General features: G+C 58.6%; 93 protein-coding genes and 1 pseudogene (2 of these 94 only partly in view). 45 read left to right on the forward strand and 49 right to left on the reverse strand.

Translation table 11 applies throughout. The features are described from left to right. Nucleotides 1-38 carry the start of a cryptochrome/photolyase family protein gene (locus I6L34_RS21015; protein WP_216955287.1) on the reverse strand. The gene continues 1,483 nt to the left of window position 1, outside the view, so 38 of the gene's 1,521 nt are visible here — the first part of the coding sequence; the start codon lies at nt 36-38; its stop codon lies off the left edge, out of view. Then, complete coding sequence (locus I6L34_RS21020; protein ID WP_075114741.1) at nt 38-202, reverse strand: DUF2256 domain-containing protein; 165 nt, start codon at nt 200-202, stop codon at nt 38-40. Before I6L34_RS21020 ends, I6L34_RS21015 begins: the two co-directional genes overlap by 1 nt. A gap of 460 nt (nt 203-662) precedes the next feature. Between I6L34_RS21020 and I6L34_RS21025 the strand changes: the two genes are divergently transcribed. Beyond that, nucleotides 663-2,048: a tryptophanase gene (locus I6L34_RS21025; protein WP_216955288.1), complete on the forward strand. Its 1,386-nt coding sequence runs from the start codon at nt 663-665 to the stop codon at nt 2,046-2,048. Between the two features lie 120 nt (nt 2,049-2,168). Here I6L34_RS21025 and cdd read toward each other — a convergent pair whose 3' ends face one another. The 3 genes from cdd to I6L34_RS21040 all read right to left on the reverse strand — a co-directional run bounded on the left by cdd (nt 2,169) and on the right by I6L34_RS21040 (nt 4,278). Next, on the reverse strand, nt 2,169-3,053 hold the full coding sequence (gene cdd / locus I6L34_RS21030) for a cytidine deaminase (protein ID WP_216955289.1): 885 nt from the start codon (nt 3,051-3,053) through the stop codon (nt 2,169-2,171). 185 nt (nt 3,054-3,238) lie between these two features. Further along, a complete protein-coding gene (locus I6L34_RS21035) occupies nt 3,239-3,925 on the reverse strand; it encodes an LrgB family protein (protein ID WP_108572843.1) in 687 nt (228 codons plus the stop codon). Continuing rightward, nucleotides 3,922-4,278 carry a CidA/LrgA family protein gene (locus I6L34_RS21040; RefSeq protein WP_216955290.1) on the reverse strand — a complete coding sequence of 119 codons (357 nt, stop codon included), beginning with the start codon at nt 4,276-4,278 and terminating at the stop codon, nt 3,922-3,924. The genes I6L34_RS21035 and I6L34_RS21040 overlap by 4 nt, the downstream gene beginning before the upstream one ends. Before the next feature lie 165 nt (nt 4,279-4,443). On the opposite strand from I6L34_RS21040, the gene I6L34_RS21045 reads away from it, so the two are divergent. Then, on the forward strand, nt 4,444-6,153 hold the full coding sequence (locus I6L34_RS21045) for a glycoside hydrolase family 36 protein (protein ID WP_216955291.1): 1,710 nt from the start codon (nt 4,444-4,446) through the stop codon (nt 6,151-6,153). Between the two features lie 78 nt (nt 6,154-6,231). On the opposite strand, the gene I6L34_RS21050 is transcribed toward I6L34_RS21045, so the two are convergent. From I6L34_RS21050 to I6L34_RS21060, 3 genes are all read right to left on the reverse strand, one after another. Continuing rightward, complete coding sequence (locus I6L34_RS21050; protein ID WP_005360277.1) at nt 6,232-6,732, reverse strand: hypothetical protein; 501 nt, start codon at nt 6,730-6,732, stop codon at nt 6,232-6,234. A 155-nt stretch (nt 6,733-6,887) separates the two neighbouring features. Continuing rightward, nucleotides 6,888-8,315, reverse strand: coding sequence for an exodeoxyribonuclease I (gene sbcB / locus I6L34_RS21055; protein WP_058058208.1), 1,428 nt, complete (start codon nt 8,313-8,315; stop codon nt 6,888-6,890). 182 nt (nt 8,316-8,497) lie between these two features. Continuing rightward, nucleotides 8,498-8,758, reverse strand: coding sequence for a hypothetical protein (locus I6L34_RS21060; RefSeq protein ID WP_058057633.1), 261 nt, complete (start codon nt 8,756-8,758; stop codon nt 8,498-8,500). A gap of 818 nt (nt 8,759-9,576) precedes the next feature. Here I6L34_RS21060 and I6L34_RS21065 point away from each other — a divergent pair. The 5 genes from I6L34_RS21065 to rplY all read left to right on the forward strand — a co-directional run bounded on the left by I6L34_RS21065 (nt 9,577) and on the right by rplY (nt 16,939). Continuing rightward, entirely contained in the window at nt 9,577-10,854 is a 1,278-nt protein-coding gene (locus I6L34_RS21065; RefSeq protein WP_058057634.1) for an HD-GYP domain-containing protein, read from the forward strand. Between the two features lie 120 nt (nt 10,855-10,974). Beyond that, a complete protein-coding gene (locus tag I6L34_RS21070) occupies nt 10,975-11,397 on the forward strand; it encodes a CBS domain-containing protein (protein WP_005333273.1) in 423 nt (140 codons plus the stop codon). A 240-nt stretch (nt 11,398-11,637) separates the two neighbouring features. Then, the gene (hrpA, locus tag I6L34_RS21075) at nt 11,638-15,552 is read left to right on the forward strand and encodes an ATP-dependent RNA helicase HrpA (protein ID WP_216955292.1); all 3,915 of its coding nucleotides are present in this window, start codon (nt 11,638-11,640) and stop codon (nt 15,550-15,552) included. A gap of 95 nt (nt 15,553-15,647) precedes the next feature. Next, entirely contained in the window at nt 15,648-16,535 is an 888-nt protein-coding gene (locus I6L34_RS21080) for a hypothetical protein (RefSeq protein WP_216955293.1), read from the forward strand. A gap of 116 nt (nt 16,536-16,651) precedes the next feature. Continuing rightward, nucleotides 16,652-16,939 carry a 50S ribosomal protein L25 gene (rplY, locus tag I6L34_RS21085; RefSeq protein ID WP_005333252.1) on the forward strand — a complete coding sequence of 96 codons (288 nt, stop codon included), beginning with the start codon at nt 16,652-16,654 and terminating at the stop codon, nt 16,937-16,939. A 106-nt stretch (nt 16,940-17,045) separates the two neighbouring features. Here rplY and I6L34_RS21090 read toward each other — a convergent pair whose 3' ends face one another. Continuing rightward, nucleotides 17,046-17,438, reverse strand: coding sequence for a MerR family DNA-binding transcriptional regulator (locus I6L34_RS21090; protein WP_005360322.1), 393 nt, complete (start codon nt 17,436-17,438; stop codon nt 17,046-17,048). A 122-nt stretch (nt 17,439-17,560) separates the two neighbouring features. On the opposite strand from I6L34_RS21090, the gene I6L34_RS21095 reads away from it, so the two are divergent. Further along, nucleotides 17,561-18,736, forward strand: a complete 1,176-nt coding sequence (locus I6L34_RS21095; RefSeq protein WP_043819918.1) for a thiolase family protein — start codon at nt 17,561-17,563, stop codon at nt 18,734-18,736. On the opposite strand, the gene I6L34_RS21100 is transcribed toward I6L34_RS21095, so the two are convergent. The 11 genes from I6L34_RS21100 to I6L34_RS21150 form a co-directional block, all read right to left on the reverse strand. Beyond that, nucleotides 18,733-19,956, reverse strand: coding sequence for an EAL and HDOD domain-containing protein (locus I6L34_RS21100; protein ID WP_005333249.1), 1,224 nt, complete (start codon nt 19,954-19,956; stop codon nt 18,733-18,735). The genes I6L34_RS21095 and I6L34_RS21100 overlap by 4 nt on opposite strands. A gap of 115 nt (nt 19,957-20,071) precedes the next feature. Further along, on the reverse strand, nt 20,072-21,340 hold the full coding sequence (locus I6L34_RS21105; protein WP_058057638.1) for an OmpP1/FadL family transporter: 1,269 nt from the start codon (nt 21,338-21,340) through the stop codon (nt 20,072-20,074). A 252-nt stretch (nt 21,341-21,592) separates the two neighbouring features. Then, nucleotides 21,593-22,861, reverse strand: a complete 1,269-nt coding sequence (locus I6L34_RS21110; protein ID WP_058057639.1) for an outer membrane protein transport protein — start codon at nt 22,859-22,861, stop codon at nt 21,593-21,595. Between the two features lie 402 nt (nt 22,862-23,263). Beyond that, nucleotides 23,264-24,043, reverse strand: coding sequence for a DUF3379 domain-containing protein (locus I6L34_RS21115; protein WP_058057640.1), 780 nt, complete (start codon nt 24,041-24,043; stop codon nt 23,264-23,266). Next, nucleotides 24,036-24,635, reverse strand: a complete 600-nt coding sequence (locus I6L34_RS21120; RefSeq protein WP_005333245.1) for a sigma-70 family RNA polymerase sigma factor — start codon at nt 24,633-24,635, stop codon at nt 24,036-24,038. Before I6L34_RS21120 ends, I6L34_RS21115 begins: the two co-directional genes overlap by 8 nt. 13 nt (nt 24,636-24,648) lie before the next feature. After that, on the reverse strand, nt 24,649-26,160 hold the full coding sequence (locus I6L34_RS21125) for a BatD family protein (RefSeq protein ID WP_058057641.1): 1,512 nt from the start codon (nt 26,158-26,160) through the stop codon (nt 24,649-24,651). Nucleotides 26,161-26,180: 20 nt separating this feature from the next. Then, on the reverse strand, nt 26,181-27,632 hold the full coding sequence (locus I6L34_RS21130; protein ID WP_058057642.1) for a VWA domain-containing protein: 1,452 nt from the start codon (nt 27,630-27,632) through the stop codon (nt 26,181-26,183). Beyond that, nucleotides 27,623-28,615 (reverse strand): VWA domain-containing protein, encoded by a 993-nt coding sequence (locus tag I6L34_RS21135; RefSeq protein ID WP_058058201.1) that lies wholly within the window; start codon nt 28,613-28,615, stop codon nt 27,623-27,625. Before I6L34_RS21135 ends, I6L34_RS21130 begins: the two co-directional genes overlap by 10 nt. After that, nucleotides 28,612-29,151 (reverse strand): DUF4381 domain-containing protein, encoded by a 540-nt coding sequence (locus tag I6L34_RS21140; protein WP_058058200.1) that lies wholly within the window; start codon nt 29,149-29,151, stop codon nt 28,612-28,614. Before I6L34_RS21140 ends, I6L34_RS21135 begins: the two co-directional genes overlap by 4 nt. Further along, complete coding sequence (locus I6L34_RS21145; protein ID WP_058058199.1) at nt 29,136-30,038, reverse strand: DUF58 domain-containing protein; 903 nt, start codon at nt 30,036-30,038, stop codon at nt 29,136-29,138. Before I6L34_RS21145 ends, I6L34_RS21140 begins: the two co-directional genes overlap by 16 nt. Continuing rightward, on the reverse strand, nt 30,029-30,979 hold the full coding sequence (locus I6L34_RS21150) for a MoxR family ATPase (protein WP_058058198.1): 951 nt from the start codon (nt 30,977-30,979) through the stop codon (nt 30,029-30,031). Before I6L34_RS21150 ends, I6L34_RS21145 begins: the two co-directional genes overlap by 10 nt. A gap of 182 nt (nt 30,980-31,161) precedes the next feature. Between I6L34_RS21150 and fadI the strand changes: the two genes are divergently transcribed. Together fadI and fadJ are read left to right on the forward strand one after the other, a co-directional pair. After that, on the forward strand, nt 31,162-32,472 hold the full coding sequence (gene fadI, locus I6L34_RS21155; RefSeq protein WP_058058197.1) for an acetyl-CoA C-acyltransferase FadI: 1,311 nt from the start codon (nt 31,162-31,164) through the stop codon (nt 32,470-32,472). Further along, complete coding sequence (fadJ, locus tag I6L34_RS21160; RefSeq protein WP_216956969.1) at nt 32,472-34,619, forward strand: fatty acid oxidation complex subunit alpha FadJ; 2,148 nt, start codon at nt 32,472-32,474, stop codon at nt 34,617-34,619. The genes fadI and fadJ overlap by 1 nt, the downstream gene beginning before the upstream one ends. A gap of 168 nt (nt 34,620-34,787) precedes the next feature. On the opposite strand, the gene I6L34_RS21165 is transcribed toward fadJ, so the two are convergent. The 4 genes from I6L34_RS21165 to I6L34_RS21180 form a co-directional block, all read right to left on the reverse strand. After that, nucleotides 34,788-36,308 (reverse strand): SpoVR family protein, encoded by a 1,521-nt coding sequence (locus tag I6L34_RS21165; RefSeq protein WP_216955294.1) that lies wholly within the window; start codon nt 36,306-36,308, stop codon nt 34,788-34,790. Between the two features lie 9 nt (nt 36,309-36,317). After that, nucleotides 36,318-37,589 (reverse strand): YeaH/YhbH family protein, encoded by a 1,272-nt coding sequence (locus I6L34_RS21170; RefSeq protein WP_005360363.1) that lies wholly within the window; start codon nt 37,587-37,589, stop codon nt 36,318-36,320. A 23-nt stretch (nt 37,590-37,612) separates the two neighbouring features. Further along, nucleotides 37,613-39,535 (reverse strand): PrkA family serine protein kinase, encoded by a 1,923-nt coding sequence (locus tag I6L34_RS21175; protein WP_005333223.1) that lies wholly within the window; start codon nt 39,533-39,535, stop codon nt 37,613-37,615. Nucleotides 39,536-40,126: 591 nt separating this feature from the next. Then, complete coding sequence (locus tag I6L34_RS21180; RefSeq protein WP_058058195.1) at nt 40,127-42,043, reverse strand: ATP-dependent DNA helicase RecQ; 1,917 nt, start codon at nt 42,041-42,043, stop codon at nt 40,127-40,129. Between the two features lie 354 nt (nt 42,044-42,397). Here I6L34_RS21180 and sstT point away from each other — a divergent pair, with 354 nt between their 5' ends. After that, nucleotides 42,398-43,648 carry a serine/threonine transporter SstT gene (gene sstT / locus I6L34_RS21185; RefSeq protein WP_216955295.1) on the forward strand — a complete coding sequence of 417 codons (1,251 nt, stop codon included), beginning with the start codon at nt 42,398-42,400 and terminating at the stop codon, nt 43,646-43,648. A 207-nt stretch (nt 43,649-43,855) separates the two neighbouring features. After that, nucleotides 43,856-44,848: a hypothetical protein gene (locus I6L34_RS21190; protein ID WP_021230165.1), complete on the forward strand. Its 993-nt coding sequence runs from the start codon at nt 43,856-43,858 to the stop codon at nt 44,846-44,848. A gap of 266 nt (nt 44,849-45,114) precedes the next feature. On the opposite strand, the gene I6L34_RS21195 is transcribed toward I6L34_RS21190, so the two are convergent. The 3 genes from I6L34_RS21195 to pabB all read right to left on the reverse strand — a co-directional run bounded on the left by I6L34_RS21195 (nt 45,115) and on the right by pabB (nt 48,522). Beyond that, on the reverse strand, nt 45,115-46,413 hold the full coding sequence (locus I6L34_RS21195; RefSeq protein WP_216955296.1) for a serine/threonine transporter: 1,299 nt from the start codon (nt 46,411-46,413) through the stop codon (nt 45,115-45,117). A 216-nt stretch (nt 46,414-46,629) separates the two neighbouring features. Further along, nucleotides 46,630-47,196, reverse strand: a complete 567-nt coding sequence (locus I6L34_RS21200; RefSeq protein ID WP_005351753.1) for a CoA pyrophosphatase — start codon at nt 47,194-47,196, stop codon at nt 46,630-46,632. A 42-nt stretch (nt 47,197-47,238) separates the two neighbouring features. Then, nucleotides 47,239-48,522, reverse strand: coding sequence for an aminodeoxychorismate synthase component I (gene pabB / locus I6L34_RS21205; protein ID WP_254202986.1), 1,284 nt, complete (start codon nt 48,520-48,522; stop codon nt 47,239-47,241). Nucleotides 48,523-48,816: 294 nt separating this feature from the next. On the opposite strand from pabB, the gene I6L34_RS21210 reads away from it, so the two are divergent. Next, on the forward strand, nt 48,817-50,343 hold the full coding sequence (locus I6L34_RS21210) for a fumarate hydratase (protein ID WP_005345328.1): 1,527 nt from the start codon (nt 48,817-48,819) through the stop codon (nt 50,341-50,343). 203 nt (nt 50,344-50,546) lie between these two features. Here the strand turns inward: I6L34_RS21210 and I6L34_RS21215 are convergent, their stop codons facing one another. After that, nucleotides 50,547-51,125, reverse strand: coding sequence for an alkylphosphonate utilization protein (locus I6L34_RS21215; protein WP_005333203.1), 579 nt, complete (start codon nt 51,123-51,125; stop codon nt 50,547-50,549). Nucleotides 51,126-51,308: 183 nt separating this feature from the next. Here I6L34_RS21215 and I6L34_RS21220 point away from each other — a divergent pair, with 183 nt between their 5' ends. The 4 genes from I6L34_RS21220 to I6L34_RS21235 all read left to right on the forward strand — a co-directional run bounded on the left by I6L34_RS21220 (nt 51,309) and on the right by I6L34_RS21235 (nt 55,795). After that, nucleotides 51,309-52,529, forward strand: a complete 1,221-nt coding sequence (locus I6L34_RS21220) for a methyltransferase (RefSeq protein ID WP_216955298.1) — start codon at nt 51,309-51,311, stop codon at nt 52,527-52,529. A gap of 306 nt (nt 52,530-52,835) precedes the next feature. Next, nucleotides 52,836-54,299 carry a chitinase gene (locus I6L34_RS21225; protein WP_075114729.1) on the forward strand — a complete coding sequence of 488 codons (1,464 nt, stop codon included), beginning with the start codon at nt 52,836-52,838 and terminating at the stop codon, nt 54,297-54,299. A 508-nt stretch (nt 54,300-54,807) separates the two neighbouring features. Further along, nucleotides 54,808-55,155: a GFA family protein gene (locus tag I6L34_RS21230; RefSeq protein ID WP_075114728.1), complete on the forward strand. Its 348-nt coding sequence runs from the start codon at nt 54,808-54,810 to the stop codon at nt 55,153-55,155. A gap of 31 nt (nt 55,156-55,186) precedes the next feature. Then, on the forward strand, nt 55,187-55,795 hold the full coding sequence (locus I6L34_RS21235) for a histidine phosphatase family protein (protein WP_058057657.1): 609 nt from the start codon (nt 55,187-55,189) through the stop codon (nt 55,793-55,795). Nucleotides 55,796-55,925: 130 nt separating this feature from the next. On the opposite strand, the gene I6L34_RS21240 is transcribed toward I6L34_RS21235, so the two are convergent. Continuing rightward, nucleotides 55,926-57,221 carry a diguanylate cyclase gene (locus I6L34_RS21240; protein WP_013723774.1) on the reverse strand — a complete coding sequence of 432 codons (1,296 nt, stop codon included), beginning with the start codon at nt 57,219-57,221 and terminating at the stop codon, nt 55,926-55,928. Between the two features lie 57 nt (nt 57,222-57,278). Then, the gene (gene smrB, locus I6L34_RS21245) at nt 57,279-57,803 is read right to left on the reverse strand and encodes an endonuclease SmrB (protein WP_005333198.1); all 525 of its coding nucleotides are present in this window, start codon (nt 57,801-57,803) and stop codon (nt 57,279-57,281) included. Nucleotides 57,804-57,885: 82 nt separating this feature from the next. On the opposite strand from smrB, the gene prmB reads away from it, so the two are divergent. Continuing rightward, complete coding sequence (prmB, locus tag I6L34_RS21250; RefSeq protein ID WP_058051987.1) at nt 57,886-58,821, forward strand: 50S ribosomal protein L3 N(5)-glutamine methyltransferase; 936 nt, start codon at nt 57,886-57,888, stop codon at nt 58,819-58,821. Between the two features lie 12 nt (nt 58,822-58,833). Then, nucleotides 58,834-59,922, forward strand: coding sequence for a chorismate synthase (gene aroC / locus I6L34_RS21255; protein WP_058058188.1), 1,089 nt, complete (start codon nt 58,834-58,836; stop codon nt 59,920-59,922). Between the two features lie 111 nt (nt 59,923-60,033). Here the strand turns inward: aroC and I6L34_RS21260 are convergent, their stop codons facing one another. Beyond that, nucleotides 60,034-60,864 (reverse strand): ABC transporter substrate-binding protein, encoded by an 831-nt coding sequence (locus I6L34_RS21260; RefSeq protein WP_058058187.1) that lies wholly within the window; start codon nt 60,862-60,864, stop codon nt 60,034-60,036. A gap of 348 nt (nt 60,865-61,212) precedes the next feature. Between I6L34_RS21260 and I6L34_RS21265 the strand changes: the two genes are divergently transcribed. Beyond that, nucleotides 61,213-62,613 (forward strand): DEAD/DEAH box helicase, encoded by a 1,401-nt coding sequence (locus I6L34_RS21265; RefSeq protein ID WP_019445132.1) that lies wholly within the window; start codon nt 61,213-61,215, stop codon nt 62,611-62,613. A gap of 118 nt (nt 62,614-62,731) precedes the next feature. Here the strand turns inward: I6L34_RS21265 and I6L34_RS21270 are convergent, their stop codons facing one another. From I6L34_RS21270 to cra, 5 genes are all read right to left on the reverse strand, one after another. Beyond that, a complete protein-coding gene (locus tag I6L34_RS21270; RefSeq protein ID WP_058058186.1) occupies nt 62,732-63,382 on the reverse strand; it encodes a hypothetical protein in 651 nt (216 codons plus the stop codon). A 116-nt stretch (nt 63,383-63,498) separates the two neighbouring features. Further along, nucleotides 63,499-63,885: an MAPEG family protein gene (locus I6L34_RS21275; protein WP_043819987.1), complete on the reverse strand. Its 387-nt coding sequence runs from the start codon at nt 63,883-63,885 to the stop codon at nt 63,499-63,501. A 218-nt stretch (nt 63,886-64,103) separates the two neighbouring features. Continuing rightward, entirely contained in the window at nt 64,104-64,661 is a 558-nt protein-coding gene (locus I6L34_RS21280; protein WP_058058185.1) for a hypothetical protein, read from the reverse strand. Nucleotides 64,662-64,914: 253 nt separating this feature from the next. Next, entirely contained in the window at nt 64,915-66,108 is a 1,194-nt protein-coding gene (locus I6L34_RS21285; protein WP_058058184.1) for an aromatic amino acid transport family protein, read from the reverse strand. A 639-nt stretch (nt 66,109-66,747) separates the two neighbouring features. Continuing rightward, the gene (cra, locus tag I6L34_RS21290) at nt 66,748-67,734 is read right to left on the reverse strand and encodes a catabolite repressor/activator (RefSeq protein ID WP_058057665.1); all 987 of its coding nucleotides are present in this window, start codon (nt 67,732-67,734) and stop codon (nt 66,748-66,750) included. Between the two features lie 296 nt (nt 67,735-68,030). Here cra and fruB point away from each other — a divergent pair, with 296 nt between their 5' ends. The 4 genes and pseudogenes from fruB to I6L34_RS21310 all read left to right on the forward strand — a co-directional run bounded on the left by fruB (nt 68,031) and on the right by I6L34_RS21310 (nt 73,967). After that, a complete protein-coding gene (fruB, locus tag I6L34_RS21295; protein ID WP_216955299.1) occupies nt 68,031-69,131 on the forward strand; it encodes a fused PTS fructose transporter subunit IIA/HPr protein in 1,101 nt (366 codons plus the stop codon). Beyond that, on the forward strand, nt 69,131-70,120 hold the full coding sequence (pfkB, locus tag I6L34_RS21300) for a 1-phosphofructokinase (protein ID WP_216955300.1): 990 nt from the start codon (nt 69,131-69,133) through the stop codon (nt 70,118-70,120). The genes fruB and pfkB overlap by 1 nt, the downstream gene beginning before the upstream one ends. Then, nucleotides 70,117-71,853, forward strand: a complete 1,737-nt coding sequence (fruA, locus tag I6L34_RS21305) for a PTS fructose transporter subunit IIBC (protein WP_075114721.1) — start codon at nt 70,117-70,119, stop codon at nt 71,851-71,853. The genes pfkB and fruA overlap by 4 nt, the downstream gene beginning before the upstream one ends. Nucleotides 71,854-72,648: 795 nt before the next feature. Continuing rightward, nucleotides 72,649-73,967, forward strand: a pseudogene (locus tag I6L34_RS21310) (IS4 family transposase). A 66-nt stretch (nt 73,968-74,033) separates the two neighbouring features. Here the strand turns inward: I6L34_RS21310 and metG are convergent. Next, nucleotides 74,034-76,067: a methionine--tRNA ligase gene (metG, locus tag I6L34_RS21315; RefSeq protein WP_041202234.1), complete on the reverse strand. Its 2,034-nt coding sequence runs from the start codon at nt 76,065-76,067 to the stop codon at nt 74,034-74,036. A 186-nt stretch (nt 76,068-76,253) separates the two neighbouring features. Here metG and apbC point away from each other — a divergent pair, with 186 nt between their 5' ends. The 4 genes from apbC to I6L34_RS21335 all read left to right on the forward strand — a co-directional run bounded on the left by apbC (nt 76,254) and on the right by I6L34_RS21335 (nt 80,584). Beyond that, nucleotides 76,254-77,336 carry an iron-sulfur cluster carrier protein ApbC gene (gene apbC, locus I6L34_RS21320; RefSeq protein WP_058058179.1) on the forward strand — a complete coding sequence of 361 codons (1,083 nt, stop codon included), beginning with the start codon at nt 76,254-76,256 and terminating at the stop codon, nt 77,334-77,336. A gap of 110 nt (nt 77,337-77,446) precedes the next feature. Next, nucleotides 77,447-78,091, forward strand: a complete 645-nt coding sequence (gene udk / locus I6L34_RS21325; protein WP_041207717.1) for a uridine kinase — start codon at nt 77,447-77,449, stop codon at nt 78,089-78,091. Between the two features lie 63 nt (nt 78,092-78,154). Beyond that, on the forward strand, nt 78,155-78,736 hold the full coding sequence (dcd, locus tag I6L34_RS21330; protein WP_005336719.1) for a dCTP deaminase: 582 nt from the start codon (nt 78,155-78,157) through the stop codon (nt 78,734-78,736). Between the two features lie 378 nt (nt 78,737-79,114). Further along, nucleotides 79,115-80,584 (forward strand): inorganic phosphate transporter, encoded by a 1,470-nt coding sequence (locus I6L34_RS21335; RefSeq protein ID WP_075114720.1) that lies wholly within the window; start codon nt 79,115-79,117, stop codon nt 80,582-80,584. A 132-nt stretch (nt 80,585-80,716) separates the two neighbouring features. Here I6L34_RS21335 and I6L34_RS21340 read toward each other — a convergent pair whose 3' ends face one another. Continuing rightward, entirely contained in the window at nt 80,717-80,968 is a 252-nt protein-coding gene (locus I6L34_RS21340) for a DUF1289 domain-containing protein (protein WP_005352130.1), read from the reverse strand. Between the two features lie 150 nt (nt 80,969-81,118). Between I6L34_RS21340 and mltA the strand changes: the two genes are divergently transcribed. Further along, complete coding sequence (gene mltA, locus I6L34_RS21345) at nt 81,119-82,270, forward strand: murein transglycosylase A (RefSeq protein ID WP_058058177.1); 1,152 nt, start codon at nt 81,119-81,121, stop codon at nt 82,268-82,270. 129 nt (nt 82,271-82,399) lie between these two features. Here the strand turns inward: mltA and yfaE are convergent, their stop codons facing one another. The 5 genes from yfaE to ubiG form a co-directional block, all read right to left on the reverse strand. After that, the gene (gene yfaE / locus I6L34_RS21350) at nt 82,400-82,720 is read right to left on the reverse strand and encodes a class I ribonucleotide reductase maintenance protein YfaE (protein ID WP_058058176.1); all 321 of its coding nucleotides are present in this window, start codon (nt 82,718-82,720) and stop codon (nt 82,400-82,402) included. Continuing rightward, nucleotides 82,717-83,850, reverse strand: a complete 1,134-nt coding sequence (gene nrdB, locus I6L34_RS21355; protein ID WP_058058175.1) for a class Ia ribonucleoside-diphosphate reductase subunit beta — start codon at nt 83,848-83,850, stop codon at nt 82,717-82,719. Before nrdB ends, yfaE begins: the two co-directional genes overlap by 4 nt. Before the next feature lie 80 nt (nt 83,851-83,930). Further along, on the reverse strand, nt 83,931-86,198 hold the full coding sequence (nrdA, locus tag I6L34_RS21360) for a class 1a ribonucleoside-diphosphate reductase subunit alpha (protein WP_019838757.1): 2,268 nt from the start codon (nt 86,196-86,198) through the stop codon (nt 83,931-83,933). A gap of 623 nt (nt 86,199-86,821) precedes the next feature. After that, on the reverse strand, nt 86,822-87,517 hold the full coding sequence (locus I6L34_RS21365) for an HAD family hydrolase (RefSeq protein WP_216955301.1): 696 nt from the start codon (nt 87,515-87,517) through the stop codon (nt 86,822-86,824). Beyond that, nucleotides 87,517-88,233, reverse strand: coding sequence for a bifunctional 2-polyprenyl-6-hydroxyphenol methylase/3-demethylubiquinol 3-O-methyltransferase UbiG (ubiG, locus tag I6L34_RS21370; protein ID WP_216955302.1), 717 nt, complete (start codon nt 88,231-88,233; stop codon nt 87,517-87,519). Before ubiG ends, I6L34_RS21365 begins: the two co-directional genes overlap by 1 nt. Before the next feature lie 198 nt (nt 88,234-88,431). On the opposite strand from ubiG, the gene gyrA reads away from it, so the two are divergent. Further along, the gene (gene gyrA / locus I6L34_RS21375; protein WP_216955303.1) at nt 88,432-91,185 is read left to right on the forward strand and encodes a DNA topoisomerase (ATP-hydrolyzing) subunit A; all 2,754 of its coding nucleotides are present in this window, start codon (nt 88,432-88,434) and stop codon (nt 91,183-91,185) included. A 118-nt stretch (nt 91,186-91,303) separates the two neighbouring features. On the opposite strand, the gene I6L34_RS21380 is transcribed toward gyrA, so the two are convergent. After that, nucleotides 91,304-92,701, reverse strand: coding sequence for an alpha-amylase family protein (locus tag I6L34_RS21380; RefSeq protein WP_216955304.1), 1,398 nt, complete (start codon nt 92,699-92,701; stop codon nt 91,304-91,306). A 261-nt stretch (nt 92,702-92,962) separates the two neighbouring features. Here I6L34_RS21380 and I6L34_RS21385 point away from each other — a divergent pair, with 261 nt between their 5' ends. Beyond that, complete coding sequence (locus I6L34_RS21385; RefSeq protein ID WP_180343773.1) at nt 92,963-93,118, forward strand: hypothetical protein; 156 nt, start codon at nt 92,963-92,965, stop codon at nt 93,116-93,118. A 158-nt stretch (nt 93,119-93,276) separates the two neighbouring features. On the opposite strand, the gene I6L34_RS21390 is transcribed toward I6L34_RS21385, so the two are convergent. Further along, nucleotides 93,277-94,332: a PA0069 family radical SAM protein gene (locus I6L34_RS21390; RefSeq protein ID WP_216955305.1), complete on the reverse strand. Its 1,056-nt coding sequence runs from the start codon at nt 94,330-94,332 to the stop codon at nt 93,277-93,279. Nucleotides 94,333-94,505: 173 nt separating this feature from the next. Between I6L34_RS21390 and I6L34_RS21395 the strand changes: the two genes are divergently transcribed. From I6L34_RS21395 to I6L34_RS21460, 14 genes are all read left to right on the forward strand, one after another. Beyond that, entirely contained in the window at nt 94,506-95,093 is a 588-nt protein-coding gene (locus I6L34_RS21395; protein ID WP_216955306.1) for a tetratricopeptide repeat protein, read from the forward strand. 232 nt (nt 95,094-95,325) lie between these two features. Beyond that, a complete protein-coding gene (gene thrS, locus I6L34_RS21400) occupies nt 95,326-97,254 on the forward strand; it encodes a threonine--tRNA ligase (RefSeq protein ID WP_216955307.1) in 1,929 nt (642 codons plus the stop codon). 21 nt (nt 97,255-97,275) lie between these two features. Beyond that, nucleotides 97,276-97,806 carry a translation initiation factor IF-3 gene (infC, locus tag I6L34_RS21405; RefSeq protein ID WP_196783562.1) on the forward strand — a complete coding sequence of 177 codons (531 nt, stop codon included), beginning with the start codon at nt 97,276-97,278 and terminating at the stop codon, nt 97,804-97,806. 86 nt (nt 97,807-97,892) lie between these two features. Next, nucleotides 97,893-98,090 carry a 50S ribosomal protein L35 gene (gene rpmI, locus I6L34_RS21410; protein WP_005336688.1) on the forward strand — a complete coding sequence of 66 codons (198 nt, stop codon included), beginning with the start codon at nt 97,893-97,895 and terminating at the stop codon, nt 98,088-98,090. Nucleotides 98,091-98,105: 15 nt separating this feature from the next. Further along, complete coding sequence (gene rplT, locus I6L34_RS21415; protein ID WP_005336687.1) at nt 98,106-98,462, forward strand: 50S ribosomal protein L20; 357 nt, start codon at nt 98,106-98,108, stop codon at nt 98,460-98,462. A gap of 379 nt (nt 98,463-98,841) precedes the next feature. After that, the gene (pheS, locus tag I6L34_RS21420) at nt 98,842-99,825 is read left to right on the forward strand and encodes a phenylalanine--tRNA ligase subunit alpha (protein ID WP_005336686.1); all 984 of its coding nucleotides are present in this window, start codon (nt 98,842-98,844) and stop codon (nt 99,823-99,825) included. Nucleotides 99,826-99,837: 12 nt separating this feature from the next. Next, on the forward strand, nt 99,838-102,225 hold the full coding sequence (gene pheT, locus I6L34_RS21425) for a phenylalanine--tRNA ligase subunit beta (protein ID WP_216955308.1): 2,388 nt from the start codon (nt 99,838-99,840) through the stop codon (nt 102,223-102,225). A 3-nt stretch (nt 102,226-102,228) separates the two neighbouring features. Continuing rightward, nucleotides 102,229-102,525 (forward strand): integration host factor subunit alpha, encoded by a 297-nt coding sequence (ihfA, locus tag I6L34_RS21430; RefSeq protein WP_005300715.1) that lies wholly within the window; start codon nt 102,229-102,231, stop codon nt 102,523-102,525. Between the two features lie 15 nt (nt 102,526-102,540). After that, complete coding sequence (locus tag I6L34_RS21435; protein WP_216955309.1) at nt 102,541-106,530, forward strand: transporter substrate-binding domain-containing protein; 3,990 nt, start codon at nt 102,541-102,543, stop codon at nt 106,528-106,530. Then, nucleotides 106,517-107,761 (forward strand): response regulator, encoded by a 1,245-nt coding sequence (locus I6L34_RS21440; protein ID WP_216955310.1) that lies wholly within the window; start codon nt 106,517-106,519, stop codon nt 107,759-107,761. Before I6L34_RS21435 ends, I6L34_RS21440 begins: the two co-directional genes overlap by 14 nt. A 3-nt stretch (nt 107,762-107,764) precedes the next feature. Continuing rightward, on the forward strand, nt 107,765-108,406 hold the full coding sequence (locus I6L34_RS21445) for a GNAT family N-acetyltransferase (RefSeq protein WP_075114655.1): 642 nt from the start codon (nt 107,765-107,767) through the stop codon (nt 108,404-108,406). A gap of 60 nt (nt 108,407-108,466) precedes the next feature. After that, nucleotides 108,467-109,240 (forward strand): Sir2 family NAD+-dependent deacetylase, encoded by a 774-nt coding sequence (cobB, locus tag I6L34_RS21450; RefSeq protein WP_216955311.1) that lies wholly within the window; start codon nt 108,467-108,469, stop codon nt 109,238-109,240. A gap of 91 nt (nt 109,241-109,331) precedes the next feature. Next, entirely contained in the window at nt 109,332-109,808 is a 477-nt protein-coding gene (locus tag I6L34_RS21455; RefSeq protein ID WP_216955312.1) for a hypothetical protein, read from the forward strand. After that, entirely contained in the window at nt 109,808-111,457 is a 1,650-nt protein-coding gene (locus I6L34_RS21460) for a diguanylate cyclase (protein WP_216955313.1), read from the forward strand. Before I6L34_RS21455 ends, I6L34_RS21460 begins: the two co-directional genes overlap by 1 nt. A gap of 86 nt (nt 111,458-111,543) precedes the next feature. Here I6L34_RS21460 and I6L34_RS21465 read toward each other — a convergent pair whose 3' ends face one another. The 4 genes from I6L34_RS21465 to rbsC all read right to left on the reverse strand — a co-directional run. Beyond that, nucleotides 111,544-112,548, reverse strand: coding sequence for a substrate-binding domain-containing protein (locus tag I6L34_RS21465; protein WP_043820137.1), 1,005 nt, complete (start codon nt 112,546-112,548; stop codon nt 111,544-111,546). Beyond that, a complete protein-coding gene (rbsK, locus tag I6L34_RS21470; RefSeq protein WP_216955314.1) occupies nt 112,548-113,480 on the reverse strand; it encodes a ribokinase in 933 nt (310 codons plus the stop codon). The genes I6L34_RS21465 and rbsK overlap by 1 nt, the downstream gene beginning before the upstream one ends. Nucleotides 113,481-113,588: 108 nt before the next feature. Further along, a complete protein-coding gene (gene rbsB, locus I6L34_RS21475) occupies nt 113,589-114,464 on the reverse strand; it encodes a ribose ABC transporter substrate-binding protein RbsB (protein WP_005336672.1) in 876 nt (291 codons plus the stop codon). Between the two features lie 30 nt (nt 114,465-114,494). Further along, nucleotides 114,495-115,343, reverse strand: the 3' portion of a protein-coding gene (rbsC, locus tag I6L34_RS21480) for a ribose ABC transporter permease (RefSeq protein ID WP_005336670.1). 120 nt of this gene lie beyond the right edge of the window; 849 of the gene's 969 nt are visible here — the last part of the coding sequence; the start codon falls outside the window, past its right edge; it ends in the stop codon at nt 114,495-114,497.

Raw genomic sequence — 115,343 nt, forward strand, 5'->3', positions numbered from 1 at the left:
GCGTTCAGCTGATCGCCGAGAATCAGGCGCAGCTCCATCAGGCTGGCTCCCCCTCAGGTTGCTGGCTGCGGTGACGAGCGTGGCGACAGCGTTCGCTGCAGTAGCGAACCTCCTCCCAACTGCGCGCCCACTTGCGGCGCCAGCTGAAGGGGCGCTGGCAGACGGGGCAGATCTTCTCGGGCAGATGGGGTTTGCGATGCATGATGGCTTCCGGCCTTGGCTGATGGGGGATGTGGCGTGTGGATAGAGAGAATAACGAACCGGGGGAGCGGGCGGATCAACCTCACTGCCAGTTTGCCGAGCAGATGCGCACTTTGTGAGCGGGCGCACAACCCGTCGGTGCACCCCTTGTTTGCAAATTAACCAGCCGTTAACGTGGCGAGGTTGCCTGTTGGCAGCATCCATCAATGGATCTTGTTGGCCACCGACTGTCTACAACCGATATGGAGGGGAGTGATGCCAATCATGACAGCTACGCCCCGGGCAGCTTGCCTGCTCGCCCACTGGTATACCCGGGATCCCATTCTCACCTTCGATTTTCCTCACCGCTGATTGGCGGCACCCGCCGTTTGAATTTGTCAGCCGGACGACCCTGATCGCCCCGGCCTCTTTGCCAATTCCAATTTCAAACACACTGGCCTTGCGCCGGTGAGGAGTCTTTTATGCGTCGTATACCCGAGCCGTTTCGTATCAAGATGGTCGAGCCCATCAAACAGACCACTGGCGCCGAGCGCCGCGCCGCCCTCGAGGCCGCTGGCTGGAACCCCTTCCTGCTGCTGGCCGAAGATGTCTATATCGATCTGCTGACTGACAGCGGTACCGGTGCCATGTCCGATCGTCAGTGGGCCGGCATCATGATGGGGGATGAGGCCTATGCGGGCAGCCGCAACTTCGTCGAGCTGGAGTGCACGGTGCGCGAGATTTCTGGCTACCAGCATGTGATGCCCACCCACCAGGGGCGCGGGGCGGAGCAGATCCTCTTCCCCGAGCTGGTCAAGCGCTGCAAGGGCAAGGCGCCGGTGTTTATCTCCAACTACCATTTCGACACCACCAAGGCCCATGTGGAGTTGGCTGGCGCGCGGGCCATCAATCTGCTTACCCCGAAAGCCCTCGACACCACGGTGCCCTACGCCTGGAAAGGGGATTTTGATCTCCCTCGCCTGAGCGACACCATCGAGACGCTGGGGGCCGCCAATGTGGCCGGCATAATCATCACGGTGACCTGCAACAGCGCCGGTGGCCAGCCGGTCTCCATGGCCAATATGGAGGCGGTCTCCGAACTGGCCCGTCGCCACCATATTCCGGTGGTGATCGATGCCGCCCGCTTTGCCGAAAACGCCTGGTTTATCAAGGAGCGGGACCCGGCCTATGCCAAGCACAGCATCAAGGAGATAGTGCGCCAGATGTTCGCGCTGGGGGACATCTTCACCATGTCGGCCAAAAAGGACGGATTGGTCAATATCGGCGGGTTGTGTTGCTTTAAAGAGGATCTCGACCTGTTCCGCGCTGTGCAGGTGCGCTGCGTGGCGATGGAGGGATTCGTCACCTATGGCGGTCTCGCCGGGCGGGACATGGCGGCGCTCGCCATCGGTCTGCGCGAGGGGATGGATGAGGAGTATCTCACCTATCGCATCAGTCAGGTGGCTTATCTCGGCGAGCGGCTGGCCGAGGCGGGGATCCCGATCCAGACCCCCACCGGCGGTCATGCGGTCTTTGTGGATGCCAAGAAGCTGCTGCCCCATATTCCGGCCGAGCAGTTTCCGGCCCATGCGCTCGCCTGCGAGCTCTATCTGGAAGGGGGCGTGCGCGGGGTGGAGATTGGCTCCCTGTTGCTGGGGCGCGATCCCGCCACCGGCAAGCAGGAGGCTGCGGATTTTGAGCTGTTGCGTCTCACCATTCCGCGTCGGGTCTACACCCGGGATCACATGGACTATGTGGCCGACTGCCTGATCGCGGTGAAAACGCGGGCCAGCGACATTCGCGGGCTCACCTTTGACTACGAGCCGCCGCTGCTGCGCCACTTCACCGCGCGGCTGAAACCGGTCTGATCAGCAATCGGTTAGACGGGGTGATCAACCGCGCCAAGCGCAGCCCCCGGTTAAACGGCCAAGTAAAAAGCCCCCGCACCAAGGTGCGGGGGCTTTCGTTTATCGACACAAAGCCGGGGGTCAGACCGCCTGATACTCCAGCTCGACCGAGCCCAGCGCCTTGAGGGTGGACTGGGCGGAGTCACGCTGGCTGATCTGGCCGTTTTTGTTCTCCAGCAGTACTGCGCGGCGGATGGTGGCGAGATCTTCGCCATTAAGCACCGCATGGGCGCAGGCCATCTGCATCGGCGGCAGGCTGGGGTTGAAGGCGGCGTTCTCGGCGTAGCGGCCAGAGAAGATGCGGCCATCGGTAAATTGCAGCGCCACTGCAGCATAGCCCTGACTATAGGGGGCGTAGCTTTGACGGGCAGCTGCCAGCGCGGCTTGCCACAGCGAGTCTTCGCTTTGAAGCTGAAGCTCTGCGTGATCCTGCGGGCTCATCAGCGCGTCGGTGATGTCGAGATCCGCCGGGCCAAACGAGTGGGGCAGGAAGGATTGCAGGGCGCTCAAGTCATCGGGCAGAGAGACTTTCAGGATCTTGGCGGTGCTCAGCTCGTTCATGAACTGACGGCAGTGGCCGCAGGGGGTGTAGTTGACGGTGATTTCAGAGATCCCGGTCTCGCCACCCAGCCAGGCATTGGAGATGGCGGACTGCTCGGCGTGGACCGAGTGGAACAACCCTTGCCCAGCAAACTCCATGTTGGCACCGAAGTACCAGGTGCCGCTCAGGCCGCAGGCGATGGCACCGACGTAAAATTTGGAGATGGGCGCTACCGAGCAGGCGGCGGCCAGCGGCAACAGGGCGAGGCGCAGGGCGCGATCATCGAGACCTGTGGCGGCTTTCAGGGTGGCGACTTGCTCCGGCGTGAAGCGGGCGTTGAAGTCGGCACTATCCAGCATGGGCTGCACGGCTGCTTTGAGCGGGGCAGAGAGGGTATCGAATGGCTTGGCAAAACGGGGATGCATAGTGTGTCCTCAAAGGCCAATTGGGCGGCCATTGTAGGGAGCAAGCTCGGGTAAATGTGTGAGCAGGCTCACGCCCTGACGGGCAAACGGAGGGGGATGGTAATGGAAACGTTTGTCTTGTGCAAATTGTGCGGCAGGTCGCACCCCGACAGCGCTGCAGAGCCGTCGGGGTGGTTAATCATCGGTCAGGTGAGCCAGTGATAGATGGCAAACAGCAGCGGGGCGACAGCAGCGGTGAGGATCCCGCACACCACCATGGCGAGCGATGCAAAGGCCCCCTGAGTGATCCCCTTCTCGGCGGAGGTGGCGGTGCCGATGGCGTGGGCACAGGCCCCCATGGCGAGCCCTTGGGCTTCCGGATCGGTCACTTTGAGCAGTTTGAGCAGCGGGTAGCCGATCAGGGCGCCAACAATCCCCACCACCACCACCACGGCGGCCGCGATGGCGGGAATGCCGCCGATGGACTGGCTGACGCTCATGGCGAGCGGGGTGGTGATGGATTTGGTGGCCAATGAGGCGAGCAGCGCCGGATCTGTGCCCATAAAATGACCGATCAGCAAGGTTGTGCACACCGAGATCAAGACGGAGGCGAGGGTACAGATTAGGATGGGCTTGAGCTTGGCCTGGATCTGGCGCGCCTGTTGATAGAGCGGCAGCGCCAGCGCCACTACGGCGGGCTCCAGCAGCATGGTAATGGGGCTGCTGCCGCGCTCGTACTGCTCAAGGGGCAGATCAAACCAGAGCAGCAGGCCGATGATCACCGCGGTCGGTACCAGCACCGGATTGATGATGGGCCAGGGCAGACGGCGATAGAGGGCGCGGGTGGCGAAATAGAGCGCCAGGGTCAGGGGAATGGCTAGCCAGAAGATCATTTGTTCATCCTCTGGTAGAGCCGACCGACGGTGGCGAGGATCAGCACGATCCCGAGCACGATGCAGAGCATGATGACGCCGAAGGATTGGCGCAGGGGCTCAAGCCAGGCCACGAGCCCGACCGCAACCGGCACGAACAGCACGCCCATGTGGCGCAGCAGCAAACCTGCGCCAAGCTCGACCCAGTGCAGCTTGATCAGTTGCAGGGAGAGCAGCACGAAGAGCAGCAGCATGCCGATGATGCTGCCGGGAAAGGCGAAAGGCAGGATGGCTGCCACGGATTTGCCTGCCAGCAGGCAGGCGACGATGACCATAAAGTCACGAAAGTACAGCAAGGCGCTTTGCGCGATCACGTGAACCTCATCGACTGGGAAGAAAAATCGCAGTTTACCAGAGAGGCCGGGTCGCGGCATTAAAACAATAACAACTGAAATCAGTTCGTTTGAAGCTGATTTGTATGCAGATTATCTGTTGAACATCGTCTGATAGAACCCTTTTTCGAACTACAAGGAGTAGTGATGACATCCCTCTTGTCCCGAGTTCGCCAGCTGGCGAACGATACTGCGTTGCCACCCCAGCTGTTGCAAACCCGTCAGTGGGAAGGGCCTCTGTGCCGTGTGCGACTCGACAACACAGGTTCTGATGCCACATCAGTTGACCGCTGGGTGCTGTTTGACGGCAAGCTTGGCCTGCCGGTGGAGAGCGCCATCTATGGCGAAGGATTCCAGATGCTGGCCCAGACCATGGGTAGCTGGCAATCACCGCAACATGTCGGCCGTTGCCCCGATGCCAGCGTCTATCGCATCACTAATGACAATGGCTATCACACCATTCACAACCTGTTGCTGGTGGAGCATGGCAAGGGGTGGCTGCTGCTCGCCTTTGCCAGCTGCCACCGTTTTGGCGGGGAGTTTCGCCTCTACCCTGATGGTCGCCTGCAGATCCTGATGAACTGCGAAGGGCGAAAACTTGCGGCCGGTGGGCACTGGCAGAGCGAGGCGCTGATCTGCCTTGAAGGGGCGGATCGCGAGGATCTGCTGGCCGAGCTGGCACGGTTGATCGAGGCCGAGCACGGCTCGCTGATCGGCAAGGTGAGTGAGCGCCCGAGCGGCTGGTGCTCCTGGTATCACTACTACGCCGAGGTGAGCGCTGCCGATATTCGCGAGAACCTGCAGGTGCGTGCCGAGCGCTTCCCTGCGCTGCGCTATGTGCAGATCGACGACGGCTATCAGGCAAAAATGGGCGACTGGCTTACCCCGTCGGCCAAGTTCGAGCAGGGAGTGGCATCATTGGCTGCCGAGATCAAACAGGCTGGCTGCGAGCCAGCCCTCTGGGTCGCTCCCTTTATTGCCGAACCCACTTCGCAGGTGTTTCAGGATCACCCCGACTGGTTTGTGAAGGGGGATGACGGCCTGCCGCTCCCCTCCGAGTGGGTCACCTACGGTGGTTGGCGCTGCACTCCCTGGTATGTGCTTGACGGCACCCACCCCGAGGTGCAGGCGCACCTTGAGCAAGTGTTCCGTACCCTGCATGAGCAGTGGGGCATTCACTACTTCAAGCTTGATGCCAACTTCTGGGGCGCCATCCATGGTGGCCGTTTCCACGATCCGGCAGCCACCCGGGTTGAAGCCTATCGGCGCGGTATGGCGGCCATCCTGCGTGGTGCAGGTGAAGGCGCTTTCCTGCTCGGTTGCAACGCCCCCATCTGGCCAAGCCTTGGGCTGGTGCACGGCATGCGGGTGAGCGATGACGTGGAGCGCAATGGCCACCGCTATCGCCAGATCGCCCGTGAAGCCTTCTGCCGCGCCTGGCAAAATGACAAGCTCTGGGCTCTCGATCCCGACTGCATCTGTCTGCGGGATCTGCCCAGCCAGCAGGCAAACAAGGCTGAATACAGCTTCCATCTGGCAGCGCTGGTGGCGAGCGGCGGCATGATGCTGGCGGGTGATCGACTGCAAGATCTCGATGAGGAGCAGGCGGCGCAACTGCGCAAGCTGTTGGCGCTCTGTGCGGCCCGTGCACCCTCTGCCCGTTTCGAGTCGATGGACTTTGCCTGCGGCGAAGTAAGCCTGCCCGAGGGCGACACTCTGCTCTGCCTGTTCAACTGGGAGGGGCAACCACAGGAGTTTCTGCTGCCGAAAGGGGGAACCGATTTTTGGCATGGGCAGGCAGTCGGCACAACCGTGACCCTGCAAGGGGGCGAGGGGCGGGTGATCCACTACACCTGATCACAGCGTCACCATAAACAATTCAGGCTCCATCACGGAGCCTGAATTGTTTCAATCAGCGGTTATCAGCCACGTTTTTCAGTAACGCCACTCAAAGCCGACGGCGTATTTGGCTGAGCCATAGCCCGGGATGTCACTGCCGGAGGCGATCGCCTTGAGGGTCAGCAACGGGGTGATGGGTACCCCCAGACCAAAACCGATGGCCAGCTGATCATTGGGGTTCCCCATCAGATCGACCCGCATCACCCGATAGAGGGACATATCCTCGCTCAGGTGCATATAGGCTTGCGAAGCGCGGTTATAGACCTGACCAAACACCTCCAGCTGGAAACCTGACTGTGCGCTGATGGCCAGCGGTACCCCGACAAACTTGTAGAGATGGGAACCGTTGAAGTAGCTGTTGGTGATCAGGGGAGTGAAATCAGTCTGCTGATAAAGGGTGTTGAAGTTCTGTTCTACGATGCGATAGGTCTGCTCGGGCAGGCGAGCAAGATAATCCGGCACATCGAACCGGTATGCGGCGTTGGCTGCCAGCGGCAGCAGGGCCAGTAATCCGAGCAGTGCGTGGTGACGAGGCATCAGCAAATGGCTTCCGTTCGGCCAAAGAGATCTCTTGCTTGGGAGACATCCGCTCAGGATGTTGCAAGATATTGGTTTTTGGGGAAATCCCCTTCGTCATTATGACCTGAAGAAGGGGACGGGCGGGAAGGATTTATTGTGAAACTACTCACAACTCATAAATCTTCCAGATAGTGATAGAGACTCTTTAGAATCGCGAAGTTCCGTTCGTTACTCTGGTTCTGCTCGGCCAGCGCCTCGAGACGGGGCACATAGTCCGGCAGACGGCGGCTGAAGTAGTCGCTGCAGTGCAGGCGCCAGCGTTTCTGCTCCGCTTCGCTCAAGGTGTGCGGCCAGTTGCGGGCGCGGTAGCGGAACAGCATCTCCGGCAGCCGGGCGTCGGTAAAGGCGAACTCCCGCTCACCCAGCAGGTCCGCGGGGGTAGCACGCACCAGATCCATGGTGGACTTGTCGCCGTGGCCAAAGAATCCGCCGTAGAGCTGGGTATCGGGGTCGCTCTCATTGCTGCCGGCAAACTCCTGATTGAACACTTCCACCAGTTTTTCCCTTACTTCGGGGTGGGCGCGCAGCAGATCCAGGCTCTTGCGGCACTGCTCCCGATTGATGCCGAGCTCGTCGGCGCGCTCCGCCGTCAGGGTGGCGGCTGGCGCCAGCACCGGGCACTTGTTGATGTGCACCAGTTTCACCGGAATGCCCGCCAGATCCCCCAGCTCCTCTTTCTTGGTGTAGAGGCGCTCGCGGATTTCCTCGCTGGAGAGTTCAATGAGCGGGGTGGGGTCACGGGTCAGATCCACCATGATCACCGCGTTCTGGTTGGTGGGGTGCCAGGCAAGTGGCGAGACCCAGCTTGCACAACCCTGCCAGGGGGAGAACATGCCGGAGACGTGCACCAGCGGCTTCATGGTCACCACGTCAATCAGCGCCTTCACCTTGTTTTTGTTGCGCAGATCAAAGAGATAACCAAACAGCTTGGGTTGGGCTTTTTTCACCAGCTTGGCCATCTCGATGGTGGCCAGCACGTCCGAGAGTGCATCGTGAGCATTGGCGTGGGCGACGCCGTTGGCGACCGTCAGCTTCTCCAGCCGGAAACTCGGCTTGCCCTCATCGTCAAACGCCCACTCGATCCCCTCCGGGCGCAGGGCATAGCAGGCCCGCAGCATGTCGAGAATATCCCATCGGGAGTTGCCGTTCTGCCAGCTGTAGGCATAGGGGTCATAGAAGTTGCGATAGAGGGTGTAGCGGGTCACTTCATCATCGAAGCGGATGCTGTTGTAGCCAAGCACACAGGTATTCGGCGTGGCGAACTGCTCGTGGATCTGGCGAATGAAATCCGCCTCGCACAGCCCATCCTTCATCGCCTTTTGCGGCGTGATACCGGTAATCAGGCACGCCTCCGGATCCGGCAGGTAGTCTGCCGGAGGCTTGCAATAGATGACCAGCGGCTCGCCAATGAGGTTGAAATCCGCATCGGTACGAATACCGGCAAACTGCGACGGCCTGTCCTTGGCGGGGCTGATGCCGAAGGTTTCGTAGTCGTGAAAATAGAATGTTGGCTCGTTGCCCGCGTGTGCTGTTTTGCTCATGTTGCTCGAGATGAGGTATCCGATGACGGTAGCGCCTGGCGCTAGGGTGGGCGGTGCCAGGCACCACAATTGCCTGCATGGTAAACCATAGCGCAGGCAGAACGAAGGGCGAGTCGTGCAGGTGGCGGTTTATTGGGCGGTTGCTTCCGATATCTTATGCACTTCTGTCTTGCTCACCGAGTCTATAAGACCCATCTATCTCTCAGGATATGATGATTGTTTAGTGATATCTGTAGTAACCGGTTAAGAGTGCCCTCATTGGCGATCCTGTCCAGGTTCGGGGTCTGGTAGCCAATTATCCCCTGATTGTAGGCACTGATGTTCCAGTAGCCGATGTCATCGCCCATGATGGCAAGAATATTGGGCTTGGCGGCTGCTGTGGCACTACCAGCGGTGGCCATTAAGGCAAGGCTCATGGCTATTTTGTTTATTTGAATGGCCATTATTGGCTCCACTCCTAATCTGATGTGAATTGGTACACAAAATGGGCGATGAAAGCAGCGTGCGTTTAACGCGGTGGAAATATCATCCCGTGCAGGCTGTTGGAGGGGATGGAATACCCGGATGGGCACATTCCCCTTTATCGCTGTCGTTATGACCTGCAAAGAGTGATATGACCTGAATAGCCCGAGTTAACCGCCGCTTGGAAATCAGCTTTCAACAGTTTCACTCTATAAATCCCGTTTATCCTTGTCGCCTTATAGCGAATATAACCGCTGGTTATCCGATATTTTTTCTCCAACCTTTCGGTCGCAGGCTATCGGGGGGCTGCGAGCGAGCATGGGAAGCTGTGTCCAGAAGGCGGAGGTGTCTACCGCTATCGATGGTGATAAGGCGAATAAATGGGTGATGGAGTTCACAGTTCGGCTAATCAATTTAGGGGATGAGAGCTGTTATGAGCGTTGTGGTGTGCCTTTATTCAAATATCTTACTGGCAAGTCGAGCACTCTTTAATTCTGATTAAGTCATAATTAAGTAAAGTTGGGGTGTTGATTGTTTCGCTCAGATATGAGTTTTTAAAACTGCTCACAATCTCTACGCGAGATTTAAAAAGTCTACTTGCATATTTTTGAACGGATAAATATGACTTGAATGGGAGTGGCCAAATAAATCCAGCTGTGATCTTTGTCTTTTCAAGGTGCACAGGTTCATAAATGCCTATAAAAACAAGGTAAAAGGCTCGGTTATTGACTAAGTTGATAGAAGGCGAAGCATAAAACAGCGTCAGTTTGATACGACAACATCGCATGGGACCCGGATCATGGACAGAGCGCAGGGCGCAGCCCCCTTTTCGTTGCAAGTGGATCTAAGGCAGGTGGTGTATGCCCTGTCAGCCTCGCTGGATCTGGTGGGCATTGGCGATGTGGCCCACGGTAAACGGGTCGGGATTATGGCTGCCGAGTGCAGCCGGGAGCTGGGAATGGGTGAGGCCGAGCGCTGTCTGCTGTTCGAGCTCGGGGTGCTGCATGATATCGGTGTCTCCTCGACCATCACCCATCATCATCTGGTCAGCGAGTTCGATTGGGAGTCCTCCCAGCGCCACTGCGAGGTGGGATATCAGCTGCTCAAGGATTTCCGTTTGCTGGCCCCGCTGGCCCTGCCTATCCGTTATCACCATACCCACTGGCACCTGTTGCGCGAGATGGCCGATGTGGACCCCAATGTAGCCCGTCAGGCCAACCTTATCTTTCTGGTGGATCGCTGCGATGCGTTGGCGGCGCCCTACTATGGTGATGGTTCATTGTTGATGCATACCAACGAGATCCGCGCACGCCTGCAGGATTTCCGTGACGAGTTCTTTGCCCCCGAGCTGGTGGATGCCTTCCTCAAGGCGTCTCGCTCTGAGGCATTTTGGCTGCAGCTGGAAGCGCGCTCCATCAATGATTACATGCTGGAGATGCTGCAGGTGCGGGAGCCTTGCCTGACCTTCAACGGGGAGCTTAAAGCGCTGGCGCAGATCTTCTCCGGCATTGTCGACGCCAAAAGCCCATTCACGATGACGCATTCACTCGGTGTGAGCAGGTTGTCTCGGGCCTTGGCCGAGCAGATGGGAGTCAGTGCCATCCATTGTGACATGCTGGAGATCGCCGGTTTGCTGCACGATTTGGGCAAGCTCAGGGTGCCGGACGAGATCCTCGACAAGCCTGCCTGCCTGACGAAAGAGGAGCGGGCCATCATCAATACCCACAGCTTCGAGACTTACCAGATCCTGCGTCATATCGAAGGGTTTGAGGAGATTGCCTGTTGGGCGGCCTATCACCATGAGGAGCCTGATGGGGAGGGCTATCCGTTCCACCTGCCGGCATCCGCCATGGCGCTTGAAGCGCGTATCCTGCGGGTCGCTGATATTTTTCAGGCAATGGTACAGGACAGACCTTATCGGCGCGGCCTGCCTGCCCGTGACGCATTGACCTTTATGCTGCAACTGGCGGATCAGGGGCGGGTCGATCCCGCTGTGGTAGCGGTGCTGGCCGATCACCTGCCGCAGATGATGATGGCAGCCATTCCGGATCGCGAGCCGGATCATGCCATCAATTGAAGGAGAGGCTGGCCGCTGACTCATACCGCCGCGAGCCAGCTATGCTTGGAACAAGCCGAGCATGGTGCCGGTACCGGCGCACAAGACGCCAGCTTGATGGACTACCGTAGGGGAGCAGATATGGAATCGCTAAAAGCCAAGGATTATATGCAGAGCAGACCCATCACCTTCACTGCCGACATGATGGTGCAAGCTGCGGTCGAGAAATTTCTGAACAGTCATCAGCTCGGTGGCCCGGTGGTGGATGGCCAGGGCCATCTGATTGGCTGGATCTCCGAGCAGGATTGCATCGCAGTGCTGCTTAAGGAGGCCTATCACTGCGAACAGGTGGCGCAGGTCAAGGATGTGATGCGCAAGGAGGTGTTGTCGGTGGGACCCGATACCAGCATTTTGAGCCTAGCGGAGATGATGATGGGGCAAAAGCCGAAGATCTATCCGGTAGTGGAGGAGGGGCGTCTGCTCGGTGTCATCAATCGTCACAATGTCATGCAGGCCATTCACGCCCAGCTCACCACCTGTTTTGTCCATCACACCCACGGTTAACCCTGTTTTTCTCTCTCCCAAGGCAAGCTTCGGCTTGCCTTGGCTATTTCATATGCTGCCATTTATTCGTGTTATGCCATCTTACAATAATTGTTTTGCCATATATGAGGATCGGCCAATCTCTCTGTCTTCCCATATATAACGCTACGTTAAGGCTTGCACCGTTCCCGCTCGCTCTTTAGGATCGCTCCCAGCTTATCGATATGGCCCCTCTGGGCACCTATTTAAGGAATTCGTACCTTGTCTCTCTCTATCGAGGCGCTGCGCCGCCGTCTCTCTGCCTGCATGAACCTCGACGCCCGCCGCCTTTCCAGCCGTCTGCACGGGGTCAAGAAGCTGCCTGAAGGCAAACAGGCCGCCGTGCTGGAGATCATCGCCGCTGATTTGGCCGCCGCCGAAGTGCGCTATCAAACCCGTCTGGCCGGAGTGCCCAAGGTCACCTATCCGGACAACCTGCCGGTGAGCCAGAAGCAGGCTGAGATCGCCAAGGCCATTCAAGAGCATCAAGTGGTGATCATCGCCGGGGAAACCGGTTCGGGCAAAACCACCCAGATCCCCAAGATCTGTCTGGCGCTCGGGCGTGGGGTCAAGGGCTTTATCGGCCACACCCAGCCACGCCGTTTGGCGGCCCGCACCGTGGCGGCCCGTATTGCCGAGGAGATGGAGTCCGAGCTTGGCCACTACGTGGGTTACAAGGTGCGCTTTACCGATCAGGTGAGCGAGCAGACCCACATCAAGCTGATGACCGACGGTATCCTGCTGGCAGAGATCCAGAATGACCGGATGCTGACCCAGTACGACACCATCATCATCGATGAGGCCCACGAGCGCAGCCTCAATATCGACTTCATCCTGGGCTATCTCAAGCAACTGCTGCCCAAGCGCCCGGATCTCAAGGTGATCATCACCTCGGCCACCATCGACCCGCAACGTTTCTCCCGCCATTTCAACAAGGCGCCGGTGATCGAGGTTTCCGGCCGCACTTATCCGGTGGAGGTGCGCTACCGTCCGCTATTTGTTGATAAAAAAAGCAGTGACAAGAGCGAAGGGCTGGAAGAGCGCGACGAACTGCAGGGGATCTTCGACGCGGTGGAAGAGCTGGCCCGCGAGGGGCTGGGGGACATCCTTATCTTCATGAACGGCGAGCGGGAGATCCGCGATACCGCCGATGCCCTGCGCAAACTCAACCTGCGCGATACCGAGGTGCTGCCGCTCTACGCTCGCCTCTCCAACGCCGAGCAGAACAAGGTGTTCCAGCAACATGCCGGACGGCGCATCGTGCTCGCCACCAACGTGGCGGAGACCTCGCTGACGGTGCCTGGCATTCGTTACGTCATTGACCCGGGCACCGCCCGTATCAGCCGCTACTCCTGGCGTACCAAGGTGCAGCGCCTGCCCATCGAGCCGGTCTCCCAGGCCAGCGCCAACCAGCGTAAAGGGCGTTGCGGACGGGTGGCGGACGGCATCTGTATCCGTCTCTACTCCGAGGAGGATTTCAACGGCCGCCCCGCCTTCACCGACCCCGAGATCCTGCGCACCAACCTGGCTTCCGTCATCCTGCAGATGCTGGCGCTCGGCCTTGGCAACATGGAGGCGTTCCCCTTTGTCGAGCCGCCCGAGTCCCGCCATATCAAGGATGGCTTGACCCTGCTCAAAGAACTGGAGGCGGTGAGGGAATTGCCTGCCACCGGCGATCGAGAAGCCAAACTGCAGCTGACCGAGATCGGTCGCCAGCTCTCGCGCATCCCTCTTGATCCGCGTCTGGCGAAGATGGTGATCAGCGCAGCGCAGACCGGCTGTCTGAGTGAGGTGATGGTGATCACCGCTGCCCTCAGCATTCAGGATCCTCGCGAGCGTCCCATGGAGAAGAAGCAGGCCGCCGACGAACAGCACAGGCGCTTTGAGGACAAGGATTCCGACTTCCTCGCCTTCGTCAATCTGTGGAACTACCTGAAAGAGCAGCAGGATGCCCTTGGCAGCAATCCATTCCGCCGCATGTGCCAGAAGGAGTTTCTCTCCTACCTGCGGGTGCGTGAATGGCAGGACATTCACTTCCAGCTGCGCCAGACGGTCAAGGAGCTTGGTTTTAAAGCCAACCATGAACCTGCAGATTTCAAGACGGTGCACTGTGCCCTGCTGACCGGCCTCTTGAGTCATATCGGCAACAAGGATCTGGAAAAGCCCGAATTCCTCGGCGCCCGCAATGGCCGTTTCCACCTGTTCCCGGCCTCGGGTCTGTTCAAGAAGCCGCCCAAGTGGGTGATGGCCGCAGAATTGGTGGAAACCTCGCGCCTCTACGCCCGCATCAATGCCAAGATTGAACCGGAGTGGGTGGAGCCGCTGGCAGGCCACCTCATCAAGCTGCACCACAGCGACCCTCACTGGTCGAAGAAAAACGGCGCCGTGATGGCCAAGGAGAAGGTGACCCTCTATGGTCTGACCCTGGTCAACGAGCGCACCATCAACTTCAGCCGTATCGATCCGGCGCTGTGCCGCGAGCTCTTTATCCGCCGCGCCTTGGTGGAGGGGGATTTCGAGACCCGCCACCGTTTCTTCAGCGATAACCGCAAGCTCCTGGCCGAGGTGGAGGCGCTGGAGCACAAATCCCGTCGGCGCGACATTCTGGTGGATGATGAGGACTTGTTCCGCTTCTACGATGCCCGTTTGCCGGAGGAGGTGATCTCTGCCCGTCACTTCGACAAGTGGTGGAAAGAGGCGCAAAAGCAGGACCCCGAGCTGCTCAACTTCGAAAAAGAGATGCTGATGAAGGGGGATGCGGCCCACATCAGCGATCTCGACTACCCCAACTTCTGGCAGCAGGGGCGCCTCAAGCTCAAGTTGACCTATCAGTTCGAGCCGGGGGAGGCGGCGGATGGCGTGACCCTGCATATTCCGCTGCCGCTCCTGAATCAGGTGGAGGTGAAGGGGTTCGAGTGGCTGATCCCCGGGCTGCGCCATGAGCTGTTGGTGGCTCTTATCAAGTCGATGCCAAAGCCGATGCGCAAGAACTTCGTGCCGGCGCCCAACTATGCCGATGCACTGCTCGCCAGTATCAACCCCGAACAGGGGCCGCTACTGGACGAGATGGAGCGTCAGCTGCGCCGTATGACCGGCGTGACCGTGCCCCGTGAATCCTGGGACTGGACTGCGGTGCCCGATCACCTGAAACTCACCTTCCGGGTGGTGGATGACAAACATAAGAAGGTGGCGGAAGGCAAAGATCTTGAGGCCTTGAAAGAGTCGCTGCGCGGCAGGGTGCAGGAGACCCTGTCGCAAGTAGCGGACGATGATATCGAGCAGTCTGGCCTCACCCTGTGGAGCTTTGGCGAGTTGCCCCAGGAGTACAGCCAAAAGCGTGGCGGCTTCGAAGTGAAGGCCTATCCGGCCCTAGTGGATCAGAAGGATTCGGTCGCCATCCAGCTGGTGGAGAGCCCGGTGGTGCAGCAGCAGCTGATGTGGGCCGGTCAGCGCCGGTTGGTGCTGCTCAACGTACCATCTCCCATCAAGTATCTGCAGGAGAAGCTGCCCAACAAGGCCAAGCTGGGGCTCTATTTCAACCCGTTTGGCAAGGTGGCTGAGCTGATTGACGACTGCATTGCCTGCGGTTGTGACAAGCTCATCGAGCAGCACGGGGGCATGGCTTGGGACGAGGCCGGTTTCGAGGCGCTCAAGGAGTATGTCCGCGCCGAGCTCAACGATGCGGTGGTGGAGGTGGCCAAGCAGGTGGAAGCCGTGCTGACGCTGTCCCATGAGATCAAGAAACGGCTCAAGGGCAAGATGCAGCTCGACACCGCCTTTGCCATGTCGGACATTCAGCAGCAGCTCGGCAACCTCATCCACAAAGGCTTTGTCACCGAGACCGGCTGGCAGCGGCTGCCTGACTTGCTGCGCTACCTGAGGGCCATCGAGCGTCGTCTCGAGAAGCTTGCCATCGATCCCAACCGTGATCGGGTCTACATGCTCAAGGTGCATAGCGTAGAGTCGGAGTACAAGGCGCTGCTGTCCAAGATCCCCAAATCCCAGCTTATTCCCACCGAGGTGGCCAATATCCGCTGGATGATCGAGGAGCTGCGGGTGTCGTTCTTCGCTCAGAATCTGGGGACCCCTTATCCGGTCTCCGATAAACGGGTGCTTAACGCCATCGCTCAGTGCTAAGCTGCTATCTAACTGTTTTAACAGCATGATAGCGGGTGATGAGAAGGGATTGCCGGTCAGGTAGCCCCTTCAAACCGCAAGTCAGGGAGGCAAGGATGCTGGGGATCTGGTTGAGTGTGGCGCAGGTGGTGATCAGCGGTTATCAACCCATCGCGGAACAAACCTGGGTGCAGTTGAACCCGGAATATTACCCGCTGGCGCGCACCCCGCCTGCGATGTTTGTGGCTTGGCGTGGCAATCAGTTTCCGCCGCTGGCCCAAAAGCAGAAGCAGGGTCGCTGGCAGATCCTCTTTCCTGCCCGGTTGGTGCCCCCCTTCGATCTGTTCGAGGGGGAGGCGCAGCTCTCCAAAACCTATCTGGCAAGGCTGCGGCGTATCGACGAGATGGCTTACGGGGTAGTCCCCGCGCAGGCTGTTGCTGCTGGTACAATCGTGCTGCAGGGGAGTGGTTTCTCTGATTATCACGCGCAACCTGTCGCGCCCTTTATCGCCGAGTTCCGCACACTCCAAGACGCGTTCGGTGGTGTTGATATGCTCACCGACCCCGCCGAGAGCGAACCTCTACTGGCTCAGCTGGGGGCGACGTTTCGCACTGCGGGGATGAGTGGTGCCAAAGGAGATGAGGGAGTAGCGAGCGCCGATATGGCGCTCGCCAGCCACACGGCTAGCTTATCCGCAGGCAGTGACGTCATGCTTACCCTCTCGGCTCCTGCGGCCGGCGGTCCACAAACTGTGTGTCATCAGGTCGCCGCAGGGGAGACCCTGTGGCGCATTGCCAACCAGTTATCCAGCGCCCGGGGAGCCGATACCTACAGCTATTTGCTGGCGCTGGTGGCAGAGAATCAGCCGCGGCTTGGCAAGAGCATTCGGGTCAGAACGGGGGAGGGACTCTACTGCCCGCGCGCCGAGACCCTGGCGCGGTTTGATGCTCTGAGCCCAGCCCAGCGTCAGCAGCAATTCGCCCGGTTGGAGCAAGGGCGCTAAATGCAGAGTCGGTACCTTGTATCCGAATTTGGCCCGTGGTAGTATTCGCGCTCGTTTTGCGAGGTGCTGACCGGTCGCAGTTAGCACCATAAATTCATCCAAAAGAGATACATACTATGTCTTTCGTATTCCAAGCTGAAGTCCGTTCTGACCTGGGGAAAGGTGCGAGCCGCCGCCTGCGTCAAGCTGACCAAGTTCCTGCCATCGTTTACGGTGCAGGCAAAGAAGCCCTGTCCATCACTGTTGACCACAAGAAAATGATCCTGGCTCAAGAGAAGCCGGAATTCTATGAGTCTGTACTGACTCTGGTTATCAACGGTGAAGAAGTTAACGTAAAAGTGAAAGCTATCCAGCGTCACCCGGTACGTTACAAGCTGATCCACCTGGACTTCGTTCGCGTTTAATAGCGAACCGTCAGGTTGAAGAAAAGCCACTCTCAGGAGTGGCTTTTTGCTATCTGGCATCTTGTGAGCGGGCTGAAAGGACTTACCTGATAAGCCAACGAGGCGGTTATCCCAGCTGGCTAAGGGCCTGTTGGCAGCGCTGCTCGGCGGCATCAAGCTCCAGCAGTACCATCCTGATATCTTCCATCTGCTGTTGCAGTGTCTCCCGTTTTTCCTCAACCAGTCCCAGCATGGTCTGTAACTGGGTGCGGCTGCTCTTGTCGGCATCATAGAGATCAAACAGCTCGCGGATCTCGGCGAGGCTGAATCCGAGCCGCTTGCCGCGCAGGGTGAGCTTGAGGCGAACCCGATCCTGCTTGCTGTAAATGCGGGTTTGTCCCTCTCGGGCGGGATTGAGCAACCCCTGATCCTCGTAGAAACGGATACTGCGCGTCGTAATATCAAATTCCCGGGCCAGCTCACTGATGCTGAAGCGCCGTCCTTCATCCTTGTTGTTCATACAGACTTCTTGGCGAACTAAATCCTGTCTGCACCTTACCTAAACGTAAACTGCACTGCAACTCTTGTTCCATCGCGTCAGAACCCCTATGTTATGGCCATGTAACAAACAGAGGCAGGCAAATGGATATTGCAATTGTGGCGGCAAAACGGACTCCGATGGGGGCGTTTCAGGGGGCATTGGCAGAGGTAACTGCGCCTGAGTTGGGTGCCTGTGCCATTGAGGCGGCACTGCAGCAAAGTGGGCTGAGTCCGGAGCAGGTCGATGAAGTGTTTATGGGCAATGTGCTGGCGGCGGGCGTGGGGCAAGCGCCAGCCCGGCAAGCATTGTTGAAAGCAGGGTTGCCAGATAGTGTGCCTGCTACCACGGTCAACAAGGTGTGCGGATCCGGCATGAAAGCAGTGATGTTGGCGGCGGATACCATCCGCCTTGGTGACAACAGGGTGGTGGTGGCAGGGGGGATGGAGAGCATGAGCCGTGCCCCCTATCTGCTGGATAATGCCCGCAGCGGCTTTCGGATGGGGCATCAAAAGGTGCTGGACCACCTATTCCTCGACGGTTTGCAAGATGCCTATGATGGCCAGCTGATGGGGGTGCATGCCCAGCGCAGCGCCGATCTGGCCGGTTTGACCCGCACTGCCATGGATGAGTTTGCTCTTGCGTCGTTGCAGCGTGCCCGCGATGCGCAGCAAGCCGATGCGTTTGTGTCCGAACTGACAAGCGTCTATCGCGGTGAGCGCTTGTTGCTGGCCGAAGACGAGCAGCCCGGCAAGGGCAGACCGGAGAAGATCCCTACCCTGAAGCCAGCGTTTGGCAAGGAGGGCACCATTACGGCAGCCAATTCGAGCTCTATCTCGGACGGTGCGGCGGCGCTGATATTGATGGATGGCGCCACGGCGCAAGCCTGGCAGGTACCAGTGCTGGCACGGATCGTCGGTTATCAGAGCCATGCAGCATTGCCCGCCGAGTTTACCTCTGCGCCCATTGGCGCCATTTCACGCTTGCTGGCGCGTCTTGCATGGTCGGTGGAAGAGGTGGATCTATTCGAGATCAACGAGGCCTTCGCCATGGTCACCATGCTGGCCATGAGCGGGGTCGGCATCCCTCATCACAAGGTCAATGTGCATGGTGGGGCCTGTGCACTCGGTCATCCGTTGGGGGCGAGTGGCGCGCGCATTCTGGTGACGCTGATCGCCGCGCTGCGGCAACGGGGTCTGCGGCGAGGCGTAGCCGCGCTCTGTATCGGGGGCGGGGAGGCGACCGCTATCGCGGTCGAAGTGAATGATGAGGCGAATTAATTGGTGGCTTCCATCGCCAGCAGTTGTTCCGTGACCCAGGTGGTGGCGGCCAGATAGAGGTGACTCACCTTATCCTCGCTCAGCCCCAGGCGGGCTGTTCTGGCCGTTACCCGTGACCAGTTGGCGCTCTCGTAATCTTCACAAAACGCGAGGTAGAAACCGAGATTGCCTTTTCGCTCCAGCAGCGCCAGCCGAATATCGTCGATAAGAGGGATAGTGCCGAGCAGCTTGTCCATCGGCTGCTCCATCAGTACATCCAGCAAGGAGAAGAGGCCGGTGATAAAGGCTTGTTGTGCCTGCTGGCTCGGAGCGTGGGCGTGGGCCAACAGTTCACAGAATCGAGCACGGATCATCGACATCTGGTAGAGCTCGGCGCTCTTGCCCTTGCCCGCACTGGTCGCGGCCACCAGCGAGACAAAGCGCTTTAGCTGGGTGTTGCCCAGATAGATGGCAGCCTGACGAAATGACGAAATAGGGTTGGTGTGGCCTTTGAGATGGTTGACATAGCGCAGCAGCTTGAGGGAGAGGGAGATATCCTGACCGAGCAGCTGCTCAATCTTGTTGATATCAGGCTCTGCCTCGTTGACCACGTTGAGCAACTGCATCACCACGACTTGCGCTGGCTCCATGGTGGCTTGCTTGACCATCTCGGGTCTGCTGAAGAAAAAGCCCTGGAACAGCTGGATCCCCAGCTGTTTGACCCGCTCGAACTCCGCCTTGTCCTCTACTTTTTCCGCCAGATAGGTGAGCCCCAGCGTCTGATGCCGCTGGATAAACACTTTGATCTGCATCAGGGGGGTGGCACGAAGATCAAACTTGATGATGTGGATAAAGGGGAGGAAGCGCTCCCAATCCGGTGACATGGTGAAGTCATCCAGTGCCAGTTGATATCCCAGCTTGTGCAGCTGTTTCACCTTTTCTAGCAGGGCATCATCCGGTGGGGAATCTTCCAGGATCTCAATCACCACTTTTTCAGGCGGCAGGCACTCTGCCAATCCCTCCAGCAGCAGTGAGTGGGGGAAATTGATAAAGCAGGGGCGGCCTCCCAACAGCTGATCGATATTTTGTTGCAGGAACTGTTCGACCACCAGGCGTGACGTCGCCTGTTGGGAGGAGATGCTCGGGAAGACATTATTCAGACTATCGCGAAAGAGCAGCTCATAGGCATGAGTTTTGAGGTCTCTGTCGAGGATCGGCTGTCTTGCTACGTAGGAATACATGCCTTGCTCCAGTAAAGGTACTGGGTTGATTTTATGGTGTTGCAGAACACTATGCCAGTGTTCACCTTATTGAGTAAGGCAATAATTGGCATAGCGTTTTTTGCAGGGAAGGAATTTAGAAGAGATAGCTCAATTGTGCACCAGCCAGCCAGGCATCCCCTTCAGAAGTGCCCTGGAAGGTGGAGGTCGTCATCGGATTACCCGGTTGCAGCTCCATTTTTTCAGTGACATCCACCTTTTTGCCATCGATCAGGGTCAGCCCCAGATCCACGGTCAGGTTGGGCGTGAACTGATACCCCATTCCCAGGCTGTACCAGAGGCGATCGGCATCCGGGATGGAAATGGTACGACGATCGGCTGGCACCGGGCTGGCGTCATAGGCCACACCGGAGCGCAGTTGCCATTTGGGAGTGACCTGATAGGTCATACCGATGGCGTAGCGCCAGCTATCTTCCCAGTGCTCGTCCTTGATGTGCATGTTCTGCAAATTGTTGAGATCAGCTTCCAACTGAACGAATTTGCTCCAGTTGGTCCAGTTCAGGCTGCCGTGGAGAGCCAGCTTGTCAGTCAGCTGATGGAACGCCGCCAACTCTGCCGTCGCTGGCAACGGCAGATCCAGACTACCGGTATCTCTGATCTCGGTAACGGAGCCATCTGCATTGGGTCGGCCCACGATAGCATCTCCCGAGAGGGTCAAAGTGACATCGTGACGGTAGGAGAGGCCAATTCGGGTTTGTTCGGACAATTCCAGCAAGGTGCCGACATTCCAGCCCCATGCCCAGCCATCCCCTTGCAAATGTTTTGCGATCAGGTTGCGAGAAGGGAAGGTGCCACCGACTTCGCCTTCGCCCTGAATAGCAGAGATCCCGGCACCAATTGACCACATCTCATTGATGCGATAGGCGAGTGAGGTACCCAGATCCATGGTCTTGATATCGGAGACATTGCCAAAGTGTCCCGCGCTGTAGTTATCCGGCATCTTGACGCCAAGGCCGTAGTAAGAGGTTGCCGAGAAGCCTAGTCGCCACTGCTCATTGAGTGGAATGATGAGATAGGCGTTGGGTACCCAGGCTGCGGCGGCGATATCGTGTGCACTGGCATCGGAGGTGACGATACCGGCTTTGGTCGGCAAGCGGGTGTTGCCTTCAATATTGACGTCAGGACTGACATAGATGACTCCGCCAGAGAGCGCCATCTGATCGAAGCGGGTCATGGCTGCTGCATTGCGGGAGAGCACACTGGCGTTATCCGCGATGGCGGCCTCACCGGCAAAGGCGCGTCCCAGTCCTGTAGCGGACTGTTCAGCCAGCTGGAACCCGGCGGCATGAGTCTGACCCGCGATCACCAACAGGGCGATGGCGGACGGTTTGATGATGGGATGCATGGCAAAATCCTTGCTGTTACCCGAAGGTTCAATAGGTCATATGAATGGAGGCAGGATTTTATATGGTATGACCAGTAAGGCAACGGTAATGGCCAGTATCTGGATAAAACAAGATTAAATGCTGGAAGGATGCATTCTAATAGCTTGATTAAAAAAGAAAAATAAACAGGTGTGTGCTACATGTGTGCGCTGAACTGGCTTTTGCGGATAAAAAAAGAGCGCCTGACGGCGCTCTTTCAATTCTATCAATAATCAGAACTTCATGTTGAACTGGGCAGAGGCCAGGAAGGCGTTGCCGTGGGAAGTGCCTTGCCAACGAATTGGGCTACCATGGGTTGGCAAGCCTTCATTAACATCAACTTCTTTGCCATCAAGGTAGGCCATGCCAAAGTCAACGCTCATATCGGTGTTGATATGATAGGTTGCACCAGCGCTATACCAGACTCGATCTGAGTCGGGAATGCTCAGGCTGCGGTATTCTGCTTCAATTGGTGAGTTATCATAAGCAAAGCCCACACGAGCTTCCCAGGCCGGGTTGATATACCAGGTACCGCCGATTGAGTAGCGAGTAGAATCTTTGAACTTCTCATCTTTTTGCAGACATACGCCGCCAGCACATTGACTGCTGGTTGCTTTCAGCTCCTGGAAGGCGCTCCAGTCAGTCCAGTTTACAGAGTAATGAACTGCAAATTGTGGGCTTAGGCGGTGGTACCCGGCAAATTCAGCCTGTGCGGGCAGGTCAAGTTTTAAATTGCCATCAACAGTGCGATTGCCTGAAGTGAGTCCCTGAAAATCACCATCAAAGCTCATATCGACTTGTGAACGGTAGGTCAGTGCGAAGCGATGGTTTTCATTGACTTCATACAGGGTACCAACGTTCCAGCCAAAGCCCCATGTATCACCCTTTAAATGAGCGATTCGGTAATCAGTTGGAAGGTTCTGCTTAAAAACCCCCATGGGACCCAATTGGCCTGCGTAACGGTTGAGTTCAGCTGCTCCATATACGGCATTGATACCGGCACCGACACTGAAGTGTTCATTGATGCGATAGGCGATGTTCGGGTTGATATTGAAGGTCATCAACTCGGTATTACCAGCACCGGCACCAGCCGGGAAGGTTTCTGAGTACTCTGTGGAGAGACCGTAGTTGGAGAAGAGGCCAATGCCCCAAGCCCACTGGTCATTCAGCGGCTGAATAAAGTAGGAAGCGGGGACGAAGGCTGCCGGAGCAATACCACTTTCGCTGGATGGGTAAACGCCAGCAACTTTTCCATCCACATCCACATCCGGTTTGATGTAGGTGCCGGAGACAGAAACTGCCATCTTGTCGAAGGTGGTCATGGCCGCCGGGTTACGGGCCAGAACGGAGGCATTGTCGGCGATAGCTGCTTCACCGGCATAGGCGCGACCCAGACCGGAGGCCGAGTGCTCGTTCAACTGGAATGCCGCGGCATGGACTTGACCGGTGGCCAGCGCGATGGTGGCGGCAATCAGGCTCTTCTTGAAAATAGTTGTCGTCATGGTGTTCTCTCTTGTAGGCAGATTTTTTTGCCGATATTGGCTGCACGTTCAATGCAAACCTCGACAAAATCCGTTTTTATTTCAGCTTCTTCCCAATCAATTCTGGCGTGATTCTATGGATCTGGTAGGAGGTAAGAAATCAGACCAGTGACAGCAGAATACATAAAAGTGATCGACGTGTTAATCATTTGTTTTAACTTGCTGTTTAATTCATCATTTTGAGGGTGTAAAGGTGGATTATTGACCTGGATTGCCGATCTCCGTCACAAAAAAAATTTTGTCAATTTTTCGAAATCTTGAGGCAAATGAGTGACAAAGGGGAGTAATCTGGGGGGGAACAGGCAGCGGCTCGTGACCGCCGCCTGCTATTGAGGATGGATCTGAGGTTGTTAACCAGCGATGTTAAATGTCCCACTGCAGACGTGACTGCAGGGCGTTGGCAACGGGGGCAAGTGGCTCTCTCATCTCGCCAATCAGTACCATATTGGCGCCTTTGAGCTGGACAATCTCTCCTTTGAGGGTGCCATCTTCAAAGGTGGCCTGTTGCAGGGTTAATGGCACATGTTTGGGCACTAAAAAGAGAGTGACTGGCCCCATCTTTCCCTGGATCACCATGTGCAAGGCTGGTCCCTGATAAAACGAGCAGTGATTGACATAGGTCACCTTGAGCCCATCCATCCCGCTTAAGGTGGCGCCATACTTCTCCATCTTGGCATTGATGTTATGCAGATTGACCTGCTCATCGACACCTTCAATAAAGGGTTCTTCGCCATAGACATGAGCCATCGCCACCTGTGCGAGGGAGAGGGCCGCAGGAGCCGTTTCTGGCAGCGTGATCCAGCGGGTGCTCATTCCCAGCAGGAAGGCGACCGATGCAGCCAGGGCGATCTGGCGCCAGGATGTTGATGTCCGGAGCTTGACTGGCGCCGTGCCAAGGGGTCGGGATGGCGGCATCTCATCTTGCGCGTCACTGTCTTGCAGCATGGCTTGCCTGAGCAGGATCCGTTCGGCCAGTCCGGCGGGAACCTCTACCTGCATGGCGCGCTTGAGGCTTCTGTCGAACTGCTTCATCTCGTCGAGATAGTTCCGATTGGCTTGGCTGGCTTCAGCTGTTTTGAGAAAGTCCGGTTGTTGATCGTTGGGCTGGATCATGGCGTTGCGGCGAAATTCGAGTTCATCCATGTCCGTGTCCTCTTGCTTGGTTCTTCTGCTCCATCGCCTCCTTGATCTGGTTGCGGGCGCGAAACAGTCGGGTCATGACGGTGTTTTTGTTGAGGCCGAGCATCTCGGCAATCTCCTCACCACTGAATCCTCCCACGACTTGCAGCAGCAGTGGCTCCTGATACTCCTCGGGCAACCGGGCGATGTGACGGTGCAACCACTCGTTCTCCATCTCCTGTTCACTGTGCAGCGCATCGTGCTGGGGTTGAGGGTGATCGTCGAGATCCACCAGCTCCAGCTGTTTGCGTTCAAAGCGGCGGGCGTTCTCCCGTCTGAGGATGGTGATCAGCCACCCTTTGGCCGCCTTGTCATCCTGCAGGGTGTCGATCGCCTTCCAGGCACGCAGGAAGGTCTCTTGCACCAGATCTTCCGCCACGTTGGGATCCCGGGTCAGCCAGTAGGCATACCGGTAGAGATCGCCGTGTAGCGCATGAACCAGTGCTTCAAATTTGGTTTGTTTGTCAGCCATGGGATCAGAGACCGGCGAAGTGGCCGGATCATTTCCACCAATATGCTGCTGAGCACGTTTTTTTCTAAAAAACAGCAGTGCCATAGGGCAATCCTTGTCAGGGGGCGTGGCGGCGGGAGCGGGAACTCCCGTGCGCCAGCAGGTAAATCAGGTACGCAATACCGGCCGTTTCATCAGCCCTGAGGATACGCGCCAGAGCGCGCCACTCGATGGGCGGGCCAGAATAGTGCAGTGCAAAACAGGCTCGCTCGAGTGCGGCGAGCCCGTTGCCGACCCGATTATGCCCAGCGTCAGGCAACTGGCCTAATTGATAATAGGAGACCTGCCAGCGCATGGTCGCCCACTTGATCAGCGCCTTGCGACTGGCATCCGGCTGTTGTCGGGCAAGGGCACTTTGCAGTTGATAGAAGGCGCGCCAGCGGGGCCAGTGGCGCCATAGTGAACGCAGCGTTATGGCCAGCACGACCCACCAAAGGCTCTCTCGCAGTGCCACCTTCGATGTCTGCTGATCAGGTTGCCGATTTGTCGTTGCCTGAAACGTCAGCGTGGTGGCAGGCAGGCTGGCCTGCTCAATCCGGCCGCTTTGGGTATTAAACCAGGGCAGATCAATGGGGGGGAGCTGATAGTCGCCGCTCTGATCCGCGACCAGAGTCTGGCGCCACTGTCGCTCAAACAACAGCTTGCCATCACGGTAACGCTCCTGCTGTTGCTCGCCATCGGGATGTGCCTGTATGCCGCTTGGCAGTTGATGGGCCATCAGGGGGGCAAGCTGGATCTGGCCGCTGTCACCATTCTCCATGGTCAGGGTGAGGATCCGGATCAGCGGTTCACCCACTTCCCCCGTGGTGGCCGGTTCAAGCCGTTGACTCAGGGTCAGCTGGGTGGCCACTGGCGTGGCGGGGGCTTTGTCGACCCGAACCTCGAGTGGTGCCGCGCGGGCCGAGAGTTTTTGCGGCTTGTTCCCTTGCTGCGTGAGCTGCCCCTGCAAGCGGGGTGAGTCGAGGTACCAGAGTCCCGGCGCTTTTGCCTGAATAAGCCAGCTGCGGGTGAGCCGGCCGGGCAGACCTGCCTGAACGGGGGCGATCCACTCGTCGCTACCGAGGCGACGGATAGTGAAGTGGGCAGAGCTAAGCTCGCTCAGGGCCGGGTTTTGCATACTTGTGGGCAGCCACAGTGTCAGCCGGTAGATCACCGGCTGGCCGGGATAGAGCGGGCCCTGATGATCAAGGTTGGCCTGCATCTCGAGGGGCGAGGGGGCTGCGGGCTGCGGCAGCGCCGCTGTTTTCACCTCTCTCAATGGCAGGGTGAGCGAGGGGGTGAACTCATTTCCCAGCTTGAGCGGGGCAATCACCACCTCGGTATTTGCGGTTGAATTGCTCTGGTGCAGCGGGATCTGCCAGCGAGTCAGTTGTTGTACCGGGGTCGTGACCCGGCTCATGGTCACTCTGCCCACTGCAAACTGGCGCAGTAGGGGGGTGATCTCCAGTTCGCTGCTCTGGCGCTCGCCATCCGCTTCGATGATCAGCAGCCAATCGCTGGGGTCAGCCCCCGGCAGCAGCTCAGCCCTAGGGGGCAAAGCCCAGCAAAGTTGACTCGCGAGTGCGAGCAACAGCCCCCATCCTGCCCGCGTCACCAGGGTTCCTCCACCTTGATAAGATCCCGGCGCAGCGCCTCTTTACGCAGTCGCTGTTCCAGCAGCAACACCGGGGGAGAGGGGGGCAGGGGCATTGCCGTCGCCTGCTGAGCTGCCGATGGCTCGGGCTGCTTGCTGTTGCTGGTATCGGGAGCGGCGACCGTACCGCCTTGCAACAGAGAGAGGTTATAGAGCGCATCTTCATGGCCGGGTTCAAGCGCCAGAGCGGCCAGATAGGCCTCTTTGGCGGCCGCAAACTCCCCCAGTTGCAACAGGGCATTGCCGCGGTTGTAGTGGGCGGTGGCGCTCGCTGCTTCCTGATAGGCTGCGATGGCTTGCCGGTAGGCACCAGCTCGATACCAGGCGTTGCCGCGCCAGACAGGATCGTTGAAGGTGCGGGCAGCCCGTTGAAAATCCCCCTCTTGATAAGCCTGCATCGCTTGCAGATCTCCCTTCTCTGCTGCTTGCAGATCTTGCGGCGCAAGCAGCTGAATTCCCACCATCAGCGCCACCATCAACCGGGCGCCGACTCTGGCCAGCAAGGCGAGCGGTAACAAGGGGATTAGCAACCAGGGGCCAAGATCCAGTGGCGCCGGGGTGAGGGCCGAGGTAGTGGTGGGCAGCGGTGCAAAGCGGGGGACATCACTGGCAAGCCACTGCAGCTCACCGCCGAGACGGTTGGCCAGTGCGGCAATGGCCTGACTATCGGGGGCGGGCAACTGCGCGGGCATGCGGGCGGCAAATCCCAACTCATTGGCCGGAATGGCGGGCATGGGGGCCGGTTGACCACTGCTGGCGAGCAGAATATCGAGGCGTGCTGACTGGGTGTCGCGGCAGAGAAGGCGTTGCTGGCAGGGCCACAGGGCGGCGATTTGGGTCATCTGATTCCGGGTGAGGTCGTCGGTGATCAGCAGCAGACGCGCTTGTTCTCCAGGGGCCAGCTGCTTCATGGCAAGTGCCACCGCCCGTGCCGGGTTGCTGCCCTGCAGCGGCATGATATCGGGGCGCAAGTCGGGCAGTAGCAGCGAAAGGGCTTGATGATCCCGAGTGGGCGGCATGGCGAGGTAGGCATCGCCTGCGTAGAGGATCAGCGCGATGCGCTCGCCCTGAGCACGGCTCAGCAGTTGCTGCAACTGCCACCTGACCCGGGTCGCCCGATCCGGTTTGAGGTCGGTGGCGGTCATCGAGCGTGACAAGTCCAGCAGCCAGATATCGAGCGGCGCTGCAGGCTGCTGTTGCAGCTCGCCGCGCAGTGCCGGTCCGCTCAGAGCCAAAATGACGGGCAGTGTCGCCAACCAAAGCCAGGGGCGCTGAGGACGAGATGCTGGCAGCAGATAAGCCTGCATCGCAGGCGCGAGCAGCGGGGGCTGGCGACGACGGCGCCACCCTTGCAAGAGCCAGGGGATGAGTGCGATCAGCCACAGGGGACGGAGCAAGATCAGCTCCATCTGCGCGCGCCTCGTGCCAGCCAGTTACGCACCATGCGAAACTCCAGCCTGCCGTGCCCTGATGGCAGAAGCAGCAAGCCACAAAGCAGTGCCAACGGCCAGGGGTAGAGCTCGATCACCGGCTGGTAGTGGGCAACCGGCATGGGGGCCGGTTCAAGGGTATTGAGGGTCGCGGTGATGGCATCGAGATCGCTTTGGGTGCGTGCCCGAAAGTAACGACCCTGGCCTGTCTGGGCCAGCTCTTTCAGGAGCGGCTCGTCCAGTTCGCTGCTGGGATCGGCCTGACCGCTGCCCGCCTCATCGTAGGGTTGAATAAAGGTATCGGGATCGGCCCCGACCCCCAGCGTGTAGATCCGTATTCCCTGCGCTGCGGCGAGTTTGGCCTCCTGCAGTGGGTCGGCACTGCCTGCGGTATTGCGGCCATCAGTGACCAGCAGCAGGGCGGTGGGGCGACCAGGATCCCCATGCTGACGTGCCAGCTGGATTGCCTCGCCAAGGGCGGTGGTTCGGCCGACCAGATCAAAATCGAGCTCGTCGCTCAAGGTCAACAGCGCCGGGATCTCCTGAGTGAGGGGAGAGAGCAGGTAGGCGTGATCGGCAAATACGATGAGGCCTACCCTGTCTCCGGCCCGTTTGGCGATCAGCGTTTTGATCTGCTGACGCACCGCCGTCAGCCGAGCTTGCTGTTCGCCGCTGTCGAGCATATCAGGTGTGCGCATGCTGTCTGACAGATCCACCGCCAGCAGCAGATCCCGACTCCCTTCATATTGGATAACCGGTTCCCCCCACCACTGGGGGCGGCAGAGGGTGAGGATAAGGGCGCACCAGAGCAGCATGGCGCGCCAGAGCGGCAATCCGGCCTGAGGACGCAGCAGCGCAAACCCGGGGTGAGCCAGATAGCCGCGGCGCAGGGGTGGCAAGCCGAAGCGCACCAGCAAGGGCAGCACCAGCGCCAGCGCAAACCAGGGCCAGGCCAGGATCATGGATGCCTCCGCGCGGCTTTACGCTTCGAGCGTGGAGAGCGTTGCAAGAAGAGGGTCTGACCCCAGCGGCGATAATGTTGCCGAAGCTGTTCGCTCTGCTCGCGAGTCGGGTTCTGGCTGCCATAGAGCCAACTGCTCCAGTGAGACGAGAACTGGCTGAAATCGCTGCCGCCGTGACGATCGACGAAGGCGAGCCAAGCCTCTCCCTGTAACTGGCGCGCCTCGGGCCAGCGTTGCAGTGCTTCATGACGCAGGGCCTCCTGTATGCGTGCCACCAGCAGCGCCGGATCTCCCTCCAGCTGACGACACCAGCGGCGGTAACGTATCACCCTGCGGGCAATCAGGATGATCAGCAGCAGCAATAGACCTGTGATCAATAGCCACAATAGCGCCTGCACTCTGGGATCAAGACTCTGTTCAATCAGATCCGGCCCCGGGTGGATGTCGCGCATCAGGGCGGCCAGTGGCGGAGTGATTGCATCGGAGGCTGGGCTGGCAATATCGACGTCGGTGGGGGAGCTCATCCCTGATGACATAACCCCTCCTGCCACTGCTGTTGCAGCGTCTGGCTGTTATCGAGCAGGTAGAGGCGCTGCACCAATGGCAACAGCAACTGCTTGCCGTGGACCAGTTGCTGTTCGGCGGCTTGCTGGTAGCGGCGGGAGAAACCGGCATGGCCCCCATCCAGCCAGCCCTGATAGTGTTGCCCTGGCCGATCAATGGCCACCGGCAGTTGGCCATCAGAGGGAAGGGCTGCCTCGAGGGGGTCGCGGATCTGCCAATAGTGAATATCGTGGCGCCGGGAGAGCAGCTGCAATTGCTGACAGAGCGCCGACTCGCAGGGTCTGTGATCGGTGATGATCGTCAGCTTGGCACCGTGAGGCAGCTTCACGCCGGACAAGGTGTCGGCCAGTGAGTGAGAAAGCTCCCGGCGGGCCAGCCCTTGCTGATAGTGATGGCAGAGGGATTCGAGCAGGGGCAGCACGCTGCCGTGCTGGCTCTGGTGATGGGGGATAAGCCCGTGGCAGATCAGGGTGTTGTGCTGCTTCTCCCCTTGCCAGATCAGGGCTGCTGCCAGCTCGCACCCCAGACGCGCCTTGAGCTGCAGCGTGGAGCCGAAATACATGGCAGGAGAGAGATCGAGCAGCAGCCAGTGCGCCTGATCGAGCTCCTCGCTATAGAGGCGGGTATAGGGACGACCGAGGCGTGCGGTCACTCGCCAGTCGATATGGCGTACCTCGTCACCAGCCTGATAGGCGCGCAGCTCCCGAAACGTGAGTCCGGGAGAGCGGCCCGGTTTGCCGCGTTCGCTGCTGCTTCTGCCTGCGTGAGGTGGCTTCCTGGCCTTGGCCCAGAGCCGGATATTGAGCAGCCGTGGCAGCGACAAGGCGATATCGGGATGCAGACCGGGTTCTAGGGGCATGGCACCTGATCCAGCAGTTGGGCGATCAGGATATCGTTATCCAGATTGTCGGCCAGTGCCTGATAGCTGGGGATAAGGCGATGGCGCAGCACCGGATAGGCTTGCAGCTGAATATCTTCCGGCAGCACATAATCACGTCCGGCGAGCCAGGCTCGGGCGCGGGCGGAGCGAGCCAGCCCCAGCGTAGCGCGGGGGCTGGCCCCCACGGCAATCAGCGGTTCAAGGGTAGGGCACAGGCCGCTACTTGGGCGGGTGGCGCAGACGAGCTCAACCAGATAGTGTTCCAGTCGGCTTTGCATGGTCACCGCCAGCACTTCGCTGCGGGCACGTTGCAAGGTGGTCTGGCTCAGGGTCACCGGCGCCGCGCCAAGCTGTTCGCCGCTGGCGTTTAGCTGCAAGATGGCGAGCTCCATGGTGGGGCTGGGGTAGTCCACCATCAATTTGAGCAAAAAGCGGTCGAGCTGAGCCTCCGGCAGGGGATAGGTGCCCTCCTGCTCGATGGGATTCTGGGTGGCAGCAACCATAAAGAGAGGCGGTAGCCGCCAGCTCTTTTTGCCCACGGTGATCTGGTGCTCGGCCATGGCTTCCAGCAGCGCTGATTGTACCTTGGCCGGTGCTCGGTTGATCTCGTCTGCCAGCACCAGATGGTTGAACAGGGGTCCGGGCTGGAATACAAAACTGGCATCCTGCGGGTGAAACACCTCGCTGCCTGTGAGATCGGCAGGAAGCAGATCCGGGGTAAACTGGATACGGGCAAAGCGCCCCTCAACGGCGCCAGCGAGCGCCTTGACGGCGCGGGTTTTGGCAAGGCCGGGGGCCCCTTCGATTAATACATGTCCTTCACATAACAGGGCAATCAGGAGCCCTTCTATTAGCTCCTCCTGCCCCAGAATCTGACTGCCAAGATAGTCCCTAAGTGCGCTGAACTCAGCCGCTGCCATGCGATAAACCCGTTGTTTTTATGGAAGTTGATCTTTTTATACTCCAGTTGCTTCCCAAGGGCGAGCAAAGGGGCCCTGCGGTGCTTAATTTAGTTTCAATCAGCTGTATGAAACTTGTGATTGGATTGTTAAGATGTGGCGCAATGAGGTCAGACCTCTGCCTTTTAAACCAAGGAGCCAGGATGAAACAGCCATTGAAACTGACGACTCGCCAGGGCGAACGGATTGCCGTCGTGGCGGGGCTGCGTACCCCCTTTGCCAAGCAGGCCACCGCCTTTCATGGCGTGCCAGCAGTCGATCTCGGCAAACTGGTGGTGAGCGAGATGCTTGCCCGTACCGATCTCGATCCCAAGCTTATCGACCAGCTGGTGTTTGGTCAGGTGGTTCAGATGCCGGAAGCCCCCAACATTGCCCGCGAGATCGTGCTCGGTACCGGCATGAGCGTCAATACCGATGCCTATAGCGTCTCCCGCGCTTGCGCCACCAGTTTTCAGGCGGTGGCCAACGTCACCGAATCCATCATGGCCGGTACCGTAAACATCGCCATCGCCGGTGGTGCGGACTCCTCCTCCGTGCTGCCCATCGGAGTGAGCAAGAAGCTGGCCCGTGCCCTGGTGGATCTCAACAAGGCGCGCAATCTGCAGCAGCGCTTCAATATTCTGCGTCAGCTGCGGGTCAAGGATCTGCTGCCGGTACCGCCTGCCGTGGCGGAATATTCGACCGGTCTCTCCATGGGACAGACCGCCGAGCAGATGGCCAAGAGTCACCAGATCAGCCGCGAGGCGCAAGATGCGCTGGCTCATCGCTCCCACACCCTGGCCGCGCAGGCTTGGGCTGATGGCAAGCTCAGCGGCGAGGTGTTTACCGCCCATGTGCCGCCTTACAAGTCACCGCTCGAGCGGGACAACAATATCCGTGAAAGCTCGGATCTCGCGAGCTACGCCAAGCTCAAGCCGGTGTTTGACAGGGTTCATGGCACAGTCACTGCAGCCAACGCAACCCCGCTGACCGATGGCGCCGCTGCCGTGTTGCTGATGCGGGAAGGTCGGGCGAAAGAGCTGGGCCTCGAACCGTTGGGTTATATCCGCAGCTTCGCCTTCTCGGCCATCGATGTGTGGCAAGACATGCTGATGGGGCCCTCCTACGCTACGCCGCTGGCGCTGGACAGAGCCGGTATCACGCTCGGTGATCTCACTCTGATCGACATGCACGAAGCCTTTGCCGCCCAGACGCTGGCCAACCTCAAGATGTTTGCAAGCCACGAGTTTGCCCGTGGCAAGCTGGGCCGCGATCAGGCCATCGGCGAGGTGGACATGGAGAAGTTCAACGTCCTCGGTGGTTCGCTGGCCTATGGCCACCCCTTTGCCGCGACCGGTGCGCGGATGATCACCCAGACCCTGCACGAGCTGCGTCGTCGCGGTGGGGGACTGGGGCTCAACACCGCCTGCGCGGCGGGTGGATTGGGCGTGGCTATGGTGTTGGAGGTTGAATGATGAGCGCTAAGACTTTTTCCCTGGATGTTCGCAAAGATGGCATCGGTATCCTCACCATGGATGTGCCGGGCGAGAGCATGAATACCCTCAAGGCCGCCTTTGTGGAGGAGATCCGCTCCGTACTGGCCGAGGTGAAACGCAACAAGGATTTGATCGGTCTGGTGATCACCTCCGGCAAGAAGGACTCCTTCATCGCCGGCGCTGACATTACCATGCTGGCCGCCTGCACCAGTGCCAAGGATGCCGAGACCCTGTCGCGAGAAGGGCAGGAGATCTTTGCCGAGATCGAGGGGCTGACCATTCCGGTGATCGCCGCCATTCACGGCCCCTGCCTCGGAGGCGGGCTGGAGCTGGCGCTGGCCTGTCATGGTCGGGTGGTGACCGATCATGGCAAATCTGTGCTGGGATTGCCGGAAGTGCAGCTCGGTCTGCTGCCGGGCTCTGGCGGTACCCAGCGTCTGCCGCGACTTATCGGGGTGGCCAAGGCGCTGGATCTGATGCTGACCGGCAAGCAGGTGCGGGCCAAACAAGCCAAGAAATTGGGGCTGGTGGACGATGTGGTGCCGCCGTCCATTTTGCTGGATGCCGCCATCAAGCTGGCCAAGAAGGGCAAACCACGCCATCAGTTGAAACGGGATCTGCAGGGCAAGGTGCTGGAGACCAACAAGCTGGGTCGCAAGGTGCTGTTTGATCAGGCCCGCAAGGGGGTGAAAGCCAAGACCCGTGGCAACTACCCGGCGCCGGAGCGGATCCTGGATGTTGTGCGCATCGGCGTGGAGGAGGGGATGAAGGCCGGTCTGGCTGCCGAATCCCGTCACTTTGGCGAGCTGGTGATGACTGCTGAGTCTGCCGCCCTGCGTTCCATCTTCTTTGCCACCACCGAAATGAAGAAAGAGGTCACCTATCAGGGAGCCGAGCCGCGCAAGGTGGGCCACGCGGCCGTGCTGGGCGGTGGTCTGATGGGGGGCGGCATTGCGTTCGTCACCGCTACCAAGGCGGGCGTGCCGGTGCGGATCAAGGATGTGGCAAGCGCCGGGATCGGCAATGCCATGCGCTACAGCTATGACATTCTGGCCAAGAAGCTCAAGCGCCGTCACATCTTGCGCAGCGAATTGGAAAAGCAGATGAGCCTGTTGACCGGTACCCTCGACTACTCCGGTTTTCACCGGGTGGACATGGTGGTGGAGGCGGTGTTTGAAGATCTCGCGCTCAAACACCAGATGGTGAAAGACGTGGAGCGTGAGTGCGGTGAGCACACAGTGTTTGCCTCCAACACCTCTTCCCTGCCCATCAACCAGATTGCGGCAGAGGCGGCGCACCCGGAACGAGTCGTGGGGCTGCACTACTTCAGCCCGGTGGACAAGATGCCGCTGGCGGAGATCATCCCCCACGCTGGCACCAGTGCCGAGACAGTCGCCACCACTCTGGCCTTTGCCCGTGCTCAGGGTAAAACGCCTATCGTGGTGAAGGACGAAGCCGGTTTCTATGTCAACCGCATCCTGGCGCCCTACATGAACGAAGCTGCGCGACTGGTGCTGGAAGGGGAGCCGGTGGAGGTGCTGGATAGCGCACTGCTGGACTTTGGTTTCCCGGTTGGCCCCATCACCTTGCTGGACGAGGTGGGGATCGATGTGGGCGCCAAGATCTCCCCCATTCTCGAGAAAGAGCTGGGCGGCGAGCAGTTCCAGGCGCCCAAGGCGTTCGACAAGCTGCTGCAAAATGATCGCAAGGGACGTAAGAACGGCAAGGGCTTCTACCTCTATGGCAAGGCGGCACCGCGCAACAAGCTGACTGGCAAAGAGGGCAAGAAGACGGTGGACGAGAGCGTCTATGGCGTGCTCGGCATCAAGCCTTCTGCCAAGCTGGCCCGTCAGGAGATCGCCGAGCGCTGCGTGCTGCTGATGCTCAACGAAGCGGCCATGGCGCTGGATAGCGGTGTGGTGGCCTCGGCTCGTGATGGTGATATCGGTGCCATCTTCGGCATCGGTTTCCCGCCCTTCCTCGGCGGCCCGTTCCGTTATATGGACACGCTCGGGATCGATCATCTGGTTGGCCGTCTGGAGTATTACCAGAAGCGCCACGGCGACCGGTTCGCCCCCTGTGCCCGTCTCAAGGCGATGGCCGCGGAGCAGCAAACCTTCTACTGATAACCGCTGCAGAGTGACCGCAAGGCAAAGAGGCCCGCACACCATGCGGGCCTCTTTCTATGTTGTGGTTTGTTCGGGTTGTACGGCTTTGGCAGAGCTTATGCTGGCAGAAGCAACCGATTAAAAAACGGCCCACCGAAGTGGGCCGTCGAGATATCACGTCACGGGTCAGATCCCCGGTTTGCGCTCCGGGCAACGACCTATGATATCGGGCGGCAGATCACCGTTATCCTGCTCCAGCACTACATCAAACCCCCACAGCTGATGCAGGTGTTTGAGCACCTCATGGCGAGAGTCGCCAAGGGGAATGCGGTTGTGGGGCACATAGCGCAGGGTAAGGGAGCGATCCCCCTTCACGGCAACGTTGTAGACCTGAATATTGGGTTCCAGATTGCTGAGGTTGTATTGTGCCGACAGGGTATTGCGCACCTGACGGTACCCCTCGTCATTGTGGATGGCGGAGACCTTCAGATAGTTCTTCAGATCATCGTCATCAATGGCGAACAGCTTCATGTCGCGCATCACCTTGGGACTGAGGAACTGGCTGATAAAGCTCTCGTCCTTGAAGTTCTGCATGGCAAAGTGGAGGGTTTCGACCCAGTTGCTGCCAGCGTAATCGGGGAACCAGTATCTGTCCTCCTCAGTCGGGTTCTCGCAGATGCGGCGCAGGTCGGTAAACATGGCAAACCCCAGCGCATAAGGGTTGATCCCCGAGTAGTAGCGACTGTTGTAAGCCGGTTGATAGACCACATTAGTGTGGCTGTGCAGCACCTCCATCATGAAGCGATCGCTCAGCTTGCCCTCGTCATAGAGGTGATTGAGGATGGTGTAGTGCCAGAAGGTAGCCCACCCCTCGTTCATCACCTGGGTCTGCTTTTGCGGATAGAAGTACTGGCTGATCTTGCGCACGATGCGCACGATCTCGCGCTGCCAAGGTTCCAGCAGGGGGGCATTTTTTTCGATGAAATAGAGAATGTTCTCCTGAGGTTCGGCAGGGTAGCGTCTGTCCTCCACGCCGGCAGCTTTATGCTGCTTGGGGAGAGTACGCCACAGCTCGTTGACCTGAGTCTGCAGATAGTCTTCCCGCGCCTTCTGACGCCGTTTCTCCTCGGCCATCGAGATCTTCTGGGGACGCTTGTAGCGATCGACCCCGAAGTTCATCAGGGCATGGCAGGAGTCGAGCAACTGCTCCACCGCCTCGATACCGTGCTTCTCTTCACACTGGGTGATGTAGTTCTTGGCGAACAGCAGGTAGTCGATGATGGAAGAGGCATCGGTCCAGGCCTTGAACAGGTAGTTATTCTTGAAGAAGGAGTTGTGACCGTAGCAGGCGTGTGCCATCACCAGCGCCTGCATCGGCATGGTGTTCTCCTCCATCAGGTAGGCGATGCAGGGATCGGAGTTGATGACGATCTCGTAGGCCAGCCCCATCTGGCCGCGCTTGTAGTTGCGCTCGGTATGGATAAAGCGCTTGCCGAACGACCAGTGTTGATAGCCGATGGGCATGCCGACGCTGGAGTAGGCATCCATCATCTGTTCGGCGGTGATCACCTCGATCTGGTTGGGGTAGGTATCCAGCTTGTAGAAACGGGCGACCCGGGCTATCTCCTGGTGATAGGTCTCCAGCAGATCGAAGTTCCAGTCTGGTCCGTCATCCAGTGGCGCTACACGTTTTTCAGTTTCGATCATGTGACCTCCTCACGCCGCTTGTTTCTTGAACAGCTCGCGGAACACCGGATAGATATCCTCGACTTTACGAATATGCTCCATCGCAAAGTGGGGGAACTGGCTGGCTACCGACTCATATTCGTGCCACAGAGTCTGGTGGGCACGGGTAGTGATCTCGATGTAGGAGTAGTACCTCACCCTTGGCATGATGTCCCGCGCCAGGATCTCCCTGCACTGCGGTGAGTCATCAGCCCAGTTGTCTCCATCCGACGCCTGCGCCGCATAGATGTTCCACTGGTTGGCGGGGTAACGCTCGTTGATGATGTCGTTCATCATCTTGAGGGCGCTGGAGACGATGGTGCCGCCAGTCTCCTGGGAGTAGAAGAACTCGTGCTCGTCCACCTCCTTGGCCTGGGTATGGTGGCGGATATAGACCACCTCGACGTTCTTGTAGGTCCGGCTCAGGAACAGATAGAGCAGGATATAGAAACGCTTGGCCATCTCCTTGGTGGCCTGATCCATGGAGCCCGAGACGTCCATCAGACAGAACATCACCGCCTGACTGGAAGGGACGGGTCGTTTGACGAAGTTGTTGAATTTGAGATCGAAGGTGTCGATAAACGGCACCGCATCGATCCGTCGTTTCAGCTCCCTGATCTCCTTCTCGAGCAGGGCGATCTCGGCAAAGTGTTCGTTGGGATCGGTGGCCAGCAGGGCCAGCCGATCTTCCAGTTCATGCAATTGGCGTTTCTTGCCTGCTTGCAGCGCCATGCGCCGTGCCAGCGAATTTTGCAGGGAACGCACCACGTTGATGTTGGCGGGCACCCCGTTTGAGGTGTAGCCAGCACGGTAGGTTTTGACTTCCATCAGCTGATTGAGCTGGGTTTTCTGCAGCCTGGGCAGCTCCAGATCTTCAAACAGCAGATCGAGATACTCATCCTTGGAGATCTGGAACACGAAATCATCGGCCCCTTCACCCTGATTGGATGCCTGTCCCTCGCCGGAACCCTGTCCGCCGCCCCCTCCTTTGGGACGGTCAATCTTGTCGCCGGAGACGAACTGGTCATTGCCGGGATGCACCATCTCCCGTTTACCGCCGTGCCCCTGATGAAAATGGGGCTCGCCGATATCCTTGGTCGGGATGCTGATGCTCTCACCCTTGTCTACGTCCTGAATGCTGCGCTTGGAGACAGCATCCGAGACCGCTTGTTTTATCTGCTTCTTGTAGCGGCGGATGAAGCGCTGCCGATTGACAGCGCTTTTGTTTTTGCCGTTGAGCCTGCGGTCGATAAAATGCGCCATAACTCCCCCTTGAACAGTCAGGGTCAGGATGACTTGCGTACCCTGAGATACCATTCGGAGAGCAGTCGCACCTGTTTGCGGGTGTAGCCTTTCTCCATCATCCGTTCGACAAAGTTATCGTGCTTCTTCTGCTCCTCGGCCGAGGTTTTGCTGTTGAAGGAGATAACCGGCAGCAGCTCTTCCGTGTTGGAGAACATCTTCTTCTCGATCACGGTGCGCAGCTTCTCGTAACTGGTCCAGTTGGGGTTACGGCCTGCATTGTTGGCCCGGGCACGCAGCACGAAGTTGACGATTTCGTTACGGAAATCCTTCGGGTTGCTGATCCCGGCGGGTTTTTCAATTTTCTCCAGCTCGCTGTTGAGCGAAGCCCGATCAAACAGCTGGCCGGTTTCGGGGTCACGGTACTCCTGATCCTGGATCCAGAAGTCGGCGTAGGTGACGTAGCGATCGAAGATATTCTGACCGTACTCGGAGTAGGACTCGAGATAGGCAGTCTGGATCTCCTTGCCGATGAACTCCACATAGCGCGGGGTCAGATAGCCCTTGATGAACTCAAGGTAGCGATCGTGCAGCTCTTGCGGGAACTGCTCGCGCTCGATCTGTTGCTCCAGCACATAGAAGAGGTGCACCGGGTTGGCGGCCACTTCCGCGTGGTCGAAGTTGAAGACGCGGGAGAGGATCTTGAACGCAAAGCGGGTAGAGAGACCATTCATCCCTTCGTCCACACCGGCGTAGTCGCGATACTCCTGATAGCTCTTCGCCTTGGGATCGGTGTCTTTGAGGCTCTCGCCATCATAGACCCGCATCTTGGAGTAGATGCTGGAGTTTTCCGGCTCTTTCAGCCGTGACAACACAGAGAACTGGCCCAGCAGTTCGAGGGTACCCGGGGCGCACTTGGCCTCGGTCAATTCGCTGTTGATCAGTAGCTTCTCGTAGATCTTCACCTCTTCGGAGACGCGCAGGCAGTAAGGCACCTTGACGATGTAGACCCGGTCGAGGAAGGCCTCGTTGTTCTTGTTGTTGCGGAACTGCTGCCACTCGGATTCGTTGGAGTGAGCGAGCAAGATGCCGTCAAAGGGGAGGGCTGAGAGCCCTTCGGTACCGTTGTAGTTCCCCTCCTGAGTGGCAGTCAGCAGCGGGTGCAGCACCTTGATGGGGGCCTTGAACATCTCCACAAACTCCATCACCCCCTGGTTCGCTTTACACAGCGCACCCGAGTAGGAATAGGCATCGGCGTCATCCTGGGCGAAGTGCTCCAGCATGCGGATGTCGACCTTGCCGACCAGTGAGGAGATATCCTGGTTGTTGTCATCACCCGGTTCCGTTTTGGCGATGGCAATTTGATCGAGGATGGAGGGGTTGACCTTCTCCACCTTGAACTTGGTGATGTCGCCGCCAAACTCGTGCAGGCGTTTGGCCACCCAGGGGGACATGATGGGACGCAGGTAACGGCGCGGGATGCCGTACTCTTTCTCCAGGATCTCCCCATCCTCTTCGATATCGAACAGGCAGAAGGGGTGATCGTTGACCGGTGAGCCCTTGATGCGATAGATGGGCACCTTCTGCATCAGGGATTTGAGTTTCTCTGCCAGCGAGGATTTACCGCCGCCAACGGGGCCCAGCAGATAGAGGATCTGTTTCTTCTCCTCCAGCCCCTGGGCGGAGTGTTTGAGGTAGGAGACGATCTGTTCGATGGCCTCTTCCATCCCGTAGAAATCCTTGAAGGCGGGATAGCGTGCCACGACGCGGTTGGAGAAGAGTCGGCTCAGTCTGGGGTTGGCTGAGGTGTCTACCATCTCCGGCTCACCAATGGCGGTCAGCAGACGTTCGGCTGCGGAGGCGTAGCAGGCTTTGTCCTGCTTACACATATCCAGGAACTCCTGGATGGTATATTCCTCTTCTCTCGCTTTTTCATATCGCTGTTGGTAATGCTCGAATATGCCCATAACTTTGCCCTCGTTATAGTCGCTTACCCTGAAAAAAGTGGATGACTGCTTTTGTGTTGTGCGCTTTTAAAGCCTAGTCAACAGACTCCAGTAATCCATCACGGTTGATAGGTTAAATTCTGAAGAAACCTGCCCGATCCTTGTGCGGGGAGGGTCAGTCAACAACACCGCTATGTTACTGACTGTTAAATTATTTTTGCCACGATAGTGAGGTAAATGTCAAAGACATAAAAAATAAATGTTTATGGGAAACAGGGAACTTATTGCGAAAAGATTAAGGGGTTTGACGAAAGGCAATGGGGCTGCGGGTTGGCGGGGTTATGAATGAAAACGTCATTACGTGTGCGTCAACGTAAATCACTTTGCTTGGAGTTTTAGCTCTAATTTTTACATTGACGCTACATTTTGAGTGCCCTAGATTGGCGATGTGTGAGCAGCAAGACGCTTTAGCAAGAGAGTTGACTGTTGCCTCACCAAGCTCTGTTTAAGCACGTTTCCGTTGGCTTGACCCTCGCAACCGCGAGGGTCTTCTTTTTCTGCGTCTGTAAACGCTTGTTTCTGCTGGTGGCTATTGACGCCGCCAGCACTCACCTAGCAAGGGTAGGCTTGTTGCACGGCCGCCAGGACGCGGGCAAACGGGTGGGCGGCCAACTGGCCTGCGCCCGCCAGCGATTTGGCTTTGACCCGGCTGGTCAGCGGTGTGGCGATACCGCACAGGAAACGGGCCAGAACACGCGCATCCACCGAACCTGTCTTGGCAATCAGCGGATCGCACCAGGCGCGGATCCCCGCCTCGTTTGGCATGGTCAGTGAGGGCAGGGGCGGGAGATGCGCCACCTCGCCGCGACAAACCGAACAGTGGCCACAATGAACCGGCGCCACCTCATCGGCAAAATAGCGGGCGAGGCGGTGGCTCAGGCACTCACTTGAGGTGAAAAAGTCGAGCATGGCTTGCAGTCTTGCCAGCTCGCTCTGCTCTTTTTGCAGGAACAGGGCGTGCAGGGCTTTTGCTTCCTGCTCGTTGTCCCACCCCTGACGGGTGATCCGGTAGACCTCGGTCATCTGTTTGCTTTCAAGCTCGATCCAGCCTTGCTGCTGCAGGTAGTCGAGCGCCGCAACAGCCCGCTGTCGCTCTCCCTGATAGCCCTGCCAGAGGGCGTCAAAGTCCATTGTGCACCAGCTGCGGGCTTGCGGGGCACAGGCGAACAGCTGCTCCAGAAACTGGCGGCGTTCCGGATTGAAGCGGCTCACTATCTCGCCTTTATCCAGCACAAACTTGAAGCGGTAATCTGCGTAGTAGCTGTAGGCTGGGGTGATGATGCCCGCCATCTCCAGATAGACCAGCAGGGTTTTAAGGGGCAACTGGCGGATATTGGTGTCGTTGGATAGGCGCAGCAGGGTGAATTCCCACTCGTTCCCGCTCTGCTTGATGATGGCAAGGAGCTGGAGGATGGCACTCAAATCCGGCGTATCGCCGTAGACGAAGTTCTCCAACACCGGCAGCTGGCTCTGGTTGGCCAGCACGATACAGCGCGATGGTTGGCCATCCCGTCCGGCGCGGCCAATCTCCTGGCTGTAGTTCTCGATAGATTTGGGCAGATCGTAGTGAATGACCCGCCGGATATCCGCTTTGTCGATCCCCATGCCAAAGGCGATGGTGGCGACGATGCAATCCACCTTGCCCGCCATGAAGTCGTGCTGGATCTGGCTGCGCAGCGCCGAGTCGAGCCCGGCATGATAGGCGCGGGCGTTGATCCCTTCTCTAATGAGTTGCTCGGCGCAGGCTTCGGCGGTGTGTTGCAAGGTGACGTAGACGATGGTGGGGGCCGCCGGAGCGTTGGCCAGCTCCTGTGCGAGCCAGCTATCCCGCGCGTCGGGCGACAGGGGAATGACCGCCAGATCAAGATTGGGGCGGTAGAAACCGGTGACCACGACCCCCTCCGGCGCTATGCCGAATTTGGTCTGCATATCCTGAATAACCGCCGGTGTGGCGGTGGCGGTGAGCAGCAGCACCTGCGGGATCTTCAGATCATGGCGATAGCTCGGCAGCTTGAGGTAGTCGGGGCGAAAGTTGTGGCCCCACTCCGAAATACAGTGCGCCTCATCGACGACCAGCAGCGAGAGCGGTACTTGCTGGATAAAACGGCGAAAACGCTCGTTCTTGAGTCGCTCTACCGAAATCATCAGGATCTTGAGCTGTCCATCCAGCGCCTGCTGCATCACTCGTCGACTCTCCTCCGGGCTCTGGCTTGAGTCGAGGGTAGCGGCGCTTATTCCCTTGCTTTTGAGGAAGGCGAGTTGATCGTGCATCAGCGCCAGCAGCGGCGAGATAACCAGAGTCAGGTGAGGCAGGGCGAGGGCAGGCAGTTGATAACAGAGGGACTTGCCGGAGCCGGTGGGAAAGATGGCGGCGGCACTCTGACCTGCCAGCACCCGGCTAATCACCGCTTCCTGACCAGGCCTGAGTGCGGAGAAACCAAAATATTGGTTGAGCAGGGATGGGATCATGGCAAGGCTCCGCGGCAAATGGGTGATGATAGCACAGCGACACGGTCACGGGTGGCACAGGAATGGTCGTGAGGGTAAGGGCAGAGAGTGTCGATAAAACGTACAAAAATGGGTGGTTGCGCTGTGGTTAAGGTTTTGTTGCGGTTTTTTGTGATGGAAACGGGATATTTTTTGGTGAGTCTCTGGAAAAAAAAGATGGCGAATGGGATATTCCGTCATGCAATCCGGTGACTGGCGGATCGGCCCGACAGAAGGCTGGCCACAGACACCACATTCGGGCGACAGGGGTCTCCCGATGAGTGGTTGCAGACAGGACTCATGATTCATGCACTACGGTGCTTAGGGACTTTTTTGATGACACAACAACACCCCCTCCTTCGGCTGGTCAATAGCACCAGCCTGGTCAGCCAGATCCTGGTTGGTCTGGTATTCGGTATCTTGCTGGCACTGTTTGCGCCCGAGTGGGCGAAAACGGCAGGTCTGCTTGGCAGTCTGTTCGTTGGTGCACTGAAAGCGGTAGCTCCGCTGCTGGTATTCGTACTGGTGATGGCGGCCATCATTGGTCACAAGCAGGGTCAGAAGACCAATATTCGCCCGCTGCTGGCGCTCTACCTGTTTGGTACCTTCTCTGCGGCCGTGGTCGCGGTGATTGCCAGCTTCCTGTTCCCCTCCAACCTCCATCTGGTGGCCAATACTGCCGAGATCACCCCGCCCGGCGGGATCACCGAGGTGCTGCAGACCCTGCTGTTCAACGTGGTGACCAACCCGGTCAAGGCGCTGATGGATGCCAACTATATCGGGATCCTGGCGTGGGCCATCGGTCTGGGTATCGCCATGCGCCATGCCAACGAGAGCACCAAGGCGCTGATCACTGACCTGTCTCACGGTGTATCCGCCATCGTGAAAGCGGTGATCCGCTGTGCTCCGCTCGGGATCCTGGGTCTGGTTGCCTCCACTCTGGCAGAGACCGGCTTCGATGCCCTGTTTGGCTATGCTCAACTGCTGGTGGTGCTGATCGGCTGCATGCTGTTTATCACCTTTGTGGTCAACCCATTGATCGTCTTCTGGAAGATCAAGCGCAACCCTTATCCGCTGGTGCTGACCTGCCTCAAAGAGAGCGGCGTGACCGCCTTCTTTACTCGCAGCTCTGCCGCCAACATCCCGGTCAACATGGCGCTGTGTGAAAAACTGCGTCTGCCCAAAGATACCTACGCGGTCTCCATCCCGCTGGGTGCCACCATCAATATGGCGGGTGCCGCTATCACCATCACTGTGCTCGCCATGGCGGCGGTACATACCCTGGGGATGGAAGTGGACATGGCAACGGCCATTCTGCTCTCCGTGGTCGCCACCATCAGTGCCTGTGGCGCTTCCGGTGTGGCGGGCGGCTCCTTGCTGCTGATCCCGCTGGCCTGTAGCCTGTTTGGCATCAGCAATGACATCGCCATGCAGGTGGTAGCAGTCGGCTTTATCATCGGCGTGCTGCAGGATTCTGCCGAGACGGCGCTGAACAGCTCCACCGACGTGCTGTTCACCGCCGCTGCTTGCATGGCCGAAGATGAAACCCTGCTGGAACCTTCCGCGCTGCCCAGCAGCGAGGCGTGAGCCGGTAGCTCGATTTTTCGATTCAGCCCCTCTCTGTGAGGGGCTTTTTATATCAGCGGGCCTAAATGTGTTGAGGAGAGGAGTGCGCAAGAAAACATTCATTTTGATGAAATGTTTGGTTACAAATAGCCGACAGACAGTGCGGGTGCTGCCCCGTTAAAATAGCTGCGGAATAATAAGGTTCAGGCAAAAAAACGAGATTAAATAATGAAAAAAACTACGCTTTCGTGGGCAATTATTGGTGCATTAGGTTTGGTTGGTTGCGGTGGTGGTGGCGGAGATAGTGGTGGTGGTGGTACCACGCCACCGGAGCCGCAACCGAGGGCGCTGCCGGTGGCTGGCGTCTATCTCCCCGTCCTGATGGACGCTCAGGGGCAGTTAATCAACCGTCCGGTCAACGACAGTTATCGTGCGGTCGGTCTTGTCTATCCGGCGTCCACAGAGGGCACGGGTTGGGCGATGAACATTGCTGAGAAAAGAAGTGCCACAGTCAGCACTTATACCTTCCCTCAAGGCTTCTCTTCTCTGAATAAAGGTGAGGGTTACCCACTGACGTTGTCGTTGCTGGTGAACAAAAGCCAACCCAGTACCTTCGACTCGGCTGAGCAAAAGTCCAATACCAATGTCGATGGGTTGGTCAAGGTGGCGTCTGTGCCAGATACGGCGGGAAGCAGCCAGTCACTCTGGGTACTCGATTATCGACCCGTCAAAGCCAAAATCGATTCTGCACTCACTATTCAGAATTGGGGCGGCCAAGTGGCATTGCAGCCGATGGTCACTGCGCCTATCAACGCGGACTCCTGGTACAACCTTGGGGAGAGTGCACTGTTTCAAGATTTCAAAACCGAGCGCAGCAACAATGGCTTGGGGATCAAGCTGACCATCCTGTTTAAAGAAGGGTGTTCTGTAAGCGGTGAGACAGAGGCCAACACTCAAGGTTTGAACAAGCTGACGTTGACTGGTTGGAACAATCGGTCATGCAGTTTCAATACCTTGACAGGGCCTGCTGATATCAAAGAGGGAAAAATTTATGAGGGGCTCTGGGAAAAAAGGATGCGCGAATTTGCCGATCGCAACGCCAGTGTCACTGCATATCTGACCATGAAACCGGGTAGCAATGGTCAGAAAGACACCCTGGTGCTCGGTATTCCGGAAATCACCGGTATCACGCCGTTCCTGTTGGAAGCGCAACCACTCTAATCAGCCAGAGATAGTGCGTGTTTATCAAGAGATGCCAGTCGCTTACCCGACTGGCATTTTTGTTGGTCGAGGTTCGGTGCGAAGCCCTGAAACATCATGATGTGGTTGCCGGATAAGGGTTGTTTCCTTGGTTGTTGTGTGAGTTCAGGTGCTGTGGCTGCAATAACTGCGTGATGAGTGGCAAGACTATTCAGGACGGGACAACGCAATAAAAAAAGCCAGCCGAGTGTTCGGCTGGCTTTTTGCTATCAGCGGCAGGTAGGGGATTAACCGACCAGCTGATAGAGGATGGCGGAGATGGCGATCATGCCCATGGTTGCAACGAAGACGTTGCTGATATGGCCCTGATATTTCGCCATAGCCGGTACGCGCTTGATGGCGTACATCGGCATGATGAACAGGATGGTAGCGATGATCGGGCCGCCCAAGGATTCAATCATGCCCAGGATGGAAGGGTTGGCAATGGCAGTGCCCCACAGGGTCAGGATGAAGAAGGCGATAATGAACATCTCGACTTTCTTGGCGTTCGGCTCTTTGCCGGACTTGCGCATGTTCTGCACGATCATCCCTTTCAGACCTTCACGGGCACCCAGATAGTGGCCGAAGAAGGAGGATACGATGGCTACGAACGCAACCAACGGACCGAAGTAGGAGATGATGGGGCTGGCATGCTGGTTGGCCAGATAGGAGAGCACGGCGATGTTCTGGGCCTTGGCTTCTGCCAGCTGGGCCGGTGTCAGGCTCATGACGCAGGAGAAGACGAAGAACATCACGAAGCCCAGCAGCACCATGGCGGTACGCTTGAGGATGGCATCGGCTTTCTCGACAGCCTGATCACCGTGGTCGCGGCGCTGGGCCAGAGAGAAGCTGGAGATGGCCGGGCTGTGGTTGAAGGAGAAGACCAGTACCGGGATGGTCAGCCACAGGGTAGTGGCGAAATCCTTGGCAGAGGGCACTTGCTCCAGCGCCGCGCCGGTCCAGTCCGGAATGAGGTACAAAGAGATACCGGCCAGAATGGCGATCAGCGGATAAACCAGCAGCTCGGTCACTTTCAGCATCAGCTTTTCACCGGCCAGCATCACCGACATCATGCCCATGATCAGCACGATGGAGAGGATCCAGCGCGGCGGGGCACTCATCTGCAGCTGGTTGACCATGAAGCTTTCGACGGTGTTGGTGATGCCCACGCCGTAGATCAGCACGATGGGGTAGATGGCGAAGAAGTAGAGCAGGGTGATTAATTTACCAGCACCCACGCCAAAGTGTTCTTCCACCACTTCGGTGATGTCTGCATTTGGCTTTTTGGAGGAGAGCACGAAGCGGGCCAGGCCACGGTGGGCCAGATAGGTCATGGGACCTACCAGCAGCGCCATGACGACCAGCGGCCAGAAACCGCCCATACCCGCGTTGATCGGCAGGAACAGGATCCCCGCGCCAACTGCGGTCCCGAACAGACTGATGACCCAGGTAGAGTCGCGTTTTTCCCAACGAGTGGTTTGAGTAGAGCGGATCCCTTGCTCTGTTGACGCCGCAACTCCCTGCGTGCCAGTGATTGTGTTTGACATCTATCTCACCCCGAATGTGTGGTTCTTATTAAGTCGGCGCAAGGATACGGTTTTTCTAATCAAAAATGTTGATCAAATTCATCTTTACGGCACGAAAAACCGCACTTTCTTATGGAAATGTGATCAAAACAAGAAAAATTCAATTAATGTTTATCAATTGGCACGTTATTTTAGTGTTAATGATTAAATCTCGCTCAGCCAAATGTAGGTAAATTGTTATTTTGCGAGATGCTGGGCTAGCTGGTTGATCATGCTGGCGGTAGCTCCCCAGATAAAGTGCTGTTGCCAGGGTATCCAGTAGATAGTGTGTGCTTTCCCCCCTCTGGAAAGGGTCAGGGGGATGTGGTTGCGTCGATCCAGCAGATGGGTCAGCGGCACTTCGAAGGCGTGATCCACCTCATCCGGACTCAGGATGAGGGGATAGTTGCCATCGAGCAGCCCCAGCACCGGCAGTACCTCGAATCGTGACACCGTATTGAGCGGGTTGAGGGTGCCGATCACTTCAATCAGTCGGGCCGGAATGCCGAGCTCCTCTTCGGTCTCCCGCAGCGCTGTGGCAATGAGGTTTTCGTCGCCGGGATCCTGTCGCCCGCCGGGGAAGCTGATCTGTCCCCCATGATGACGCAGCCGTGGGCTGCGCCGGGTCAATAACACGCTGAGCCCCTCATCGCGCATCACCACCGGGATCAACACTGCCGCCGGACTGAGCCCGCCGATGGCGAGGCGATGGGCCGGGGCGGGTCGCTGCAACTGGAAGCGGGTCAACAGTTCGTGGCGATCCATGGCGGGGAGCTCTCCTGTGTGTTGCCTTGACGGTGGGGAGGGTTACAGCGCCGACAGCGGCGGCAGGATGCGGGCGACCTTGTCATAAGTCTCCTGATATTCGCTGTCGGCGTCGGAGTCGGCGATGATGCCGCCACCGGCCCAGCAGTGCAGACGACCCGCTTCGGCGATCAGAGTGCGAATGCAGATGCTGGTATCCATCCGGCCATGCTGGCTGAGATAGCCGATGCTGCCGCAATAGGCATTGCGGCGCTGTGGCTCCAGCTCTTCGATGATCTCCATTGCCCGGATCTTGGGGGCGCCGGTGATGGAACCACCCGGGAAACAGGCCCGCAGCAGATCGACTCCTTGCCAGCGTGCATCCAGCTCACCGTGGATGGTGGAGACCAGATGATGTACCGCCGGAAACGACTCCACCGCAAAGAGATGAGGCACGCTGACCGAGCCAGGCCGGCTGACCCGACCTATATCGTTGCGCAGCAGATCAACGATCATCAGATTCTCTGATCTGTCCTTGTCCGCCTGCGCCAGCTCCCGCGCGACTTGTCGATCGATGGCCGGATCGGGGTGGCGAGGGCGAGTGCCTTTGATGGGTTTGGTTTCGATATGACGGCCATCAAGCAGCAGGAACCGCTCGGGAGAGAGGCTCAGCAGCGCGCTCTCCGGCAGGCGGATAAAGGCTGAGAAGGGGGCCTTGTTGGCGGTTGCCAGCAGGCAATAGGCCTGCCACTCATCCCCCTGATAGGGGGCGCTGAAACGCTGGGTCAGGTTGATCTGGTAGCAATCCCCTGCGGCGAGATATTCCTGAATGCGGGCAAACTTCTCGCCATACTCGGCGCGGCTCATATTGCTCTGCCACGCCCCCAACAAGGCAAAAGCGGGGGCCGGTTTGGCCTGCTGCTGTTCAAGCCAGGCCAGCCGGTTGGCAAGGCCCGCTTTATCCCCCCAGTGCACCAGCTGCCAGTCGCCGGTCGCCACATTGCGCAGCAGCGCCCAGTCGTAGATGCCCACCGCCATGTCCGGCACCGCGATATCGGCGGCGGCCTGCACTGGCAGTCGCTCGAAGCGACGGCCGAGATCATAGCCAAACAGGCCGAGGGCGCCGCCAATAAAGGGCAGGTGAGTGGCGCACAGATCCAGCTCCCCCAGCAGCTGTTGCTGGGTATGGGCCAGCAGGGCGAGGGGATCTTCGCTGTGTTCGCTGATATCCGCCCCGACACGCAGAGTGGTCACCTCGCCGCGGGTTTCGAGGGTCGCCAGCGGATCGGCAGTGATGATATCAAAGCCGTTATCGGCGCCGACTGGTCCCGCCGATTCCAGCAACATGGCCCACGGCTGATGTTGCAGGCGGGCAAAAAGCTGATGGAGTTCAGCACTATGGTCTAGATGATGGATATGAAGTGTTGGCGTCATTTTATGTTACACAGGCAACAGTTTGGTTCCCGAACCCTAGTCGGTGCTGGTGGGCAAGCGTATCATAGGTGTCGGTGACTTAAGAAAAAACTGCCGTGTCGTTCGCTTTTTGCTGGTTGATAGTTTTTAGCCAGCACGTCAGCACGGCCCATCATATGGAAGCCCTTGCCCTGCTCCGTGGCAGAGACAAGGACCAGTGAGGATGATATGAGCATTATAAAAAAACAGGATTTCATCGATTCTATCGCAGATGCCCTCCAGTACATCTCCTATTACCACCCGTTGGATTTTGTTCAGGCTGCCAAAGCGGCGTATGACCGTGAGGCCAACCCAGCCGCCAAAGATGCGCTGGCCCAGATCCTGATCAACTCCCGCATGTCCGCCGAAGGTCATCGCCCGCTCTGCCAGGACACCGGCATCGTGACCTGTTTCGTCAAAATTGGCATGCAAGTCCAGTGGGACAGCGACATGACGGTGCAGGAGATGGTGGACGAAGGGACCCGTCGTGCCTACACCAATCCTGACAACCCGCTGCGCGCCTCCGTGCTGGCCGATCCGGCCGGCAGTCGCAAAAACACCAAAGACAACGCCCCTGCCGTGGTTCATATCGACATGATCCCCGGCAACAAGGTGGAAGTGAGCATCGCGGCCAAAGGCGGCGGCTCCGAGAACAAATCCAAGATGGTGATGCTCAACCCCTCTGACGATATCGTCGAGTGGGTGCTGAAAACCGTGCCGACCATGGGCGCAGGCTGGTGCCCGCCCGGCATGCTGGGCATCGGCATCGGCGGTACCGCCGAGAAAGCGGCGGTGCTGGCCAAAGAGGCCCTGATGGAGCACATCGACATTCAGGAGCTGATCGCCCGTGGCCCGCAAACCACCGAAGAGAAGCTGCGGGTCGAGCTCTACGACAAGGTCAACAAGCTGGGGATCGGTGCCCAGGGTCTGGGTGGTCTGACTACCGTGCTGGATGTGAAGGTGAAATCTGCGCCGACTCATGCCGCTTCCAAGCCGGTGGTGATGATCCCCAACTGCGCTGCGACCCGCCACGTTCACTTCGAGCTGGATGGTTCAGGCCCTGCCGAACTGACCCCGCCGAAACTGAGCGACTGGCCGGAGATCACCCGTGAAGCGGGTGGCAACGTGCGCCGCGTCAACGTCGATGGCATCACCAAGGCCGAACTGGCCAGCTGGAAGAGCGGTGATACCGTGCTGCTGTCGGGCAAAATCCTTACCGGTCGCGATGCAGCCCACAAGCGTATCGCCGACATGCTGGCCCGTGGTGAAGGGCTGCCGGAAGGGGTCGATTTCACCAACCGCTTTATCTATTACGTTGGCCCGGTCGATGCGGTGCGCGACGAAGTGGTCGGCCCGGCAGGCCCCACCACCTCCACCCGTATGGACAAGTTCACCGACATGATGCTGGGTGAAACCGGCCTTATCGGCATGATCGGCAAATCCGAGCGGGGCCCGAAAACCGTCGAGAGCATCAAGCAGCACAAGGCCGTCTATCTGATGGCGGTCGGCGGCGCTGCCTATCTGGTGGCCAAGGCGATCAAGAAAGCCCGCGTGGTGGCATTTGCCGATCTCGGCATGGAAGCGATCTACGAGTTTGAAGTGGAAGATATGCCGGTGACCGTAGCGGTCGACTCCGAGGGTAACAACATCCACGAAACCGGCCCGGCCTACTGGTCGGCCAAGATTGCCGAGCTGGATGGCAAGCTCTCCTCCTGAGTGACCATTTCCGCTGCCGGTTAACGACATCTGCCATGTAAACAAGGCGCATCCATCCGGATGCGCCTTTTTGCTTTGACTGGCCTGTTATGGGCTCAGGTTGGCCGTTTGTGGCAAGCGGGCATAAAAAAGGATGGCGTGACGCCATCCTTTTTCGTTGTGCTTGTGCTCTGGTAGTAGACAGCAGAGCAATCGCCCCTGGCTTAGGCCTTTTTCAGGTAGGCCGCAACCAGAACGATCTGCACGCCGTTGACCTTGCCTTCAATATGGAGCGGGTTGTTGGTCAGACGGATGCCCTTGACCAGGGTGCCGCGCTTGGCGGTAAAACCGGCACCTTTCACGTCCAGATCCTTGATCAGGGTGACGGAGTCGCCCTCTTGCAGCACGGCGCCATTGGAGTCAACAGTCGGTACGCTGTCATCATCTTCGTCAGCAATACCAGCTTCAGCCCAAGCCTTGGCTTCGTCCTCCATGTACATCATGTCCAGTAGATCCTGAGCCCACACCTCACCCTTGCCGGAGAGTGCTTTGAGCTGGCGCCATGCCATCACCTGCACCGCAGGCACCTGGCTCCACATGCTGTCGCTCAGGCAACGCCAGTGGTTCACCACCAGGGTATCCGGTTGTTCCAGCTGACCACGGCAGGTGTCACAGATAGCAACGCTGTGATCATCGTCGCTGGCGGGGGAGTGAGGCACCACGAAGGCGGTCAGCGCCTGCTCGGCGCTGCACAGTTCACACTTGGCGCCCGCGCGCGCTTGCAGAATGGCGTTGATGGTCATGTTGTTGGTCCCATAGCTAGTGTAAAGCGACCCGCGTTGGGCGGGGCGCGTGAAAGAGGGGGCGGAATATAGCATAAAACCCCGTACTTTGTCAGGTCTGCCCTGGGTCACAGGGTTGGCGGTGCTGTTGTGCGGCACAGATCGTCAGGTATTGAGAGTGCAATTTGAAGCGGGATCGCTAGAATGAGCCTCCTTTTTGACTGCAAGGCAGGGGCATTCGTGCTGGCTCAACGTTTTCAACAACTGGATCGACTGCTCACCCGCTACCGACGCTGGTGGCAATATCAGCCATATCATCATTTGACCATGGCCTTTGCCGATGAGGCGCCCGAACTGGCGGCGTTGCTCAATGGGCTGACGCTCGGCCAGTTGGCAGAGCTCGATGCGGATATGGATGCCCTCAGCAGTCTTCTTGCCCCCTGGATTGCCGAGGGGACCGAGCTGCAGCAACTCAGCCAGCTTGCCCGGTTTACCCCGGAGCCCATCACCTGCAGCAAGGAGATGGCGCTGCATATGCCGGGGCGCAAGCAGGCTCAGATCGAGTCGTTCACCGCCTGTCTGCCTGCCCATCAGGGCCCCTATCTGGAGTGGTGTGCCGGCAAGGGCCACCTTGGGCGGCTGGTGTCACTTCATCGACAGGCTCCTATCCTCAGTCTGGAGTTGCAAGGGCAGCTTTGTGACGAAGGTCGGCTGCTGGCCGAGCGGGATGGCGCCAATATGACCTTTACCTGCGCCGATGCTTTTGCCCCCGAGTCGGCGGCGCTGATCGCCCCCGAACATCACGCTATGGCACTCCATGCCTGCGGCGAGCTGCACACCCATCTGCTGGAGCGGGTGGCCGAGCGCAGTGCCCGCGGAGTGACCATCTCTCCCTGTTGTTACCACCTGATCCGTACCAGCCACTATCGCCCGCTGTCAGCCGCGGCCAGCGCCAGCGAGCTGGTGTTGAGCAAGGCGGATCTCAAGTTGCCGCTACAGGAGACGGTGACTGGCGGTGCGCGGATCGCCCGCCTGCGCGAGCAGGAAGTGGTGTGGAGGCTCGGGTTTGACTGCCTGCAGCGTCAGGTGCGCGGTGTGGATGAGTATCTGCCGGTGCCCAATATGCAAAAGAGCCTGCTGACCGGCACCTTCGAGACATTTTGCGCTTGGGCTGCCGAGCGCAAAGGGATTGTGCTGCCAGCCGGGCTGGACTATCCCGCCTGGTTGGAACACGGGGAGCGTCGCTTTGGTGATATCGCCCGCATGGAGCTGGTACGTCATTTATTTCGCCGTCCCCTCGAGATCTGGCTGGCGCTGGATCGCGCGCTCTTTTTGCAAGAGCAGGGCTATCGGGTCGAAGTGGGGGAGTTCTGTGCCAAACCCATGACCCCGCGCAATATCCTGATCCGTGCCGTGCGCGCCTGACGTCCGGCTCTCTCGCGCATTTTTCTTGAACATTGATAATGGTTGACAGGCTGAGCGTGTCAGCCATTTTTTTTATCACGAACAATGAATGGATGGCAGATCACCTGGCCGTGTCAATCGTCCCCAAAATGGGCAAAGATCACGCTTTGGGGTTTTCGTTTGGGTTCTTTTTCTTTGTTTCAGCTGCACTGAATATCACAAGGTGAAATGGCTCACAAAATCTGCTTATTTCTTATTTCTCATCGTGAATTTAGTTGTTGAAACACCTACTCTTGGAACGCATTAATTCAAACAAGGACGATAAACATGTTCAAACCCAAGCGTTGTGTCTGGCTGATCGCTGCCGCCTGCGCATTGCCAAGCTATGCCGCAATGAGTGCAGCCATGAATATTCAACCCGATCCGCAAAATGCGGGAGGATATGTGATTGCGGCCCCGGATCTAGCAGCCATGGAAAAAGCCAAGACGGCCAATCCCATGTATGCAATATGGGCCAAGGCATTGGCGACCCGGTCAAATAAAATCGTTGATGCCATTGAACCGGGTCTGGCAAGCAATCCTGACAACGTAAAACGGGTTGAACGGGTATTTCCCCAATCTGAATGGGAATATTTAACCCAGATGGCAGCGCCGGAATATACTTATGTCCGCTTCTTGCGAGCCATCGGTAAATTCCCTGCATTCTGTGGTGAATATACTGACGGGCGTGATTCTGATGCGATCTGTAAAAAATCCATCGTGACCGCCTTTGCCCACTTCTCTCAGGAGACCGGTGGCCATATTGCCAAGGAGAACGTCTCCGATAACCCGCTGGGGCTGGAGGAGTGGCAACAGGCGCTGGTGCATGTGCGGGAGATGGGCTGGTCAGAGGGACAGACCGGCTACACCACAGGCTGTGGCCAGAACGACTGGCAGAACAAGAAGTGGCCTTGCAGCACGGGTCAGGGGTATTTCGGCCGCGGCGCCAAGCAGCTTTCTTACCACTTCAACTACGGCGCCTTCTCCGAGGCGATGTTCGATGGCGATGCCTCCGTGCTGCTCAACAACCCGGGTCTGGTGGCTGACTCCTGGCTCAACCTCGCTTCTGCCATCTGGTTCTTCCTCACCCCGCAGGCCCCGAAACCGGCCATGCTGCACGTGATTGATCGCACCTGGGTACCCTCCAAACGGGAAGCTGACGCCGGTATCGGCTATGGCTTCGGTACCACCATCAACGTCATCAACGGCGGCATCGAGTGTGGCGAGCAGAACAAGGACAAGGGGCAGCCGGTCAATCGCATCCGCTACTGGGAAGGGCTGGCCAACCACTACCAGATCCCGATCAAGGCGGATGAGAAGAACACCTGCTGGCAGCAGACTCCCTATGGCAGCCTCAATCTTAACGGCGCTACCGACGTGCTCTACACCAACTGGGATGGCAACTGGAAGTACTATCCGGATCGTCCGGGCGGTTACTCCTTCGAGTGCGAGCTGGTGGGCTTTCAGACCGCTTATTCTGCGCTGGTGCCGGGTGATTACGAGAAGTGCGTGACCAACTTCTACGGCTCCCACGCCAACTGGCCGAAAGTGCGGATCGTGGACAAACTGACTCCACCACCGGTCGATCCGAGTGAACCCCCCATCGATGGCAACCCGACCTGGGAAGCGACCAAGGTCTACACCGCTGGCAGCAAGGTGAGCTACAAGGGAGCCGTCTATCAGGCCAAATGGTGGACACAGGGGGATGATCCCGCCAAAGGCGGCCCCTGGGTTGTAGTTCCTGCCAAATAAGATGGCGTAATTTAACTCCCAAAGAGGAGAGGGGGGATAACTCCTTCTCCTCATTAATTATCAACAGTGCATCACTGAATATTATCTTGTATTTTCAATGGTGCTTATGTTCTAACTGATAAGGTGAATTTTTATCTGAAAATTGAAATGAAATTGTGTTGAATCAAAGTTGAGAATAAAATTTATATTCAGGTTCGTTAGCCCCCATAAACTAGCGTCTTCTGATGAGCGTAGTGCGCTACTTGCGAATTCATTTTCCACCATAAAATGAAACCTCTCATTGCGAATATGAGGAGTATCTTCTCTATTGGTAAACTGTCATTTATCACCTGAAATAGTGAGGTCTGGCTATATCACTCAGCTTTATCTAGGTACATTGTCGCTTATTCCCTTGAGAAAATAGATGTAAACGGCCGGTTTATATTGGTAATCTCTTTGGCTTGTGCAAAATTGCAACAAGGGGGCAAGATGAAGGGGGGGTTGTCATTGCGGGGCGATCCGTTATGAGATGCTGACTGCACCTTTTGCGGCCGATTTTTGTCACTGTCGGGATTGCCAGCGCACCACGGGGGCACCGGTCGGGGCCTGGATGGACTTTCACGCCGAACAGGTGCAGTGGTTATGCGGCAAACCGACCGAGTATGCGTCTTCAGATTTTATCCGACGGGGATTTTGCGCCGAGTGTGGCTCCACCCTCACGTATCGCAGCACCCAGTACCCTGACTATCTCACGTTGGCTATCGCCTCTCTCGATAATCCAGAGGCTGTTGCGCCAACCTATCACATCCATACCGACAGCCAGCTGCCCTGGTTGTCGATCCAGGACGAGCATCCCCGTTATCGCAAAGGGAAGTAAAACCAAGGTAGCCCCAACAAGGGAGGTTGACATGGAGCTGGTAGTTATCCGCCATGGCGAGACGCAAGCCAATGCGGAAGGGCACTATCAGGGCGCGCTGGATATCGGGCTCAACGACGATGGCGTGCGCCAGATATCCCAGCTGGCTGAGAAGGTAGCAGTGACAGAGCCGCCGTTTGATCGGTTGCTGGCATCTCCCCTGCTGCGAACAAGGGAGAGCGCTGCCATCTTGTCTCGTCAGCTGGGATTGGCTGTGGAGCTTGTGTCAGCCTTTCGTGAGAGGGATGTCGGCCTGTTTGAAGGGCTGACGCAGGCAGAAGCAAGGGATCGCTATCCCGAACTGTGGGCGCGCAATATCACCCAGCGCTGGGCTGACGCTCCTCCCGGTGGTGAAACCATTGATGAGGTGATTGCTCGGGTCTCGCAGGGACTCACGGAACTTGTTTCGACCATGCAAGGGGAGCGGATACTGCTGGTGGCACACGGTGTGGTCGCCAAGGTGATCCGCGCCGTAACGATTGCCGGTTTTGATGACTTCTTTGAATGGCAATTGCCCAACGGCGGCATGCTGTCGGTGAGGCTCTCTCTGGATGATGGTGGCTCACTGCGCTTTAGCCGTCCCCTTGATGGTTGTCATTGAAAAGTGCACCAAAAGCATGACGAGAAAAAGCGCTACCGAAGAGAGTAGCGCTGTCTTTTGTATTCGTTGCGGTTGGTTATCTCTGCAGGCAAAGGTTAGCAGTGTCACCAGAGGGCAGGGGCGTGCGCCATCAGGTCGGCTCCGGTTCCTCTTTGCGGCAGCAGTTGCGCCCCTGTTTCTTGGCCAAATAGAGGGCGGTGTCGGCTCGTCTAACCATCTTCTCTACAGTGTCATGGCTGCCCTTGCTGGCGCTGATCCCGATACTGATGGTGAGGGAGATCTCAAGAGCCCCCTCCAGTGCATGGTGCTGGGATTCGATGGCTAGCCTGATCCGCTCGGCGCTGGCCCAGGCTAGCTCGAGGGAGGTTTCCGGTAGCAGTACGATAAACTCTTCGCCACCCCAACGACCCAGCATGTCCACCTCCCGCAGCTGTTTGCTGATCCGTTTCACCAGACTCAGGATCGCCAAATCCCCCTGCTGATGGCCAAAGGTGTCGTTTACTTCCTTGAAGTGGTCGATATCGATCAGCAGCAGGCTCATGGTATGGCCAAAACGCTGGCAGCGCTGCATCTCGGCGTTGACCAGCTCGTTGAAGCGGCGCCGGTTGGCAATGCCGGTGAGGGGATCCGTGGTAGCGGCGACCTTCAACTCCTCCACCAGGCGGGCTCGCTCCGAGATATCCCGCAAGATGGCGGTCATCTCGGTGGTCGGGCCCAAATTGATTTTGGCGATGGTCACCTCCAGCGGGAATTCGCTGCCGTCTCGGCGCAGACCCATCACCGAGGCGCGGGCATGCATCGGGCGCGAATTGATGGGGGAGCTGCTGAAGGCTTTGAAATAGGTTTCGTGATTGGCACGAAAACGCTGAGGAAGCAGGGTTTCCAGCCGCTTGCCGAGATAGCTTTCGTCGATCCCGAACATCTCGCAGGCGGCGGTATTGATAAGCTCGATGCGTGACTCGCTGCTGACACTGATGATGCCGTCATAGGCGGAGTTGACCACCGCTTCGAAGCGACGGCGACTGGTGGTGAGCGCCTCTTCCAGCTGCATCCTGGCGGTGATGTCGATAGCGGTCACGATGATCCGGTTGATCCGTGCCTGCTCGGGGATGATTGGGGAGAGAATAAAGCGCCACCAACTGGTACGTGACAGGCTGTCGATAGGCAGCTCGCTCTCGAGCCCGGTCTGCATGCGCACACATTCGTGCATTGGCGGCTCGATGGTATTGGTGATGTAGCGGGGAAACATCTCGCTCAACTGTTTGCCAATGCTGCCAAGGACATCCAGCTCGAACGCCTTGGCAAAGGTATCGTTGGCAGAGACCAGCACAAAGTGATCATCCTTGTCGAGGCTGAACACCGCCACGGCTGCGCCGATGGCGTCGAGAGATGACTTTATGTCGGCATGGGAACCCTGTGTAAACATGCGACCTCCACGGCGAATAACATATTGATATTCAGTATAGTGTGGTCGTTTGGCTAACTACTCTTCGATATCCAGCAACACCAGAATGGCGCTGTCGCCACCCCATTCGCGGGGAGCCTGATGGAAGGCGCGCACATTGGGATGCTGGGCCAGCCAGCTGGGAATGCGCTGCTTGAGAATATGTTTGCCGATGCCGTGCATCACCGAGGCGACGTGAATGTTTTCTTTTTGGCAGAGGGTGAGCAGGGCGGCCAGCTCCTGTTTTGCCTGCTGCTGGTTCATGCCGTGCAGATCGAGATAGATCTCCGGCGGATAAATGCCCCGCTTGAGCTTTTTCAGCTCAAATTTTGACACATCTTCCCGCACGTAACGGGTCGGCCCATCATCATCGAGATGGGGCTGATACTCATCGCTGAAATAGTGGTCAACCCCAAGCTTTTCGCGGGTTTCGCGCAATTCGCGTTTCTGCTTGACCGGGCGTAACTCGGCCCTTATGGTATCTTGCTTGATTTTCCGGGTACCTTTTATCGCATCGCGGAACAGCAGGGTTTCCTCGTCTGTCGGTGAGGGCGTTTTTTTCATCAGATGCTCATGTATTAGGTATGCGTCTTGCCCGCAACGTAAACGGGGCTCGGGCCGGATATTACTCGACTTGGAGGTGGATTTGGACAAGATATTTATCGATGAGGTGGTTGCCGAGATGCACACCATCCAGGACATGTTGCGTTGGGCCATGAGTCGTTTCAACGACGCCGGGATTTTTTACGGTCATGGAACCGACAACGCCTGGGATGAAGCTGTGCAGCTGGTACTGCCCGCGTTACATCTGCCACCGGATGTAGACCCGGCCATGCGCCACTCCCGTCTCACCAGCAGCGAGCGTCACCGTATCGCAGAACTGATTATCCGCCGCGTACAGGAGCGGGTACCGGCCGCCTACCTGACCAACAAGGCCTGGTATGCCGGTTGGGAGTTCTACGTGGACGAGCGGGTGCTCATTCCCCGTTCCCCCATTGCAGAGATGGTGGCCAACCGTTTCGCACCCTTCCTCAAACATGAACCGACCCGGATCATGGACCTGTGCACTGGCTCCGGTTGTATTGCCATCATCATGGCCCACGAGTTCCCGGAAGCGGAAGTGGATGCCATTGATATCAGCGTTGATGCGCTGAACGTGGCCGAGCGCAATATCAACGATCACGGGCTGGAGCAGCAGGTCATTCCGATCCGCTCCGATCTGTTCCGCGATCTGCCGGCGGGCGACAAGTACGATCTCATCGTCTCCAACCCGCCCTATGTCGACTCCGAAGATATGTCGGATCTGCCGGACGAGTTCCGTCACGAGCCCGAGCTGGCGCTGGCGTCCGGCTCCGATGGTCTCAAGCTGACCAAGCGTCTGCTGGCCCATGCGGCAGATTTCCTCAAGGATAACGGCGTGCTGGTGGTCGAAGTGGGCAACAGCATGATCCATCTGGAAGCCCAGTTCCCCGAGATCCCCTTTACCTGGGTTGAATTCGAAAACGGCGGTCACGGCGTCTTTGTGATGACCCGTGACGAGCTGGTGCAGTATCAGGATCATTTCGCCATCTACAAGAACTAAGCAGGAGCGCGCATGGCAGGGAACAGTTTTGGTCAACTCTTTCGGGTCACCACCTTTGGCGAGAGCCACGGCCTAGCGCTGGGCGCCGTGGTTGATGGCTGCCCGCCTGGGCTGGAGATCAGCGAGGCGGATCTGCAGGGGGATCTGGATCGGCGCAAGCCGGGCACTTCCCGCTACACCACGCCGCGCCGCGAGCCGGACGAGGTGAAGATCCTCTCCGGGGTGTTCGAGGGCAAGACCACCGGCACCTCCATCGGGCTGCTCATCGAGAATACCGATCAGCGCTCCAAGGATTACTCCGACATCAAGGATCTGTTCCGGCCGGGTCACGCTGACTACACCTACCACCAGAAGTATGGTCAGCGGGACTATCGCGGCGGTGGTCGCTCCTCCGCCCGCGAAACCGCGATGCGGGTAGCGGCGGGGGCGATCGCCAAGAAGTACCTCAAACAGGTGCATGGCATCGAGATCACCGGTTTTCTCTCCCAGCTCGGCCCCATCAAGGCGGAAGGCTTTGACGCGGCGCAGATTGAGCAGAATCCCTTCTTTTTCCCCGATGCGGGCAAGCTGGAAGAACTGGATCAATACATGCGTGACCTGAAAAAAGAGGGCAACAGTATCGGTGCCAAGGTGCAGGTCATTGCGCGCAATGTGCCAGTGGGTCTCGGTGAGCCGGTATTTGATCGCCTCGACGCCGACATTGCCCACGCAATGATGGGCATCAATGCGGTGAAAGGGGTGGAGATCGGTGACGGCTTTGCGGTAGTGGAGCAAAAAGGCTCCGAGCATCGCGACGAGATGACCCCGGCGGGCTTTGCCAGCAACCATGCGGGCGGCATTCTGGGTGGGATCTCGTCGGGTCAGGATATCGTGGTGAGCATGGCGCTCAAGCCCACCTCCAGCATCACTGTGCCTGGCAAGACCATCAATACCGAAGGCGAGGCTATCGAGATGATCACCAAGGGTCGTCACGATCCTTGTGTCGGCATTCGTGCCGTGCCCATCGCCGAAGCCATGCTGGCGCTGGTGTTGATGGATCACCTGCTGCGCCATCGTGCCCAGAATCAGGGGGTGTTGACCCATACCCCGCAGCTGCGCTGATCCCTGTTGCTGCTCATCGACTGAGCGCTCCCTGTTCGGGGAACAAGTTCGACAATACCAAAAAGGCGACCTTCGGGTCGCCTTTGCTATTTCAGGTGGCGGCTTATCCCGTCAATGCTTGCGGAGAGTGCGGGTCAGCAGATCCGCGGCGCCCGGATCGGCATTGAGGCGACACCTGGGGGGCGAGAACTTGTTGTGGGGTTTGGGCAAGGCATGAATGGCCTCGTTGACTTTGAGGATCTGTTCTTCGCTCACGCTGTTTTTGGCAAACATCAGACTGACCGGCTGGTGGTGTAGCAACAGCTGGCAGCTGATAAACTCTTCGGCCCCCAGATGGGCCAGCCGGTAGCGGGCATATTGCCACTCCATGATGATGCCATCGAGGCGGCGAGCCAGCAGCAGATCGATCATCCGCTCATCGGCGTTGTATTCGGTCGCCATTTTAAGCGCCGGGCAGCTATCCATCTGATGCATGGGGCGGGTGCCGCGCAACTTGCCTATCTTGAGCCCTTTCTCGTTGCACAGCGCGGGCAGATTATCGAGCTGCGCCCAGCGATCCTGATGGCCGGGAATCGGGTCATTGCTCAGCAGCACATAGGCACTCTGGCGGTAGGGGGTCGAGAAGCGGGCATAGCTCTGGCGCTCCGGCAGAGGGAGGGCGGCCATCGCCACATCCAGCTGATCGTGTTCTACCAGATGCAGTGCCCGCGCCCAGGGAAGCTCGCGAAACTTGGGGGCAAAGCCCGCCTGGGTGAGGATCTGGCGGGTCAGGCTGACATCCAGCCCATCCAGCTCACCCCGGTTGTTGATTTGGCTGAAGGGGGGCCAGTGACTCCAGGCCACGGTCAGGGTCTGACTGGCCTGCAGGGCAGGGCTTAGCAGCAGAAGCAGCAGGCCAATCCTTGCCTGCCAGCTGCCGCGGGGACGATATGGCGTGGTCATAGCTAAACCTCGTTATTGTGTTCTTTTATCCCGTGCTTTTGCCCTGCGAGCCATGCCTGCGAGGGCTGATATTGTGTTGCCAGTTAATAGTGTGGTGCGTGCTACATCAATCAACGGGATTATTCGGGGGGCAGGAGGGGGATTTTCTGTTCGTGCTGGGAGGAGCATCACATTTTTCTCGTTTATCCCGGGCAACTCCGTTAGACTGCGCCTCTATTCTTTCCCCTTTGCTCTGCTCCCCGGGGAAATCGTTGTTTTCTCAATAGGCCCAGATCTTGTGAGATGGCATCGGCTCAGCAGAGGAGCCCCACCACAAATCCCCGGCGCCCCTATCTCTAGCAGGTAATTATGAGTTTTACTTCCCTCGGTCTGGCCGAACCCTTGTTGCGTGCCGTTGCCGAACAAGGCTACGACACCCCGTCTCCCATTCAGCAGCAAGCGATCCCCGCCGTTCTGGCTGGCCGCGATCTGATGGCGGCGGCCCAAACAGGGACCGGCAAGACCGCAGGCTTTACCCTGCCGATGCTGCAACGTCTGATGGAGAGCAAGCGCAAGGTTTCTCCGAACCGCATTCGTGCGCTGGTGCTGACCCCGACTCGCGAGCTGGCCGCCCAGGTGGGCGAGAGCGTGCGTAACTACGGCAAACACCTGCCGATGCGCAGCCACGTCGTGTTCGGCGGCGTCAGCATCAATCCGCAGATGATGGCGACTCGCCGTGGTCTGGACGTGCTGGTGGCCTGTCCCGGCCGTCTGATGGATCTTTACAACCAGAACGCCGTCAAGTTCGACGAAGTGGAGATCCTGGTACTGGACGAAGCGGATCGCATGCTCGACATGGGCTTTATCCGCGACATCCGCCGTATCCTGGCCCTGATGCCGAAGAAGCGTCAGAACCTGCTGTTCTCCGCCACCTTCGCCGACGAGATCCGCGAACTGGCCACCGGTCTGCTGGATAACCCGGCGGTGATCGAAGTGGCCCCGCGTAACAGTACTGCCGAGCGTATCGAGCAGCTGGTGCATCCGTGCGACAAGGCCAACAAGATCGCGCTGCTGAGTCATCTGGTCACCAGCAACAACTGGCAGCAGGTACTGGTGTTCACCCGTACCAAGCACATGGCCAACCGTGTTGCCGAGACTCTCGACAAGAACGGCGTCAGCGCCGCCGCCATCCACGGCAACAAGAGCCAGGGTGCCCGTACTCGTGCGCTGGCCGGCTTCAAGGATGGTAGCGTCAAGGTGCTGGTGGCGACCGACATCGCCGCCCGTGGTCTGGACATCGACAAGCTGCCGCAAGTGGTCAACTTCGAGTTGCCGAACGTGGCGGAAGATTACGTTCACCGCATCGGTCGTACCGGTCGTGCCGGTGCTGCCGGTCACGCCATCTCCCTGGTTGCAGCCGATGAAGGCAAGCTTATCAAGGCGATCGAGCGTCTGACCAAGCAGAACATCCCGTGCGAGCAGGTGGCCGGTTTTGAAGCCTCCCGCGAGACCCTCGACAACATCGCCCGTGGTATCGGCGCGCCGCTGCGCAAAGAGCCCCGTGATCCGAGCGAGCAGCGCCGTGCGCCGCGTCCGCAAGGTCAAGGCCAGCGTCAGGGGGCCGGTCGTTCCGCCTCCAATGGCAATGCGGGTGGTGCACGTACCGGTAACGGTGGCAAGCCCAAGCCGCAAGGTGGTCAGCGTCCGGCTGATGGCGTTGGCAAACCGGCTCAGGCCCGTCGTCCACGTCGCTCTACCCACAACCAGTAAGCGGCTCGGGAGTTTGACTCCCCAGCTATGCGGTTGACTGAAAAGCCCTGCCAATCTGGCAGGGCTTTTTGTTTTTTCAGCCATGTAATCGGCACGGTGTGGTGCTGCGAGAACCGCGCTAGATGGCGGAGAGGTACTGCTTTTGCATCGTCAGCCAGCGGCCGTTGTTGATAAACGCCAGCTGTATCTTGAGCAGGGCCGCAATTTCCGCGCGGTGCTTTTTATCGAGGTAGAGAAAGACCTGCTCTTTGGTGATCTTCTGCCAGGGGGACGCCAGTGCAGGTTGAGAGGCGGGGCGCATCTTGATGAGCCAATCCACTTTGCCTCGATGCAGTTGGGCAAGCCCCTGCTTCTCATCGTTCAACCAGATGACCTGATAGTTGCCGAGGAAGCGCTCGCACCACTGGATGCCACGCAGGCAGCCAATCACGGTACCCTTGGCAGGGGGCCAGCTCGGGTTATCCCTTGGCTGACCATAAATCGCCGCCTCCGAGATGGGGGCACCGATCTGCAGCAAGTGGGGATAGGTCTGATCAAAGCCCTTGATCCGGGCCATATCGCCATCGACGGCATGGTCTGCCTCAATCAACTTTTCGCAGCGGGCATAGGTGCAGGGGATCAACTGAAAGTCGATGCCGGCCCGGCCAAACCAGTCATGAATAAAAGGGCGCAATATCGCAGTGTGTTCGACCGCTGCCGCCAGCTTTAGCGGGGTTGCGTGGGCAACGGGAGTCAGCCCGACAAGCAGTAACCAGCCAATCCAGTTCATATCGCACTCCTGAATCGGGCTTGTTTAAGCAGAACTGTTGCGACTATCTGTGCAGTGAAGAATAGCCGATTGGGATGGCTGCCAGACCGCTTCGCCAGCTATTCGTGACGGCCGGGTCAGGGGAGCAGCGCCGTGATCAGGATATGGGCAGCGCTCACCAGGATCACCGTGAAGGTCAGCCCCATTCCCGCCACTCGATAACGGAAGTTCTCCGGCGTGCGGCTCATGCCAAATGCATGGCAGAGACGGCCAAGCAGCAAGGCACTCCCCAGCAAATGAACCAGCCAGGGGGCATGGCTGCCGGTTTCGACGAAATAGACCAGCAGCAGGGCGAGGGGGACATACTCGGCAAAGTTGGCGTGTACCCGCATGGCGCGCAACATGGCGGGGTCATCCCCATGCCCCAGCGCCACCTTGCGGCTATGGCGGGTGCGAATGGTTCGAATGCTCAGCAACACAAACAGCAGCGCGAGCAGGGCCGCGTAAACAGGCAGTATGGTCATGGTATCTGGCTCCTTGTGTGATGATATCGAGTAGCTGGTGTTGAGACGCGATATTGCTCGGCATCTCAATGGCTTGCCTTGAGGGTAGCAGCAAACTGCTTTAGCACGACCGTCATCCACTCACTTGCCATCGGCCAAGCGCAGGCGCAAAACAAACAGCCCTGCCGAGGTGGCAGGGCTGTATTTTGACCGTGTTGATGGTGGGCTGCGCCACGTCATTACCCCTCGTAAGGGAGGGAGGAGTGGTGCAGCACGATACGCACCTTGCCATCATCCCCCTTCTTGAAACCCCAGGTCTTGTCGACAGTGGTCTCCTTGTTGTCGCGATCTACCAGATGCACCTTGCCGATGGTCAGCGCCATGTCGCCGCTGATATAGACGGCGGCATTGTCATAGCGATAGCTCTGCCAGTTTTTCAGGGCGAACCCTTTGTCGGTGGGGTAGGCGCTGTTGTTGCCGACAAAGTAGGCCAGCGCCCCCTCGCGGTTGGTGCGAAAGGTCTGCTCGCCACCGGCCAGGGTGGGTTTGAACAGCACCGGCCCCTGCTGGTAACCATAAGCGCTGTCTAGCACCGACTCGGCGGTCGCCTTGGCGCGCTCAATCCCACCGGCGCGATAGTCATCGCTGATCTTGATGAGCGCCGCGCCCCAACCATCCTGCGCGGCCTTGATCTCCGCCTCGGTAATATTGTTGTTGGCGATTTCGGCTGCGCTGAGTGCGCCGCTGGCGGCAAGCAGGACGAGGGCAAGGGTACTCTTCTTGAGGTGCAACATCATTGTTTTCAAACTCCTGATAGCGATAAACGAGCGGGTAGTGTAGCGAAGGGGCATGAACGGTTTTTGAACTGATTATTCAGGGTTAGGTAGTAAAAAGGTCGGTATATAGCTGAAGGTTTGGGTGTTTGTTTGGTAAGGGTCGATCTCTTAATTAATGGCGGATGCCTGTATCCAACTTGATTTCTTTTCCAACAAAAAGCCCCGTCAAGTTAATTGGCGGGGCTTGGCTATTTGGGGCGTTTAGTATCGGGGATTACAGCGCTGGCAGCATTCCAAGGCTGACGCTGATCTGTACGCCAACAATCAGCACGCCCATGGCGGCGGCCACTCCCAGCGCTATCACGCCACCCGGGGCGCGGTAGTGGTGGGCGGGGGCTTGCTTGCGGCTCTGCCACACCAGCGCTACCGGCAGCAGTACCGCGAGGATCGCCAGCGCAATGGCGGCGTAGCCGAGCGCCATGATAAAGCCCTGCGGGAAGTAGAGGGCAAACAGCAATGGCGGCACAAAGGTGATAAGGCCAGTCTGGCTGCGGCCCTGCCAGTTGTCCTTGCGGCGGGTCACCTTGGCCATAAAGTCGAACAGTCCCAGCGTCACCCCGAGGAAGGAGGTGGCGAGCGCCAGATCGGCAAACAGGTGCATCGCCTGATTAAACGCAGGCCAGCTCACCAGTTTGCCAACGTTGGCCAGCAGGCTGTCCAGCGCGCCGCCGGTTTGCAGCAGGGCTTGCTGGCCGAGCAGACCGAGGATTGCCACCTGCCACAGCACGTAGAGGATCAGCGGCAGGGCAGAGCCCCAGACAAAGACCCGGCGCAGCTGCTTGGGGCTGTCACCGAGGTAGAGCATCACGCTTGGAATGGAGCCGTGAAAGCCGAACGAGGTGAAGATGACCGGCAGGCCCGCCAGCAACAGGCCCTGACCTAGCGGCATCGAAAGTAGATGCTGCCCTTCGGTGCGGGGCAGCAGCAACGCCAGCACCACCACCATGATCACCAGTTTGACGGTGAACATCAGCCGGTTGAGGTAATCCACAGAGCGGGTGCCGACACAGACCATGCCGCCAAACAGCAGGGTAAAGGCCCAGGCGGCCTGCTCCTGGCTGAGGGTCATGCCCGCATCGGCCAGCGCCTGTGCCAGCAGGCTGCTGCCGCCGCTGATGTAGGCGGAGGCCAGCGAGTAGAACAGCATCAGGATACAGAAGGAGGCGATGCGCTTGCCCCAGGGGCCGAGCAGATGGTCCGCCAGCTGGTGCAGGTACCATTTGCCGGTGTTGAGGCTTGCCTCTACTTGCAGCATGGCGGTGAAGGCCATCAGAGCCCAGAGGCCGACCATCAACATCAGGGTGGCGGGGCCGCCGAGGGAGGAGGAGGCCAGCGGCAGGGCCAGCATGCCGGCGCCTATAGTGGTGCCGGCAATCAACAGGGTACAACCCAGGGTTTTGGTATTCATGTTATCCATCCGAAAGTGAGCGGAGATGTTGCAAACAAGAGAGAGCCAGTTGGCTGTGTCGGGAGGCGCCTCCGGGGGAAAAGCCGGAGGCTAGCAATATCGGCGTGGAAACATCTGTACCTGAAACCTGTCGGTTGTAAAAGATGGTTGCCACGTTAACGGATCGAAATAGTGGAGACAACCCCTAAAAAGCGGATCTTGTGCTGTGGATGACATTTAAGTGGAAATAAAAAATGACACTTGACGCTATGTGCCGAAAAAAATGTGCGCCTTGAGGGGGCGATGCCAATCCGCTTCAACCGGCCCTCGGGAGCGGAGGGGGTTGCTACAGGCGTCTGGAAGGGGCGACAGAGGGCAAAACAGGGCGCTAGCGGCCCGAATGGTTCGGTATAAGTAAAAATAGGGTCATACGGCAAAAAGCTATAAATTCAATTTATAGCGAGCCGATGGGCCGATAAACGGGCCCTGAGCAGGGGTTGCAAGCCCTGTCGGCCGGTTGGCCGATCTTCCGCTGGCCAAACAGGCGCGTGCAAAGATGGGCGTTGTGAAGAGCAGTCGCACAGGCTGTCAGTTTTGGCTGCCCATTCCGGCAGTTTTTGCAGGCAGCCTGTGTGGTTGTGGGCAATTGCCATAGGCGACTTAGCGGCGGCGCTTGAGGGTGCGGCTCACATAGTGCAGCCCGCTCTGGTATTCGCCGTTCACCGCCTTGAGCGCCAGCTCCAGCGCCTGGCTCGCCAGCGCGTCGTGCTGCTGGGGCAGGGAGTTGATGCCAAAGGGGAGGAAGTCAAGCAGCCGATCGTCCCCGAAGGTGGCCATGGCGAGCTGGCTCATATCGATCTCTTGTTCCAACAGGTAGTCGAGTACCCCCTCCATCAGGATATAGGAAGTAGTGATCAGCGCTTCGGGCAGCTGACCCAGCTGCTGGTGCAGATCCTTGATCAGGCGATACCCCTCAAGGCGGGAGAAGTGATCCCCCTCGCACAGATGGCGAGCCGCGCTGTGACTGGCGACCGCCTGCTCGAAACCGGCTTTGCGCTCCTTGCTGATCGTGAGTGCCGGCAGCGCGGTGATCAAGGCGATATGGCGCAAGGTCGGGGTGAGCAGGGAGCTGGTGAGATCAAAGCTCGCCTTCTCGTTTTCACTGGCGACGGTGACGAACTTGTCGGCGGCCATCGCCCGGTCGATGGCGAGGATTTGGCTGCCTTGCGCCTGCAATTTGCCGTAGAAGGGGTCGTCTGGCGGCAGGCAACTGGCCACCAGCAGGGCATCCACATGGCGGCTCACCAGCATCTGGGCCAGCTCTTTTTCGGTGGCGGGATCATCCTCCGAGCAGACGATCAGCAGCTGATATCCCTGCGCCCGGGCCCCCTGTTCCAGCCGTTTGGCCAGCTTGGCGTAACTGGCGTTTTCAAGGTCGGGCAGGATAAAGCCGAGGGTCTTGGTTTGGCCGCCGCGCAGGGAGGCGGCGCGGCTGTCCGGCTGGTAGTTATGGGCGGTGACAACGGCCATCACCTTGTCGCGGGTGGCCTGACTGATGCGGTATTGGTCGGCCTTGCCATTGATCACATAGCTTGCCGTGGTGCGCGAGACACCGGCGAGGGCGGCGATTTCATCCAGTTTCATCATATTGGCTCTGTTTGAGTTGCAAGGCCCACGGTCACTGCCGGGTGAGGGCACCGAAAAGTGTGCGCGGGATCATATCATTGAAAAGCACTCTTTGTGGGTACTTGATCAATTCGCTGAAACGATTCAGTCTGAGTGTAGGTGAAACGATTCAGCCTGTCAGCAACGAAGAGACCCAGTGGCCTGAAAATCGGGCCCCGATCACAGTGAACCGTGCTCGGGTCTATTGTCAGCTGGCGAGTAACCCGAATGTTCAATTGTGACGTACCGGCGCGGCCGGAACCTGATGGAGAGTCTCTATGTTGAAGTTGGCGCGAGAGCAGATCTTGCTGGGACAGTCGGTGGCGACCAAGTCGGACGCCATTGCCCTGCTGGCAGGCAAACTGACCGAAGCCGGTCTGGTGGAAGCAGGCTATGTGGATGGGATGCTGTCCCGTGAAGCGCAGCATGCCACCTATCTTGGCAGCGGCATCGCCATTCCCCACGGCACCACCGACACCCGTCATCTGGTGAAGAGCACCGGCGTCATGGTGGCCCAGTTCCCCAATGGTATCGAGTGGGATGAGGGGCAGATCGCCTACGTCGCCATCGGCATCGCCGCCAAGTCCGACGAACATCTGGGCATTTTGCGCCAGCTCACCCATGTGCTGGGTGACGAGCAGGCGGCTGCCCAGCTCAAAGAGGCCACCGATGCCGACACCATCATCAATGTCCTGACCGGTGCCACTGCCGCCAAAGAGGTACAATACCTGACCCTGGCTGACTTCCCAGCGGATGATCGCGACCAACTGCTGCTGGGAGCCGCCGCCCGCGCCAAGTCTGCGGGCTGGGGCGATGCCGCCATGGTGAGCGCCCTGCTGGCAAGCGAACCTGCCTATCTGGGCGAGGGCGTCTGGCTGGCCCGGGCGCAAGCGGCCCAGACCGGCTGGGTGTTGGCAACGCCTAGCAGCGAACTTCGCGCAGGGGATCTGCCGGTCAGTGCCATGCTGCTGCTGTGCGCCGCAGATAGCAGCCATCTGCCGCAACTGGAGAATCTGGCCAAACTGGCGGCCGCTGGTCAGCTGGCTACGCTGGCGGGCGGCGAGGGGCTGGCCATGTTGCAGGCGGGCCCCGCGAGTGGTCTTTCTGAAACCTTCACCATCATCAACCCCCACGGCCTGCATGCCCGTCCGGGCGCCATGCTGGTCAAGGTGGCCAAAGAGTTTGCATCCGACATCCGGGTTGCCAATCTGGATGGCAGCGGCGAGGCGGTCTCCGCCAAGAGCCTGATGAAGGTGATCGGCCTTGGGGTCAAGTGCGGGCACCGTCTGGCATTTCGCGCCGAAGGGGCGGATGCCGAAGCGGCTCTCAAGGGGATCGGTGAGGCGATCGCCGCTGGTCTCGGCGAGGGGGCGCATTGATGAAGATTGTCACCATTACCCTCAACCCCGCCCTTGATCTCACCACTCGTCTCGAGGCGATGAGCCTTGGCGAGGTCAATCTGGTGAGCGAGGCCAACCTGCGTGCGGCGGGCAAGGGGATCAACGTCGCCATGGTGCTCAAGGATTTGGGCCGCGAGGTAGGCGTCACCGGCTGGCTGGGCGCTGACAATGAACAGAGCTTTGTCTCCCTGTTTGCAGAGCGGGCGCTGGATGATCACTTTGTCCGTGTCGCGGGCAGCACCCGCATCAACGTCAAGATCTCCGAGCAATCCGGTCGGGTCACCGATCTCAATCTGCCGGGGCTCACCATCCAGCAAGGGGAGGTGAGCGCGCTGGAGCAGGCCATCGACCAATTGGCCCCTCACGCCGACTGGTTTGTGCTGGCGGGCAGCTTGCCCAAAGGGGTAGCCCCCGATTACTGCGCCCATCTGATCCGCCTGCTCAAGGCCAAGGGCAAGCAGGTGATCTTCGATTGCAGCGGCGCGGCGTTAAGCGAAGGGATCAAGGCGGCGCCGACCCTGGTCAAACCCAATCTGGAGGAGCTGAGCCAGTGGGCGGGCCCCCCCGTCAAGACGCTGAGCGAGCAGGCCGAGTGTGCCCGCGCGCTGCAGGCCAGCGGGATCCCCAACGTGGTGATCTCCAACGGCGCCGATGGCCTCATCTGGTTTGCCCCGGATGCCGTTTGGCAGGCCATTCCGCCGCGGATGCAGGTGGTCAGCACCGTGGGTGCCGGCGATTCGCTGGTGGCAGGTCTCGCCCATGGTCTGAGCCTTGGCTGGGCGCCGGAGCAGACCCTGCGGCTGGCCACCGCCGTCTCGGCCTTGGCGGTCAGTCAGGTGGCGGTCGGCTTTGACGATATCAATGTGCTCAACCCTTTACTTGAACAGGTGCGCGTAGAGCGTCTGGAAGCGCTGGCACCGGTTCAATGCCATACCCCCTCAATGGAAAACTCAGGAGATGCCCAATGAAAGCAATCTTGGTTACGGCTTGCCCGGCGGGCATTGCCACCAGCTTTCTCGCTGCAAAACGGATAGAACAGCAGGCCAAACTGGCTGGCTGGGAACTCACCCTCGACGTCGGCTCCAGCGTGCAACCCCATCAGGTGCCGAACAAGGAGCAGATTGCCGCCGCCGACTTGGTGCTGGTTGTCGCCAGTGCTCCGGTGGATCTCGCCGCCTATGATGGCAAGCAGGTCTATCAGGGCAGCATGGATCTCGCCCTGCAGGATCCGGCCGCCTTGCTGGAGGCAGCAACCAGCGGCGCCAGTGTCTATCGCCATCAAGCCGCCTCCGCCGTTGCCAATGCTGCCGCCAAACCGGCCGCCGCTGGCAAGCGCATCGTGGCTGTGACCGCCTGTCCGACCGGGGTGGCCCACACCTTTATGTCGGCAGAAGCGCTGGAGACCATGGCCAAACAGTTGGGTTATCAGATCCGCGTCGAGACTCAAGGCTCGGTCGGTGCCCAGAACGCCCTGACTACCGAGGAGATTGCATCCGCTGATCTGGTGTTCCTCGCCACCGATATCGAGGTGGACATGGCCCGTTTCGACGGTAAGCCGGTCTATCGCACCAGCACCGGTGCGGCGCTCAAGAAAACCCGCGCCGAGCTCGACAAGGCGTGGAGTGAAGCGAAAACCTATCGCCACAGCGGTGCCAGCCAACCCAAGAAAGAGGAAAAAGCTGGCCCCTACAAGCACCTGCTGACCGGCGTCTCCTTCATGCTGCCGATGGTGGTGGCGGGCGGCCTTATCATCGCGCTCTCATTCGTGTTTGGTATCGAGGCGTTCAAGGTGGAAGGCACTCTGGCCGCGGCTCTGATGAAGATCGGTGGCGGTTCCGCCTTTGCCCTGATGATCCCGGTGCTGGCCGGTTACATTGCCTACTCCATCGCTGACCGCCCGGGTCTCGCTCCCGGCATGATCGGCGGCATGCTGGCAAGCTCGCTGGGCGCCGGTTTCCTTGGCGGCATCGTGGCTGGTTTCCTGGCAGGTTACAGCGCCAAGTACCTGAGCGACAAGGTGCGTCTGCCGGTGACCCTGGAAGCGCTCAAGCCGATCCTGATCATTCCGCTGTTTGCCAGCCTGTTTACCGGTCTGGTGATGATCTACGTCGTCGGTGGCCCGGTGGCCGGCATCATGAATGCCATGACCACCTTCCTCAACAACATGGGCTCTGCCAACGCCGTGCTGCTGGGTGTCATCATCGGCGCCATGATGTGCTTCGACATGGGCGGCCCGGTCAACAAGGCAGCCTACGCCTTCGGGGTTGGCCTGCTGGCCTCCAAAACCTACGCCCCGATGGCTGCGGTGATGGCCGCTGGTATGGTGCCGGCGCTGGGCATGGGGATCGCCACCTTCCTGGCCCGCACCAAGTTCATCAAGGCGGAACAGGAAGCGGGCAAAGCCTCCTTCGTACTGGGACTGTGCTTTATCTCCGAGGGGGCCATTCCGTTTGCCGCCAAGGATCCGATGCGCGTTATCCCGGCCTGTATGGTTGGCGGCGCCCTGACCGGTGCGCTCTCCATGCTGTTTGGCTGCGAGCTGATGGCCCCCCACGGCGGTCTGTTCGTGCTCTTTATCCCGCACGCCATCAGCAACGTCATGATGTATATCGTGGCGATTGCGGCAGGCTCGCTGCTGACCGGTGTCTCCTACGCCATGCTCAAGCGCGGTGAAGAGCAGGCCAAGCTGGCCACGGCCTGATAGCTCATCCTCGATAACAGAAGATGATCAATGCCGCCCGGTTGCAAAACCGGGCGGCATTTTTATATGCCTTTTAAACAGAATCGTTGAGCAGCGGTTACTGAAGTCTCGCGTATCAGGGCCAGCGTCAGGCTCAGTTTCAACACTTAATTGTGTGGGGAAGGGCCGTAACCAATATCCCGTGTATAGATTGTGCTGCCGCTAGGATAGGGGGGAACTGGCGAACTTTCGGGAAGCAAATCTGTATCAGCGACAGTTACCTATATGTACATCTGTGTAGATGCAACCTGAGTTGATCATCAGTTGAACAAGACTTGAGGCTGGTTTGCTTTATGTCGACCCCCCCCATTTCTGCGAAAGGAGGATTCAGGTTTCGGTACAACCGAATGCCCTGGTTGGCAAGTATGCATTGAACCAGAGGATTCCATATCAAATGAATCTTGAACCCCACACCAGCCCATTGCAGACCGTTGTCTATACAACCATTTGTATGTCAACAAACAAGGTTTTAAACAAACAAAATCAGTTGGCCTCATGCTGAACATAGGCGCTGAAAAACTGGTTTCTCTGTTACGTGAAAAAGTAAACATGAGTTAACGCAGTGTTCAATGATAGAGAGATAACAGACAAAGCTGCTTTGCAGAGCATGGGGATTAATGTGTCTGTGAGTGCACAGGGGAAAAGAGAAATAAAAAAGCCACACCGGTTGGTGTAATGCCGATCAGTTAAGGATCCATTGACCGATCCTTCTGCTGTGTGAAAATCCGAAACCTGTTGATTGGTTTCGGATTTTTTATGCGTATCGCTCAAGCGCTCGACTTCCTCCACGCCAGTAATGCTGCTCAGTTTTAGTCACTCTCAGACCTCATTGCTCCCGAGCTCATCACGACGCTGCTCGCCGAAGAGGATGTCGTGACCCTGCGTCGCCGCCGTAGCCCATGGAGCGTCTGGTCTGGGCCATCTTCCGCCATGTCCCCATGACCCAGCTGGTCAATCAGCTCGATATCCTGTTGCCCGGCGACCGTCCTTTCGTTGCCCCCAGCGCCTTCCTGCAAGCTCGCCAAAAACTGGGGGACAAGAGCATCGAGCGGCTGTTTCACGAGACCGCCTCGCGTTGGCACCAGCAGGCCAACCACCCCGGTTGGGCCAGGCTGCAACTGCTCGCCGTCGATGGCGTGATGTGGCGCACCCCCGATACCCCGGACAATGACGCCGAGTTTGCCAAACCCGGCACCCAGCATGGCGAGACCACCTATCCGCAGGTGCGCATGCTTTGCCAGATGGAGCTGACCAGTCACCTACTTGTGCAGGCCGTCATGGAGAGCTGCGCCGTCAACGAGATGGTGTTGGCCGAACAGCTTGTCGCACGCACGCCGGACCACTCGCTCACCCTGTTCGACAAGGGGTTTTACTCTATCGGTCTGCTCCACGCCTGGCAAACCACTGGCAGCGAGCGGCACTGGCTGCTGCCACTCAAAAAGAGCACGCAATACGAGGTGGTGCGCAAGCTGGGGCGTCAAGATGTGCTGGTGCAGCTCAAGACCAGTCCACAGGCACGCAAGAAGTGGCCGCAACTGCCGGACACGGTGGAAGCCCGTTTGCTGACCCGCAACATCAGCGGCAAGGAGCGCCAAGTGTTGACCTCAATGGTCGACCCGATGCGTTTCCCGGGCGCTGACATCGTTGAGCTCTACAGCCAGCGCTGGGAAATCGAGTTGGGCTATCGGGAGATGAGGCACAGCCTGCAACAGCACCGGCTGACCCTGCGCAGCAAGAAGGCGACGGGGATACGGCAAGAGCTGTGGGGCGTGCTGCTGGCGTATAACCTCTTGTGCAGCCAGATGGTAAAGATGGCGGCGAGTCTGAAGGGATACACGGCGAACCAGTTGAGTTTTCACATGGCCTCGGTGTACCTCATCCATGAACTGAGCTGCATGCCGTACCTGTCACCGGGAAGCATCCCGAAGCGGGTGGCTGACCTGGAGAAACAAGCGGGCCAGTTTGTATTACCGGAGCGGAGCGAAGGGAGCGGAGTTATCCCCGCAGTGTGAAGGCAAGACCACAAAAGTATGCGGTGCAAAAAAGCCAATAAAAACAATGCCAGTCAGGCTTAACTGACTGGCATTAAGGCCGTTTGGCCTCTCTTCTCTATCTGGCTGTGGTCGCAGTCAGCGATACGCTTACTTGACGCGCATTCCAGGCTGGGCGCCTTCCTGCGGCTCCAGGATCCAGAGATCCTTGCCGCCCGGGCCTGCGGCCAGCACCATGCCTTCGGACATGCCGAAACGCATTTTGCGTGGCGCCAGGTTGGCCACCATCACGGTCAGTTTGCCTTCCAGATCTTCCGGGTTGTAGGCGGACTTGATACCGGCAAACACCTGACGGGTTTCGCCGCCGATATCCAGTTGCAGCTTGAGCAGCTTCTCGGCTTCCGGTACCGCTTCGGCCTTCTTGATCAGTGCCACGCGCAGGTCAATCTTGGCAAAGTCGTCATAGGTGATGGTTTCGCTGATGGGGTCATCAGCCAGCGGGCCGCTCACTTTCGGTGCCTGCTCTTTGGCCAGGTCTTCCTTGGATGCCTCGATCATGGCTTCAATCTTCGCAGGCTCGATGCGGGAGAAGAGGGCCTTGAACGGTGCAACGGTGTGATCGACCAGCGGCATCTCGATGCCATCCCAGCTGAGGGTTTCGGCCAGGAAGGCTTCGGCACGTTCGGCCAGCAGCGGCATGACGGGTTTGAGGTAGGCCATCAGTACGCGGAACAGGTTGATACCGACGGAGCAAACCGCTTGCAGCTCGGCATCTGCCCCTTCCTGCTTGGCGATGACCCAGGGAGCCTTGTCGTCCACATAGCGGTTGGCCTTGTCGGCCAGCGCCATGATTTCGCGGATGGCACGGCTGAACTCGCGGCTCTCATAGGCCTCGGCAATGGCGGTGCGGGCATTGGCAAACTCGGCGTAGAGCTCGGGCTCGGCGCAGGTGGCTGCCAGCTTGCCGCCAAAACGCTTGGCGATGAAGCCGGCGTTGCGGGAGGCGAGGTTGACCAGCTTGTTGACCACGTCAGCGTTGACGCGCTGCACGAAATCTTCGAGGTTCAGGTCCAGATCGTCGATGCGGCTGTTGAGCTTGGCGGCGTAGTAGTAACGCAGGCACTCCGGATCCAGGTGGTTCAGGTAGGTGGATGCCTTGATGAAGGTGCCCTTGGATTTGGACATCTTGGCGCCGTTGACGGTCACATAGCCGTGCACGTTGACCTTGGTCGGCTTGCGGAAGTTGGCACCTTCCAGCATGGACGGCCAGAACAGGCAGTGGAAGTAGGCGATGTCCTTGCCGATGAAGTGGTAGAGCTCGGCGTCGGAGTCCGCTTTCCAGTAGCTGTCAAAGTCGATGTCGCCACGCTTGTTGCACAGGTTCTTGAAAGAAGCCATGTAGCCGATGGGCGCATCCAGCCAGACGTAGAAGTACTTGCCCGGGGCGCCGGGAATTTCGAACCCGAAGTAGGGGGCGTCACGGGTGATGTCCCACTGCTGCAGGCCGCTTTCGAACCACTCCTGCATCTTGTTGGCCATCTCTTCCTGAATGGCGCCGGAGCCACGTACCCACTCAGAGAGCCATTTTTCAAACTGCGGCAGGTCGAAGAAGAAGTGCTCGGAGTCCTTCATCACCGGAGTGGCACCGGAGACGGCAGATTTTGGATCGATCAGCTCGGTCGGGCTGTAGGTGGCGCCGCAGCTGTCGCAGTTGTCGCCATACTGCTCCGGAGATTTGCACTTGGGGCAGGTTCCCTTGACGAAACGGTCCGGCAGGAACATCGATTTTTCCGGATCGAACAGCTGGGAGATGGTGCGGCTCTTGATAAAGCCACCATTTTTCAGGCGGCCGTAGATCAACTCCGCCAGCTCGCGGTTTTCGTCGCTGTGGGTGGAGTGATAGTTGTCAAAGCTGATGTTGAACCCGGCGAAATCGGCCTGGTGCTCCTTGGAGACCGCAGCGATCATCTCTTCCGGGGTGATCCCCATCTGCTGTGCCTTGAGCATGATCGGGGTGCCGTGGGCATCATCGGCACAGATGAAGTGCACCTGATGACCGCGCATTCGCTGATAACGAACCCAGATATCGGCCTGGATATGTTCCAGCATGTGGCCAAGGTGAATGGAGCCATTGGCATAGGGGAGGGCGCAGGTTACCAGCATTTTACGAGGATCAGTTGCCATATTACGTTCTTGATGTGCTTGTTGGGATGATAGAGTGCCGTGCATGTTACCCGAATTGGGGGTAGCCTGCCTAGGGTTGTGGCTGTGCCGGGCTTGGCCGGATGCACCATCTGTACCGCAGGCAAGCCACTGATTTGTGTGCGGTAACCGTTCACCTCAAGATAATGACAACATAATGAGGAGTTAATGGTGATTGATTCAGTAAAACAGATCCTCGCCGAATTTAAGCCGGCAGGCTGGAGCAAGGATCTGGTCGGTGCCGGATTTGTGCGCGACGTCATCAGCAAGGATCAAAGTCTCTCTGTCCGTCTGGTGTTGCCCTTTGCCGCGCTGTCGCTGCTCGATACCCTCAAGGAGGAGTTCGACGCCAGATTGCGCGCTGCCACCGGCGTCTCCCGCATCGACTGGCAACTTTCGATCGATGTGGCCAGCATGCCGCGGGCGCAGGGGCTCAACGCAGTGCAGGGGATCCGCAACATCATCGTCGTTGCTTCCGGCAAGGGCGGGGTGGGTAAGTCCACCACCGCGGTCAACCTGGCGCTGGCCCTGAAAAAGGAGGGGGCGCGGGTCGCCATTCTCGATGCCGATATCTATGGCCCCTCCATCCCTACCATGATGGGCACCCTCAAGGAGCGCCCGGTCAGTCATGATGGCAAACTGATGGAGCCGGTGATGGCCTGCGGTCTCAAGAGCAACAGCATCGGCTATCTGGTCTCCGAGCAGGATGCCACCATCTGGCGCGGCCCGATGGCGAGCAAGGCACTGGCGCAGATCCTCCACGAGACCCGCTGGGGCGAGGTGGATTATCTGGTGGTCGACATGCCACCGGGCACCGGTGATATCCAGCTCACCATGGCCCAGCAGGTGCCCACCTCGGCGGCGGTGATCGTCACCACCCCGCAGGATGTGGCGCTGGCCGATGCCCGCAAGGGGATCGCCATGTTCCACAAGGTCAATGTGCCGGTGCTCGGCATCATCGAGAACATGAGTTACCACGTCTGCAGCGCCTGTGGTCACCATGAGCCGCTGTTCGGTACCGGTGGCGGCCAGAAGATGGCAGAGCAGTATCAAGTGGCGCTGCTTGGTCAGCTGCCGCTGCACATCGACATCCGCCAGCACATGGATGATGGCTGTCCGACCGTCTTCAGTTCGCCGGAAGGAAGCCTGGCTAAGGCCTATTTGAAGCTGGCGCGCAGGGTGGGAGCTGAACTCTTTTTCAGCGCAAAACCGATTGCGACCCCGCTTTATACTGTCGCGCTGGATGAATAATCAGCTGTCGGTCACCTGATGGGGATTTGAGGGTGGGCATGGCCCACCCTTTTTCATATAATGGATCGGTTTAAACAATCCCCACTGCTCTTCTCTTTTAGGTATTTGTCATGTCTGATACTCAACATTCGTGTGTGATCATCGGTATTGCCGGCGCGTCCGCGTCTGGCAAAAGTCTTATAGCCCAGACCATTTATGAAGAGCTGGTGGCAGAACTGGGTGCAGGTCAGATTGGTGTGATCACCGAAGATTGCTACTACCGTGATCAGACCCACCTGACCATGGAAGAGCGGGTAAAAACCAACTATGACCACCCCAATGCGCTGGATCACGACCTGCTGGTTCAGCACCTGAGTCAATTGCTGAAAGGGGATGCGGTAGATATTCCCCAGTACTCGTACACCGAGCACACCCGGATGAGCGAGGTGACTCCGTTCGCCCCGCGCCGCGTGATTATTCTGGAAGGTATTCTGCTGTTGACCGACAGCCGTCTGCGCGACCTGATGGATGCCTCCATCTTTATGGATACCCCGCTGGACATCTGCCTGCTGCGCCGTCTGGTGCGTGACGTGCAGGAGCGGGGCCGTACCATGGACTCCGTGCTCAAGCAGTACCAGAAGACGGTACGTCCGATGTTCCTGCAGTTTATCGAGCCGTCCAAACAGTATGCCGATGTGATCGTGCCCCGTGGTGGCAAGAACCGCATCGCCATCGACATGCTCAAGGCGCGTATCCGCCACATGTTGATCGGTTAAGATGAAACAAGCCGGGTGATGCCCGGCTTTTTTAAAAGCACAATTTGTCAGGAGAGTCGCCCAATGCGTCTGTGTGATACCGATATTGAACGCCATCTGGATGAAGGCAAGATCGTCATTGAGCCACGGCCCGGGGTAGAGCGGATCAGTGGTGTCAGTGTCGATGTGCTGCTGGGTAACGAGTTTCGGGTGTTTCGCGATCATACCGCGCCCTATATCGACCTGAGCGGCCCGAGCAGCGAGATGGCCGATGCCATCGATCGGGTGATGAGTGACGAGATCCACATCCCCGATGGTGAAGCCTTCTACCTGCACCCGGGTCAGCTGGCGCTGGCGGTGACCTACGAATCCGTCACTCTGCCTGCCGATATCGTCGGCTGGCTGGATGGCCGCTCTTCATTGGCGCGCCTGGGTTTGATGGTGCACGTGACCGCGCACCGCATCGATCCGGGTTGGTCCGGTCGCATCGTGCTGGAGTTCTACAACGGCGGCAAACTGCCGCTGGCGCTGCGCCCGAAGATGAAGATCGGCGCCTTGAACTTCGAGATGCTCTCCGGCGTCGCGGCCCGTCCCTACAACAAGCGGGAAAATGCCAAGTACAAGAGCCAGCAGGGCGCTGTTGCCAGCCGTATCAATCAGGACTGATGACAGGCCACACAGCAACGATTCAAGGGAGCACAAGGTGCTCCCTTTTTGCATCTGGAATCAAACGGATATGGGGTTGATGGTGCTGGTCGGATGAGATTGGTGGGGCAGGGACGTTTTATCACCACTTTTGCCCGTTTTTATGTCATAAAAACGTCATAAAAATGAAATTATTGGCTTAATTGTCAGCTATTTTTGCCCTTTCCCGCAATCATTGATGGCTTTAATTAATCGATGGCAAGCCGCATGAAGACTGGCTCTAGGATATTTTTTTCCAAAAAGCTCTTTTTTTTTATGGCTGAAATATTTCAATGGTGGCTATGGTGTTGGCCGCCATCTGGCATAATCCGCCGCAACTCATAAACAGGCTTTTTTTTTATGTTTGAAATGTTTAGTGGTTTGGGTTTGTTGTGGTCAATCGGTTTGGTATTGGCCGTTTTTTTTGTGCTTGCCTATGAATTTATCAACGGCTTTCACGATACCGCCAACGCGGTAGCAACGGTTATCTATACCAAGGCGATGCCAGCTCACCTGGCGGTCGTTGCATCGGGGATCTTCAACTTTTTTGGCGTCATGTTCGGCGGTCTGGGTGTGGCCTATGCCATTGTCCATCTGCTGCCCATCGACCTGCTGCTTGGGATGGACTCCACCCAAGGGTTGATCATGGTCTTCTCCTTGCTGTTTTCCGCCATTGTGTGGAACCTGGGCACCTGGTTCTTCGGGATCCCGGCCTCCAGTTCACATACCTTGATCGGTTCCATTCTGGGGGTCGGCGGCGCCTATGCCTGGATCACCCATAAACCGGTGACAGAAGGGATTAACGTGGGCAAAGCAATCGACATCATGCTTTCCCTCATCATCTCTCCCACCATCGGCTTCATCATCGCGGCGCTGCTGCTGCTGGCGATGAAGCGCATCTGGACCAGCAACAAGATCCACAAAACGCCGGAAGAGCGCCAGCTGGTGGATGGCAAGAAACACCCGCCGTTCTGGGCGCGTCTGACCCTGGTGGCCTCGGCCATGGGCGTCAGCTTCGTGCACGGCTCCAACGATGGCCAGAAGGGTATCGGTCTGGTGATGCTGGTGCTGATCTGCATGGCGCCCGCCTATTTCGCGCTGGACATGAACAGCCGCGCTTATGACCTGGATCGGACCCAGGATGCCAACCAGCGCATCATGGAGATCTACCAGCGCAACCAGTCCGCCCTCTCGGACGTCATCAACTTCTCTGCACCGGCAACGGCTCAGGAAGAGCTGATGACCCACTGCTCCGCCGATGGCGTGCTGCAGGCGATGGCCACTCTGGATGCCCGTCTGGGTGCCGTGCGTACTTATGATCAGATGAGCCTGACCGACCGCCGCGAAGTGCGTCGTCTGCTGCTCTGTATCGATGACACCGCCCGCAAGGCTGCCAAGCTGCCGCTGCCAGCCAAAGAGCTGACCGATCTGGCCAAATGGCGCAAGGATCTGACCGCGACCGCTGAATACGCACCGACCTGGGTGATTGTCTCCATCGCACTGGCGCTCGGTTGTGGCACCATGGTGGGCTGGCGTCGTATCGTTCATACCGTGGGCGAGAAGATCGGCACTACCGGCATGACCTACAGCCAGGGCATTGCGGCCCAGATCACGGCAGCAACCTCCATCGGGGTCGCCAGTCTGACCGGTATGCCGGTGTCCACCACCCACATCCTCTCTTCTGCGGTGGCGGGGACCATGGTAGCCAACAAATCCGGCCTGCAGAGCCAGACCATCAAGACCATCCTGATGGCCTGGGTGTTGACTTTGCCGCTGACCATGCTGCTCTCCGGTGGTCTGTTCATCGTCAGCCACCATCTGTTTGGTTGATCTGCCGCGCTCATAACGCGCATCACAATGACAATGCCGCCCGGTCGAAAGATCGGGCGGCATTTTTTATATGCTGGATAGGTCGTGTCTCGTGAGCGCAGGAATATGGCTTGCAGGGATGTTAGGAGCGGGTCAGAAATCCCAGCCAGATTGCGGCATCGGTTCAGGTTGATCGCCTTCGCGAGCCTTGCGTCGCGCAGCCTCGACCCGGCGTTTGCGATCCCGGCACAGGCGCATCACCTCTTGTTGCTGGGCAGGGGTCATGGTGAGCCAGTTGAAACGCTCTTCGCGATTGCGCAGGCACCCCTTGCAGTAGCCCTTGTTGTTCACTTCGCAGACCCCGATGCAGGGGCTCTGCAGCGGGAATATTTCGAGCTGTTCCATTCATCACCTCGCACATCCTGTCACCTTGTTATAACCCAGCGGATCCCCTTTGGAGAAATCCTGCTTCAAGTGATTGATGTCGTTTGCTTTCCCCCTGCAAATTTGGCATCTTCCCCGCCGAGCATGGCTCTTGGCGTTATATGAGGACATATGAATAAACACGCGTACTGGCTGACCGCCGCAGTGCTGGGACTGGCCGGTTGTGCGGGCAACTCTGACAAAGCAGAAGTGCCCAAAAAACAGACCGACAACAGATGCTTTCTTAATTGCGAGGTGCCGGAAAATCTGGGCAAGCAGTATCTGGACGGGACCCTGCCAGAGGATCTGGTGAGGGTGGAGCGGGTCAATAGCCGTGCGCGTGCTGACTACAGCAAGTTTGGCCCGCAAAGCAGACTGGTATTGGAGCGCTCCGGCAAGATGACCCGCCGTTATGGCGAGCTCTATCACCAGCTCTCCCGCTGGGTAGCGAGCGGCGGCAATCCTGCCGATATCACTCGTTACGGTATCAGCCTCGCTCAGCTGGGCGGCGCCGATCGCATGGGTAACGTGCTGTTTACCGGTTACTACTCGCCGGTGCTGGAGGTGCGTCACCGCCCGGATGCCAAATACAAATATCCCATCTATGCCATGCCAAAATGTGGCGGTCGCTGTCCGACCCGGGCCGAGATCCATAAGGGGGCACTGGCCAACCGCGGGTTGGAGCTTGGTTACAGCAAATCCCTTATCGATAACTTCCTGATGGATGTGCAGGGCTCCGGCTTTGTCCACTACGGGGATGACGATCGGCTGCAATATCTGGGCTATAGCGGCAAGAACGGCCACGGTTACGTGAGTATCGGTCGGGTACTGATCGACCGCGGTGAAGTGCCCAAAGAGCAGATGTCGATGAAGGCCATCAAGGAGTGGGCCAACCGTCAACCGGAGGAGAGCGTCAAGGAGCTGGTGGAGCAGAACCCCTCCTATGTCTTCTTCGAGCGTCGACCCACCAATGATGTGATTGGTGCAGCCGGTATCCCGCTGTTGCCGTTGGCGGCTGTTGCCGCCGACAAGACTCTGCTGCCGATGGGGACCCCGATCCTTGCCGAAGTCCCTTTGCTCGACAAAGAGGGCAACTGGACCGGCAAGCACCAGCTGCGCTTGTTGATTGCGCTGGATGTGGGCGGGGCGGTGAAGAAGGGCCACCTCGATCTCTACCACGGCATGGGCGAGAAGGCTGGCGTCGCAGCCGGTCACTACAAGCACTTCGGCCGGGTCTGGAAACTGGGCCTGCACCACGGGCCGACCGCTGCCCCCTGGTTGTAATCCTCTGAGGGGGTGGGCGTCTGTCATCGGGCGCCCGAGCAAACCCGAACAAAGATGAAGAGACAAAAAAAGCCGCCGGATTGCTCCGGCGGCTTTCTATTTTGTGCGAGTTGCCAGTCTTTGGCTGCGTCAGCTCTTTTGGATATCCAGCCGGATGGCACCGACCGGTTTGCAGCAGCAGGGGAGGCACTCCCCCTGGGCGACGAATGCCAGCGGCACATTGGGGTAGTGCACCTTGCCGGCCATCAGCGGAGTGCGGCAGGCGCCGCAATAGCCGCTGCGGCACTGGAACTCGACCCGATGGCCGTGGCGTTCCAGGGTTTCCAGCACGCTTTCGCCGGGATGAGCGTGCAGCACGCCATCTCGGGTATGTACCCGTGGTGCCTGCACCGCCTGCTGTTCGGCAGGCGAGTGCGGGGCAGGGGTCAGCGTGCGGATGGCGTCACTCACAGCTCGAAATCACCCAGGTCTTCGGCATTAACTTCGCTATCGATCTGACCCACCAGATAGGAGCTTACCTCTACCTCTTGCGGGGCGACCTGCACATTGTCGGAGGAGAGCCAGGTGTTGATCCAGGGGATCGGGTTCTGCTTGGTACCGGCAAAGGCTGGCTGCAGACCGACGGCTGCCATCCGCAGGTTGGTGATGTACTCCACGTACTGGCAGAGGATGTCCTTGTTCAGACCGATCATGGAGCCGCCCTGGAACAGATACTCGGCCCACTCTTTCTCCTGAATGGCGGCCTCTTTGAACAGCTCGAAGCAGGCCTGTTCGCACTCGGCGGCGATCTCGGCCATCTCCGGGTCATCCTGGCCGGTACGCATCAGGTTCAGCATGTGCTGGGTGCCGGTGAGGTGCAGCGCTTCGTCGCGGGCGATCATCTTGATGATCTTGGCATTGCCTTCCATCAGTTCACGCTCGGCGAAGGCAAAGGAGCAGGCGAAGCTCACGTAGAAGCGGATTGCTTCCAGCGCGTTGACGCTCATCAGGCACAGATAGAGCTTCTTCTTGAGCTCGCGCAATGTGATGGTCACCTCGCGGCCAGCGACGGTGTGGGTACCTTCACCATGCAGGTTGTAGAGGGCGGTCGCTTCGATCAGATCGTCGTAGAAGTGGCTGATGGAGCCGGCGCGCTTCAGGATCTGCTCATTGGTCACGATGTCGTCGAACACCTGGGCGGGGGTGTTGACGATATTGCGGATGATATGGGTGTAGGAGCGAGAGTGTATGGTCTCCGAGAAGGCCCAAGTTTCAATCCAGGTTTCCAGCTCCGGAATAGAGACCAGCGGCAGCAGCGCCACGTTGGGGCTGCGACCCTGAATGGAGTCCAGCAGGGTCTGGTACTTCAGGTTGGAGATGAAGATGTGCTGCTCGTGGGGCGGCAGGGCCTGATAGTCGATGCGATCACGGGAGACATCCACCTCTTCCGGGCGCCAGAAGAAGGAGAGCTGCTTCTCGATTAGCCGCTCGAACACTTCGTGCTTTTGTTGATCATAACGGGCTACGTTGACCGATTGGCCAAAAAACATCGGCTCTTTGAGCTGGTCGTTTTGGGTTTGGCAGAAAGTTGAATAGGCCATGGTTACCAGAATATGTGAATAGAGAAAACAGGAGAGCGGGAGCTTGTCGCTCCCGCCCGGTTATCAGTTCTTGCCGTGACTTAGATTTTGCAAGCCCCGCCAGCACAACCGTCATCTTGCAGGTCGGTCTGGGCATCGTCTGCACCATCACGGGTGTTGTGATAGTACAGGGTCTTGAGGCCGTATTTGTAGGCGGTCAGCAAGTCCTTGAGCAGCTGTTTCATCGGGACCTTGTTGCCTTCGAAACGGGCAGGGTCGTAGTTGGTGTTGGCGGAGATCGCCTGATCCACAAACTTCTGCATGATACCGACCAGCTGCAGGTAGCCGTCAACGCTCGGTTGCTTCCAGAGCAATTCGTATTGATCTTTCAGGCGATCATACTCGGGCACCACCTGTTTGAGAATGCCATCTTTGGAGGCCTTGACCGAGACCAGGCCGCGTGGCGGCTCGATGCCGTTGGTGGCGTTGGAGATCTGGCTGGAGGTCTCGCTCGGCATCAGGGCGGTCAGGGTGGAGTTGCGCAAGCCCACGGACTTGATCTCTTCACGCAGACTTTCCCAATCCAGATGCAGAGGCTCGTTGCACAGCGCATCCAGATCCTTCTTGTAGGTGTCGATGGGCAGGATGCCCTGGGCATAGGTGGTCTCGCCAAACAGCGGGCAGGGGCCGAACTCGCGGGCCAGCTGCACGGAGGCTTTCAGCAGATAGTACTGAATGGCCTCGAAGGTACGGTGAGTCAGGGCCAGACCGGAGCCGTCGGAGTAACGGGCACCGTTTTTGGCCAGGTAGTAGGCGTAGTTGATGACGCCGATCCCCAGGGTGCGACGACCCATGCTGCCCTTCTTGGCGGCGGCAATCGGGTAATCCTGATAGTCGAGCAGGGCGTCGAGGGCACGCACGGCCAGATCGGCCATCTCTTCCAGATCTTCCAGCTTCTCGATGGCACCGAGGTTGAAGGCGGAGAGGGTGCACAGGGCGATCTCGCCACTCTCGTCGTCGATGTTGTTGAGCGGCTTGGTCGGCAGCGCAATCTCGAGGCAGAGGTTGGACTGGCGTACCGGCGCCACGCTCGGGTCGAACGGGCTGTGGGTGTTGCAGTGATCCACGTTCTGGATGTAGATGCGACCGGTACCGGCACGCTCCTGCATCATCAGGGAGAAGAGGTCTACCGCTTTCAGGGTCTTCTTGCGAATGGCCGGATCCTGCTCGTACTTGACGTAGAGCTCTTCGAACTTGTCCTGATCGGCGAAGAAGGCATCGTACAGACCCGGCGCATCGGACGGGGAGAACAGTGTGATGTCACCGCCCTTGATGAGGCGCTGGTACATCAGCTTGTTGATCTGCACGCCGTAGTCCATGTGACGAACACGGTTCTCTTCCACGCCGCGGTTGTTCTTCAGCACCAGCAGGCTTTCTACTTCGGTGTGCCACAGCGGGTAGAACAGGGTGGCCGCACCGCCGCGCACGCCGCCCTGGGAGCAGCACTTCACGGCAGTCTGGAAGTATTTGTAGAAGGGGATGCAACCGGTGTGGAACGCTTCGCCGCCACGGATGGGGCTGCCCAGACCGCGGATGCGCCCCGCGTTGATGCCGATACCGGCGCGCTGGGAAACGTAACGCACGATGGAGCTGGCGGTGGCGTTGATGGAGTCCAGACTGTCGTCGCATTCGATCAGTACGCAGGAGCTGAACTGACGGGTCGGGGTGCGCACGCCGCTCATGATTGGGGTCGGCAGGGAGATCTTGAAGGTCGAGACCGCATCATAGAAGCGCTTGATGTAGTCCAGACGGGTATCTTTCGGATACTTGGAGAAGAGGCAGGCCGCAACCAGCATATAGAGGAACTGCGGGCTCTCGTAGATCTCGCCGGTAACGCGGTTCTGGACCAGATATTTGCCTTCCAGCTGTTTGACTGCCGCGTAGGAGAAATCCATGTCGCGCCAGTGATCCAGATGGGTGTTCAGCTCTTCGAATTCGGCCTGGGTGTAGTCTTCCAGCAGGTGCTTGTCGTACTTGCCCATGTCCACCAGACGAGCCACGTGCTGGTAGAGGTGGGGCGGTTCGAACTGGCCGTAGGCCTTCTTGCGCAGGTGGAAGATGGCCAGACGGGCTGCCATGTACTGGTAGTCCGGGGTCTGCTCGGAGATGAGGTCAGCCGTCGCCTTGATGATGGTTTCGTGAATGTCGGCGGTACGGATACCGTCATAGAACTGGATGTGGGATTTGAGCTCTACCTGGGAGACCGACACGTTGTCGAGCCCTTCGGCGGCCCAGTCCAGCACGCGGTGAATTTTATCCAGATCGATGGGTTCTTTGTGTCCGTTACGCTTCGTCACAAACAAGTTCATTGGCTGATGACCTTCAGTTGATTCCCGAAAAACCATCGCACAATGGTGCCACCCAGGCCCCGGCGATATGCGGGAGTTGGGTAGAGATTGTGCGATGAATCACAAGATGTAGTGTTATTTTAAGTTCGAGCTACAAGATAGTGAGGTCAGCCCGCCATTGCAATGTGTGGATAAGTGATGAGCTGTGGATAAATTGTGAGTCTTGCCCCATCAGTTAGTGACCGCTCACAGTGAGCGGGTTTTCATTCGTCCGCTCCGCTAAATGCAAGTCTCCCGATCGAAGATGGAAAATTTAAATAACTTTTTTTGCTTGCGAAACGGGGGGCTTTTTACTAGCAAACGGCGGCTGATTATCCCTTATGCAACAAGGGTCAAAAGCTGTCCAGTTGTCGCAGCCGCGGGCTCGGCGTGGCAAGGGCTTTGCATCAGATGAGGGTGGTTTGTGGCCGCTTTGTGACGGCTGCGAGCTTGTCAAATGGGTATCCAACAGGCAGAAAGCTGCCTTTATTATCCATGAATAGACGAGTGATGGTGGCGCAGGACGCAGGAGCGTAAAGGAAGAGATGCAAGGGGCGGAGAGTCTCTTCGCCCCGTTTTCGCATATCAGCCGGTAAGGCTGCGCGTTACGCTTTGGCCTTCAGCTCATAGCGCAGCCAGTGGTGCAGGGCCTGCACGGTATCAAACTGCAGATCGGCGCCCCACTGGGCGGGATCTTCCTCATCATTGAGATAGCCCCAGCCAGCGACCGCGGTGCGCATGCCAGCATTGCGGCCCGCTTCGATGTCCCGCACATGATCCCCCACATAGAGGCAGTGAGCTGCTTCGACCCCCAGCTTCTCACAAGCAAAGAACATGGGGGCGGGGTCGGGCTTTCGTACCGGCAGGGTATCGGCACTGACAGTGACGCCGCAGCTGGCAAGCTGTGGCAGGGCTGCCAGCAGCGGCTCGGTGAGAAAGCCCGGCTTGTTGGTGACGATGCCCCATGGGAGCTGTTTCTCGTCGAGCCACTCGATAAGATCCACCATTCCCTCATAGGGACGGGTACCGACGCAGAGATTGGCCGCGTAGTAGTCGAGAAGGGCATTGCGCAGGCGGGTGGCCCCCAGCTCTTCAAGCAGTTCGTCGCCGAGGCCCGCTTTCAGCAGCCCTAGCGCCCCGTGGGAGGTGGTCTGACGAATGATGTCGTCAGAGAGCGGCGCAAAGCCTTCGCTGATCAGCACGTGGTTGACGGCGGCCCCCAGATCCGGGGCTGTGTCGAGCAGGGTGCCATCCAGATCGAACAGCACACCGCGCAGGGGAAGAGGGCGAGAGGCGTTCATCAGCCGTGCTCCGGGCGGACAAACTCCACCATATAGTTGACGTCGACATTCTTGCCGAGCTTGAAACTGTTGGAGAGCGGTGCATAGTGCACCCCGCTCATATCCCGCACCAGCAGGCCAGCTGCTTCACCCATGCGACACAGCTCGGCCGGGGTGATGAATTTTTTGTGATCGTGGGTACCCTTGGGCACCATCTTCATCAGGTACTCGGCCCCGATGATCATCATCAGATAGGATTTGGGGTGGCGGTTGATGGTGGAGACGAACACCCGGCCGCCCGGGCGTACCAGAGTCGCGATGGCGCGCAACACGGAGGTGGGGTCCGGCACATGCTCCAGCATCTCCATGCAGGTGACCACATCATACTGGCCCGGTACTTCGGCGGCATGGGCTTCGGCGGTGATCTGGCGATATTCGAGCTCAACACCCTGCTCCAGGGCGTGCAGGCGGGCGACGCCGAGAGGTTCCTTGCCCATGTCGATGCCGGTGACCCTGGCACCACGGCGGGCCATGCTCTCGGAGAGGATGCCGCCACCACACCCGATATCGAGAATGCGCTTGCCAAACAGACCGCCACTTTTGTCGGTGATCCAGTCAAGGCGTACCGGATTGATTTGATGCAGGGGTTTGAATTCACCCTCCATGTCCCACCAGCGGGAGGCGATGGCTTCAAACTTGGCGATTTCTGTCAGATCGACATTGGCATCACTGTTCATTTTTCGAAGATCCTGTGGCAGGGCGCCCGCTTCTGAGTCATGGGCGCAATCTATTGTCCTGGCGGGCATTATAACGGACGGACTTTGTCACACCAGCCCGATCTGATACCCGATTTGTGGCTTAAGGTATTTGGCTCAGTGTGTTACCATGTCGCGCTGTTTAAGCCAAAGAACAACTAATTAGGGATAAGGCTTTCTATGAGCGATCTGGCCAGAGAGATCACGCCGGTCAACATCGAAGAAGAGCTCAAGAGTTCCTATCTTGATTACGCCATGAGCGTGATCGTAGGACGAGCTCTGCCGGATGTGCGTGATGGCTTGAAACCGGTTCACCGCCGCGTTCTGTTTGCTATGAACGAGTTGGGGAACGACTGGAACAAGCCCTATAAAAAATCGGCCCGTGTGGTCGGTGACGTAATCGGTAAATATCACCCGCACGGCGATATCGCTGTGTATGACACCATTGTCCGGATGGCGCAGGATTTCTCCATGCGTTACATGCTGGTCGATGGTCAGGGCAACTTCGGTTCAGTCGACGGCGACAGCGCCGCGGCGATGCGTTATACCGAAGTGCGGATGGCCCGCATCTCCCACGAGCTGCTGGCCGATCTGGACAAAGAGACCGTGGACTGGGTGCCGAACTATGACGGCACCGAGATGATCCCGGCGGTCATGCCTACCAAGGTTCCCAACCTGCTGGTCAACGGCTCCTCCGGTATCGCTGTGGGCATGGCGACCAACATTCCGCCTCACAACCTCACCGAGATTGTCAATGGCTGCCTGGCGCTGATCGAAAACGGCGACCTCACCATTGACGAGCTGATGACCTACATCACCGGCCCGGATTTCCCCACCGGCGGCATTATCAACGGTCGTTCCGGCATCGTGCAGGCGTACCGTACCGGTCGTGGCTCCATCTATGTGCGGGCCAAAGCTGAAGTGGAAGTGGACGAGAAGACCAGTCGCGAGACCATCATCGTTCACGAGATCCCCTATCAGGTGAACAAGGCTCGACTGATCGAAAAGATCGCCGAGCTGGTCAAAGAGAAGAAGATCGAGGGCATCAGTGCCCTGCGCGATGAGTCTGACAAAGACGGCATGCGCATCGTTATCGAGATCAAGCGCGGCGAGTCCGGCGAGATTGTGCTGAACAATCTCTACAAGCACACCCAGATGCAGACCACGTTCGGCATCAACATGGTGGCGCTCGATAACAACCAGCCCAAGGTGATGAACCTTAAAGAGATCCTGGATGCGTTCCTGCTGCACCGCCGTGAAGTGGTGACTCGCCGGACCGTGTTCGAACTGCGCAAGGCGCGGGATCGGGCGCACATTTTGGAAGGTCTGGCGGTTGCGCTGGCCAACATTGATCCCATCATCGAGCTGATCCGCCACAGCGCGACCCCGGCCGACGCGAAAGCGGGTCTGGTTGCCAAGGGCTGGGAACTCGGCAACGTGGCCGCCATGCTGGAAAAAGCGGGCGACGACGCGGCACGGCCAGAGTGGCTGGAGCCCGAGTTCGGTATCCGTGAAGGTCAATACTTCCTGACCGAACAGCAAGCCCAGGCCATCCTTGACCTGCGTCTGCACAAGCTGACCGGCCTCGAGCACGAGAAGATCCTGGAAGAGTACCAATCTCTGCTGGATCTGATCGCCGAGCTGCTGCACATCTTGGCGAGCCCGGCTCGTCTGATGGAAGTGATCCGCGATGAACTGCTGGCTGTGCGTGAGCAGTATGGCGACGAGCGTCGCACCGAGATCAGCATGTCAAGTGCCGAGATCAACATCGAAGATCTGATCACCCCGGAAGATGTGGTGGTTACCCTGTCTCACCAGGGCTATGTGAAGTATCAGCCGCTCTCCGACTACGAGGCCCAGCGCCGCGGTGGTCGTGGCAAGTCGGCCACCCGGATCAAGGAAGAGGACTTTGTGGAGCGTCTGCTGGTGGCCAACACCCACGACACCATTCTGTGCTTCTCCACCCGTGGCAAGGTCTACTGGCTCAAGGTTTACCAGCTGCCGGAAGCGTCCCGTGGCGCCCGTGGTCGTCCGATCATCAACCTGCTGCCGCTGGAAGAGGGTGAGCGTATCACCGCTATCCTGCCGGTGAAGGAGTATGACGCCGAGAAGTATGTCTTCTTTGCCACCGCCAACGGTACCGTGAAGAAGACCAGCCTCTCCGACTTCAGCCGTCCGCTCTCCTCCGGTATCCGCGCCATCAACCTCAAAGAGGGTGATGAGCTGATCGGGGTGGATATCACCGATGGCAGCAACGAGATCATGCTCTTCTCCGACGCGGGTAAAGTCGTTCGCTTCGCGGAAGGCAGCGGTCGCGCCGATGCCGATGTCAGCGATGACGTTGAAACCGACGACGATACCGGCAACGACGATGATGGCAGCGACAACGGTGAAGGTACCGAAAGCAAGGGCACCTTCAAGGGTGTGCGTCCCATGGGTCGTACCGCCGCCGGTGTACGCGGCATCAAGCTGGGCGCCGGTGACAAGGTGGTTTCCCTCATCGTTCCGCGTGGCGAAGGTGCCATCCTCACCGCCACCGAGAACGGTTACGGCAAGCGGACTGCGTTGGCCGAATACCCGACCAAGAGCCGTGGTACCCAGGGCGTTATTTCCATCAAGGTGGATGAGCGCAACGGCAAGGTGATCGATGCGATCCAGGTCGAAGATACCGACCAGATCATGCTGATCACCAACGGCGGTACTCTGGTGCGTACCCGTGTTGCCGAGGTGAGCGTCATTGGCCGTAACACCGGCGGTGTCCGTCTGATCCGTACCGGTGAAGACGAGACCGTGGTTGGCCTGCAGCGCATCGCCGAGAGCGACGAAGACGAGAACGAGAACGACGCTCTGGCCGTTGATGGTGAGGTATCTGAAGGTACCGATACCGCGAATGGCACTGATGCGGTCGATGCAGAGGAAGCGGGCGACGAGTAATCGTCACCCGTTACCCGAGTAACGTCTCTGATCAAATAGAGCGACCCTGGTGGTCGCTCTTTTTATTTGTCTGCTTTTTATGACTGCCAGATAAAAGTAGGGCAGGGTGCTGGCCTGATCACTCCTGCAGCCACATTCTGGCGCTGCGGGCGGGAATGGCGACCCGTACCCACTGGCTCTGCACGTTGACCACGGCACCTTGGTCGAGCACGTCCCGATAGTTGCGATACCAGTTCATCTCGAACCTGGCGGTGTCGAGCCAATACTCCTGCTCATAGTCGCACTTGTTGATGCCGACCAGCCCCTGTTTGCCCCGTTTGAACAGCACGAAGCAGTCACCGCTGCCGACCTGCTGCATGGGTTGGCCCTGCACCGCATTGTGGAAGCGGATCATCCCCTTGAGATCGGTGCGCAGGTAGTAGTCCTGCCAGCGCAAGCCATCTTTGTCACGGGTTTCGCCATGATCGGAGTAGACCAGCGGCGAGCCACCATCGCGGCCGAGCAGGTAGGCATAGGCCAGCTTCTCGTCAGTCTGGCTTAAGATCTGATAGCGGAAGCCGTCGTTGGTGGGGATGTCGTGGGTCACGGCAAAGGTGACGGCGCGACTGCCCGGTAGCGCCTGACCGTAGGCGCCCGGATCCGTCAGCAGGTTCATGCTGCCGCCATACCCCAGCGCGCCGCGCAGGGAGGCAAACAGCGGAAAGTCATAGGCTCCCTGGCCGCTGCTGTCGAGGTAGGGTTTGAGGAAGCGCTCGTAATCGGTGCTGCCTGCCCCCCCAGTGGTGATCACCTCGCCAAACACGTGCATCCCCTGTTTGATCTCGGGGGTGAACACAGCATTGATCTGGTAATCGCTCATGTGTTTGACCGCATCGACCCGAAAACCCTTGATCCCCATCCCCTTGAGTGCTTTGAGGTAGGCCTGTTGCTGACTCACTACCCAGTTGTTGGGATCCAGATCCGGCAGCCCCTTGTCACCGGCGCCACCACAGAGTCGCCAATACTGGACATGACCCGGATCGTTCCAGTCGCTGATGCACCCTTCGGGATGAAAATCCTGACCGGAGAGGAAGTTTTGCCCGAGATCGCCAAACAGTTTCTGGCGCTCGAAATAGGCCGGGTTGCTGGCGTAGCTTTGCAGCAGCTCGTTGCCGGGATAGTTGAGGTCCTGGCGTTTCCAGCTTTCGTTGGCCATGTGGTTGAGCACCACATCGGCATAGACGGCGATGCCCCGCGCCTTCATGGCGGCGATCAGCTGCTCGAGCTCCTGTTTGTTGCCAAGAGGGGAGTCGACAAGGCGCAGATCCTGCGGCTGGTAACGGGCCCACCATTCGTTGCCTGATGATTTGAGAGGCGGTGAAATGAGTACCTGTTTGTAACCGGCCGACTTGATAAGGTCGGCTTTGGCGGTCACTTCACTGAACTTCCAGTTGAAGGCGTGCAGTATGACGTCGGCGTGCGCCAAGGGGGCGATCAGGATGCCTGTGATCGCCCATATTCCCGCTGTGTGTTTCATTGTTATGTCCCTGTTTTTATAGATGCCTGAATGGGCAACCCAGCTTTGGCGGGAACAGGATGTGCTGCAATCCACAACCTGCAGATTTGTGACCGCTTTCAGGATGATTTCGCCGAATATGTGAACTGTTTCGGCTTTCCTTGTCACGGCCAGTTGTCTTTTTACAAGTGATTTTTTTGTCATTTCCCTGTCATTCCCAGCCGTTATCCTGCCGGGCGAGTGGTGCGTTGTTGCCATCACCTTCACCGTCAGGAGCTGCATATGACCAGTTGGATCACGTGGGAAATTTGGTGGAGCCGGGTATGGGGCGAGTCAGAGGTGCCGCTGTATGAAGAGGATGAGCACGAAGTGGCTCATGAACCCTCGCGACTACCGGTTGAAATGGTGCAGCAGGGTCGGGATCAGCACGCAGGCTAAGGCGTTAGCCCTCTCTTTACCGGGTAGCGCTTTCTTGTCGCGACATGGCTACTTCGTTGGAAAATTCTGAAAAGCGGGGTTTCCACAGGATGTGTTGCGGCAGGCCCTCCTCTCAACCTCTTGGCACGCCTGATGTGTGAAGGGCGTGAGCAGTGGGATTAGAAGAGCGACAGCTGCTCCCCGGGGCGGATAAACCCATCCAGCCTGAGCTGAATATGGCGTTTGCCCAGATCAAGGCGCTTGCTGATGAGGCGAAAGCGCTGGGCCAGCAGATCGGCAAAATGCCCCTCACCGCGCATGCGGGTGCCGAAGGCGGTACTGTTGAGCCCGCCACCGCGGCTGGCTCGCAACTGATTTAAAATAGCTTCCTTCTGGCCCGGGTAGTGGGTATCGAGCCAGTCCCCAAATAGCGGCGCCAGTTCGTGGGGTAACCGCAGCAGGATGTAATCGGCGCAGCTGGCGCCTGCTTCGGCAGCCGATTTGATGATCTGCTCCAGCTCCGGCTCATTGAGCCGCGGGATCATGGGGGCGGCCAATACCCCCACCTGTACACCAGCGTTGGCCAGCTTCTCGATCACTTTCAAGCGGCCGGAGCCCGTGCTGGCGCGGGGTTCAAGCTGTCGGCGCAGGGTTTCGTTCAAGGTCGTCACCGACACCATCACCTGACACAGTCCCTCTCTGGCCAGCTCGGTCAACAGATCGAGGTCGCGCAAGATCATGGCGCTCTTGGTAATGAGCCCGACCGGATGGCGGTGGGCCAGCATCACTTCCAGCAACTGGCGGGTGAGGCGATATCGCTGCTCGATGGGTTGATAGGGGTCGGTATTGGCGCCAATGAAGATGGTCTGTGGCTGATAGGCCGGTTTGGCAAACTCCCGGCGCAGCAGGTCGGCTGCATTGCGTTTGGCAAACAGCTTGCTCTCGAAATCGAGGCCAGGGGAGAGCTCCAGATAGGCGTGACTGGGTCTGGCATAGCAGTAGATGCAGCCGTGTTCGCACCCCTGATAGGGGTTGATGGAGCGACCAAAGGGGACATCCGGCGAGCTGTTGTAGCTGATGATGCTGCGTGCATCGATCTCCCGCACCTCGGTGCCAGGCACAGAAGGAGTAAAGGCGGCATCCCAATCGGACGATTGCCAGCCGTCATCAACCGCTTCGACAAGGGGGCCGCTAAAACGGTGATCGATATTGTGGGGGCTGCCTCGTCCTGCCATGGTGTGCACAGATACTGTTTATACATACAGTTATTTTGCAGGTGCACCGGATAAATGACAACAACTGCTGATCGACCGGGTGCAAAAAGGGTTGTCGCAGGGATCTCTTGCTTGATCGCAACGCTACATTTCGTTTACATAGACAAAATGAGAACTGGATCACGGAAATCATCATGAGACCCACCACTTCCCGCTGGCTGTTTATCGGTCTGATTGCGCTGGTTATCTGGCGTCTGCTTCCGCTCTCCACCGAGCAGGAGATGGCTGCTGCCAACCGTGCCTGGCGTACCGGTCACTTCGATGAGGCGACCCGGATCTGGTCGCCACTGGCGGCGCAAGGGCAACCTAGGGCGCAAGCCTTGATGGGCTGGAGCCATGAGGTGGGGCAGGGGAGCGAGCAGGATATCCATCAGGCCATCAGCCTCTATCGCCAGTCGGCGCTGGCAGGGGATCCCTTCGGCCAATATCGGCTGGCAGAGCTCTATCTGCGCGGTGTCGGGGTCAAGCGAGATCTGCGCCAAGCCTTTCACTGGATGGATCAGGCAGCCCGTAACGGTGACGTCCCGGCCATGCTGAAAGTCGGCGTCCTTCATCTGATGGGGGTCAGCGGCAGGGTCGATCTGCCTCAGGCGAAACAGTGGCTCTATCAGGCGGCACAAAAGGGCAACAAGCTGGCGCTTCAGGTGCTGCAAGAGCTGGCGCTGGCAGAGGAGGGGAGCAGTGACTTTGACTTCAACTGGCAATCCCTGCTTGGCGAATAGTCGGCAGGCGACTCATTTGACTGTAGAAAATATCTGCAAATCCGATACAGCACGCCCGACTTCTGGTAGCATGGGGCCGTTTTGGCTTGGTTTGTCACGTTAGACATGTGGTTTACGTGTCAGGCCGTCTTCGCAAAGTGCTGTGGAGAACCAAAACATCACCTTTTTGAATCTCTTTTCCATCCCGCATGTGACCTTTGGTAGGGGTCACCACTGTATAAGGAAACACATAATGCCAATCATTACTCTGCCTGACGGCAGCCAACGTCAATTTGCCCACTCTGTTTCCGTCATGGATGTGGCTGCGGACATCGGTCCCGGCCTCGCCAAGGCGTGCATTGCCGGTCGGGTAAACGGTGAACTGGTAGATGCGTGCGAGCTGATCGAAGCCGATGCTGCGCTGGCCATCATCACCGCCAAAGACGAGGAAGGTCTGGACATCCTGCGCCACTCCTGCGCCCACTTGCTGGGTCATGCTATCAAGCAACTCTGGCCCCAGACCAAGATGGCCATCGGTCCTGTCATCGACAACGGCTTCTACTATGACGTTGATCTTGACCGTACCTTGACCGATGAAGATCTGGCTGCCCTGGAAGAGCGCATGCTGGCGCTGGTAGCCAAGGATTACGACGTCATCAAGAAGAAAGTCTCCTGGCAAGAAGCGCGTGATGTATTCGAAGCGCGCGGTGAGTCTTACAAAGTCGAAATCCTGGATCAGAACATTGCCCGTGAGGATCAGCCAGGTCTCTATCATCACGAAGAGTACATCGACATGTGTCGCGGCCCGCACGTGCCCAACATGCGTCACTGCCACCACTTCAAGTTGCTGAAGATGTCCGGCGCCTACTGGCGTGGCGACTCCAACAACAAGATGCTGCAGCGTATCTACGGTACTGCTTGGGCTGACAAGAAGCAGCTCAAGGCTTATCTGCAGCGTCTGGAAGAGGCCGCCAAGCGCGACCATCGCAAGATCGGCAAGCAGCTCGACCTGTATCACATGCAGGAAGAAGCACCCGGTATGGTGTTCTGGCACAACGATGGCTGGACCATCTTCCGTGAGCTGGAAACCTTTATCCGCGGCAAGCTCAAAGAGTACGACTATCAGGAAGTGAAAGGTCCGTTCATGATGGACCGCGTCCTGTGGGAGCGTTCAGGTCACTGGGAGAAGTATGCCCAGGCCATGTTCACCACCCAGTCCGAAAACCGCGAGTACGCCATCAAGCCGATGAACTGCCCGGGTCACGTCCAGATCTTCAACCAGGGTCTGAAGTCCTACCGCGATCTGCCGCTGCGTATGGCCGAGTTTGGTTCCTGCCACCGCAACGAGCCGTCCGGTTCCCTGCACGGTCTGATGCGGGTGCGCGGCTTCACTCAGGATGACGCTCACATCTTCTGTACCGAAGAGCAGATCATGGAAGAGGTCTCCGGCTGTATTCGTATGGTCTATGACGTCTACGGTACCTTTGGCTTCGAGAACATCGTGGTCAAGCTCTCCACTCGTCCCGAGCAGCGTATCGGCTCCGATGAGATGTGGGATCGCGCCGAGAAAGCCTTGGCCGAAGCGCTGGAGCTCAACGGTCTGAAGTACGATCTGCAGCCGGGTGAAGGGGCGTTCTACGGTCCCAAAATTGAATTTACCCTGCACGATTGCCTTGATCGTGCGTGGCAATGTGGTACCGTGCAGCTCGACTTTGCCCTGCCTGGTCGTCTGGGTGCCACTTATGTGGGCGAAAACAACGATCGCCATGTACCTGTGATGATCCACCGGGCCATCCTGGGTTCTATCGAGCGCTTCATCGGTATTCTGACTGAAGAGTACGCCGGTCTGTTCCCGACCTGGTTGGCACCGACTCAGGCTGTGGTCATGAATATCACGGACAATCAGGCCGATTATGCGGTGAAAGTAGCCAAAGCATTGAATGATGCGGGCCTTCGCGCAAAAGCGGACTTGAGAAATGAGAAGATTGGCTTTAAAATCCGCGAGCATACTTTGAAGCGAGTACCTTTCATGCTGGTCTGCGGCGATAAAGAAGTTGAAGCCGGTAAGATTGCTGTACGGACTCGTAAAGGGGCTGACCTGGGCACTTATCCTGTTGAAGAGTTCATCGCTCTGTTGACCCAGGAAGTTCAGACCCGCGGACAAAAGAAAGTGGAGGAATAAGCTATAAAAGGCGGAAAAAAACTGGGCAAGCAACCGCAAGCCCGCGCTCACCGGATCAATGAAGAGATCCGTCTGAAAGAAGTTCGTCTGACTGGTCTGGATGGTGAAGCCATTGGCATTACCTCCATTCAGGATGCTCTGAACTTGGCCGCAGAGGCCGGAGTTGATCTGGTAGAGATCAGTCCAAATGCTGAGCCGCCCGTTTGCCGGATCATGGATTACGGCAAATTCCTCTACGAAAAGAGCAAAACAACCAAAGAACAGAAGAAAAAGCAGAAAGTCGTCCAGGTTAAGGAAATCAAATTCCGTCCTGGCACTGACGAAGGCGACTATCAGGTAAAACTACGCAACCTGGTTCGCTTTCTGGAAGACGGGGACAAGGCTAAGGTCACCCTGCGCTTCCGTGGTCGTGAAATGGCCCACCAGGATCTTGGTATCAAGGTTCTCGAGCGCGTCAAGAACGATCTGGAAGAGTTGGCCGTAGTCGAGTCGTTCCCGAAAGTCGAAGGCCGTCAAGCTGTGATGGTCCTCGCACCTAAGAAGAAATCTTAAGGCCCACAAGAAATTGACTAATGGGGCTCGCTCCATGAGTCGGTTCGCCTTGCGATTTTGTTGTCACTCACAATGCGGAGTATGAAATGCCGAAGATGAAAACCAACCGGGGTGCTGCAAAGCGCTTCAAAAAGACTGGCTCGGGTCGCTTCAAGTGCAAGCACAACCACCTGCGTCACATCCTGACCAAGAAGAGCAGCAAGCGTAAGCGTCAGCTGGGACCGAAATTCATGGTTTCTGCTGCCGACCACAAACGTGTTGTCGCTTGTCTGCCGTACGCATAAGGGGGGATGTGAAAAATGCCAAGAGTTAAACGTGGTGTGACTGCTCGAGCTCGTCACAAGAAAGTAATGAAAGCCGCCAAAGGTTACTACGGCGCTCGTTCCCGTGTTTACCGCGTAGCGGTACAAGCGGTAACTAAAGCTGGTCAGTATGCCTACCGTGACCGTCGCCAGAAAAAGCGTCAGTTCCGTCAGCTGTGGATTGCGCGTATCAACGCTGCTGCCCGTCAGAACGGTCTGTCCTACAGCCGTCTGATCAACGGTCTGAAAAAGGCTTCTATCGAGATCGATCGCAAGATCCTGTCCGATATCGCCGTTCACGACAAAATGGCTTTCACCGCCCTGGTTGAAAAAGCTAAAGCAGCTCTGGTCTAATCCAGTTCTGTTATAAACGCTAAAAGGAGGCTCAGGCCTCCTTTTTTGTATCTATAACCATCTGTTTTACATCACTTTTTCTTTTTCCTCGTCCATATTCTGTCCACTGTTTTACACGCGCTACAGTTTTCTCCACACAAGGCGATATGTGCGAGATGACCTGTTCTACAAATGGCTTATATGCCAACAAACTAGATGTTTGTTCTAATATTTCAGGAATGGCGGTGAACCGATGAGACTCGCTTGATATAACAAAATGATTTGTAGGGAGAAAAGCCCACCTTAGCTATGGTCAGCGAAGGGGCTTTTTTTGTATTATTCCACTCTTGACCTTATTTAGCCTAAAGGCTCCTGTACCGGGAGTGGTGACGAGGAAGACATGCAACAGCTTGAAGAAGTAGTCGGCCAAGCCAGAGCCGAAATTGAGGGCGTGAGCGATATCGCGACCCTCGACGAAATCCGGGTCAAATATCTGGGTAAAAAGGGCTTTTTTACCGAGCAGATGAAGGGCCTGGGTGCCTTGTCCGCTGAAGAGCGTCCCGCCGCGGGCGCCGTGATCAACCAGGCCAAACAGCAGGTTCAGGATGCGCTGAACGAGCGTCGTGAAGCGCTCGAAGTTGCCGTGCTGAACCAGAAGCTGGCTGCCGAGACCATCGATGTCAGCCTGCCGGGCCGTCGCATCGAGAATGGTGGTCTGCATCCGGTAACCCGCACCATCGAGCGCATCGAGCGCCTGTTTGGCGAGATGGGCTTCAAGGTCGCCCGTGGTCCCGAGATTGAAGATGGCTTCCACAACTTCGATGCGCTGAACATTCCGGCTCATCACCCGGCGCGTACCGATCACGATACCTTCTACTTCAATCCTGATCTGATGCTGCGTACCCACACCTCCGGTGTGCAGATCCGCACCATGGAGCATCAGCAACCGCCGATCCGCATCATCGCGCCTGGCCGCGTCTATCGTAACGACTACGACATGACCCACACCCCGATGTTCCATCAGGTTGAAGGTCTGCTGGTTGACGAGCATGCCAGCTTTACCGAGCTGAAGGGCATCCTGCACGACTTCCTGCGTAACTACTTCGAGGAAGACCTGACCATTCGCTTCCGTCCTTCCTATTTCCCGTTCACCGAGCCGAGCGCTGAAGTGGATGTGATGGGCAAGAACGGCAAGTGGCTGGAAGTGCTGGGCTGCGGCATGGTGCACCCGAACGTACTGCGTTCGGTCGGTATCGATCCGGAAAAATACTCCGGCTTTGCCTTCGGCATGGGCGTTGAGCGCCTGACCATGCTGCGTTACGGGGTCAACGACCTGCGTGCCTTCTTCGAAAACGACCTGCGCTTCCTCAAGCAGTTCAAGTAAGGGCGAGAGAACATGAAATTCAGTAAATCCTGGGTGATGGAGTGGGTCCGCACCGAGTTGAGTGACAATGCACTGGCCGAGCAGATCACCATGGCCGGTCTGGAAGTGGACGCCGTGGAAGCGGTTGCCGGCCAGTTCAACAATGTGGTGGTGGGTGAAGTGATCGAGTGCGCCCAGCACCCGGACGCCGACAAGCTGCGGGTGACCAAGGTCAATGTGGGCGAGGCCGAACTGCTGGACATCGTCTGTGGCGCGCCGAACTGCCGTCAGGGCTTGAAAGTGTGCGTGGCCATAGTAGGGGCGACCCTGCCTGGTGATTTCACCATCAAGAAAGCCAAACTGCGTGGCCAACCGTCCCACGGCATGCTCTGCTCTTTCAGCGAGCTGGGTATCGACGTTGAAGCCGATGGCATCATCGAGCTGCCGGCCGATGCCCCCATCGGTACCGATATTCGTGACTACCTCAATCTGAACGACGTCTCCATCGACGTGGATCTGACTCCGAACCGTGCCGATTGCCTCGGTATCGCGGGTCTGGCCCGTGAAATCGGCGTGCTCAACAGCGTCGATGTGGTCGAGCCGACCTGGGCACCAGCTGTTGCTACCATTGATGCAACTTTCCCGATCCGGGTTGAAGCACCAGCTGATTGCCCCCGTTATCTGGGCCGCGTCATCAAGGGGCTGAACTTGCAGGCCCAGAGCCCGCTCTGGATGCAAGAGAAGCTGCGCCGTGGCGGCATTCGTTCCATCGACGCCATCGTCGACATCACCAACTACCTGCTGCTGGAATACGGTCAGCCGATGCACGCCTTCGATCTGGCTACCCTGGAAGGGGAACTGGTGGTGCGTCGTGCCCACGCCGATGAGCCGATGACCCTGCTCGATGGCAACGAAGTGAAGCTCAAAGAGACCACCTTGGTGATTGCTGATGCCAAAGGCCCTGCCTGCATGGCCGGGATCTTCGGCGGTAACCGCACCGGTGTATCCGAGACCACCACCGACATCCTGCTGGAGTGCGCCTTCTTCGCGCCGCTCTCCATCACCGGCCGTGCTCGTGCTTACGGTCTGCACACCGACTCCTCTCACCGCTTCGAGCGCGGGGTGGATCCGCAGCTGCAGGCCAAGGTGATGGACAGAGCCACCCGTCTGCTGTTGGACATCTGCGGCGGTGAAGCGGGTCCGGTCATCGAGGTCAAATCCGATGCCCATCTGCCCAAGGCAGCCCCCATCAAGCTGCGTCGCAGCAAGCTCGATAAAGTGATCGGTATCAGCGTGGCTGATGCTCAGGTGGTCGAGATCCTAACCCGCCTCGGCATGCAAGTCACTGTGGATGCTGACGGTTGGACTGCGCTGGCACCCTCCTGGCGTTTCGATATCGCCATCGAGGAAGACCTCATCGAGGAAGTGGCCCGCATCTACGGCTACAACAATATCCCGAACCTGAAACCCGCCGCCTCTCTGGCGATGGTGGAGCAGGCAGAAGGGCAGGTGACTCTGAAGCGTGTGCGCGACCTGCTGGTTGACCGCGGTTTTCAGGAGGCGATCACCTACAGCTTCGTCGATCCCAAGACCCAGCAAACCCTGTTCCCGCAGAGCGATGCCATCGTGCTGCCGAACCCGATCTCGGTCGAGATGTCCGCCATGCGTGTCTCTCTGTTCCCGGGTCTGGTGCAGGCTGTTGTTTACAACCAGAACCGTCAGCAGCCGCGCGTGCGTCTGTTCGAGCAGGGTCTGCGTTTCATCAAGGATGAAAGCGCCGAGAATGGCATCCGTCAGGAGCCGATGCTGGCCGGTATCATCACTGGCAACCAGAGCGACGAGCACTGGGACATCAAAACTCGCGCAGCCGACTTCTTTGATTTGAAAGGGGATCTGGAAGCGGTGCTGGACTTGACCGCCGAAGGGGCCACCTTTACCTTCGAGCGTACCGAGCACAGCGCCCTGCACCCGGGCCAGAGCGCAGCCATCCTGCGTAATGGCGAGATCATCGGCCACATCGGCGTGATCCACCCGAGCCTCGAGAAGAAGCTGGGCCTCAAGAGCCGTGCGGTGATGTTTGAGCTGGAGCTGGATAAGCTGACCCCGGCCAAGGTGCCTGTGGCAGCCGAAGTTTCCAAGTTCCCGGCGAACCGTCGCGACATCGCCGTCGTGGTCGATCGTCAGGTTCTGGCAGGTGATGTGCTTGCGGTAATTAAAAAAGTTGGCGGAAATCAGGTAGTTGGAATAAACTTGTTTGACGTATACCAGGGTGCTGGTATGGCAGAGGACAAGAAGAGCCTGGCCATCAGTCTTGTATTGCAAGATACCCAGCGCACCCTGGAGGAGAAAGAGATTGCCGAGACCGTAGACAATGTCGTGCGGGCCCTTGGTGAAGAGTTGAATGCATCCTTGAGGGATTGATCTATGGCGCTTACCAAAGCCGACATTGCAGAGCACCTGTTCACCCAGCTCGGGATGAGCAAGCGTGAAGCCAAAGATATGGTGGAAGCCTTCTTTGAGGAAATCCGACAGGCGCTTGAGCGTGGTGAACAAGTCAAGATTTCAGGCTTCGGTAACTTTGACCTTCGTGAGAAGAATCAGCGTCCCGGACGCAACCCCAAGACGGGCGAGGATATTCCTATCAGCGCCCGCCGCGTGGTGACCTTCCGGCCTGGCCAGAAGCTCAAGGCCAGGGTAGAAAATGTTGAACCCAACGAGTGATAAAAAGCCAGGCAGATGCCTGGCTTTTGTTTTCAGATGACCAAATTCCCCGTTTTTCTTCTGGGTGCCGTACTGGCACTGCCATTGCACGCCAAGCCTTTGCAGACCACAGTGCTGCCGTTGGCGCCGGCGACCCAGGCTTATGTAAATTCACTGAGTCAGCTTTCGCTCTGCTATCCTGCGACGCTTCCTCCACCATACCTGATGGCCGAGGGGGGACTGCTCAAGGATCGTCTCGCCCGGTTGCAGGAGCTGTTCCCGGTTCCCCTCGTGCTCAAAGAGTTGCCCGATTGGAAGACATTGCGCAACGGGCTCGCAGAGGGGGAATGCGACATCATTCCCTATGTCGGAACCCGCAAGAAGGCCGTGGAGGGTATGCGGTTAAGCCGTCCGATGATGGAGACAGATGCCGCCATCCTCTACAAGGGTGAAAATCTCAAACAGGCCCGCTTTCTGGTCTACTCGGTGGCAGACTCAGCCCGCCTGCTGCACGAGCTCTATCCCCAGGCACGCATTATTTCCCTAAAAAGCGGAGAGAAGGTCTACGACGCGCTGCAGAGCGGCAAGGGAGATGCCTATCTGGGGGACTATCTGCAACTGCGCTATCTGATGCGCGAGTTTCCTGCCGATGGTTTGCGCCTGCGCCGCCTGTTTGGTGAGGATCGGATCATCAGCTATCGCCTGATGATGCGTGATCAGCCTGAGTTGGCCAATCTGGTGGACACCCTGATCCGTCATATGCCCGCCGGTACTATCTATACCGATCTGGCTCGCTATCTCGATCAGGGGTCACTATATGTCAACCAGCCCCACTTCAGCGATACCGAGCAGGCCTGGTTATCCGGTCGCGGGCGCACCATTCGCCTGGTGGTCAATCCCGAGTTGATGCCCTATAGCGGCGTCAATGATCTGGGGGAGGCGAAAGGGTGGAGCGCGGATGTGCTGCGCTGGGTCACCCAGGAGACCGGCCTGAAATACAAGCTGGTGCCTGCCGCCAGCAAGGCGGAGGCCGTAGAAAAGCTGCGCCGTGGTGAGGCGGATATGATGGCCGGCTTGCCGGAATCCCCGGCATTGACGGATCAGTTCATTTTCAGTCGGACGATCTCCACCAACCGGTTTGCCTTGATCAGCAAGCGCAAGCTGGCTGCCGATCGCATCACCCAACTCAAGCGGCAGCGTATTCTGGTGCCGGAGTCCCTCTACGATCCCTCCTTGCTCGCCCTGCTCGGTGATCAGGAGTGGGTTCGCACCGACGGCCTCGAGCAGGGGCTTGCCGCGATCAAACAGGGCAAGGCTGACGCTATGCTGAGCGAGCTATATCAGCTGCAATATCCCCAGCGTACCAACTTGCTGGAAGGGCTCGATATCGAGGAGCTGGAAGATCGCTTCAGTCTTGGCTTTGCCATCAACAAGAGTCAGACAGAACTGGCCGGGGTGATGGATCGCAACCTGATGGCGCTGACCAGCACCCAGATCGACGAACTTAACCAGCGCTGGCGCCGCTTGCTCGTCGTGCAGCAGCCCGGCGTGAGCTACGCCGCCTGGTTTGGCTCCATTGCCATGGCACTGCTGATCAGCGGCATTGTCATCGGCGGGATCTGGCGGTCTCGTCAGCAACTGGCACGGGAAGTGGCCCAGCGTCACGCCGCCGAGAAGGCGCTGGCCATCGAGAGCGAGCTGCGGGAAACCATGTTTCAGGCGTTGCCGGTGCCCGTCTATCTGCGCAATAGCCAGGGCAAGGTGATCAAATCCAATAAACAGGGGCGACGTCTGGCCCTGCGCTATTCGCAGCAGTTGATGCTGCCGCCGGTACAGCCGCAAAAGAGCGAAGGGGAGCTGGTGCTGGGGGATCAGGTCTTCGCCTATGCCCAGCATCCGCTGCGGCTGGACAAGCAGGCACCTGCCACCGATCTTATCGCCCTGTCGGATATCAGTGTGCTGCGTGAGCAGGCCCGTTTTCTGCGTCAGGCAGAGCGCCGCCTGCGCGCCCTGACCAATACCGTGCCCGGCGTGGTGCTGCAGTTTATGTTCGAGCGGGGACGGGTAGGGGGTATCGAGTTTATCAGCCGGGGCTGTTACGAGCTGCTGGGGCTGGCGAGCCAGCAGATCCGTCGTGAGCCCAAACGGGTGCTCATTATGCTGGAGCGCGAGGATCGTCGTCGGGTAAGCCGTGAGATGTTCGCCATGTTGCAGGCTGGCAAACCCTTCGCGTTCACCATGCGCTATTACCATCCGACCAAGGGTCTGCGCTGGTTGCAGCTCTATGGCCGTGGCCGCAGTCAGCCGCAGGGTTGGCGGATCTATGCGGTGATGCAGGATGCCACTACCAGGGTCGAGCAGGATCAGGCATTGCAGCACTCCCATGAGCAGGCGCAACAGGCAGTGCTGGCCAAGGGGCGCTTTCTGGCCGCCATAAGCCACGAGATCCGCACGCCGATGAACGCCATGCTCGGCTTGCTGGAGTGGCTGGCCAGTACTCCTTTGTCGAGAGAGCAGGATTCGGCGCTGGCGCGGGTGCGTCAGGCGGGGGATGAGTTGCTCGGCCTGCTCAACGATGTGCTCGACTTTAGCCGCAACGAAAACAGCAAACTCTCCCTCTCGCCGCAACCCACCGATTTTGCCGAGCTGTGCGAGCACGTGGCGGCGGTGCACTGGACCAAGGCGCGGGCCAAGGGATTGCAACTGCGCCTTAAGTTGGACCCGGCTCTGCCAGCCCTGCAGACCCTCGACCCTCACCGGGTACGGCAAGTGCTCCACAACCTGCTCTCCAATGCCATCAAGTTCAGCCTGCGTGGGGAAGTGGTGCTGTGGGCCGAGGTGGTCGCATCGACCTTGCGCTTTGGTGTGGATGATCAGGGACCGGGGATCACTGCCAAGATGCGCACCACGCTCTTTATGCCGTTCGAGCAGTTTGCCGTTGAAGGCCAACTGCGGGCGCCGGGCACCGGTCTTGGTCTGGCGATCTGCAAGCAGCTGGTCGAGCAGATGGGTGGTCTTATCGATGTCGAGGGGCGCGTCGGTGGCGGTAGCCGCTTCTATTGCGAGTTGCCCCTGAAGCGGGTGCAGCAGGAGCCGGACTGGCTGCCCAATGTGCGGCAGCTGGCACTCTCTTTACCCCACGATGAGGCGCAAGCGTTGTCGCCCTGGCTCAGTCGCTTGGGGATCGCCACCGTCAGCAACGCCGTTGATACGCTGCAAGCAGAGGTGGACGAGAAGGGGCTCTACTATTGGGCCTGGCAAGGGGAGTCCTGGGTGCCCGGGACCATCATCACCCTGCTGCAGCCACGGCTGACCCCGGATCAACCGGTCGCCGGCACCCAGCCCGGGCTTGGCATGCGGGTTCTGCTGGTTGAAGATCACGATGTCAATCGCGAGCTGATCAGCCTGCAACTGGGGCAACTTGGTGCCAGCGTTATCACTGCCGCCAACGGGCAGCTGGCGCTGGAGATGCTGGCGCAGCAAGAGGTGGATTTTGTGCTGACCGATCTGCAGATGCCGGTGATGAACGGGGCCGAGCTGTGCAGGCAATTGCGCCAATCCGCCCGTTGGGCCCGTCTGCCGGTCTATGTGATCACCGCAGATCTCAGTGATCAGGCGGCAAGGGAGCTGCAATCCTGCGGTTGCGATGGCCATCTGGACAAGCCGGTCGCCCTCAAGGAGCTGGCGACCTTGCTGCGCCATATTGCCAAAGAGGGGAGCAATGTTGTCGCCCCGACACCGGTCGCCTCGCTGCTGACCGATGAACTGGCCGCCCTTTATCTGAAGGCTACCCGTGATGATTTGGCCGAACTTGAGCGCTGCAGCACAGAAGAAGATGAAGTTGGCGTGAATGCTGCTTTACACAAGTTGAAGGGGGCCGCCAGAATGGTAGGGGCGACTGCGTTGGTGGCGGCCATTGAAGAGTGGCAACAGGCGCCCCATCCGATGCTGCAAGCCAGATTGAACCGGGCACTGGATGAGTTCAGCCAGCAGTTTTCAAAGAGGGCTCAAGATGATCATCACTGATGAAGAATTACTGGCGTTGCTCGATTCGGAAGAGCATGAGGCGGCAGGATTTTGCCCAATTGTGCTTTATGCCCTCGACAGCACCGCCCATGAGTTGGCCAGCACCATGACATTGCCCTCCTATGTCACGCTGCACCGTACCCGACCGGATGCCTGCTGGCAGTGGGAAGGGTTGTTTGCGGCAGGTGCCATTGCCCTTTACGACCCCGCCGCTCATCAGCAGGCGGACTACTTCCCCCAGTTGCAGCAGCATGAGGGAATTTACGCTATCGGCGAGGATTGGCTGGGGGGGCTTGCCGCCAGTTATCGTAAATGGTGCAACTGGCTGGCCGCTAACAAGGTGTTGCTGCTCGAGGATCACCCGTTTCAGGGGATGCAACTGCAACAGACCATCGCCGCGTTGGGGCTATCCTGTCAGTGGGTACAGGATGAATCGGCCTGTCTTGCGGCATTGTCGGCGGGCGACATCAGCCTGCTGGTGTGCGATCTCAGTCTGGTGGAGCAAGATGCCATCAGTTTGCTGATGAACCAGCCCCAGTTGCAGGAGGCCGGGCTGCCCATTGTGCTGCTTTCGGCCCATGAGCAGACGTTGATCGACGGTGCCCGCCGCCTGCTGCACGATGCCGGTTTCAATATTCTGGCGGCGCTGGCCAAGCCGCTTGATTGCGACGAGCTGCTCAGGTTGCTGCGTCGACTCTATCTGGGCCCGCTGCGTCAGCAGCGCTTGAGCGGCCAGCGCCGCACCATCCGCCGGTGGCAGGGGGAGGTGCAGGGTCAGCTTGGGCTGCTCTCCAGTCCCGCGACCCCTCATCCGGTCTGGCTGGCGGTAACGGGTTTACCCAGCCGCTGGGAGGCGCTCAAGGATTGGCTGACGGAGCAGTCGCGTACCCCAGCCGAACTGACCCTGCTGATCCACCGTCGTGACCACCTGCTCGGCAATGCCGATCGCTTCGCGCTGGTGCTGCAAGCCAGTCTGGCGGGGAGCAAGCTGGCGCTGCTGCTCGATAACAGCCAGCATCTGCCATTCGATCTGCTGGAGCGTTTGCCGCTGCAAGCCTTGCTGCTGGGGCAGGGGATCTTGCCGGAGATGGAGTCCTTGACCGGTGACTCCCTGCTGGGACGCTTTATGGCCAGGGTTCGGGAGCTGGGGATCGCCGTCTATCTGGATGATCCTTACAACCTGCTCGACGTCGAGGTGTGGCGAGAGCGCGGTATGACGGGGCGCTGGTAAGCTATGCCGCGCTACCTCTGCTGGCCCATGCACCGGGAGCGCCTTGGCAAAGGGCTGGAGGGCTGGCCCCATCCGGTTTCCCGGGCCGCGCTGCCACTGGCGATGCAGGTCTCCGGGGTGCCGTGCTTGCTGCGCGAGCTGCATGGGGTGGCGCCTGCCCGTATGCTGGCTGCTTACGATGCATTGAGTGAAGAGAGCATCTATCTGCGCTTTATGCGTCCGAAACGGACACCGCCACCGGAACAGGTGGCCCAATTTCTCAATTACCATCCCGAGCAACAGATCTCGCTGTTGCTGACCGATCTGGCTGGTGAGCCGCTGGCTCAGGCGCAATCAATCCGCCGTCGCCTTCATCCCGATCGGGCGGAGTTTTCTTGCATCGTGGCGGATCACTTTCAGCACAAGGGGGCGGGGCGACGGATTCTACTGGCGCTGGCACTGCTTGCCAGGGCGGACGGGATCCGGGAGTGGACGGCGGAAGTGCTGGCCCAGAACCGGCCGATGCTGACCCTGCTCAAGCGCCTTGGCTTGCCGCTGACCCTGGTGACCGGACGGGAGATGGTCTTTGTCAGGCTGGATCTGTCGGTACTGGATGCCTGGTTGCCCGTGCCGCCAGCGGCGCCGCTTAAGACCAAGGGCGAATAGTGACACTTTTTTCCCTGTGCTAAGGTCACATTTATTGTGCGGGGATAGACGGAGCAGCTTATGGCGCAGTCATATAAACATATCGTGATCCTGACCGGAGCGGGGATCTCTGCCGAATCCGGCATCAAGACTTTTCGTGCCTGCGACGGTTTGTGGGAAGAGCACAAGGTCGAGGACGTGGCGACCCCCGAGGGGTATGCCCGGGATCCCGAACTGGTGCTGCGCTTTTACAACTCCCGCCGCAAACAGCTGCAACAGCCCCAAGTTCATCCCAATCCGGCCCACTATGCGTTGGCCCGTCTCGAGCGGCTGCTGCCCGGCACGGTCACCCTGGTCACCCAGAACATCGACAATCTGCACGAGAGCGCGGGTAGCAAGAACCTTATCCATATGCACGGGGAGCTGCTCAAGGCCCGCTGCCCCGAGTCCGGTCAGGTGATCGAGTGGCGCGGTGATCTCCATCAGGACGAGCTCTGCTCCTGTTGCCAGTTCCCCCAGCCGCTGCGTCCCCATGTGGTCTGGTTTGGCGAAATGCCGCTCGGGCTGGATCGCATCTACAGCGCGCTTGCCCAGTGCGATCTCTTTATCTCCATCGGCACCTCTGGCGCTGTCTATCCGGCCGCCGGTTTTGTCCATGAAGCGGGATTGAACGGGGCGCACACCATCGAGCTCAATCTCGAGCCGAGCGAGGTGGGTAGCCAGTTTGACGAGAAACGTTATGGCCCAGCCTCCCTGCTGGTGCCCGCCTATGTCGATGAGTTGCTGGAGGCGTGCGGCATTCATCAACCGAGGCAAGTCGAGGGGCACAACTGGATGGAGATGCGCGGTCCCTGAGCTACTGTGCGACGGGACAGTTGCAATGGTTCGGTGAAATCGCCACACTGGCAACCATTTAAAAAATGGGACGCAGTTGGCGCAAATTACCATGACCGCAGTAAAGCAATGGATCGCTTTTTTTCTCCTGATGCTGGCCAGTGCCAGCGCATCGGCCTCCATCCCCCTGATGACCCTGGTACTGCCAGATGGCCAGCAGGTGACCCTCGATGAGGCGACCCTCTCCGCCTTGCCACAGACCGAGTTCACCACGACTACCCCCTGGACTCAGGGCGCCCACCACTATCGCGGGCCGACCCTGTCAGCCGTGCTGGCGGCGCAAGGGATCCTGGATGCTCGCAAGATCGCCGTCTCGGCCCTCAACGGTTATCAGCAGGTGGTGGATCTGGCCCTGTTCGACGGCGTGCCGCTGATCCTGGTGCGTCAGGAGGACGGCAAACCGCTGACCCGGCGCAACAAGGGGCCGCTCTGGCTGCTCATCCCGTTCACCACCTATCCCAAGCTGGACGTGCCAGCTATCCACAACTGCATGGTGTGGCAGGTTACCCGCATCGAGATCGTCTATTGATGGGGCTATCCCGCCAAAATCTGCTGTTGGTTGCGGTGTCGCTGCTGTTTCTGCTCTCGTCTGGCAGCAGCCTCTATCTGCAGTATCGGCAGGAGCTGCTGGTCGATACTTTCTACCGTAATGTCCACTGGAACATCAGCCAGGTAATGCTCGAATCCCAGCGTTTCCTCTACGATCTGCAGCTCTATCGGGCTGGCAGACTGTCGATGGAGACCCTGAGCCTTGATTACGATCTGCTGTGGAACCGACTCGACATCTTCCTCATCAGCAGCGAGACCGCCGAGATGCGCCAGCGGCACGGGCTCGGCAAGGTGCTGGCCACCCTGTTCGAGCAGATCAAGCAGCTCGAACCCCAGATGGAGGCCGGTGCGCTGCGCGAGGGGGCTGAGCTTGCCCGCTTGCAGGAGGCGATCGCCAGCCAGACCCGTCTCATCGAACAGATAGGGGATCAGATCCTCTCCGGCCAGGAGCGGGAGCATTCGGTCAGCCAGATCCGCAACAGCCTGTTTTGGCTGCAGATCTGGCAACTGATCCTGCTGCTGACCGGTGGCGCTCTGGTCGCAGCCCTCATTCGCGCCAATCTGGCGAACCGCCGGCTTGCCCTGCTCGATCCCCTGACCCAGCTTGGCAACCGCCGTGCCCTGCAGGAACAGCTCTCTCGCGCTCTGCATGCTGGCGAGGTGGGCGCTTTGGTGGTGCTCGATCTCAAGCGCTTCAAGCAGGTCAATGATCTGCTGGGTTATCAGGTCGGTGATCGGCTGTTGCAGATGGTGGCCAACAAGCTGCTGCAGGCCCATGGCAGCCACGCTTACCGGCTCGGCGGAGATGAATTTGCCGTGGTGCTGACCAAGGCGAATGATGCGCTGGAAACCGCCATTCATGAGCTGGTGGATCTGCTCCATTTCGAGTTCGTGACCCGGGAGTGCAGCTTCGATCTTGCCTGTCGGCTCGGGGTCGCCAAGGCGCAACAACAGGATGCCGCCCGGTTGCTGGATCAGGCCATCCTGGCCCTCAACCAGGCCAAGCGTAGCCAGGAGGGGGCGATCAGCTGGTTTGAGCCAGCCATGCTGCAGCAGTTGCAGTTGAGTCAGCAGCAGCTTCATCAGTTGCGAGAGTGGCTGGCCGGGCGCGAGCCAGCACCGCTGCGAGTGGCATTGCAGGCGCTGACGGACGGACAGGGCAACGAGATGTGGCAATTGGCGCTTGAGTGGCGTGAGCAGGGAGTGCCTTGCCAGATGCGCTGGCTGCAGGAGTGCGGTGTGCTGGGGCCCGTGTTGGCCCGTGTGCTGCAAGCGCACGAGGCGCAGTATGCCGATGGTCGGGCACTGCTGGTCCCGCTCGACAACCAGGCCCAGCTGACTCATCTACTGGCCTATCTGCCGGAGGCTTCCCGTACGCCGCTGGTGTTGCTGGTGCCGATGCTGCAGCAGGATAGTGCCTTGCTGGCGGGATTGCGGCAACAGGGTTGCACTCTGGCGCTCAGAGAGATTGGCAGTACAACCGCGGCGCAGCTGGCAGCCGGCTGGCCTGTCCGCTACTGGTTGCCGCAGGGTGATGATGATGGCGAGTTGTTGCAGCCTCTGGCCAGACGATTGGGGCTGGTGCCACTGCAAGTGCTGGCAGCCAGGGAGACCCGGTCGCTGGCCTGAGGGCAAAACGCGGTATTGCATCGGCAAGAGACAAAATGAAACAAGGCGACCCTGGGGTCGCCTTGTTCGTTTATTGCCCCTGAACGTCAGGGACGGGGCGCGCAGGATTGCCTGATCACCAGGTCAGGGTCGACGGTGATCAGGTGATTCTCCACCGCTTCGCCGTTTATGCGAGCCAACAGGCGGGTGACGGCGAGGCGTCCCAGCTCCTCTTTGGGCTGGTTGACGGTGGTGAGTGGCGGCGACATAAATTCGGCCAGCGCCACATTGTCATAGCCAACGATGGAGATATCCCGCGGGATCACCAGCCCCGCCTGATGGGCGGCACTGATGGCTCCCATCGCCATCATGTCGTTGCAGACAAAGAGGGCGGTGGGGCGCTCGGGCAATGCCAGCAGACGAGTCATCGCCTGATGGCCGCTGGCGCAATCAAAGTCCCCCTCCTGGATCCACTCTTGATTGATCGTAAGACCCGCCTCCTGCAACGCCTGTTCAAAGCCAGCTTGGCGCTGGTTGGCGGGGGCGCGGCTGTGGGGGCCTGTGATGCAACCGATGGCGGTGTGGCCAAGCTCAATCAGATGGCGGGTCGCCAGATAACCGCCGTGGAAAGAGTTGTCGGCGATAAGATCCACATCCTCGCTGACCAGCCCCCAATCCATCACCACCACCGGCAGGCTCTTGAGCCAGTCGAGCTGATTGAACACCTCTTGCTGGCCTTCGCTACACATGATCAGCAGGCCATCGACCCGCTTGCGCAGCATCATCTTGAGGTAGGAGAGGGCCGTCTCGGCTTGACCCTCGGTGTTGCCCAGCATCAGGTTGTAGCCCTGCTCGAAGCAGTAACGCTCCACCCCGCGCACCACTTCGGCAAAGAAGGGGTTGCTGGAGGTGGTGACCAGCATGCCGATACTGTTGGTCTCCTTCACCTTGAGGCTGCGGGCAACCAGACTCGGGGCATAGTTGAGATCGCGCATGGCGGCGAAGACCCGTTCGCGGGTCTCCTCGGCCACGAAACGGGTCTCGTTGATGACGTGGGATACGGTGGTGGTGGAGACCTGGGCCCTCGCCGCCACCTCCTTGATATTGGCCATCAGTGCCCCTGTGCAGTCTGCTCAAGCAGGAAGGTGTCGACCTCCTGCTTGCTCGGGATGGAGCTCTGGGCGCCGAACCGGGTGACGGAGAGTGCCGCCGCCCCGTGGGCAAAGCGCACCGCGCTGTGGAAATCGGCACCCGCCAGTTCCGCCGCCAGCAGGGCGCCGTTGAAGGTATCGCCTGCGGCTGTGGTATCCACCGCCTTGACCCGAAAGCCCGGTATCAGCTGTTGCTGCTGGGTGTTGCTGCAATAGACCCCCTGCGACCCCAGGGTGATCATCACGTCCGCAATGCCCATCTGGTGGAAGCGGGCGGCCGCCTCGCGGGCACTCGCTTCGTCGGTGACTTTGACGCCGGTCAACAGCTCCGCTTCGGTCTGGTTGGGGGTGATAAGGTCGACCAGTGCCAGCAGCTCGCTTGAGAGCGGGCGGGCAGGGGCGGGGTTGAGCACCACCCGGGTGCCGTGGGCGCGAGCCAGCCGTGCAGCTTCATGGACGCTCTCGAGCGGCACTTCCAGCTGCAACAGCAGGGTGTGGGCGTCGGCGATCATCGCTTCGTGGTTTTTCACCACGGCAGGGGTGATGGCCCCGTTGGCTTCGGCGGAGATACCGATACTGTTCTCCCCCTCATCGCTCACATAGATGATGGCGATACCGGTCGGGAGCTTGGGATCGAGCTCGACGGCGCTGACGTCGATGCCATCTTTGGCAAAGCCGGCTTTCATCTGGTGGCCGATGGCGTCATCACCGATGCGGGCGATAAAGGAGACGGGAGCGCCGAGGCGGGCGGCAGCGACTGCCTGATTGGCCCCCTTGCCACCGGGCACTACCTGATAGCTGTGGCCGGTCAGGGTTTCACCCGGGCGAGGAAAGTGGGGAACGCGCAGCACATGGTCTGCATTGACACTGCCCAGAACGACGAGACGATTCATGTTGACTACTCCTGATGCATCTTGGCTTGAACACTGTGATGGCGTGAGCTCAAGCCGGGAGGCACTTGAACGAAAGGGAAAAGGGGAGGCGAGCCTCCCCCTTGTGATTTATTTGCTGACCACTTGCAGCGGTACCGGAATGGATTTCTCGACCGGCTGACCTTTCAGCACCTTGTCGGCAGTCTCGACGCCGATGGCACCGATCAGGGCTGGTTGCTGGGCCACGGTGGCGGCCAGTTTACCCTTGGCAACGGCGGCTTTGCCATCGTCAGTGCCGTCGAAGCCGACGATCATCACCTCTTTACCGGCAGCTTGTACCGCGCGGATGGCACCCAGCGCCATCTCGTCGTTTTGGGCGAACACTGCCTGTACGGTCGGATGGGCGGCCAGCAGGTTTTCCATGACGTTCAGACCCTTGGTGCGGTCAAAGTCGGCAGGCTGGGAAGCCAGTACCTGCAGCTTGTTGGCCGCCACGGCCAGGGCAAAACCTTCACCACGGTCGCGGGCGGCGGAGGTACCGGCAATCCCTTCCAGCTGGATCACCTTGGCACCGGTACCCAGTTTTTCGGTGATGAAGTCACCGGCCAGCTTACCGCCCGCCACGTTGTCGGAGGCAATGTGGGCCTTGACCTCACCCTGCGCAGCGCCGCGGTCCAGGGTCAGTACCGGAATGCTGGCGCGGTTGGCCAGACGGATAGCGTTGCCGACTGCTTCGGAGTCGGTGGGGTTGATCAGGATGGCGCCGACCTTGCGCACGGTGAGATCTTCCATGTTGGAGAGCTCTTTGGCCGGGTCATTCTGGGAGTCCAGTACCACCAGCTCGTAGCCAAGCTCCTTGGCTTTGGCTTCGGCACCCTCTTTCATGGTGACGAAGAAGGGGTTGTTGAGGGTGGAGACCACCATCGCCAGGGTTTGATCGGCGGCATGGGCGGTGCCCAGCACGGACATGATGGCGGCAGCGAGCAGGGTATTGAGCTTTTTCATCATTTCATTCCTTGTGTGTGGCTTGTCTTATCAACGATTGCTTTTGTTATCGATCATCACGGCAAGCAAGATCACGCTGGCCTTGGCGATCATCTGGTAATAGGAGGATACGTCGAGCAGGTTGAGGGCGTTGTTGAGGAAGCCGATGATCAAGGCACCGATCAGGGTCCCCATGATGCGGCCCTTGCCGCCCATCAGGCTGGTACCACCCAGCACCACAGCGGCGATGGCATCCAGCTCGTAACCCATGCCCGCCGTCGGCTGGGCAGAGGAGAGACGAGAGGTAACGATAAGCCCTGCCAGCGCCGAGAGCGCGCCGCACAGACCATACACCGCCAGCTTCACCCGATCCACATTGATACCGGAGAGACGGGTGGCAGACTCGTTACCGCCCAGCGCGTAGATGTAGCGACCGAGACGGGTGTGGTTGAGCATGAACCAGGCGAGCAGGAAGACGATGGCCATCAGCCAGATGGGCACCGGCAGACCGAACAGGTAACCGGTACCGAGCCAGGCGAAGTGATCGGCGCCGTCACTGAAACCGGTGGAGATGGGGCGCCCCTCGGTATAGACCATGGTGATGCCGCGCAGGGCGGTCATGGTGACCAGGGTGGCGATAAATGCCTGCACCTTGCCCTTGGCAATGATAAGACCGCTGACGCCACCCAGCAGGGCACCGGCACCCAGAGTGAGGGGCACCACCAGCCAGATGGGCAACTCCATAGCGACCATGGTGGCGGCCAGCGCGCCGCACAGGGCGAGCACAGAGCCGACCGACAGATCGATACCGGCGGTGAGGATAACCAGCGTCATGCCGACCGCCATGATGGCGTTGACCGAGGTCTGGCGCAGGATGTTGAGGAGGTTGTCGGCGGTGAA

This window comes from Aeromonas sp. FDAARGOS 1404, from assembly GCF_019047085.1.
Taxonomy (GTDB): domain Bacteria; phylum Pseudomonadota; class Gammaproteobacteria; order Enterobacterales; family Aeromonadaceae; genus Aeromonas; species Aeromonas veronii.

Excerpts from the sequence above, each read along its gene's own strand:
- I6L34_RS21020 (WP_075114741.1), bottom strand. The coding sequence starts at position 202 with ATGCATCGCAAACCCCATCTGCCCGAGAAGATCTGCCCCGTCTGCCAG.
- I6L34_RS21025 (WP_216955288.1), top strand. The coding sequence starts at position 663 with ATGCGTCGTATACCCGAGCCGTTTCGTATCAAGATGGTCGAGCCCATC.
- cdd (WP_216955289.1), bottom strand. The coding sequence starts at position 3,053 with ATGCATCCCCGTTTTGCCAAGCCATTCGATACCCTCTCTGCCCCGCTC.
- I6L34_RS21035 (WP_108572843.1), bottom strand. The coding sequence starts at position 3,925 with ATGATCTTCTGGCTAGCCATTCCCCTGACCCTGGCGCTCTATTTCGCC.
- I6L34_RS21045 (WP_216955291.1), top strand. The coding sequence starts at position 4,444 with ATGACATCCCTCTTGTCCCGAGTTCGCCAGCTGGCGAACGATACTGCG.
- I6L34_RS21050 (WP_005360277.1), bottom strand. The coding sequence starts at position 6,732 with ATGCCTCGTCACCACGCACTGCTCGGATTACTGGCCCTGCTGCCGCTG.
- sbcB (WP_058058208.1), bottom strand. The coding sequence starts at position 8,315 with ATGAGCAAAACAGCACACGCGGGCAACGAGCCAACATTCTATTTTCAC.
- I6L34_RS21060 (WP_058057633.1), bottom strand. The coding sequence starts at position 8,758 with ATGGCCATTCAAATAAACAAAATAGCCATGAGCCTTGCCTTAATGGCC.
- I6L34_RS21065 (WP_058057634.1), top strand. The coding sequence starts at position 9,577 with ATGGACAGAGCGCAGGGCGCAGCCCCCTTTTCGTTGCAAGTGGATCTA.
- I6L34_RS21070 (WP_005333273.1), top strand. The coding sequence starts at position 10,975 with ATGGAATCGCTAAAAGCCAAGGATTATATGCAGAGCAGACCCATCACC.
- I6L34_RS21080 (WP_216955293.1), top strand. The coding sequence starts at position 15,648 with ATGCTGGGGATCTGGTTGAGTGTGGCGCAGGTGGTGATCAGCGGTTAT.
- rplY (WP_005333252.1), top strand. The coding sequence starts at position 16,652 with ATGTCTTTCGTATTCCAAGCTGAAGTCCGTTCTGACCTGGGGAAAGGT.
- I6L34_RS21090 (WP_005360322.1), bottom strand. The coding sequence starts at position 17,438 with ATGAACAACAAGGATGAAGGACGGCGCTTCAGCATCAGTGAGCTGGCC.
- I6L34_RS21095 (WP_043819918.1), top strand. The coding sequence starts at position 17,561 with ATGGATATTGCAATTGTGGCGGCAAAACGGACTCCGATGGGGGCGTTT.
- I6L34_RS21100 (WP_005333249.1), bottom strand. The coding sequence starts at position 19,956 with ATGTATTCCTACGTAGCAAGACAGCCGATCCTCGACAGAGACCTCAAA.
- I6L34_RS21105 (WP_058057638.1), bottom strand. The coding sequence starts at position 21,340 with ATGCATCCCATCATCAAACCGTCCGCCATCGCCCTGTTGGTGATCGCG.
- I6L34_RS21110 (WP_058057639.1), bottom strand. The coding sequence starts at position 22,861 with ATGACGACAACTATTTTCAAGAAGAGCCTGATTGCCGCCACCATCGCG.
- I6L34_RS21115 (WP_058057640.1), bottom strand. The coding sequence starts at position 24,043 with ATGGATGAACTCGAATTTCGCCGCAACGCCATGATCCAGCCCAACGAT.
- I6L34_RS21120 (WP_005333245.1), bottom strand. The coding sequence starts at position 24,635 with ATGGCACTGCTGTTTTTTAGAAAAAAACGTGCTCAGCAGCATATTGGT.
- I6L34_RS21130 (WP_058057642.1), bottom strand. The coding sequence starts at position 27,632 with ATGGAGCTGATCTTGCTCCGTCCCCTGTGGCTGATCGCACTCATCCCC.
- I6L34_RS21135 (WP_058058201.1), bottom strand. The coding sequence starts at position 28,615 with ATGATCCTGGCCTGGCCCTGGTTTGCGCTGGCGCTGGTGCTGCCCTTG.
- I6L34_RS21140 (WP_058058200.1), bottom strand. The coding sequence starts at position 29,151 with ATGTCATCAGGGATGAGCTCCCCCACCGACGTCGATATTGCCAGCCCA.
- I6L34_RS21145 (WP_058058199.1), bottom strand. The coding sequence starts at position 30,038 with ATGCCCCTAGAACCCGGTCTGCATCCCGATATCGCCTTGTCGCTGCCA.
- I6L34_RS21150 (WP_058058198.1), bottom strand. The coding sequence starts at position 30,979 with ATGGCAGCGGCTGAGTTCAGCGCACTTAGGGACTATCTTGGCAGTCAG.
- fadI (WP_058058197.1), top strand. The coding sequence starts at position 31,162 with ATGAAACAGCCATTGAAACTGACGACTCGCCAGGGCGAACGGATTGCC.
- fadJ (WP_216956969.1), top strand. The coding sequence starts at position 32,472 with ATGAGCGCTAAGACTTTTTCCCTGGATGTTCGCAAAGATGGCATCGGT.
- I6L34_RS21165 (WP_216955294.1), bottom strand. The coding sequence starts at position 36,308 with ATGATCGAAACTGAAAAACGTGTAGCGCCACTGGATGACGGACCAGAC.
- I6L34_RS21170 (WP_005360363.1), bottom strand. The coding sequence starts at position 37,589 with ATGGCGCATTTTATCGACCGCAGGCTCAACGGCAAAAACAAAAGCGCT.
- I6L34_RS21175 (WP_005333223.1), bottom strand. The coding sequence starts at position 39,535 with ATGGGCATATTCGAGCATTACCAACAGCGATATGAAAAAGCGAGAGAA.
- I6L34_RS21180 (WP_058058195.1), bottom strand. The coding sequence starts at position 42,043 with ATGATCCCATCCCTGCTCAACCAATATTTTGGTTTCTCCGCACTCAGG.
- sstT (WP_216955295.1), top strand. The coding sequence starts at position 42,398 with ATGACACAACAACACCCCCTCCTTCGGCTGGTCAATAGCACCAGCCTG.
- I6L34_RS21190 (WP_021230165.1), top strand. The coding sequence starts at position 43,856 with ATGAAAAAAACTACGCTTTCGTGGGCAATTATTGGTGCATTAGGTTTG.
- I6L34_RS21195 (WP_216955296.1), bottom strand. The coding sequence starts at position 46,413 with ATGTCAAACACAATCACTGGCACGCAGGGAGTTGCGGCGTCAACAGAG.
- I6L34_RS21200 (WP_005351753.1), bottom strand. The coding sequence starts at position 47,196 with ATGGATCGCCACGAACTGTTGACCCGCTTCCAGTTGCAGCGACCCGCC.
- pabB (WP_254202986.1), bottom strand. The coding sequence starts at position 48,522 with ATGTTGCTGGAATCGGCGGGACCAGTCGGCGCCGATAACGGCTTTGAT.
- I6L34_RS21210 (WP_005345328.1), top strand. The coding sequence starts at position 48,817 with ATGAGCATTATAAAAAAACAGGATTTCATCGATTCTATCGCAGATGCC.
- I6L34_RS21215 (WP_005333203.1), bottom strand. The coding sequence starts at position 51,125 with ATGACCATCAACGCCATTCTGCAAGCGCGCGCGGGCGCCAAGTGTGAA.
- I6L34_RS21220 (WP_216955298.1), top strand. The coding sequence starts at position 51,309 with ATGAGCCTCCTTTTTGACTGCAAGGCAGGGGCATTCGTGCTGGCTCAA.
- I6L34_RS21225 (WP_075114729.1), top strand. The coding sequence starts at position 52,836 with ATGTTCAAACCCAAGCGTTGTGTCTGGCTGATCGCTGCCGCCTGCGCA.
- I6L34_RS21230 (WP_075114728.1), top strand. The coding sequence starts at position 54,808 with ATGCTGACTGCACCTTTTGCGGCCGATTTTTGTCACTGTCGGGATTGC.
- I6L34_RS21235 (WP_058057657.1), top strand. The coding sequence starts at position 55,187 with ATGGAGCTGGTAGTTATCCGCCATGGCGAGACGCAAGCCAATGCGGAA.
- I6L34_RS21240 (WP_013723774.1), bottom strand. The coding sequence starts at position 57,221 with ATGTTTACACAGGGTTCCCATGCCGACATAAAGTCATCTCTCGACGCC.
- smrB (WP_005333198.1), bottom strand. The coding sequence starts at position 57,803 with ATGAAAAAAACGCCCTCACCGACAGACGAGGAAACCCTGCTGTTCCGC.
- aroC (WP_058058188.1), top strand. The coding sequence starts at position 58,834 with ATGGCAGGGAACAGTTTTGGTCAACTCTTTCGGGTCACCACCTTTGGC.
- I6L34_RS21260 (WP_058058187.1), bottom strand. The coding sequence starts at position 60,864 with ATGACCACGCCATATCGTCCCCGCGGCAGCTGGCAGGCAAGGATTGGC.
- I6L34_RS21265 (WP_019445132.1), top strand. The coding sequence starts at position 61,213 with ATGAGTTTTACTTCCCTCGGTCTGGCCGAACCCTTGTTGCGTGCCGTT.
- I6L34_RS21270 (WP_058058186.1), bottom strand. The coding sequence starts at position 63,382 with ATGAACTGGATTGGCTGGTTACTGCTTGTCGGGCTGACTCCCGTTGCC.
- I6L34_RS21275 (WP_043819987.1), bottom strand. The coding sequence starts at position 63,885 with ATGACCATACTGCCTGTTTACGCGGCCCTGCTCGCGCTGCTGTTTGTG.
- I6L34_RS21280 (WP_058058185.1), bottom strand. The coding sequence starts at position 64,661 with ATGATGTTGCACCTCAAGAAGAGTACCCTTGCCCTCGTCCTGCTTGCC.
- I6L34_RS21285 (WP_058058184.1), bottom strand. The coding sequence starts at position 66,108 with ATGAATACCAAAACCCTGGGTTGTACCCTGTTGATTGCCGGCACCACT.
- cra (WP_058057665.1), bottom strand. The coding sequence starts at position 67,734 with ATGATGAAACTGGATGAAATCGCCGCCCTCGCCGGTGTCTCGCGCACC.
- fruB (WP_216955299.1), top strand. The coding sequence starts at position 68,031 with ATGTTGAAGTTGGCGCGAGAGCAGATCTTGCTGGGACAGTCGGTGGCG.
- pfkB (WP_216955300.1), top strand. The coding sequence starts at position 69,131 with ATGAAGATTGTCACCATTACCCTCAACCCCGCCCTTGATCTCACCACT.
- fruA (WP_075114721.1), top strand. The coding sequence starts at position 70,117 with ATGAAAGCAATCTTGGTTACGGCTTGCCCGGCGGGCATTGCCACCAGC.
- metG (WP_041202234.1), bottom strand. The coding sequence starts at position 76,067 with ATGGCAACTGATCCTCGTAAAATGCTGGTAACCTGCGCCCTCCCCTAT.
- apbC (WP_058058179.1), top strand. The coding sequence starts at position 76,254 with ATGGTGATTGATTCAGTAAAACAGATCCTCGCCGAATTTAAGCCGGCA.
- udk (WP_041207717.1), top strand. The coding sequence starts at position 77,447 with ATGTCTGATACTCAACATTCGTGTGTGATCATCGGTATTGCCGGCGCG.
- dcd (WP_005336719.1), top strand. The coding sequence starts at position 78,155 with ATGCGTCTGTGTGATACCGATATTGAACGCCATCTGGATGAAGGCAAG.
- I6L34_RS21335 (WP_075114720.1), top strand. The coding sequence starts at position 79,115 with ATGTTTGAAATGTTTAGTGGTTTGGGTTTGTTGTGGTCAATCGGTTTG.
- I6L34_RS21340 (WP_005352130.1), bottom strand. The coding sequence starts at position 80,968 with ATGGAACAGCTCGAAATATTCCCGCTGCAGAGCCCCTGCATCGGGGTC.
- mltA (WP_058058177.1), top strand. The coding sequence starts at position 81,119 with ATGAATAAACACGCGTACTGGCTGACCGCCGCAGTGCTGGGACTGGCC.
- nrdB (WP_058058175.1), bottom strand. The coding sequence starts at position 83,850 with ATGGCCTATTCAACTTTCTGCCAAACCCAAAACGACCAGCTCAAAGAG.
- nrdA (WP_019838757.1), bottom strand. The coding sequence starts at position 86,198 with ATGAACTTGTTTGTGACGAAGCGTAACGGACACAAAGAACCCATCGAT.
- I6L34_RS21365 (WP_216955301.1), bottom strand. The coding sequence starts at position 87,517 with ATGAACGCCTCTCGCCCTCTTCCCCTGCGCGGTGTGCTGTTCGATCTG.
- ubiG (WP_216955302.1), bottom strand. The coding sequence starts at position 88,233 with ATGAACAGTGATGCCAATGTCGATCTGACAGAAATCGCCAAGTTTGAA.
- gyrA (WP_216955303.1), top strand. The coding sequence starts at position 88,432 with ATGAGCGATCTGGCCAGAGAGATCACGCCGGTCAACATCGAAGAAGAG.
- I6L34_RS21380 (WP_216955304.1), bottom strand. The coding sequence starts at position 92,701 with ATGAAACACACAGCGGGAATATGGGCGATCACAGGCATCCTGATCGCC.
- I6L34_RS21385 (WP_180343773.1), top strand. The coding sequence starts at position 92,963 with ATGACCAGTTGGATCACGTGGGAAATTTGGTGGAGCCGGGTATGGGGC.
- I6L34_RS21390 (WP_216955305.1), bottom strand. The coding sequence starts at position 94,332 with ATGGCAGGACGAGGCAGCCCCCACAATATCGATCACCGTTTTAGCGGC.
- I6L34_RS21395 (WP_216955306.1), top strand. The coding sequence starts at position 94,506 with ATGAGACCCACCACTTCCCGCTGGCTGTTTATCGGTCTGATTGCGCTG.
- thrS (WP_216955307.1), top strand. The coding sequence starts at position 95,326 with ATGCCAATCATTACTCTGCCTGACGGCAGCCAACGTCAATTTGCCCAC.
- rpmI (WP_005336688.1), top strand. The coding sequence starts at position 97,893 with ATGCCGAAGATGAAAACCAACCGGGGTGCTGCAAAGCGCTTCAAAAAG.
- rplT (WP_005336687.1), top strand. The coding sequence starts at position 98,106 with ATGCCAAGAGTTAAACGTGGTGTGACTGCTCGAGCTCGTCACAAGAAA.
- pheS (WP_005336686.1), top strand. The coding sequence starts at position 98,842 with ATGCAACAGCTTGAAGAAGTAGTCGGCCAAGCCAGAGCCGAAATTGAG.
- pheT (WP_216955308.1), top strand. The coding sequence starts at position 99,838 with ATGAAATTCAGTAAATCCTGGGTGATGGAGTGGGTCCGCACCGAGTTG.
- ihfA (WP_005300715.1), top strand. The coding sequence starts at position 102,229 with ATGGCGCTTACCAAAGCCGACATTGCAGAGCACCTGTTCACCCAGCTC.
- I6L34_RS21435 (WP_216955309.1), top strand. The coding sequence starts at position 102,541 with ATGCCTGGCTTTTGTTTTCAGATGACCAAATTCCCCGTTTTTCTTCTG.
- I6L34_RS21440 (WP_216955310.1), top strand. The coding sequence starts at position 106,517 with ATGATCATCACTGATGAAGAATTACTGGCGTTGCTCGATTCGGAAGAG.
- I6L34_RS21445 (WP_075114655.1), top strand. The coding sequence starts at position 107,765 with ATGCCGCGCTACCTCTGCTGGCCCATGCACCGGGAGCGCCTTGGCAAA.
- cobB (WP_216955311.1), top strand. The coding sequence starts at position 108,467 with ATGGCGCAGTCATATAAACATATCGTGATCCTGACCGGAGCGGGGATC.
- I6L34_RS21455 (WP_216955312.1), top strand. The coding sequence starts at position 109,332 with ATGACCGCAGTAAAGCAATGGATCGCTTTTTTTCTCCTGATGCTGGCC.
- I6L34_RS21460 (WP_216955313.1), top strand. The coding sequence starts at position 109,808 with ATGGGGCTATCCCGCCAAAATCTGCTGTTGGTTGCGGTGTCGCTGCTG.
- I6L34_RS21465 (WP_043820137.1), bottom strand. The coding sequence starts at position 112,548 with ATGGCCAATATCAAGGAGGTGGCGGCGAGGGCCCAGGTCTCCACCACC.
- rbsK (WP_216955314.1), bottom strand. The coding sequence starts at position 113,480 with ATGAATCGTCTCGTCGTTCTGGGCAGTGTCAATGCAGACCATGTGCTG.
- rbsB (WP_005336672.1), bottom strand. The coding sequence starts at position 114,464 with ATGAAAAAGCTCAATACCCTGCTCGCTGCCGCCATCATGTCCGTGCTG.